The organism is Microcella alkaliphila (genome assembly GCF_004216855.1).
GTDB classification, from domain to species: domain Bacteria; phylum Actinomycetota; class Actinomycetes; order Actinomycetales; family Microbacteriaceae; genus Microcella; species Microcella alkaliphila.
Map to the genome: position 1 here is coordinate 1 of NZ_SGXT01000017.1, position 113658 is coordinate 113658.

Annotated in this window: 108 protein-coding genes, 3 tRNA genes and 2 riboswitches (1 of these 113 only partly in view); of the genes, 43 read left to right on the plus strand and 68 right to left on the minus strand. The window is 68.7% G+C overall.

Translation table 11 applies throughout. The annotated features are described in order from the left end of the window. Window positions 1–131 precede the first annotated feature (131 nt). Complete coding sequence (locus EV140_RS10040) at window positions 132–545, plus strand: transposase (protein ID WP_130283562.1); 414 nt, start codon at window positions 132–134, stop codon at window positions 543–545. On the opposite strand, the gene moeB is transcribed toward EV140_RS10040, so the two are convergent. The 4 genes from moeB to thiO are packed head-to-tail and all read right to left on the minus strand — an operon-like array spanning window position 542 to window position 3990. Beyond that, entirely contained in the window at window positions 542–1726 is a 1185-nt protein-coding gene (gene moeB / locus EV140_RS10045; protein ID WP_130283564.1) for a molybdopterin-synthase adenylyltransferase MoeB, read from the minus strand. The genes EV140_RS10040 and moeB overlap by 4 nt on opposite strands. Further along, the gene (locus EV140_RS10050; RefSeq protein ID WP_130283566.1) at window positions 1723–2514 is read right to left on the minus strand and encodes a thiazole synthase; all 792 of its coding nucleotides are present in this window, start codon (window positions 2512–2514) and stop codon (window positions 1723–1725) included. Before EV140_RS10050 ends, moeB begins: the two co-directional genes overlap by 4 nt. A gap of 2 nt (window positions 2515–2516) precedes the next feature. Next, entirely contained in the window at window positions 2517–2771 is a 255-nt protein-coding gene (thiS, locus tag EV140_RS10055) for a sulfur carrier protein ThiS (RefSeq protein ID WP_241969257.1), read from the minus strand. Further along, on the minus strand, window positions 2764–3990 hold the full coding sequence (gene thiO, locus EV140_RS10060; protein WP_130283568.1) for a glycine oxidase ThiO: 1227 nt from the start codon (window positions 3988–3990) through the stop codon (window positions 2764–2766). The genes thiS and thiO overlap by 8 nt, the downstream gene beginning before the upstream one ends. Before the next feature lie 161 nt (window positions 3991–4151). Between thiO and thiE the strand changes: the two genes are divergently transcribed. Then, window positions 4152–4808 carry a thiamine phosphate synthase gene (gene thiE, locus EV140_RS10065; protein ID WP_130283570.1) on the plus strand — a complete coding sequence of 219 codons (657 nt, stop codon included), beginning with the start codon at window positions 4152–4154 and terminating at the stop codon, window positions 4806–4808. 10 nt (window positions 4809–4818) lie between these two features. On the opposite strand, the gene thiD is transcribed toward thiE, so the two are convergent. Continuing rightward, on the minus strand, window positions 4819–6339 hold the full coding sequence (thiD, locus tag EV140_RS10070) for a bifunctional hydroxymethylpyrimidine kinase/phosphomethylpyrimidine kinase (protein ID WP_130283944.1): 1521 nt from the start codon (window positions 6337–6339) through the stop codon (window positions 4819–4821). Window positions 6340–6416: 77 nt separating this feature from the next. Further along, the gene (gene thiC, locus EV140_RS10075) at window positions 6417–8159 is read right to left on the minus strand and encodes a phosphomethylpyrimidine synthase ThiC (RefSeq protein WP_130283572.1); all 1743 of its coding nucleotides are present in this window, start codon (window positions 8157–8159) and stop codon (window positions 6417–6419) included. Further along, a riboswitch (TPP riboswitch) is annotated at window positions 8157–8264 on the minus strand. Its footprint overlaps the gene before it by 3 nt. Before the next feature lie 82 nt (window positions 8265–8346). Between thiC and EV140_RS10080 the strand changes: the two genes are divergently transcribed. After that, entirely contained in the window at window positions 8347–8901 is a 555-nt protein-coding gene (locus EV140_RS10080; protein WP_130283574.1) for a hypothetical protein, read from the plus strand. Window positions 8902–8905: 4 nt separating this feature from the next. Here the strand turns inward: EV140_RS10080 and EV140_RS10085 are convergent, their stop codons facing one another. After that, window positions 8906–9310 carry a heavy metal-responsive transcriptional regulator gene (locus EV140_RS10085; RefSeq protein ID WP_130283576.1) on the minus strand — a complete coding sequence of 135 codons (405 nt, stop codon included), beginning with the start codon at window positions 9308–9310 and terminating at the stop codon, window positions 8906–8908. Between the two features lie 55 nt (window positions 9311–9365). Here EV140_RS10085 and EV140_RS10090 point away from each other — a divergent pair, with 55 nt between their 5' ends. Further along, window positions 9366–9683: a thioredoxin family protein gene (locus EV140_RS10090; protein ID WP_130283578.1), complete on the plus strand. Its 318-nt coding sequence runs from the start codon at window positions 9366–9368 to the stop codon at window positions 9681–9683. Beyond that, the gene (locus tag EV140_RS10095; RefSeq protein ID WP_130283580.1) at window positions 9680–11032 is read left to right on the plus strand and encodes a dihydrolipoyl dehydrogenase family protein; all 1353 of its coding nucleotides are present in this window, start codon (window positions 9680–9682) and stop codon (window positions 11030–11032) included. The genes EV140_RS10090 and EV140_RS10095 overlap by 4 nt, the downstream gene beginning before the upstream one ends. A 99-nt stretch (window positions 11033–11131) precedes the next feature. Here EV140_RS10095 and EV140_RS10100 read toward each other — a convergent pair. Next, window positions 11132–11203 (minus strand) — tRNA-Arg (locus tag EV140_RS10100). Window positions 11204–11316: 113 nt separating this feature from the next. On the opposite strand from EV140_RS10100, the gene EV140_RS10105 reads away from it, so the two are divergent. Both EV140_RS10105 and EV140_RS10110 read left to right on the plus strand, forming a co-directional pair. Next, window positions 11317–12198 carry an SDR family oxidoreductase gene (locus EV140_RS10105; RefSeq protein ID WP_130283582.1) on the plus strand — a complete coding sequence of 294 codons (882 nt, stop codon included), beginning with the start codon at window positions 11317–11319 and terminating at the stop codon, window positions 12196–12198. A 140-nt stretch (window positions 12199–12338) separates the two neighbouring features. After that, on the plus strand, window positions 12339–14174 hold the full coding sequence (locus EV140_RS10110; RefSeq protein WP_130283584.1) for a DUF2207 domain-containing protein: 1836 nt from the start codon (window positions 12339–12341) through the stop codon (window positions 14172–14174). Here the strand turns inward: EV140_RS10110 and EV140_RS10115 are convergent. From EV140_RS10115 to EV140_RS10125, 3 genes are all read right to left on the minus strand, one after another. Next, complete coding sequence (locus tag EV140_RS10115; RefSeq protein ID WP_130283586.1) at window positions 14171–14677, minus strand: HNH endonuclease; 507 nt, start codon at window positions 14675–14677, stop codon at window positions 14171–14173. The genes EV140_RS10110 and EV140_RS10115 overlap by 4 nt on opposite strands. 320 nt (window positions 14678–14997) lie before the next feature. Further along, complete coding sequence (locus tag EV140_RS10120) at window positions 14998–15873, minus strand: C40 family peptidase (protein WP_130283588.1); 876 nt, start codon at window positions 15871–15873, stop codon at window positions 14998–15000. 203 nt (window positions 15874–16076) lie between these two features. After that, complete coding sequence (locus tag EV140_RS10125) at window positions 16077–16766, minus strand: iron-dependent transcriptional repressor DtxR (RefSeq protein WP_130283590.1); 690 nt, start codon at window positions 16764–16766, stop codon at window positions 16077–16079. A 107-nt stretch (window positions 16767–16873) separates the two neighbouring features. Between EV140_RS10125 and serC the strand changes: the two genes are divergently transcribed. Next, window positions 16874–17989 carry a phosphoserine transaminase gene (gene serC, locus EV140_RS10130; RefSeq protein ID WP_130283592.1) on the plus strand — a complete coding sequence of 372 codons (1116 nt, stop codon included), beginning with the start codon at window positions 16874–16876 and terminating at the stop codon, window positions 17987–17989. Window positions 17990–17993: 4 nt separating this feature from the next. Then, window positions 17994–18227, plus strand: coding sequence for a DUF2530 domain-containing protein (locus EV140_RS10135; RefSeq protein ID WP_130283594.1), 234 nt, complete (start codon window positions 17994–17996; stop codon window positions 18225–18227). Here EV140_RS10135 and EV140_RS10140 read toward each other — a convergent pair. Next, window positions 18208–18705 (minus strand): DUF3027 domain-containing protein, encoded by a 498-nt coding sequence (locus tag EV140_RS10140; protein WP_130283596.1) that lies wholly within the window; start codon window positions 18703–18705, stop codon window positions 18208–18210. The genes EV140_RS10135 and EV140_RS10140 overlap by 20 nt on opposite strands. Next, complete coding sequence (locus EV140_RS10145) at window positions 18698–19078, minus strand: cold-shock protein (RefSeq protein WP_130283598.1); 381 nt, start codon at window positions 19076–19078, stop codon at window positions 18698–18700. The genes EV140_RS10140 and EV140_RS10145 overlap by 8 nt, the downstream gene beginning before the upstream one ends. A 110-nt stretch (window positions 19079–19188) precedes the next feature. Between EV140_RS10145 and EV140_RS10150 the strand changes: the two genes are divergently transcribed. From EV140_RS10150 to EV140_RS10185, 8 genes are all read left to right on the plus strand, one after another. Next, window positions 19189–19461, plus strand: coding sequence for a multidrug ABC transporter ATPase (locus tag EV140_RS10150; protein WP_096420747.1), 273 nt, complete (start codon window positions 19189–19191; stop codon window positions 19459–19461). Continuing rightward, complete coding sequence (locus EV140_RS10155) at window positions 19448–21352, plus strand: helicase-associated domain-containing protein (RefSeq protein ID WP_130283600.1); 1905 nt, start codon at window positions 19448–19450, stop codon at window positions 21350–21352. The genes EV140_RS10150 and EV140_RS10155 overlap by 14 nt, the downstream gene beginning before the upstream one ends. Window positions 21353–21392: 40 nt before the next feature. Further along, window positions 21393–23039 carry a DNA repair helicase XPB gene (locus EV140_RS10160; RefSeq protein WP_130283602.1) on the plus strand — a complete coding sequence of 549 codons (1647 nt, stop codon included), beginning with the start codon at window positions 21393–21395 and terminating at the stop codon, window positions 23037–23039. An 82-nt stretch (window positions 23040–23121) separates the two neighbouring features. Continuing rightward, on the plus strand, window positions 23122–23811 hold the full coding sequence (locus tag EV140_RS10165; protein WP_130283604.1) for a response regulator transcription factor: 690 nt from the start codon (window positions 23122–23124) through the stop codon (window positions 23809–23811). 33 nt (window positions 23812–23844) lie between these two features. Further along, the gene (locus tag EV140_RS10170; protein ID WP_130283606.1) at window positions 23845–25548 is read left to right on the plus strand and encodes a sensor histidine kinase; all 1704 of its coding nucleotides are present in this window, start codon (window positions 23845–23847) and stop codon (window positions 25546–25548) included. Window positions 25549–25625: 77 nt separating this feature from the next. After that, complete coding sequence (locus EV140_RS10175) at window positions 25626–25916, plus strand: WXG100 family type VII secretion target (RefSeq protein ID WP_130283608.1); 291 nt, start codon at window positions 25626–25628, stop codon at window positions 25914–25916. A gap of 67 nt (window positions 25917–25983) precedes the next feature. After that, entirely contained in the window at window positions 25984–26286 is a 303-nt protein-coding gene (locus EV140_RS10180; protein WP_130283610.1) for a DUF2470 domain-containing protein, read from the plus strand. A gap of 83 nt (window positions 26287–26369) precedes the next feature. Beyond that, window positions 26370–27044, plus strand: a complete 675-nt coding sequence (locus EV140_RS10185) for a biliverdin-producing heme oxygenase (protein ID WP_130283612.1) — start codon at window positions 26370–26372, stop codon at window positions 27042–27044. Between the two features lie 90 nt (window positions 27045–27134). On the opposite strand, the gene groL is transcribed toward EV140_RS10185, so the two are convergent. The 4 genes from groL to EV140_RS10205 form a co-directional block, all read right to left on the minus strand. After that, window positions 27135–28763, minus strand: coding sequence for a chaperonin GroEL (gene groL / locus EV140_RS10190; RefSeq protein WP_130283614.1), 1629 nt, complete (start codon window positions 28761–28763; stop codon window positions 27135–27137). Window positions 28764–28883: 120 nt separating this feature from the next. Beyond that, window positions 28884–29945, minus strand: a complete 1062-nt coding sequence (locus EV140_RS10195; RefSeq protein ID WP_130283616.1) for a DUF3048 domain-containing protein — start codon at window positions 29943–29945, stop codon at window positions 28884–28886. A gap of 53 nt (window positions 29946–29998) precedes the next feature. Beyond that, on the minus strand, window positions 29999–30583 hold the full coding sequence (locus EV140_RS10200) for a LytR C-terminal domain-containing protein (RefSeq protein ID WP_130283618.1): 585 nt from the start codon (window positions 30581–30583) through the stop codon (window positions 29999–30001). A gap of 15 nt (window positions 30584–30598) precedes the next feature. Then, a complete protein-coding gene (locus tag EV140_RS10205; protein ID WP_130283620.1) occupies window positions 30599–30871 on the minus strand; it encodes a DUF3263 domain-containing protein in 273 nt (90 codons plus the stop codon). A 109-nt stretch (window positions 30872–30980) separates the two neighbouring features. Here EV140_RS10205 and EV140_RS10210 point away from each other — a divergent pair, with 109 nt between their 5' ends. Then, complete coding sequence (locus EV140_RS10210) at window positions 30981–32111, plus strand: heme/hemin ABC transporter substrate-binding protein (protein WP_198674423.1); 1131 nt, start codon at window positions 30981–30983, stop codon at window positions 32109–32111. A 4-nt stretch (window positions 32112–32115) separates the two neighbouring features. Here the strand turns inward: EV140_RS10210 and EV140_RS10215 are convergent, their stop codons facing one another. The 3 genes from EV140_RS10215 to EV140_RS10225 all read right to left on the minus strand — a co-directional run bounded on the left by EV140_RS10215 (window position 32116) and on the right by EV140_RS10225 (window position 34908). Next, complete coding sequence (locus EV140_RS10215) at window positions 32116–33105, minus strand: DUF2332 domain-containing protein (protein WP_157985644.1); 990 nt, start codon at window positions 33103–33105, stop codon at window positions 32116–32118. A gap of 32 nt (window positions 33106–33137) precedes the next feature. Then, on the minus strand, window positions 33138–34334 hold the full coding sequence (locus EV140_RS10220; protein ID WP_130283624.1) for an HtaA domain-containing protein: 1197 nt from the start codon (window positions 34332–34334) through the stop codon (window positions 33138–33140). Window positions 34335–34416: 82 nt separating this feature from the next. After that, window positions 34417–34908: a GNAT family N-acetyltransferase gene (locus tag EV140_RS10225; protein ID WP_198674424.1), complete on the minus strand. Its 492-nt coding sequence runs from the start codon at window positions 34906–34908 to the stop codon at window positions 34417–34419. A 55-nt stretch (window positions 34909–34963) separates the two neighbouring features. On the opposite strand from EV140_RS10225, the gene msrB reads away from it, so the two are divergent. Next, window positions 34964–35398 (plus strand): peptide-methionine (R)-S-oxide reductase MsrB, encoded by a 435-nt coding sequence (gene msrB / locus EV140_RS10230; protein ID WP_096420732.1) that lies wholly within the window; start codon window positions 34964–34966, stop codon window positions 35396–35398. Between the two features lie 4 nt (window positions 35399–35402). Here the strand turns inward: msrB and EV140_RS10235 are convergent, their stop codons facing one another. Continuing rightward, complete coding sequence (locus tag EV140_RS10235) at window positions 35403–36806, minus strand: LLM class flavin-dependent oxidoreductase (RefSeq protein ID WP_198674425.1); 1404 nt, start codon at window positions 36804–36806, stop codon at window positions 35403–35405. 142 nt (window positions 36807–36948) lie between these two features. Between EV140_RS10235 and EV140_RS13375 the strand changes: the two genes are divergently transcribed. Beyond that, on the plus strand, window positions 36949–37167 hold the full coding sequence (locus EV140_RS13375) for an NADPH-dependent FMN reductase family protein (RefSeq protein ID WP_198674426.1): 219 nt from the start codon (window positions 36949–36951) through the stop codon (window positions 37165–37167). Between the two features lie 3 nt (window positions 37168–37170). On the opposite strand, the gene EV140_RS10245 is transcribed toward EV140_RS13375, so the two are convergent. The 11 genes from EV140_RS10245 to EV140_RS10295 form a co-directional block, all read right to left on the minus strand. Beyond that, window positions 37171–38121 (minus strand): DMT family transporter, encoded by a 951-nt coding sequence (locus EV140_RS10245; RefSeq protein WP_130283630.1) that lies wholly within the window; start codon window positions 38119–38121, stop codon window positions 37171–37173. Window positions 38122–38275: 154 nt separating this feature from the next. Beyond that, a tRNA-Thr gene (locus EV140_RS10250) sits at window positions 38276–38348 on the minus strand. A 71-nt stretch (window positions 38349–38419) separates the two neighbouring features. Continuing rightward, the gene (locus EV140_RS10255) at window positions 38420–39961 is read right to left on the minus strand and encodes an alpha/beta hydrolase (RefSeq protein WP_130283632.1); all 1542 of its coding nucleotides are present in this window, start codon (window positions 39959–39961) and stop codon (window positions 38420–38422) included. Next, complete coding sequence (locus EV140_RS10260) at window positions 39958–41109, minus strand: DNA polymerase III subunit delta' (protein WP_130283634.1); 1152 nt, start codon at window positions 41107–41109, stop codon at window positions 39958–39960. Before EV140_RS10260 ends, EV140_RS10255 begins: the two co-directional genes overlap by 4 nt. 9 nt (window positions 41110–41118) lie before the next feature. Then, window positions 41119–41745 (minus strand): dTMP kinase, encoded by a 627-nt coding sequence (tmk, locus tag EV140_RS10265; protein ID WP_130283636.1) that lies wholly within the window; start codon window positions 41743–41745, stop codon window positions 41119–41121. Beyond that, window positions 41742–44552 carry a type I DNA topoisomerase gene (gene topA, locus EV140_RS10270; RefSeq protein WP_130283638.1) on the minus strand — a complete coding sequence of 937 codons (2811 nt, stop codon included), beginning with the start codon at window positions 44550–44552 and terminating at the stop codon, window positions 41742–41744. The genes tmk and topA overlap by 4 nt, the downstream gene beginning before the upstream one ends. Window positions 44553–44705: 153 nt before the next feature. Next, a complete protein-coding gene (locus EV140_RS10275) occupies window positions 44706–45047 on the minus strand; it encodes an Rv3654c family TadE-like protein (RefSeq protein ID WP_157985645.1) in 342 nt (113 codons plus the stop codon). Then, window positions 45044–45394: a TadE family type IV pilus minor pilin gene (locus EV140_RS10280; RefSeq protein ID WP_130283642.1), complete on the minus strand. Its 351-nt coding sequence runs from the start codon at window positions 45392–45394 to the stop codon at window positions 45044–45046. Before EV140_RS10280 ends, EV140_RS10275 begins: the two co-directional genes overlap by 4 nt. Next, window positions 45391–45597 (minus strand): DUF4244 domain-containing protein, encoded by a 207-nt coding sequence (locus EV140_RS10285; RefSeq protein WP_130283644.1) that lies wholly within the window; start codon window positions 45595–45597, stop codon window positions 45391–45393. Before EV140_RS10285 ends, EV140_RS10280 begins: the two co-directional genes overlap by 4 nt. Before the next feature lie 101 nt (window positions 45598–45698). Beyond that, complete coding sequence (locus tag EV140_RS10290; RefSeq protein WP_130283646.1) at window positions 45699–46604, minus strand: type II secretion system F family protein; 906 nt, start codon at window positions 46602–46604, stop codon at window positions 45699–45701. Further along, on the minus strand, window positions 46601–47629 hold the full coding sequence (locus EV140_RS10295; protein WP_338418548.1) for a TadA family conjugal transfer-associated ATPase: 1029 nt from the start codon (window positions 47627–47629) through the stop codon (window positions 46601–46603). The genes EV140_RS10290 and EV140_RS10295 overlap by 4 nt, the downstream gene beginning before the upstream one ends. Before the next feature lie 416 nt (window positions 47630–48045). Between EV140_RS10295 and acs the strand changes: the two genes are divergently transcribed. Continuing rightward, complete coding sequence (acs, locus tag EV140_RS10300) at window positions 48046–49998, plus strand: acetate--CoA ligase (RefSeq protein WP_130283650.1); 1953 nt, start codon at window positions 48046–48048, stop codon at window positions 49996–49998. Between the two features lie 84 nt (window positions 49999–50082). Here acs and EV140_RS10305 read toward each other — a convergent pair whose 3' ends face one another. Further along, complete coding sequence (locus EV140_RS10305) at window positions 50083–50544, minus strand: RidA family protein (RefSeq protein ID WP_130283652.1); 462 nt, start codon at window positions 50542–50544, stop codon at window positions 50083–50085. Continuing rightward, window positions 50544–50708 (minus strand): Sp36 family protein, encoded by a 165-nt coding sequence (locus tag EV140_RS13380; protein ID WP_173826855.1) that lies wholly within the window; start codon window positions 50706–50708, stop codon window positions 50544–50546. Before EV140_RS13380 ends, EV140_RS10305 begins: the two co-directional genes overlap by 1 nt. A gap of 74 nt (window positions 50709–50782) precedes the next feature. Here EV140_RS13380 and EV140_RS10310 point away from each other — a divergent pair, with 74 nt between their 5' ends. The 3 genes from EV140_RS10310 to EV140_RS10320 all read left to right on the plus strand — a co-directional run bounded on the left by EV140_RS10310 (window position 50783) and on the right by EV140_RS10320 (window position 54476). Beyond that, window positions 50783–53428, plus strand: coding sequence for a transglycosylase domain-containing protein (locus tag EV140_RS10310; protein ID WP_198674427.1), 2646 nt, complete (start codon window positions 50783–50785; stop codon window positions 53426–53428). Continuing rightward, the gene (locus EV140_RS10315; protein WP_130283656.1) at window positions 53425–54375 is read left to right on the plus strand and encodes a metallophosphoesterase; all 951 of its coding nucleotides are present in this window, start codon (window positions 53425–53427) and stop codon (window positions 54373–54375) included. The genes EV140_RS10310 and EV140_RS10315 overlap by 4 nt, the downstream gene beginning before the upstream one ends. Window positions 54376–54402: 27 nt before the next feature. Beyond that, window positions 54403–54476: transfer RNA gene (locus EV140_RS10320), tRNA-Pro, on the plus strand. 61 nt (window positions 54477–54537) lie between these two features. On the opposite strand, the gene EV140_RS10325 is transcribed toward EV140_RS10320, so the two are convergent. Genes EV140_RS10325 through EV140_RS10345 form a run of 5 tightly spaced genes read right to left on the minus strand, consistent with a single transcriptional unit; the run spans window position 54538 to window position 58261 of the window. Then, the gene (locus EV140_RS10325; protein WP_130283658.1) at window positions 54538–55206 is read right to left on the minus strand and encodes a thymidine kinase; all 669 of its coding nucleotides are present in this window, start codon (window positions 55204–55206) and stop codon (window positions 54538–54540) included. Continuing rightward, window positions 55206–55868, minus strand: a complete 663-nt coding sequence (locus EV140_RS10330) for a response regulator transcription factor (protein WP_096420704.1) — start codon at window positions 55866–55868, stop codon at window positions 55206–55208. Before EV140_RS10330 ends, EV140_RS10325 begins: the two co-directional genes overlap by 1 nt. Further along, window positions 55858–56328, minus strand: a complete 471-nt coding sequence (locus EV140_RS10335; RefSeq protein ID WP_130283660.1) for a hypothetical protein — start codon at window positions 56326–56328, stop codon at window positions 55858–55860. The genes EV140_RS10330 and EV140_RS10335 overlap by 11 nt, the downstream gene beginning before the upstream one ends. Beyond that, window positions 56295–57059, minus strand: a complete 765-nt coding sequence (locus EV140_RS10340; RefSeq protein ID WP_130283662.1) for a hypothetical protein — start codon at window positions 57057–57059, stop codon at window positions 56295–56297. The genes EV140_RS10335 and EV140_RS10340 overlap by 34 nt, the downstream gene beginning before the upstream one ends. After that, a complete protein-coding gene (locus tag EV140_RS10345) occupies window positions 57056–58261 on the minus strand; it encodes a sensor histidine kinase (RefSeq protein WP_130283664.1) in 1206 nt (401 codons plus the stop codon). Before EV140_RS10345 ends, EV140_RS10340 begins: the two co-directional genes overlap by 4 nt. Before the next feature lie 181 nt (window positions 58262–58442). Between EV140_RS10345 and EV140_RS10350 the strand changes: the two genes are divergently transcribed. Further along, complete coding sequence (locus tag EV140_RS10350) at window positions 58443–59216, plus strand: LamB/YcsF family protein (RefSeq protein ID WP_130283666.1); 774 nt, start codon at window positions 58443–58445, stop codon at window positions 59214–59216. After that, window positions 59213–60925, plus strand: a complete 1713-nt coding sequence (locus tag EV140_RS10355; RefSeq protein ID WP_130283668.1) for a 5-oxoprolinase subunit B/C family protein — start codon at window positions 59213–59215, stop codon at window positions 60923–60925. Before EV140_RS10350 ends, EV140_RS10355 begins: the two co-directional genes overlap by 4 nt. 309 nt (window positions 60926–61234) lie before the next feature. Here EV140_RS10355 and EV140_RS10360 read toward each other — a convergent pair whose 3' ends face one another. The 3 genes from EV140_RS10360 to EV140_RS10370 all read right to left on the minus strand — a co-directional run bounded on the left by EV140_RS10360 (window position 61235) and on the right by EV140_RS10370 (window position 64879). Next, window positions 61235–62122, minus strand: coding sequence for a bifunctional methylenetetrahydrofolate dehydrogenase/methenyltetrahydrofolate cyclohydrolase (locus EV140_RS10360; protein ID WP_130283670.1), 888 nt, complete (start codon window positions 62120–62122; stop codon window positions 61235–61237). Window positions 62123–62124: 2 nt separating this feature from the next. Further along, window positions 62125–63402 (minus strand): serine hydroxymethyltransferase, encoded by a 1278-nt coding sequence (gene glyA, locus EV140_RS10365; RefSeq protein ID WP_130283672.1) that lies wholly within the window; start codon window positions 63400–63402, stop codon window positions 62125–62127. 51 nt (window positions 63403–63453) lie between these two features. After that, a riboswitch (ZMP/ZTP riboswitch) is annotated at window positions 63454–63536 on the minus strand. Window positions 63537–63538: 2 nt separating this feature from the next. Beyond that, window positions 63539–64879 carry an MFS transporter gene (locus tag EV140_RS10370; RefSeq protein ID WP_130283674.1) on the minus strand — a complete coding sequence of 447 codons (1341 nt, stop codon included), beginning with the start codon at window positions 64877–64879 and terminating at the stop codon, window positions 63539–63541. 156 nt (window positions 64880–65035) lie between these two features. Here EV140_RS10370 and purU point away from each other — a divergent pair, with 156 nt between their 5' ends. The 4 genes from purU (at window position 65036) to EV140_RS10390 (ending at window position 67940) form a co-directional block, all read left to right on the plus strand. Next, complete coding sequence (gene purU, locus EV140_RS10375) at window positions 65036–65845, plus strand: formyltetrahydrofolate deformylase (RefSeq protein WP_231924118.1); 810 nt, start codon at window positions 65036–65038, stop codon at window positions 65843–65845. A 52-nt stretch (window positions 65846–65897) separates the two neighbouring features. Then, on the plus strand, window positions 65898–67049 hold the full coding sequence (nagA, locus tag EV140_RS10380) for an N-acetylglucosamine-6-phosphate deacetylase (protein ID WP_130283676.1): 1152 nt from the start codon (window positions 65898–65900) through the stop codon (window positions 67047–67049). A 121-nt stretch (window positions 67050–67170) separates the two neighbouring features. Further along, window positions 67171–67392, plus strand: coding sequence for a DUF1349 domain-containing protein (locus EV140_RS10385; RefSeq protein ID WP_130283678.1), 222 nt, complete (start codon window positions 67171–67173; stop codon window positions 67390–67392). Between the two features lie 77 nt (window positions 67393–67469). After that, window positions 67470–67940 carry an FMN-binding protein gene (locus EV140_RS10390; protein ID WP_130283680.1) on the plus strand — a complete coding sequence of 157 codons (471 nt, stop codon included), beginning with the start codon at window positions 67470–67472 and terminating at the stop codon, window positions 67938–67940. Window positions 67941–68007: 67 nt separating this feature from the next. Here the strand turns inward: EV140_RS10390 and EV140_RS10395 are convergent, their stop codons facing one another. After that, window positions 68008–71388, minus strand: coding sequence for a S8 family peptidase (locus EV140_RS10395; protein WP_241971410.1), 3381 nt, complete (start codon window positions 71386–71388; stop codon window positions 68008–68010). A gap of 268 nt (window positions 71389–71656) precedes the next feature. Here EV140_RS10395 and EV140_RS10400 point away from each other — a divergent pair, with 268 nt between their 5' ends. From EV140_RS10400 to EV140_RS10415, 4 genes are all read left to right on the plus strand, one after another. Beyond that, entirely contained in the window at window positions 71657–72148 is a 492-nt protein-coding gene (locus EV140_RS10400; protein ID WP_130283682.1) for a hypothetical protein, read from the plus strand. Continuing rightward, window positions 72132–73046: an FAD:protein FMN transferase gene (locus EV140_RS10405; RefSeq protein ID WP_130283684.1), complete on the plus strand. Its 915-nt coding sequence runs from the start codon at window positions 72132–72134 to the stop codon at window positions 73044–73046. The genes EV140_RS10400 and EV140_RS10405 overlap by 17 nt, the downstream gene beginning before the upstream one ends. After that, window positions 73043–74500 (plus strand): FAD-dependent oxidoreductase, encoded by a 1458-nt coding sequence (locus EV140_RS10410; RefSeq protein ID WP_130283686.1) that lies wholly within the window; start codon window positions 73043–73045, stop codon window positions 74498–74500. Before EV140_RS10405 ends, EV140_RS10410 begins: the two co-directional genes overlap by 4 nt. A 180-nt stretch (window positions 74501–74680) precedes the next feature. Beyond that, a complete protein-coding gene (locus EV140_RS10415; protein WP_096420676.1) occupies window positions 74681–75103 on the plus strand; it encodes an Hsp20/alpha crystallin family protein in 423 nt (140 codons plus the stop codon). Here the strand turns inward: EV140_RS10415 and EV140_RS10420 are convergent. Both EV140_RS10420 and EV140_RS10425 read right to left on the minus strand, forming a co-directional pair. Beyond that, a complete protein-coding gene (locus EV140_RS10420; RefSeq protein WP_130283688.1) occupies window positions 75093–76997 on the minus strand; it encodes a heavy metal translocating P-type ATPase in 1905 nt (634 codons plus the stop codon). The genes EV140_RS10415 and EV140_RS10420 overlap by 11 nt on opposite strands. Before the next feature lie 151 nt (window positions 76998–77148). Continuing rightward, the gene (locus EV140_RS10425) at window positions 77149–78366 is read right to left on the minus strand and encodes an NADP-dependent isocitrate dehydrogenase (protein ID WP_130283690.1); all 1218 of its coding nucleotides are present in this window, start codon (window positions 78364–78366) and stop codon (window positions 77149–77151) included. A 192-nt stretch (window positions 78367–78558) separates the two neighbouring features. On the opposite strand from EV140_RS10425, the gene EV140_RS10430 reads away from it, so the two are divergent. The 3 genes from EV140_RS10430 to EV140_RS10440 are packed head-to-tail and all read left to right on the plus strand — an operon-like array spanning window position 78559 to window position 80814. Next, on the plus strand, window positions 78559–79011 hold the full coding sequence (locus EV140_RS10430; RefSeq protein ID WP_096420670.1) for a GNAT family N-acetyltransferase: 453 nt from the start codon (window positions 78559–78561) through the stop codon (window positions 79009–79011). Further along, complete coding sequence (locus EV140_RS10435; RefSeq protein ID WP_130283950.1) at window positions 79008–79343, plus strand: MGMT family protein; 336 nt, start codon at window positions 79008–79010, stop codon at window positions 79341–79343. Before EV140_RS10430 ends, EV140_RS10435 begins: the two co-directional genes overlap by 4 nt. 4 nt (window positions 79344–79347) lie before the next feature. Then, the gene (locus tag EV140_RS10440) at window positions 79348–80814 is read left to right on the plus strand and encodes an alpha-amylase (protein WP_130283692.1); all 1467 of its coding nucleotides are present in this window, start codon (window positions 79348–79350) and stop codon (window positions 80812–80814) included. 8 nt (window positions 80815–80822) lie between these two features. On the opposite strand, the gene EV140_RS10445 is transcribed toward EV140_RS10440, so the two are convergent. The 8 genes from EV140_RS10445 to dhaK form a co-directional block, all read right to left on the minus strand. Then, window positions 80823–82631: an ABC transporter ATP-binding protein gene (locus EV140_RS10445; protein ID WP_130283694.1), complete on the minus strand. Its 1809-nt coding sequence runs from the start codon at window positions 82629–82631 to the stop codon at window positions 80823–80825. Continuing rightward, a complete protein-coding gene (locus EV140_RS10450) occupies window positions 82628–84577 on the minus strand; it encodes an ABC transporter ATP-binding protein (RefSeq protein ID WP_422386120.1) in 1950 nt (649 codons plus the stop codon). The genes EV140_RS10445 and EV140_RS10450 overlap by 4 nt, the downstream gene beginning before the upstream one ends. Window positions 84578–84769: 192 nt before the next feature. Continuing rightward, complete coding sequence (purH, locus tag EV140_RS10455) at window positions 84770–86362, minus strand: bifunctional phosphoribosylaminoimidazolecarboxamide formyltransferase/IMP cyclohydrolase (protein WP_130283696.1); 1593 nt, start codon at window positions 86360–86362, stop codon at window positions 84770–84772. Between the two features lie 11 nt (window positions 86363–86373). Then, window positions 86374–86970, minus strand: coding sequence for a phosphoribosylglycinamide formyltransferase (gene purN / locus EV140_RS10460; RefSeq protein WP_130283698.1), 597 nt, complete (start codon window positions 86968–86970; stop codon window positions 86374–86376). Between the two features lie 10 nt (window positions 86971–86980). Beyond that, window positions 86981–88207, minus strand: a complete 1227-nt coding sequence (locus tag EV140_RS10465; protein ID WP_130283700.1) for a cell division protein PerM — start codon at window positions 88205–88207, stop codon at window positions 86981–86983. 30 nt (window positions 88208–88237) lie between these two features. Next, window positions 88238–90697 (minus strand): phosphoenolpyruvate--protein phosphotransferase, encoded by a 2460-nt coding sequence (ptsP, locus tag EV140_RS10470; RefSeq protein WP_130283702.1) that lies wholly within the window; start codon window positions 90695–90697, stop codon window positions 88238–88240. Next, window positions 90694–91332, minus strand: coding sequence for a dihydroxyacetone kinase subunit DhaL (dhaL, locus tag EV140_RS10475; protein ID WP_130283704.1), 639 nt, complete (start codon window positions 91330–91332; stop codon window positions 90694–90696). Before dhaL ends, ptsP begins: the two co-directional genes overlap by 4 nt. Window positions 91333–91373: 41 nt before the next feature. Beyond that, window positions 91374–92372 carry a dihydroxyacetone kinase subunit DhaK gene (gene dhaK, locus EV140_RS10480; protein ID WP_130283706.1) on the minus strand — a complete coding sequence of 333 codons (999 nt, stop codon included), beginning with the start codon at window positions 92370–92372 and terminating at the stop codon, window positions 91374–91376. Between the two features lie 242 nt (window positions 92373–92614). Between dhaK and EV140_RS10485 the strand changes: the two genes are divergently transcribed. Then, the gene (locus tag EV140_RS10485) at window positions 92615–93400 is read left to right on the plus strand and encodes an IclR family transcriptional regulator (protein ID WP_241971412.1); all 786 of its coding nucleotides are present in this window, start codon (window positions 92615–92617) and stop codon (window positions 93398–93400) included. A gap of 81 nt (window positions 93401–93481) precedes the next feature. On the opposite strand, the gene sucD is transcribed toward EV140_RS10485, so the two are convergent. The 7 genes from sucD to EV140_RS10520 form a co-directional block, all read right to left on the minus strand. Next, window positions 93482–94384 carry a succinate--CoA ligase subunit alpha gene (gene sucD / locus EV140_RS10490; protein ID WP_130283708.1) on the minus strand — a complete coding sequence of 301 codons (903 nt, stop codon included), beginning with the start codon at window positions 94382–94384 and terminating at the stop codon, window positions 93482–93484. A 17-nt stretch (window positions 94385–94401) separates the two neighbouring features. Next, window positions 94402–95565, minus strand: coding sequence for an ADP-forming succinate--CoA ligase subunit beta (sucC, locus tag EV140_RS10495; RefSeq protein WP_130283710.1), 1164 nt, complete (start codon window positions 95563–95565; stop codon window positions 94402–94404). 168 nt (window positions 95566–95733) lie between these two features. Beyond that, a complete protein-coding gene (locus EV140_RS10500; RefSeq protein WP_157985646.1) occupies window positions 95734–96156 on the minus strand; it encodes an ATP-binding protein in 423 nt (140 codons plus the stop codon). Then, window positions 96149–96472, minus strand: coding sequence for an STAS domain-containing protein (locus tag EV140_RS10505; protein WP_130283956.1), 324 nt, complete (start codon window positions 96470–96472; stop codon window positions 96149–96151). The genes EV140_RS10500 and EV140_RS10505 overlap by 8 nt, the downstream gene beginning before the upstream one ends. A 99-nt stretch (window positions 96473–96571) precedes the next feature. Beyond that, window positions 96572–98188: a SpoIIE family protein phosphatase gene (locus EV140_RS10510; RefSeq protein WP_130283714.1), complete on the minus strand. Its 1617-nt coding sequence runs from the start codon at window positions 98186–98188 to the stop codon at window positions 96572–96574. After that, entirely contained in the window at window positions 98181–98516 is a 336-nt protein-coding gene (locus EV140_RS10515) for an STAS domain-containing protein (RefSeq protein ID WP_096420638.1), read from the minus strand. Before EV140_RS10515 ends, EV140_RS10510 begins: the two co-directional genes overlap by 8 nt. A gap of 126 nt (window positions 98517–98642) precedes the next feature. Continuing rightward, window positions 98643–101030, minus strand: coding sequence for an ATP-dependent helicase (locus tag EV140_RS10520; RefSeq protein ID WP_130283716.1), 2388 nt, complete (start codon window positions 101028–101030; stop codon window positions 98643–98645). A 251-nt stretch (window positions 101031–101281) separates the two neighbouring features. On the opposite strand from EV140_RS10520, the gene EV140_RS10525 reads away from it, so the two are divergent. Continuing rightward, a complete protein-coding gene (locus EV140_RS10525; RefSeq protein WP_130283718.1) occupies window positions 101282–102208 on the plus strand; it encodes a type IV toxin-antitoxin system AbiEi family antitoxin domain-containing protein in 927 nt (308 codons plus the stop codon). A 98-nt stretch (window positions 102209–102306) separates the two neighbouring features. Here EV140_RS10525 and EV140_RS10530 read toward each other — a convergent pair whose 3' ends face one another. Then, window positions 102307–103257, minus strand: a complete 951-nt coding sequence (locus EV140_RS10530) for a glycerophosphodiester phosphodiesterase family protein (RefSeq protein ID WP_241971423.1) — start codon at window positions 103255–103257, stop codon at window positions 102307–102309. 61 nt (window positions 103258–103318) lie between these two features. Between EV140_RS10530 and EV140_RS10535 the strand changes: the two genes are divergently transcribed. From EV140_RS10535 to EV140_RS10545, 3 genes are all read left to right on the plus strand, one after another. Further along, on the plus strand, window positions 103319–103585 hold the full coding sequence (locus tag EV140_RS10535) for a DUF4190 domain-containing protein (RefSeq protein ID WP_130283722.1): 267 nt from the start codon (window positions 103319–103321) through the stop codon (window positions 103583–103585). Window positions 103586–103601: 16 nt separating this feature from the next. Next, the gene (locus EV140_RS10540; RefSeq protein WP_130283723.1) at window positions 103602–104099 is read left to right on the plus strand and encodes a hypothetical protein; all 498 of its coding nucleotides are present in this window, start codon (window positions 103602–103604) and stop codon (window positions 104097–104099) included. A gap of 101 nt (window positions 104100–104200) precedes the next feature. Beyond that, the gene (locus EV140_RS10545; protein ID WP_130283958.1) at window positions 104201–105004 is read left to right on the plus strand and encodes a Bax inhibitor-1/YccA family protein; all 804 of its coding nucleotides are present in this window, start codon (window positions 104201–104203) and stop codon (window positions 105002–105004) included. A gap of 22 nt (window positions 105005–105026) precedes the next feature. Here EV140_RS10545 and EV140_RS10550 read toward each other — a convergent pair whose 3' ends face one another. The 7 genes from EV140_RS10550 to guaB all read right to left on the minus strand — a co-directional run bounded on the left by EV140_RS10550 (window position 105027) and on the right by guaB (window position 112548). Continuing rightward, the gene (locus tag EV140_RS10550) at window positions 105027–105524 is read right to left on the minus strand and encodes a tetratricopeptide repeat protein (protein WP_241971413.1); all 498 of its coding nucleotides are present in this window, start codon (window positions 105522–105524) and stop codon (window positions 105027–105029) included. Window positions 105525–105527: 3 nt separating this feature from the next. Continuing rightward, window positions 105528–107105 carry a glutamine-hydrolyzing GMP synthase gene (guaA, locus tag EV140_RS10555; RefSeq protein WP_130283725.1) on the minus strand — a complete coding sequence of 526 codons (1578 nt, stop codon included), beginning with the start codon at window positions 107103–107105 and terminating at the stop codon, window positions 105528–105530. Then, window positions 107102–107551 carry a DUF3817 domain-containing protein gene (locus EV140_RS10560; protein WP_130283727.1) on the minus strand — a complete coding sequence of 150 codons (450 nt, stop codon included), beginning with the start codon at window positions 107549–107551 and terminating at the stop codon, window positions 107102–107104. Before EV140_RS10560 ends, guaA begins: the two co-directional genes overlap by 4 nt. Window positions 107552–107556: 5 nt before the next feature. Beyond that, the gene (locus tag EV140_RS10565) at window positions 107557–108366 is read right to left on the minus strand and encodes an SURF1 family protein (RefSeq protein WP_130283729.1); all 810 of its coding nucleotides are present in this window, start codon (window positions 108364–108366) and stop codon (window positions 107557–107559) included. Window positions 108367–108442: 76 nt separating this feature from the next. After that, on the minus strand, window positions 108443–109561 hold the full coding sequence (locus EV140_RS10570; RefSeq protein WP_130283731.1) for a GuaB3 family IMP dehydrogenase-related protein: 1119 nt from the start codon (window positions 109559–109561) through the stop codon (window positions 108443–108445). Between the two features lie 293 nt (window positions 109562–109854). Continuing rightward, on the minus strand, window positions 109855–110811 hold the full coding sequence (locus EV140_RS10575) for a hypothetical protein (protein WP_130283733.1): 957 nt from the start codon (window positions 110809–110811) through the stop codon (window positions 109855–109857). Window positions 110812–111045: 234 nt separating this feature from the next. Next, complete coding sequence (gene guaB / locus EV140_RS10580; protein WP_130283735.1) at window positions 111046–112548, minus strand: IMP dehydrogenase; 1503 nt, start codon at window positions 112546–112548, stop codon at window positions 111046–111048. A gap of 234 nt (window positions 112549–112782) precedes the next feature. Here guaB and EV140_RS10585 point away from each other — a divergent pair, with 234 nt between their 5' ends. Continuing rightward, window positions 112783–113658: the 5' portion of a branched-chain amino acid ABC transporter permease gene (locus EV140_RS10585; RefSeq protein WP_241971414.1), read on the plus strand. It continues 453 nt past the right edge of the window; 876 of the gene's 1329 nt are visible here — the first part of the coding sequence; it begins with the start codon at window positions 112783–112785; its stop codon lies beyond the right edge, outside the window.

A 113658-nucleotide genomic window follows, 5' to 3' on the forward strand; every position in this document is an offset into this window, starting at 1 on the left:
CCCTGGCCCAACTCGCGATCGCGTTCCCCGACCGAATCCGCCCCTACCTCTGACCAACCCCAGACGATGCCCATTTACACAAACAACTTGACAGGTGACGGCGCTCAGCGAATTTCCCCAGAGTTGCAGAACTGAGGAATTTCAGTGAGCGCCGTCAGATGGCCGCGGTGCTCGACCTGATCGCCGTGGCCAGGACCGGCCCGGGCCGGCCGCGCACCCGACCCGACCGGGTGCTCGCGGACAAGGGCTACCCGTCGCGGGCGAACCGGCGCTACCTCGCCGCGCGCGGCATCCCGGCCACAATCCCGGAGAAGGCCGACCATGCCGCAGGCCGCCTCCGAAGGGGATCGCGGGGCGGGCGTCCGCCCGGGTTCGACCCGGCCGCCTATCGGCAGCGAAACACCGTCGAGCGGTGCTTCAACCGGCTCAAGCAGTGGCGCGGCATCGCGATGCGCTCCGACAAGACCGCACGCGCCTACCGGGCCGGAATCGCCCTCGCCGCCACCCTCGTCTGGATCAAGACAGACTTGATCAACACGGCCTAGTACTGATGGCGCATCGACTCGGTCTCGTGAAGCCAAGCGAGAACCCCACCGGATAAGTGCTTCATGCGGGTATACCCCTGACTCCTGAGTTCCGCCAGCGCGATTGCCGAACGCGTTCCTGCCTTGCAGTAAAGAACCAGATCGCGATCGCGTGGCAGCTCGGAGAGCACCTCTCCAGAGACAATGCGATCCAGAGTAATCAGCCGTGACCCGGGAATTGCCACGAGGTCGTGCTCGCCCCTCTCACGCACATCGATGAGTTCGAAGTTGGCGTCACCGATTTCCCCTCGCGTCAGGAGGAGTGCCACAAGCTCGTGTACCCCGATTTCGTCATCGGTTGACGCCGGTACCGCAGCGACCCCACAGAACAGTTCGTAGTCGATCAGCTCGGTTATTGGCGCGATCGATTCGTCTTTTCGTACTGTGAGCTCCCGCCAGGTGGCATTCTGGGAGTCAAAGAGAAGAACCCGTCCGAGCAGGGTGCGCCCGACACCAGTGATGAGTTTCACGGCTTCTGCGACCATCATCGAACCAATGACTCCGCAGAGCGTGCCAAGGACTCCGCCCTCGCCGCAACTAAGTGAGGCGCCTGCGGGCGGAGCTTCGGGGAACAAGTCACGATAGGTCGGCCCGTGACGCTCCCAGAAAACGCTCACCTGACCTTCGAAGCGGTAGACCGACCCCCAGACATATGGCTTACCGAGGAGCGCAGCCGCGTCGTTCACGAGGTAGCGGGTTGCGAAGTTGTCAGAGCCGTCGATGATTAGGTCGTAATCGGCGAACAGCGCAAGCGCCGTGCTTGAATCAAGCCGCAACTCATGGCATCGCACAGTCACGGCGGGGTCGAGTTCGCCTAGAGCCCTCGCGGCAGATGCGAGCTTCGACCCTCCCACACTCGAGACATCGTGAATGATCTGCCGCTGTAGGTTGCTTGCATCGACCAGGTCGTCGTCGACGATCCCGATCGTGCCGACCCCTGCGGCGGCCAGATAGAGCAGCACTGGCGAGCCGAGGCCGCCCGCGCCGATGACGAGAACCCGAGCATTTTTGAGCCGACGCTGGCCGAGAGACCCAATCTCGGGAATGATCACGTGCCGTGAGTAGCGTTCCGCCTCTGCAGGAGTGAGCTCGGCTGCCGGTTCGACCAGTGGTGGGAGAGGTGTGGCGTTACGCGCGTTCACAGGTCGGGGCGCCCGTCTATCGCCGACGAGGCCTGCGCATGCTGCCTTTTGGGGATACGTCCGGCTTGCAATGCGAGCCGACCGGCGATGACAGCGTGCCGGAATGACTCCGCCATCTTCACGGGATCCTGGGCCCGCGTCACGGCCGTGGCCAGCAGCACAGCGTCGCAGCCGAGTTCCATGGCGAGCGCGGCATCCGATGCGGTGCCGATTCCCGCGTCGAGCACCACAGGCACTTGGGCACGGGACACGATCAGTTCAATGTTGTGGCGGTTGAGAATACCTAGTCCGGTGCCTATAGGCGAGCCGAGCGGCATCACTGCCGCGGCGCCGAGCTGTTCGAGCCGCAAGGCCAGGACCGGGTCGTCGTTGGTATAAGCGAAAACAGTGAAGCCGCGTGCGACGAGTTGCTCGGTGGCGTCGACTAGCTCGACCGCGTCGGGCAGCAACGTGTGCTCGTCGGCGATCACCTCGAGCTTGATCCAGTTCGTCTCGAGGGCCTCCCGTGCGAGTTCGGCCGTAATTACTGCTTCGCGGGCAGTGAAACAACCGGCAGTGTTTGGCAACACCCGGATGTCGTGGTCGACAAGCAATTGGAACAGCGACCCGGCCGTACTCGCGCTATGACGACGCATGGCCACGGTGGTGAGTTCCGTTCCCGAGGCCAACAACGCTTCCCCGAGGCCGGCTAGGTTCGACGCGCCGCCCGTTCCCATGATGAGACGTGAGTTCAGTGTGACTCCGTCGATAATCAGTGAGTCGCGGTGTGTTGATGTCGTGACGCTCATACTTAGCCTCCTTGTGCCGCTGTGACGATCTCGATGACATCGTCGGCCATGACTACGGTTGTGCCCCACTGGCCCCGCGGCACGATTTCCGCATTGCGCGCGACCGCGATGCCCAGCCGTCGGCCGTCGGCCGCGTGCCCAGCGGCGGTGATCTGCCGACCGGTCTGCTTGCTCACAAGTTCTGCGACGGTCTGGCCGTCTTCCAGCGGGTGAGCCGCGCCGTTCAGGATGATCGTGGTGGTGTCGCGTTTATGCACGGGTGTGCTCCTTCAGAGAGTGCGGCGAGAAACGGTCGGGGCGGAACCGGTGCCAACGAGGGTCGCCTGGGTTGTCGAACATCTCGACACAGATCTGTGCGGCAATGGGCGTCAAGAGCACCCCGTGCCTGAAAAAGCCGGTCGCGATGATCAGACCGGGGATGTCGGAGCCTCTCGCCCCGGACGACACGCGACCGAGTAGCGGGGCGTTGTCTGGCGTACCCGGCCGAGCGCGGGTGGTCACCTCAAGCAGCTCCAACTCCGCGATGGCGGGGACGAGGGCCTGGGCGTCACGGAGAAGCTGGTAGACACCGCCGATCGGCGCGACGTCGGTGCCGTGCTCGCGCTGGGTGGCGCCGAGCACCAATGTCCCATCTGACCGCGGCACCAGATACACAGAATTACCGCGGACCAACCCGCGGATAGTCTCTGTCAGGAACGGCTGGAGGGGGCTGGGAATTCGCAGCCGCAGGATGTCTCCGAGGACGGGCCTCAGCGGCAATTCAAGCCCGCCTGGCAGACCACCCAACGCACCGGCTGCCAGACCGTTCGCCACGACGACCTCATTCGCGGCCACCGTAGATCCGTCGTGAAGGGCGACCCCAGTCACGCGCGAATGCGAGTCGCTCGGCTTCTCGTGCAGCAGGCGCACCGCATTCTGCCTTATCGCTGGCTGGTGGACCCAACCGCTCCGCCTGGCGAGCTTGGCAAGCGCAGACTGAAGGCGGGCGGCGAGTAGCCGAGGGTCGACCTGGTGGTCTTGCGCGACGCGGTAAGCGGCCGAGATGTGGGCGCTGAGCAAGGGCTCGATTTCCCTTGCTTCACGAACGAGCAGCGGGCTGGCATTCAAGCCGTGTGCGACCTGCAGCCCCCTTAAGTCGGCCAGAGTGTGGCGGTCTGCTGCATCGACGCCGACCACGAGGGTACCGGTCTCACGGTATCCGACCGTCGCGGCATCTACCACGAGCGATTCAACAAATGAGGGATAGAGGGCGGCTGAGGTCAGGGTCAGCTCGAGAAGGTCTTCTTCCGGAAAGAGCAATTCGCTTACAGCGGCCAGCATGCCAGCTGCAGCAAACGTCGCACCACGTGCGGGAGCCGCGTCGATGACGGCGACCGTGCGACCCGAGAGCGCTGCGGCCCACGCAATTCCCAGGCCGACGATGCCCGCCCCGATCACAGCCACGTCGACCGTGCGCCCATCGGTTGTGCCACTCATCGTGCCGTATCCCCAGGATGCCGCGCTGTCGCAAGAGCTCGAACAACGAAAACTCTCGAGCCCGATCGGTCTCTCTGGCGTAGCCCACGGCTCCGAGCCGACCGCGCGCCGCGGCGCACAGAGTTCTCCTCGCCCCGATGGCGGGCAAACAGGCACACCCTATGGTTGAAGGCGTGACGAAGAACCTTGGCCGCCTCTACCTGTGCACTGACGCCAGGAAGAACAAGTGCGACTTCGCCGAATTCATTGACGCGGCGTTCGGTGGTGGAGTCGACATCATCCAGTTGAGAGATAAAACACTCGAGGCCCGCCACGAACTCGAACTCCTCGAAATTCTGCGCGACACAGCCGAACGACACGGGCGACTGTGGGCCGTGAACGATCGCGCCGATATCGCGATGCTTACGCACACGCCGGTGTTCCATGTCGGCCAGAGCGACCTGCCGGTGGACTCGGCCCGGCGGCTTCTCGGCGACGACACAATAATCGGGTTGTCGAGCCACACGCCCGGGCAAGTCGATGCGGCGATGTCGGCAGAAGCCCTCGACTACTTCTGTGTGGGCCCGGTATGGCCAACGCCGACAAAACCGGGGCGGGCACCGGTAGGGCTCGACTTGGTGCGCCATGCGGCCGCCCGCAGCGACAGCAAGCTCGGCCCGCCGCCGTGGTTCGCCATCGGCGGCATCGACCTCGACCACATCGACGAGGTTGTTGACGCCGGGGCCAGCCGTGTGGTGGTCGTGCGGGCGATCACCGAAGCGGACGATCCGGCCGATGCGGCGAGGCGCCTGCTCGACAGGCTTCCTCAGCTGGCCTGAACATCCCATCTCAGAGCCTCGCGTGTAGGCGTGGTGAGTCGAAGAAGTCCAGCTCGAATTGCGATGACTGCTCAAACACTGCTTTCATGTTCTGCCTCTCCCCTGACGACGCCGCTGCCGCAGCCGCATCGACGAAAGCGACAGCGCGGCGAGCCGAGTCAACGAACGCCTGGTTGGAGTACGTTTCGAGCCAGGCCGCGTACGGGTGCGCCTCGGCACGACCCTGCGCAAGGATTTCGGCTTGGAGCCGCTCCCCCAATTCGGCATTTAGCCAGAATCTGGGAAGAAGCGCTACGACGACTACCGCGTAGCTGCCCTGCACGCCCACCGCCAGCAGGTGGACGAGATACCCCTTCGTGACAAGGCCGGGCGCTGGCTGCGGGTGATCGCCTACCCAGCTTCGATGAAGCTCAGCCTCGACTTCGAGGCATAGCTGGGCGGAGTTTACCCAGAAGCGTTGCTCTTCTTCAGTCGGTGCCAGCCTGCTCGCGCGGGTGAGCACATGGGAGTACGTGTTGAGGCAAACCGCATCCTGGGCGAGGTAGTAGGCGAAGTCGACGCCGTCGAGGGTGCCGTTACCGAGGGCAACGATAAAGGGCAACTCAAAGACCCTCGAACGGATCGAGGTGATTCCCGCCCATAGGGACTCGCTGAACTCTCGGCCACGGGGTGCCCGATCGGCGAACAGCTGATGGAAATGGTGGATCGGACCATTGCCGCTGCCCACCTCGAGCGAATGCGCGTGAGCCAGCGCGTCGTTCAGCCACTCCTTCACACGAGAGAGCGACGCGGCCCAATCACCGGTCTGCGCCTGCACAGTCGCCATGGCAGAAGAGAGTGAGCAACCTGTACCGTGCGTATTGTTCGTAACCACACGGGGCGAAACGAACTCCACCACAGTCTCGGCAAGCAGCCCGTGTGAGTTGACCAGAGCATCCGGGCAGTCTGCACCAGTGAGATGGCCGCCCTTCACTAATACTGTGACGCCGGTCGCCGTCGAGAGTCGCTTGCCTTGCTCGAGCGCTTCCGCCCAATTTGCGGCCGGTTCCTCCTGGAGGAGCACGGCGAGTTCTGGCAGGTTGGGCGTCACCAGATCAACGAGCGATACGAGGTTGCGTAGGGCCTGCTCGGCCGATGCCGCCAGGAGTCGGTCCCCGCTGGTCGACACCATTACAGGGTCGAGCACCACCAGCGGAGGGCGTGTGGCCTGCAGCCAGGAGCGCACCTCATCAATGACGGCAAGTTCGGCGAGCATTCCGATCTTGACGGCGTCGATTTGCACGTCATGACTCACGGCGTCGAGTTGCTGCCGCAGAAACTCCACGGACGGTGTGTGCACCGCTAAAACGCCGTGCGTATTCTGTGCAACGAGAGCGGTCACGACGGCCATTCCGTACCCACCATTCGCGGCGATGCTCTTGAGGTCAGCCTGAATACCGGCGCCCCCTGTCGGATCGGTACCGGCAATGCTGAGCACTCGCGGCGTGGCCCTGAGTAGCAGGCGAGAGGCGTGCTCGTTCACGTTCGACATCGGTTCGCTCGTGCTGACCAGAGAAGTTCGACGGGCCTTCAGAAGATCGGATACATCGACGAGACCGAGTCGATCAGTCACGGTGTGTCAGGTGCGCCGACGACCGGTTCCGGAAGATAGACCTTGCCACCAGATTCACGGAACGCTGCTGACTTCTCCTCCATGCCCGCCACAATCTGCTGCTCGGACAGGCCACCGAACTGATCGCGGATGTCTTGTGAGATCCGCATCGAGCAGAACTTCGGTCCACACATCGAACAGAAGTGGGCCGTCTTCGCCGGCTCCGCCGGGAGCGTCTCGTCGTGGAATGCCTCGGCCGTGACCGGGTCAAGGGACAGTGCGAACTGGTCCCGCCACCGGAACTCGAAGCGTGCTTTGGACAGCGCGTCGTCGCGTTCGTGTGCGCCGGGGTGACCTTTCGCTAGGTCGGCGGCATGAGCGGCGATCTTGTACGTGATCACACCCGTTTTGACGTCGTCCTTGTTCGGTAGTCCCAGATGTTCTTTCGGGGTTACATAGCAGAGCATCGCGGTCCCGTACCGTGCGATCTCGGTTGCTCCGATCGCGGAGGTGATGTGGTCATATCCGGGGGCAACGTCCGTGACGAGGGGGCCGAGCGTGTAGAACGGGGCGCCATCGCACAACTCCTGCTGACGTTCGACGTTCTCCCGAACCAGATGGAACGGAATATGGCCTGGGCCTTCCACCATCACCTGGACGTCGTATTTCCACGCCCGTTTCGTGAGTTCCGCGAGGGTGTCGAGTTCCGCGAACTGGGCGGCGTCGTTCGCATCGGCAGTTGATCCAGGGCGCAGCCCGTCACCGAGGGAAAACGCGACGTCGTAGCGAGCGAAGATCTCGCAGAGCTCGTCAAAGTGGGTGTAGAGGAAGTTTTCCTGATGGTGCGCCAGACACCACCCAGCCATGATCGACCCACCACGAGAGACAATTCCCGTCACCCGCTCCGCGGTCAATGGCACGTACCGGAGCAAGACTCCGGCATGGACGGTCATGTAGTCCACACCCTGCTCGCACTGCTCGATCACCGTGTCCCGGTAGATCTCCCAGGTGAGCGCGTTTGCTTCACCATTGACCTTTTCGAGGGCCTGGTAGATCGGTACGGTGCCGATGGGCACCGGGGAGTTGCGGATGATCCACTCCCGGGTCGTGTGAATGTCATCACCGGTCGATAGATCCATGACCGTGTCTGCACCCCACTGGGCCGCCCACTGCAGTTTGTCTACCTCTTCGGCAATCGAGCTGGTCACCGCTGAGTTGCCGATATTTGCATTGATCTTCACCAGGAACGCTTTGCCGATGATCATCGGCTCGGACTCCGGATGGTTGATGCTGTTGGGAATGATCGCCCGCCCGGCAGCGACCTCAGAGCGCACCAGCTCCACGTCACAGTTCTCGCGAAGAGCGACGAAACGCATCTCCGGAGTGATCACGCCCTTCCTTGCGTAAAACATCTGAGTGACCGTCTTGCCCGGCAGCGACCGGCGAGTTAGGGGCTTGTCGCCCTCCCACTCGGCGGATGCAGCACCCCTGCGGAGCGCCGCACGCCCGTCGTCATGCAGATTCCGCTCCCGCCCGGAGTAAGCCTCCGTGTCACCACGTGCCTCAATCCACTTCGCGCGGAAGGGGGGCAAGCCGCGAACCGGATCACTCCCCGGCCCCTCGGTGCGATACACGGTGAACGGCTCGTTCACCTGACCGTTCGGTGACGGTTCAAGCGCGATCTGCGTCACCGGGACACGAATGCCGTGCTCGTCATCGTGTAGATACCCGAGCGTGTGAGATGGGCTGACAGGTTCCATGCGTGGAGTCCTACTTCCTTCGCCGGCATTACCCGGACAGGTTCAACGGTCGCAGGCCGCGTCAGCCTGATCTCAGCCCATGCATGGGCACCCGTGTGGATAGAGGCACGATAACATCTCTGGGGCTGGCGCAAGCCAAGCAGCGCTTGCGGTCGCAAATCGTCTATCCGTAGCTGAACATGTAAGCGTGCCGCAGGTCGAATCAAAGCCCGGTCGCGCTGCAAGCACGATCGTGAAGACGCGCTGGTCGGTTTCCGACTCCCGGTCGCTATACCGGTCGCTATTCCGGTCGGTGCACCTGCTGCAGGTTTACTCGAACCCCGCACCTGGGGTCATCACACCTCAAGAACTACTCTTCCGCTCGAGCCCCCGCAACCAGGAAAATTCGACAACCGGAACTCGTCGGCGAGCCCGCCAACTGAGGGCTGACGAAGCAGAAGCTGTCGCGACCCGTTACCTCGCGGTGCGCAACGTTCGAACCGTCGCCGCCGAGTTCGGACTTTCCCGGACTACCGTGGCCCGAATCCTAAGCGATCGCGGAATCGACGCGTCACGAATGATGACCGAGGGCCAGATAGCGATCGCCGTCGAACTCTACGAAAGTGGCCAGTCGAGTGCCGTGATCGGCAAGCAGTTAGGCTTCGACAATCACACGATCTTGAAGGGGCTGCGAAGCCGCGGCGTCAGGATCAGGCTGGCGGCCGCTCAAAGGCGAGAGGGTGATTCAGGAAGCGTCTCCTAAAGGGTCAGCCTCCCGCCGAGACGATGACGCTGCAGACGCCCCCCGGTTCGCAGTCGGTCGGGTCGAGGTCTCGACCCGCCGCGATCAATTGATTCAATTCAGCTTCCAAGACAGCAAGCTCACGTTGCCGCCGCTGTACCTCATCGAGCTTTTCCTCGAGCAGAGTTGAGACATGAGCGCAGGGCGCTTCGCCCGCGTCGCGGATGTTGATCACACTGGCGATCTCAGCAAGGGTGAGACCCGCCGATTGCGCGGATCGAATGAAGTTCAGTCGCGATACGGCCGCGTGGTCATAGCGGCGATAGCCATTTCCTTCACGCGCAGAGGGCGAAAGAAGTCCTCGTCGCTCATAGAAACGGATTGTCTGTGAGGGAACACCGCTGACGTTGGACAGGTCGCCGATCTTCATGGGCTCCATTTCACCACTTGACCTTGCATCGCGCTACAAGGTTTATTCTCCGAGAATGGAGATCACGCTGCAGTACTTCATTGGTTGCCCGAATTGGTCGATCGCCGCCGAGCGCTTGGCGACGATCGCCTCCGAACGCCCCGACATCACCGTTCTTCACCGGCTCGTCGAAACGTTCGATGACGCGGAGAAGCTCGGCTTCCGCGGCTCGCCCAGCATTCTCGTCGACGGAGTGGACCCGTTCGCCGACTCGTCGGCACCCGTCGGCCTGGCCTGCCGTGTGTACAGCACACCCGCAGGTCGCGCTGGCGCCCCCACTCTAGAACAACTGCGCATGGCGATCACCGCACAGCACGATGGAGTCGCACTGTGAACGCGGAGTACGACCTGTTCGTCATCGGTGCCGGGATGGCAGGGATCACTGCGGCCAACCGCTGCGCGTCCCAAGGCTGGAAAGTCGGCATCGTCGACACCCTTCCCTACGGAGGCACCTGCGCTCTTCGCGGCTGCGACCCCAAGAAAATTCTCCGCCGAGGCGCCGAAATCATCGACGATGCACGCCTCATGCACGGCAAAGGCGTTAACCAGAATGGCCTCACACTCGATTGGCCCGCCCTCATGCGGCATAAGCACGGCTTCACCGACGATATTCCAGGAGCCATGGAGTCCACGTTGAAACGGAACGGTGTGTCCACGTTCCACGGCGATGCCCGATTCGTCAGCCGCCATCACGTCGACATCAACGGCGAACAGCATTCCGCAGCACGATTTCTCATCGCCACCGGAGCCCGCCCTCGGCCGCTCGAGTTCTCCGGCCAGGAGCTTCTGGTCGACAGCACCGAATTCCTGAACCTCGAAGCGCTGCCCAGAAGAATCGTGTTCGTCGGCGGCGGGTTTGTTTCCTTCGAGTTGGCGCACATCGCAGCGCGCGCTGGCGTGGAGTGCGTGATCATCGACCACGGCACAAAGCCGCTGCGCGCATTCGACCCGGACCTCGTAGATCTGCTTGTGCGCCGCAGCGAACAGGCTGGAATACGAGTGCACCACAGCACCTCCGTGAGCGCAGTCACGCACACCTCCACGGGCTTTCACGTTGCAATCGAGCGGGACCGCGCGACCTCCAACATCGACGCCGACCTTGTGGTGCACGGAGCGGGCCGCGTACCCAACTTCGACGGCCTCGATCTGGAGGCAGCCGATATCGCGCACGGGCCACAGGGCATTGACGTCTTCGGGCACTTGCAGAGCCGTAGCAATCCGTACGTCTATGCAGTAGGTGACGCGGCGGGCACCCCGGGCGAACGCCTGACGCCGGTGGCCGTCTTCGAAGGTAAGGTCGCCGCATCCAACATGCTCAAAGGCATCGAGACCGTGCCCGACTACGCCGGCGTGCCCTCGACGGTGTTTACGATTCCAGAACTAAACCGGGTCGGGATGCTCGAACAAGAAGCTGCACGCGATGGTCGAGAGATTTCTGTGCGCTACCACGACACCAGCGGCTGGTACAGCAATTACCGAATCGGTGAGACTACCGCCGCCACGAAGGTGATCGTAGATCCAGCGACCGACTTGATTCTCGGGGCGCACCTACTCGGCCCAGGCTATTCAGAAGTGATCAACACGTTTGGCCTCGCCATCAAGCTCGGACTCACCACCCGACAGCTGAAGTCCGTGACGGCCACCTATCCTTCCGTCGGCTCCGACCTCGGCTCCATGTTCTGACAAATGCGATCCCGAGCGGCGCCGAAAGGCGTACAACACTGCTGATGAGAACCCGTTCAGATATTCCGGTCGGATGTTCCGGTCGGATGTTCCGGTCGGTGCCCCTGGAGGGACTCGAACCCCCAACCCTCTCCTTAGGACGGAGCTGCTCTTCCATTGAGCTACAGAGGCAGGCGCCACCAGTCTAGGCGCGATGGACTGCCTGAGCGCCGCGTGGGAATGCCTTGCCGGGATGCACGGGGCGCTGGAATCGTGGCGGTTTCCGATCGAGAGGAGACATTACGATGGCTGACACGACCGACCCCCGCTCCGAGCATCCCGATGAATTCCCGAAGCAGAGCCAAGACTCGCAGCCGGGCCTGACACACCAGATGAGCCCCGCACCCGACCACGGCGAGAAGACCTACCGGGGCACCGGCAAGCTCGAGGGTCGCTGCGCACTCATCTCGGGCGGCGACTCGGGGATCGGCCGCGCCGTCGCGATCGCGTACGCGCGTGAGGGCGCCGATGTCGCGATCATCCACCTACCCGAGGAGGAGGCTGACGCCGCGTCGACCGCCGAGCTGATCACCGAGGCCGGACGTCGCGCGCTCACCATTGCCGGCGACGTGCGTGACGAAGGGTTCTGTCGCGACGCGGTCGAGCGCACCGTCACGACGTTCGGCGGGCTCGACATCCTCGTGCTGAACGCCTCGTATCAGGACGACCGCGACGGCATCGAGTCGATCACCACCGAAGAGTGGGACCGCGTTATGCGCACCAACCTCTACTCAATGCTGTGGCTCACTGCGGCGGCGCGCCCGCACCTGCACGACGGGTCGTCAATCATCACGACGTCGTCCATCCAGGCTTTCAACCCCTCGCCCGGCCTCATCGACTACGCGATGACGAAGGCCGCGCAGGTCGCCTTCACGAAGGCGCTCGCGCAAGATCTCGGCGAAGCGGGCATCCGTGTCAATGCTGTGGCGCCCGGCCCGATCTGGACTCCGCTGATTCCCGCCACCGACTGGCCCGAGGAGAAGATCGCACAGTTTGGCGCTGACACCCCGCTCGGCCGCGCCGGCCAGCCCGCCGAGCTGGCGCCCGCGTACGTGTACCTCGCCTCCGACGACGCGACCTACGTCTCGGGCGCGATCCTTCCGGTGACGGGCGGCAAGCCGCTGTAGCGAGCCGTATCGCCCGCGGGCCGTGGGGCCTAGAGTGACCGCATGGCCAGCGGCACCGTGTCGAGGCACGCTGCGAGATGCCGAAATCAACTCCGCACGAGCTGGAACGTGACGAAACGTAGGCTTGCTAGGGTCGTCGGATGCTCCCCCGCAGCCGCCACCTCGCTCGCCTCCTCGTCGTCTCGGCACTCGCGGGAGCCGTCGCGCTCGGCGTCGCACCGGGCCTCGCTACGCCAGCCCCTGCTCACGCCGACACGAGCAACTTCACCTTCGATTCGTTCGAGGCCGACTACACCCTGAGCCGCGATGCCGATGGCACGTCTCGGCTCGACGTGGTCGAGACGATCGTCGCCCGCTTCCCTGAGTTCGACCAGAATCGCGGCATCATCCGGGCGATCCCACTCGACTACGACGGGGTGCCGATGGCCCCCGAGGTGACGAGCGTGACCGACGGGAGTGGCGCATCCGTGCCGTTCGAAAGCGACGAGCGCGGCGCGTTCGTCGAGCTCGCGCTCGGCACCGACGACTTCGTGCGCGGCGTGCAGACCTACGTCATCAGCTACACGCTTGAGAACGTCGTGCGCTCATTCGACGACACCGCGAGCGACGAACTCTACTGGGACGTGAACGGCACAGGCTGGGGCCAGCCCTTCGGCGAGGTGAGCGTCGCCGTCACCCTGAGCGATGAGATCGCCGATGCGTTCACCGGCAACGCCGCGTGCTACGTCGGGCCACAGGGCTCCACCGATCAGTGCCCGATCGACGCGAGCGCCACCCCCATCACCGCGAGCGCCACCGACCTCGGCCCCGGCGAAACGTTGAGCATCGCCGTTGGCTTCGCGCCCGACACGTTTGTGACGTTCGAGCCTCCCGCCCCGACCCCCCTGCCGGCCTGGGTTCCCGCAACCGGCATCGCGATCATCGTCGCCGCCTTGGCCGCGCTTCTTGCAGCGATCATTTCCGCCGTGCGCGCACCTGGCGGCGTTCCGCGCACGCGAGCGCTGATCCCGCACTACACCGAGCCACGCGGCATCGACATTCTGCAGTCGGCGCACCTGGTCAGCCGGCCAGACACCGCCATACCCGCAATGCTGGTGCGCCTCGCCGTGCGCAAGAACCTCCGCATCCTGGCGTACGCGGCAACCGACTCGACGGCGCCGTACACGCTGCAGTACCGGGCGGACGCGGGTGCCGACGACCTCGACCGCGCGGCGCTCGACGCCCTCTTCGGCGCCGACCGGCAGCAGGGTGATCTGAAGCCGTACGGCGAGTACGACGCCACCCTGACGACGGCCCTCACCGGCTTCAGCGAAACAGCGAAGCGGTCTCTCACCGAGCAGGGCTTCACCGAGCGCGCTCCGAAGCGACCCGTCGCGAGCCGTCTCGCCTCCGCCCTGTGGCTGCTTCTCACGCTGACGTTCGCCGCCAATATTCTGTGCGCTGTGCTGTTCGGAGAGTCCGCCATCCTGCTCGTCGTCGCCGGGGGCATCGCCGGCATCAGCGCGATCATCGCATCACTGCTTATGCTCCGCCCTCAGCAGCTCACGCAGCGCGGACGCGACGCCGTCGACCACCTCGACGGCCTCCGCCTTTACCTCACCGTCGCCGAGGAGGACCGCCTGCGTGCCCTGCAGAGCCCGCAGGGCGCGGAACGCATCGACGTCGGCAATGGCCGCGAACTCGTGAAGCTCTACGAGAAGCTGCTGCCGTGGGCTGTGGTCTGGGGTATCGAAGACCAATGGATGAGCGAACTCGCCGTGCGCGCATCCGCCGCTGGCGAGACGCCCGACTTCTTCGTCGGCCCCGACGGTTTCCAGGCGGCCCTCTTCGTGACCGCCCTCCAGGGTTTCCAATCGACAATGACGGACCCGGCCGCGCAGTGGTCGTCGAGCGGCGCAGGCAGCACGATGGGCGGCACCTTCGGTGGCGGCTTCGCCGGCGGAGGGGGCGGAGGCGGGGGCGGAGGGGGCCGCTAGGCTGCGGCCACGGCGGGCGCCAGGTACTCGTCCCACTGCGGCTGCGGCCGCTCGATGCCGCGCACGAGCCACGCCGTGCCGTGTGGGGCCTTCGGTGTCACCCGCAGCTGCCACCCCATTTCGGTCGGCGTTCGGTCGCCCTTGATGTTGTTGCACTTCAGGCAGCACGCGACCAGGTTCTCCCACGAGTCGGCTCCGCCGCGCGAGCGGGGATGCACGTGGTCGATCGTCGAGGCGAAGCCGCTGCAGTAGGCGCACCGGTTGCCGTCGCGGCGCAGCACGCCGCGGCGGGTGAGCGGCACCTTCCTGGCGTGCGGAATCTTGACGTAGCGTCGCAGCACGATCACGCTCGGCCGGTCGAACGCATCGGTGATGCCAAAGACGGGATGCTCGCCGTCGGCGGCGAGCACGCTCGCCTTCCCGTTCATCACGAGCACGAGGGCTCGGCGGAATGACACGACGGCGAGGGGCTCGTAACCAGCGTTGAGGACGAGTGTGCGCACAGCTTCTCCTGTCGACGGGCCCGCATGGCCTGCGGACGGTCCCATATCGACACCGGCTTCGGTCGAGCAGTTCGGCGTTCACGCCCCGTGTGGGCACAAAAAAAGCACTGCTGTCAGACAGCAGTGCTTGTTTCGGCGACACCGTGACAGGGCACGATGTCGCGAACGCCGCCGACTATGCGAAAGACGGCGCGCGCATCCACGGTTTGGATGTCGCGTCGGTGTCGCATGGTCGCTCCTCGGCCGACGCCTTATGGCGTCGATGCGGTCAGGCTAACCCACGAAGGTGAACGACGCCCGTCACGCGGGCGTCCGGCGCGTCAGGCGCCGAAGCGAACGATGTAGTAGTTGTCGGTCCAAATCGGGCGCACACTGACAACGCTGCCCGCTCGCGGAGAGTCCAAGATCATGCCATTGCCCATATAGAAGCCGTTGTGCCCGGGCATGATCACGACGTCACCCGGGCGAGCGTCTTCGCGCGAAATGCGCGTTCCGAAGGCAGCCTGCGTGACCACCGTGCGGGGTATAGCGAGGCCGAACTGCGCGTAGACGAACTGCACGAACCCGGAGCAATCGAATCCTGCGGGTGTAGTGCCACCGAAGAGGTACGGAGTTCCCTGGTACTGCAGGGCCACCTGCACTACCTGATCCAGGTCAACGGCCGGGTAGGGCGGATTCGCGAGGAAGTCTGATACTCCGGGGCCCGTGTACGCAGGAGCCGCCGCGGCGGCCGCGATCTGCGCGGCGCGCTCTTCGGCGGCACGCGCCGCCGCAAGCTCTTCGACGGTGGTCGCGCTGAAGTCGTCGCGGAACGCCGCGGCGACGGCAACGTCGGAAGCGACGTCGACGCTCTGCGCCTCGGTGGCCATGAGCTGGGCAATCGCTTCTGCGTTGCCGCTGGCAATGGAGTTCTCGGCGTTGGCGACCGGGTCAGCGACGAGCGAGGTGCCGGGCAGCGCCATCGTGGCGATGAGCCCCGTCGCGACAGTGATAACCGCCATGTTGACCGCGGTGCGCTTCACGCCGCCAGAGCGCGGCGTGCGCGTGGCGGCGGCCGTCGATGCGACGGCCGGAGTGGCCACGGGGGGGCGAACAACGAGGCCGGTGCGCTCGGCGCGAAGGTCGCGGCGTCGAAGAGGGGTGGCGTCATCGCGCGGGGTGCTGCGCGGGATCTCGCCGGGGGTGCCTTGGATCAAGAGAAGTCTCCTGCGCCTCGCCGCTCCATGCGTGCGGCCCGTCACTGTTTTCGTGTGTTCCACGGTCCGGGCAGGAGACGGGCGATGCGGGCGTCCTGCGTCGGAGCCGCCGACGTGGGGTAACGCGGCGACTCGGCGAGTGTACGCGAGGTAACGGAAAGGTCACAAGCCGACGCGCGACCCCCACATATGGTGGTTAATGCTCAGTCGGCGACATAGATGTGCTGCGCGACCTCGGGTGGCAACTCGATCGCCTCGGCGCGGCCCACAATCTCGACGGAGATGTACCCCCCGTCTCCGGCGCGGATAACCGCCTCGGCACCCGGCACGACACCCGCCTCGTGAAGCTGATGCAGAACGTCGGGGTCAAACTGCACAGGCTCGGCCAACCGACGGACCGTGCAGTGTCGAGTGCCGGCAGCAAGCGCGTGCTGCAGGGCTATGACGCCATCGAGAAAGGGCTCTGCTTCTGGAAGCCCGAACTCCTCCAGGCCCGGAATCGGGTTGCCGTACGGAGACTCGGTGGTGTCCCCGAGCAGCGCGATGATTCGCCGCTCGACCTGCTCGCTCATGACGTGCTCCCACCGACAGGCCTCCTCGTGAACGAGTGACCAGTCCAGCCCGATGACGTCGGCGAGCAGCCGCTCGGCAAGCCGATGCTTGCGCATGACCGCGGTGGCCTTTGCCCGACCTTCGCCCGTGAGAGCGAGCTGACGGTCATCCTCGATGCTGACCAGTCCGTCGCGCTCCATGCGCGCCACGGTCTGTGACACGGTGGGGCCCGAGTGTCCGATGCGCTCAGAGATGCGCGCGCGCAGCGGAGTGATGCCCTCTTCCTCCAGGTCGAGGATGGTGCGCAGATACATCTCGGTCGTGTCGACGAGGTCGGTCATCTGCCACTCCTTATCGGCGTTCTGGCTCCCCAGGGAGCGCGATCACCAGCCTAAACGCTCGCGGCAGGCGAGACCTTCCCGGTGGGCGCGGTCAGTAGGATTCGTGCATGGCCGACATCACGATCCCCGCAGAACTCCTGCCCGCCGATGGTCGATTCGGATGCGGCCCCTCGAAGGTGCGCCCCGAGCAGGTCGCCGCGGTCACGGGCGCCGCTCATCTGCTCGGTACGTCGCACCGCCAGAAGCCGGTAAAGGCACTGGTCGGCAGCGTCCGCGCCGGTCTTCGTGACCTGTTTCGCCTTCCCGATGGCTACGAGGTTGTGCTCGGCAACGGCGGATCGACCGCCTTCTGGGATATCGCGGCGGCCGGGCTCATCGAGCGCCGCAGCGGCCACCTCGACTTCGGCGAGTTCGGCAGCAAGTTCGTCGCCTCGGCCCGCGCGCCGTGGCTGGAGGCACCGCACGTCGTCAAGACCGATGCCGGCACGCGTGGAACCCTCGAACCCGTCGCGGGCGTCGACGTGTACGCGTACCCGCACAACGAAACGTCAACGGGCGTTGCCAGCCCGGTCACGCGCATCCATGGTGACGACGGTGCCCTCACGGTCGTCGATGCCACGAGCGCGGCCGGCGGCATCGACATCGACATCAGCGAGACCGACGTCTACTACTTCGCGCCGCAGAAGAACTTCGCGGGCGACGGCGGCCTCTGGATCGCACTGATGAGCCCCGCGGCGATCGAGCGGGCCGAGCGGATCGGCGCATCCGACCGGTTCATTCCTCCGTTCCTGTCGCTGACAGCCGCGATCGACAACTCGCGCCTCGACCAGACCCTCAACACTCCCGCGCTCGCGACCCTCGTCCTGCTCGACGAGCAGGTGCGGTGGATGAACGAATCCGGCGGCCTCGCCTGGTGCGGCGAACGCACGGCCACCTCGAGCGGGCTCTTGTACGACTGGGCTGAGTCGCACCCGCTGGCGACGCCGTTCGTGGCGAACCCCGAGCACCGCTCCCCGGTGGTGGTCACAATCGACCTCGACGACAGCATCGACGCGGCGTCCGTCGCCGCCACCCTGCGCGCCAACGGCATCGTCGACACCGAGCCGTACCGCAAGCTCGGCCGCAACCAGCTGCGCATCGCGACCTTCGTCGCCATCGAGCCCGACGACGTCCGCCAGCTCATCCGCAGCCTCGACTACGTGCTCGAGCAGGTGGCGGGGTAGCGTCGTGCGGCTCTGGGTGCCACACGACGAGCGCCGGCCCCAGCCGGAGCCGCTCGCGACCAACGACCGGCTCGCCTACCTTGTCGGCATCGCCCTCTGGCTCGTCGCCATCGCGGCGGTCGCCGTCATGGCGCTCACCGGCGTCACCGCCGACACCCTCGGGATGCTCGTCACGGCCGGAATCGGCATCGCACTCGGCACCCTCGGACTGGTTGTCGTCAGTCGTCCTCGTCGCTAGCGTCGGCAGAGCCCGGAGAGTCAGGATCAAACTTGTCGGCGTGCGCGTCGATGTCGACACCGTCAAACACGTCAGCGTCGTGATCGTCGTGCAGGTCATGCTCGTCGGCATCGTCGTCGTCGGAGTCGTCGTCGTCATCGTCAGCCGCGTCCGCCTCCGCGGCGGCCTGCTCGGCCTGCTGAGCGAGGAACTCGTCCATACGATCGGCCCAGGGAACCCAGTCGGGCGCGACGAGCGCTCCATCACCGGGCATCAGTTCCGTCTCCAGCACGCTCGGGGCGTCAGGATCGATCGTGCTGACGCTGACCGTCCACACCCAGCCGGGGTAGCCGCCCATCGTCGTCGAGAACAGCAGCGTCGCGACACCGTCCGCTTCCGTCGCCTCGCGCAGTTGGCCCACCGTCCGCTCGGGCGTGATTTCGGCGAGCGCCGCTCGGCCGAGGGCCTCGAGCGCTTCGGAGCCGGGCGCGTCAGGCATCCAGGTCGTCCGCGACCTTGCGCAGCACGGCGGCGATCTTGCGGCCCTGTTCGCGGTCCGGGTACCGTCCGCCGCGAAGGCGTCCGCCCACGGTGTCGAGCAGCTTGATGAGGTCTTCGACGATAATCGCCATCTCGTCGGCCGGCTTGCGATTCATCGCCGACAACGTCGGCTTCTGATCGAGAATGCGCACCGACAGTGCCTGCGCGCCCCTCTTGCCGTCCGCGATGCCGAACTCGAGACGAGTGCCCGCCTTCACGGTCGCCCCTGCGGGCAGCGCGGAGGCGTGCAGAAACACCTCATCGCCCTCATCGCTGGCGATGAAGCCGAAGCCTTTGTCTTGGTCGTAGAACTTGACCTTGCCGGTGGGCATGCGCGTACTCCTGACGGTGGTGTGGTGCGTCCCTGAGAGGATACCCGGCGCGTCGTGCCCCCTGGAGCGGGGGCTAGGCCGCCCTCCTCACGCGGGCCTATCCTTGGCGTATGCCAGAAGAGTCGATCGTCATGGGTAACCGCGCCGAGCGCGTGCTCGCCTACCTCGTGGCTGTCGTCATCGTCATCAGCCTGGGCTGCTTCATCGCCCTCATGTCGGCCGTGTCAGCCGGGCTCGACCCCCGCGAATTCACCTCGGGCGTATGGGCGTGGGTGACCATGCTTCCGCTCATCAGTCTGCCGATCGGGTTCGGCTTGATCGTCGCCCTGCTCATCGTGAGCGCGGTGCGGCGGTCGCGCGCCGCCAAGCATGCCGGCGGCTAGTCCGGCATCCCTCGCCCTCGCCGCCCGGCTGCGGCAGTACGACGAGGCGGAGCTGGCCGCCCTGATTCGCCGCCGGCGCGTGGCTCCGGCGACGCTTGACGACCTGTTCGACCTGGCCGAGGCACTGCTCGACGACGTCTCGATCGCGAGCGCCGTCGCTGACCTTCCCCGTGCATCCCTCGCCGCGTTGGCGACCGCGGTCGAACTCGATCCGGATGGCCGTGGCGTTGCCCTCGAGGCGCTCGCCACGCAGCTGGGGGTGTCGAACGCCGACGTCGTCGCGGCGCTCACCATGGCCGCCGAACGGCTCGTCGTCGTGCTCGACGACGACACGATCCTTGTGCCCGCCGCCGTGGGGGGAACACTCGCGCGACGCGGCGAGACCGGCGCCCTCGACCTGTCGGCGATGGCGCTCCGCGAAACAGCGGCCCCGAGTCCCCTGCGGCGGATCGACGCCGACGACATCGCCCGGCTGAACCGCGTGGCGGCCGAGCAAGCATTCGAGTGTGTCGTGCGCATCGGCGAAATCACCCGCTCCCTCGATCGTGAGCCGGCCCGACTGCTCGCCCGCGGCGGCGTCTCCCTGCCCGATGCGCGCCGCGTCGCGGCCGAGGCCGCCATCAGCGACGAGGCGCTCGCTGACCACCTGACGCTCGCCCGAAGCGCCCACCTCGTGGCCGACACGACCGACGAACTCATCGCCACCGAGACCGCCGAACAGTGGCGGTCCCGGCCCCTCGGCGACCGCTGGGCGGCCCTCGCCGTCGCGTGGAGCGACGCCCTCCCTGACCCCTTACGCGTCGAGTTGGCGCGCCGTGCGGTCGCCGGTGCGGGCGACCGCACGGCAGAGCTCGTCGGCTGGCTGTACCCCGCCGCCGACACCCTCCTCACCGAACGCCTCGACGCTCTCGGCCGGCAGGGTGCGCTGCTCGGCATCACGGTGGATAGCCGCGCCAGCACCGTCGGAGCGACGCTTCTGAGCGCCGGTAGCGCCGCAGCCACGAGCGCTCTCACCCCACTGCTGCCCCCCGAGGTGCGCCAGGTGTACCTGCAGCACGACCTCACAATCGTCTCGCCCGGCCCGCTCGCAGCCGAGCTCGACGAACGCCTGCGGGGTATCGCCGACATCGAAGCCGCCGGCCTGGCCGGCCGCTACCGACTGAGCACCGACAGCGTTACGAGGGCGATCGCGCGCGGCGAGACCGCCGACACCCTCACACGCTTCCTCACCGAACTGTCGCTCACCGGCGTGCCACAACCGGTGGCGTACCTGATCGACGAGACAGCGCGCCGCTACGGCTCCATTCGCGTCGGGATGCTCGGGGCCGACGAATCGACAGAACTCGCCGCTACGACAAGCATCCGCAGCGACGACCCCGCGATGATCGACACCCTGAGCGTCGATGCGACCCTCACGCCGCTCGGGCTCACGCGCACGGGACCGCACCGGCTCGTCAGTCGCCTCGACCCGAGCCTGGTGCTTGGCACCCTCATCGATGCGCGGTATCCGGCTGCGCCCGAGGAGGGCGAGCATCCGATCGCTCCGGCACGCGCGTCGCGGCGTCGCGGACGCGCGCCGGGAACTCGCTTGCCGGCGACGGCGGCGTCAGCAGGCGACCCGGTGCTCGAGGCCGCACGTCGGCTGCACGGTGCGACGTCGAGCGCCGACGCCGCGGGCGGCGACGCGTGGGTCGCTCGCCAGTGGGAGCTGGCGCTGCGGGCGAAGCTTCCCGTGCACGTCACCGTGCGCTTGCCCGACGGTACGGAGCGCGACTTTGACCTCGAACCGACCGGCATCGCGGCGGGGCGCGTCCGCGGGCGGGACCTGGCGGCCGACGTGGAGCGCACCCTTCCCATCTCGAGCATCGCGGCGCTCGCGGTGCCCGAGTAGGGCGCAGCGCTCTCAGGTCGCGGGCCTAGACTGGCCCGTTATGAATCCTGACGGCCCGCTCATCGTGCAGAGCGACCGAACTGTATTGCTCGAGGTCGCGAACCCCCGCGCTGACGACGCCCGCCACGCCCTCGCCGTGTTCGCCGAGCTTGAGCGTGCGCCTGAGCACATCCACACCTACCGCATCACCCGGCTGGGACTCTGGAACGCCCGCGCGGCCGGCCACGACGCCGACGAGATGCTCGCCGTGCTGGAGAAGTATTCGAAGTTCCCCGTGCCCGCGTCGGTGGCGATTGACATCGCCGAGACCGTCGGCCGCTACGGGCGGCTCGTGGTGGAGCGCGATGACGAGGGGCTCGTCCTGCGCTCGACCGACCGCGCCGTACTCACCGAAATCGCGTCGAACAAGCGCATCGCGCCGCTGCTCGAGGGCCGCATTGACGAGCACGCCTACCGGCTGCAAGCGTGGGCGCGGGGGCAGGTCAAGCAAGAGCTCGTCAAGATCGGCTGGCCCGCCGACGATCTCGCGGGCTACACCCCCGGCACGCCGCACCCGATCGACCTCGACACCGCCGACTGGGGGCTGCGACCGTACCAGCAGCAGGCCATCGACCAGTTCTTCGTCGGCGGCTCCGGTGTCGTCGTGCTGCCGTGTGGCGCGGGCAAGACCCTCGTCGGCGCGGGGGCGATGGCGTCGGCGGCCACGACGACCCTCATCCTCGTCACGAACACGGTCTCGGCGCGCCAGTGGCGCGACGAGCTGCTGCGCCGCACCACCCTCACCGCCGACGAGATCGGCGAGTATTCCGGGCAGATGAAAGAGGTCAAGCCCGTCACGATCGCGACGTACCAAATCCTCACGGCGAAGCGGAAGGGCGAGTACGCGCACCTGGCGCTCCTCGATGCGCTCGACTGGGGCCTCATCGTCTACGACGAGGTGCACCTGTTGCCCGCGCCCGTCTTCAAGCTCACCGCCGAGTTGCAGGCCCGCCGTCGCCTGGGTCTCACCGCGACGCTCGTGCGCGAAGACGGCCGCGAAGGTGACGTGTTCAGCCTGATCGGCCCGAAACGGTTCGACGCCCCGTGGAAGCAGATCGAGCAGCAGGGCTACATCTCGCCGGCCGCCTGCTTCGAGGTGCGGGTCGACCTTCCGCCGGATGAACGCCTCGAGTACGCGGCGAGCGCCGATGACCAGCGCTACCGGCTCGCGGCAACGGCGCCGGCGAAGCGGGATGTCGTGAAGCGGCTCGTCGAGCGGCACGCGGGCGAGCGCATCCTCATCATTGGGCAGTATCTCGACCAGATCGACGAACTCGCCGACGAGATCGGTGTGCCGCAGTTGACCGGGTCGACGCCCGTCGACGAGCGCGAGCGGCTGTTCCAGGAATTCCGCGACGGCACGACCCCGGTACTCGTGGTGTCGAAGGTCGCGAACTTCTCGGTCGACTTGCCCGAGGCGACGGTGGCGATTCAGGTGTCTGGCTCGTTCGGTTCGCGCCAGGAAGAAGCGCAGCGACTGGGGCGCCTGTTGCGCCCCAAGCAGAGCGGCATCCCCGCCAGCTTCTACACGCTGGTTGCCCGCGACACCGTCGACCAAGACTTCGCGCAGAACCGCCAGCGCTTCCTCGCCGAACAGGGCTACAGCTACGAGATTCTCGACGCGCACGCCCTCGACGAGGCGGCCTGATTCAGGAACCGCGCCCCGGGCATCCCGGTGCTATCGGCGCGGCATTCAGGAAACCTTCATTGCACGCGCAGATACTTGCGGCATGGCTGACGGACCCAAAATTCTCATTGTCGACGACGAACCCAACATTCGCGACCTGCTGACGACCAGTCTGCGGTTCGCCGGATTCGCCGTTCGCGCGGTGAGCAACGGCGCCCAGGCCATCTCGGCCGTTCTCGAGGAAGAGCCGGACCTCATCATCCTCGACGTCATGCTGCCCGACATCAACGGCTTCGGCGTCACCAAGCGCCTGCGGTCGAGCGGCTACACGAGCCCAATCCTCTTCCTCACCGCCAAAGACGACACCGACGACAAGATCATGGGTCTCACCGTCGGCGGCGACGACTACGTCACGAAGCCGTTCAGCCTCGACGAGATCGTCGCCCGCATCAAGGCGATTCTGCGCCGCACCATGCAGGAAGAAGACGACGCGATCATCCGCGCCGGCGAGCTCACGATGGACCAGGACACGCACGAAGTCACGATCGGCGACGTCGTCATCGAACTCAGCCCGACCGAATTCAAGCTGCTGCGCTACCTCATGCTGAACCCCAACCGCGTGCTGTCGAAGGCCCAGATTCTTGACCACGTGTGGGAGTACGACTTCAACGGCGACGCCGGCATCGTCGAGAGCTACATCTCGTACCTGCGCCGCAAGCTCGACCAGCACACCGACGAGCCGCTCATCCAGACGAAGCGCGGCTTCGGCTACATGCTCAAAGCATCGAAGTAGTGACGGGCGCGGCCGCGTCCAGTGCCGACACCCATGCATGAGCAACTGAGTCAGTGGTGGGAGGGCATCTCCCTCCGCTCGAAGATCACGGGCGTCACCGTCCTCGTGGTGACGTTCGGTCTGCTTGTCGTCGGCACCGGCACGCTCACGACCCTGCAACGCACCCTGGTCGACGAGGTCGACCGTCAGATCGGGCAAGCGGCGACCGAGCTGCGCGAGTTGCTGTCGTCCGAAGACGGCGATCGCGCCCAGTTCACCACCGACCAGTTCGACGAGTTCACGACGCTGACCCCGTCGGTCTTCTCCGCCCCGTTTTATTTCGGGGCGGTGGATGCTCGGGGCGAGGTCATCGACGACAACGTCGCCGACTACGCGCGCGACAGCGCCCCCGACCTCTCACGCTTGACGGCCAGCTTCGTCGCTGACCTCGACGGTGGCGTAACGCTGACGAGCGAGAACCGGACGACCCAGTGGCGAGTTGCGACGTACACGCTGCTCGTCACGAACATCGACACCGGCGAACAGCAGCAAGCGACTCTCGTGGTCGGGGCGAACCTCTCCGACACGAACAACGTCATCGGGTCGTTCGCGTCGATCTTCCTCGGCTTTGGACTCGTGGTGGTGATCATGTCCGCAGCCATCACGCGCCTGCTCGTGACGACCACCTTCCGCCCCCTGCGCGAGGTTGAGGCGACGGCAGCGCGCTTCGCGGGCGGAGACTTCAGCCAGCGACTCTCCGGCGCCACCCCGAACACGGAGGTCGGACGCCTCAACCGGTCGCTCAACACGATGCTCTCGCGAATCGATCGCGCGTTCGCCGACCGGGCCGAAACCATCAGCAGGATGCGCCGCTTCGTCGGCGACGCCAGTCACGAACTGCGCACCCCCCTCGTGAGCCTCCGCGGCTACGCCGAGCTCTACCGCATGGGGGCCATCCAGAAGGAGGAGGACGTCGCGCAGGCGATGGAGCGCATCGAGAAAGAGGCGATGCGGATGAGCTCCCTCGTCTCCGACCTGCTCGAACTCGCACGCTTGGATGAGCAGCGTCCGCTCGAGAAGGTGCCGGTCGACCTCGTGCCTCTTGCGCGCGACGCGGCGCTCGACGCCATGGCCGGATCGCCGGACCGCTCGGTGACGGTTGTCGTGGATGACCGACCGGCATCCACGGCCCTGCCGACCGCGATCGAGACCGACGACGCGTCAGGCAGCCCCAGTGCACCCCGGCGACGCGCGAGCGCAGCCCTCGCTCGACTGCGCTCGAGACGGCGGACCGCATCCACGGCCGCCGCTCCCGAGTTGGTGGGGCGGCTCAGCCTGCCCGAGTTGCCGCCGGTCAGCGCCGTCGTCGCCGGCGACGAAAACAAGCTGCGCCAGGTCGTCACGAACCTCATCGGCAACGCGCTGCGGTTCACGCCCGACGGCAGCCCGATCGAGCTCGTCGTCGCTGTCGACGACGCCGCGGGGATGGCAACGCTCGCGGTCGTCGACCACGGCGAGGGAATTCCCGCGCAGTTGAAGGAGAAGATCTTCGACCGGTTCTTCCGCGCCGATTCATCGCGCACGCGGGATACGGGGGGCTCGGGCCTGGGGCTTGCGATCGTCTCGTCGATCGTCGCCAACCACGGCGGCCGCATCGACGTGCTCGACACTCCCGGCGGCGGGGCGACGTTCCGCGTCGCGCTTCCGCTCCTCCCCAACGAGCGCACCGCGACTGAGGCACCCCTTTACGAGGTCTAGTCGGCCCCGTCAACGCGGCACGCCATACCGTCACCGCCACGAGCGCGCACTCGGCGCGCACGATGGGAGGAGACACCATGACCCGCTATCAGGTTGACGCCGACGCCCTGTTGAGCGCCACCTCGACCACCACCGCCACGATCGGCCGGCTGCAGGCCGAGTGCGCCGGCCTCACCAGCCAGCTCTCTGCCCTTCAAGGCAGCTGGTCGGGCAACGCCGCCACCGCGTTCCAGACGCTTGTCGCAGAGTGGATGGCGACCTACAGCCGGCTGGAACAGAATCTCTCCGCGCTGAACCACGCCCTCGGCCAGGCCGGGCGCCAGTACGCCGAGATTGAGCAACAGGCAGCCTCGATGTTCCTGCGCTGAGCTCGAAAGCTCACGGGGTTGATCACGCGCTCGGGGAAAGCGGGCCTGCGGCCCTACAGTGGTCGCTGTGACCCGCTTCCCCGACGAGATCGTGCACGCCGTGTTGCACCACATGAACGACGACCACGCCGACGACAGTCTGCTGATCGCACGGGCCTTCGGCGACCGCGGGGCGACAGACTCGCGCATGATCGACGTGACGCCTGATGCGGGTCACTGGGTCTACTCGCTCGGTGACGATCTCGGCGAGCGCGCCCTCTCCGTACGGTGGTCACGAACGATCAGCGAGCGGCCGGAAATTCGACACGAGATCGTCGCCCTGTATGACCGAGCCTGCACCATTCTCGGCGAGACTCCGCGCCCGCACTAGCGGTCCGAAATCCGGGGCTGTTCGATAGCCGGACAAGTGGGTTAGGGTTGCCTTACCTTAACCCGAACCGGAGCCGGAGCCGCATGACTATCGTCGACCCCGCCCTCAGCACCGTCATCCCGTTCTCGCGCCTGATTCGAGAGCGGTCGAAAGCCAGCCACGGAACGAGCGAGGGCACATCGTTCATGACTGATCTGCTCTCGGGAGCCGGGTCGCGCGACGACTACATTGCCCTCGTACGTCAGCACCACGAGATCTACACCGCACTTGAAACGGCGGCCGACGCGCTGCGCACCCACGCCGAGGTCGCGCCCTTCCTCTCGTCCGCCCTCACCCGGCTGCCGGCGCTGAACGCAGACCTGACCTTCCTCGTGGGCGACGATTGGGCCGAGCGCATCCCGCTTCTGCCGACCACCGTGCGCTACGCGGCGCGCATTCGCGAGGTCGCCGCCACCTGGCCGGCAGGTTACGTCGCCCACCACTACACCCGGTACCTCGGCGACCTGTCCGGCGGCCTCCACATCGGGCGCGTCCTCGCCCGACGCTTCGGCTTCGACACGAACGGCATTGGCTTCTACCTGTTCGACCAGATCGCCGACCCCGCCGCGTTCAAAGACACGTACCGCGCGCAACTCGACGCCGTGCCGTGGGACGACGCCGAGCGCGAGCGCGTCGTCGACGAGGTGTTGACCGCCTACCGCTTCAATACCGAACTGTTCGTCGACCTCGACGAGGCCCGCGGCACCCGCGCTGCCTGAGCGCCGCGACCAACTCGACCATCCGCCAACGCGAAACGGGGCGGCCTCCCGAAGGAAGCCGCCCCGCTTGTGCATGGCGGTGGCCGAGGACTAGAAGTCCATGCCGCCCGACGGGTCACCCATCGGGGCCGGGTTCTTCTCCGGCTTGTCGGCGACGACTGCCTCGGTGGTGAGGAAGAGGCCAGCGATCGACGCGGCGTTCAGCAGCGCCGAGCGGGTCACCTTCACGGGGTCGGCGATGCCGGCACCGAGCATGTCGACATACTCGCCGGTGGCCGCGTTGAGGCCGTGACCGACCTCGAGGTGGCGCACCTTGTCGGCGACAACGCCGGGCTCGAGGCCCGCGTTGAGGGCGATCTGCTTGAGCGGGGCGTCGATCGCAACCTTCACGATGTTGGCGCCCGTCGCCTCGTCGCCCTCAAGGCCCGTGAGGGCGTCCGACTCGAAGGCGAGCTTGCCGGCCTGGATGAGGGCGACGCCACCACCGGCGACGATGCCCTCCTCGACGGCAGCCTTCGCGTTGCGGACGGCGTCCTCAATGCGGTGCTTGCGCTCCTTCAGCTCGACCTCGGTCGCGGCACCCGCCTTGATGACGGCAACGCCACCGGCGAGCTTCGCGAGGCGCTCCTGGAGCTTCTCACGGTCGTAGTCGGAGTCGGTGTTCTCGATCTCTGCACGGATCTGCTTCACGCGACCGGCGATGGCGTCGGCGTCGCCGGCACCCTCCACGATCGTGGTCTCGTCCTTGGTGATGACGACCTTGCGGGCCCGGCCGAGCAGGTCGAGGGTGGCGTTCTCGAGCTTGAGGCCGACCTCCTCGCTGATGACCTGGCCGCCGGTGAGGATCGCGATGTCCTGCAGCATGGCCTTGCGGCGGTCGCCGAAGCCGGGAGCCTTGACGGCAACCGACTTGAAGATGCCGCGGATCTTGTTGACGACGAGCGTCGCAAGAGCCTCACCCTCGACGTCTTCGGCGATGATGAGCAGCTGCTTGCCGCTCTGGATCACCTTGTCGACGACGGGCAGCAGGTCCTTGATCGCCGAGATCTTGCCATTGACGATCAGGATGTAAGGGTCTTCGAAGACCGCTTCCTGGCGCTCGGGGTCGGTCACGAAGTAGGCCGACAGGTAGCCCTTGTCGAAGCGCATGCCCTCGGTGAGCTCGAGCTCGGTGCCGAAGGTGTTCGACTCTTCAACAGTGACGACGCCTTCCTTGCCCACCTTGTCGATGGCCTCGGCGATGAGCGCACCGATCTCGGGGTCGGCGGCCGAGATGCTCGCGGTGGCGGCGATCTCTTCCTTGGTCTCGACCTCCTTGGCGCTCTTCAGCAGCTCGTCGGAGACGGCCTTGGTGGCCTTCTCGATGCCGCGCTTGAGGCTGATCGGGTCGGCGCCGGCCGCGACGTTGCGCAGGCCCTCACGCACGAGCGCCTGAGCGAGGACGACCGAGGTGGTCGTACCGTCACCGGCGACGTCGTCGGTCTTCTTCGCGACCTCCTTGACGAGCTCGGCACCGATCTTCTCGAACGGCTCGTCGAGTTCGATCTCCTTGGCAATGGAGACGCCGTCGTTCGTAATCGTGGGGGCGCCCCACTTCTTCTCGAGAACGACGTTGCGGCCACGGGGGCCGAGCGTCACCTTCACGGCGTCGGCCAGGGTGTTCAGGCCGCGCTCCAGGCCGCGACGGGCCTCTTCGTCAAAAGCAATGATTTTAGCCATGTGTGTCTTTCGTCCCTCCCGGACGCAGTACGTACGGTAGCTCTGGCACTCGCAGAGAGTGAGTGCTAACTGATTTTGGCACTCTCGACTAGCGAGTGCAAGCCAGGGAGGGGCGGATGCTCAGCCGGCAGTGATGGTCGCGTCGCCGGTATCCGGCACGAGTTCGATCCAAGTGGTGCCCGGCGCCAACCGCACGGCGACGCCGTGATCGTCGAGGAGGCGATAGGAATCCGCCATGCCGGCCTTCGACCACGTGATGGGAACGGTCTTGCCACCCGTGGCCACGAACCCCGAACCGCTCTGACCAGCCAACAACGTTTGCGGAACACCCGGGCCGAAGTCGACGATCACGCGCAACACGATGACGTTGGTTGCGCTGAGACGCGCGCCCGACAGCGCCACATCGGGTTGCGCGCCTTGCGACCGTAACCAGCGAGCATCCGCCTCGCTCCATTCCCAGACCGATTGGCCGACCTGCCCATATCGCAGCGAGAAAGCAGACGCAGGAACACCGTCTCGCACGGCTGTGGCGTTCTCGACGCGATCAGCGAACGCGAACTGCTGGCGGGGCGGGGCGTCCGTTGCGTATCGATCGACGAGCTGCGCCGCGCGTGCCACAACATTGTGCGGCGAGGGACGCGGGAGCCCTCGGTAAACCAAGTCAGAATCGTCACCGCGGTCGAAGATGACGTTGCGCACCGGGGTGTCGAGCATCGCGGCAATGAACTGGGGCTGAGCGCCCGAGTACGCCAGAATTCCTCCGAAAGGCGACACGATATCGGGGTCCATGGGCCGCACGGATCGCACTGGGCCGACTTCGTCAGGCAGGTCACTGTGCCACGACGCTGCGTAGCGGATCGAACCACCCTCAACAAGTTCGACGTGCACAACGTCGGCGCGGTCGAGACCGACCTGAGGGCGAGCGAGAGGAGCGTTGTCGATCTTCGCCGACAAGACCGGCCGATCGAGTGACCCCGGTTCAATGATCGCGCCCGTCAAGGGAGCGAGGGCGTACGGCGGGGGTGCCTCGTACGTCGAGGTGTAGGACGGCGCCGGCTCGACGCTGGGCTCGGGCGACTCGGACTCGAGTGGACGCTCCTCCGGCGCGCAGGCGCCCAGCCCTACGATGAGAGCGAGCGCGACCGTCAGGCCACCGAGACGTCGACGTGAAAAACTGGGCATGGCCAGAACACTAACCCGTGCGCAGAAACGACTGACGACGTGACGCGCGCAGACTACGTAGCGGCGCGCAGTTCGTAGTCGGAGCCGAGAACGATGGTGATGGGGGCCCCCGGGAAAGCGTCCGTCAGTTCGATGTCTGCCACGCCGTCGAGCAGTTCGACCATGCCGCGAGCAACCGGTTCGAGGTCAGCGCTCGTGTAATAGACGACCGTCTCCTCGATGTCGGTTGTCGCGGCCTGGGTGACCGTTCCGACGGGCCAGCCCCGAGCATCCAGCGCGCTCCGCGCTTGCGGGCCCCGCCCCACGGAACCGGTGCCATCGAGGATCGTGATCGTGAAGTCATCAGGCAGGTTCGCATCGGCGGCGTCCGTGATCGGCTCACCGGCAGGCTCGCCCGGCTCGGCAGGAGCGTCAGGGTTCTCCTCGGGCGGGGACGTCAAGACCGGGATGTCGAGCTCCAGTCGGTCGTCAATCGCGGCGAGCCCGACCATGCCGACCACGACAAGCACGACCGACGCGGCCGCACCGATCCCGACCGCGCCCCAGACGGCACCGCGACGACGCGGCGCCCGGTGTGCGCCCACTCGACCAGCATCGAGCGGCAGATCGTCGAAACGATCATGAGGGAAGTCGGGCATTCGGGCTTTCTCGGCTCAGGAGGCGGCGGTGTCGCGCCGGGTACGACGACGCTCAGCACGCTCATCGCGCACCTCGTGCAAGCGGCCCACGAGGATCGGGTCGTACGCGCGGGACGCCGCGTCGTCAAGGACGGAGTTCAGTACCTGATAATACCGGGCCGGCCCCCAGCCAAACTCGGCGCGAATATGCCGCTCTTTTGCCGCGGTGTGACCCCACCACTCGCGCTCGAAGTCGAGCACGCGTCGCGCGCGCTCGGACAGCGCCGCATCATCCAGTGGGGTGGACATGGGCTCATCGTAGAACGGTCGGCATCGGCCTCTGGGCGGCTCGCGGAGGACGATCAGACTCGCGGATTAGGCTTACCTAAGCCCCCCTTGCCAGCCGCTCCGGAGACCCATGCCCTTCCCTCGTCGACGTCGCTCGGCGCTCGCTGTCGCCGTCGCCGTCGCCGTCGCCGTCGCGGCCACGATGCTGGTGCTCGCGGGGTGCGCTCCCTCCGGCGCCCTCGGCGGCACCGACCCCGAGGCGGTGGGCGAGCGCCCCGCGCTGTCGGAGATCGCCCTGCTCGACAACCCACGCATCGACGGCGGTCGCGCCACGGCCGTGATCGCGGACGCCGCGATTGACCCCGTCGTCGACACCCCGACCTCGGCGCTGCCGGCAACGGTGGTCTCGCGCGACCTGGATGGCGACCGCGACATCGAGGTCACGAGCGCCGACCGCGTTCTCGCCCTCGACATTGCCGGATCGCTGGCGGCCACCACCTGGGCCCTCGGCTTCGGCGATCGCCTCGTCGGGCGTGACGTGTCGACCACCTTTCCCGGCACGGACGATCTGGCGCTCGTGACCAGTTCGGGCCACGCGGTCAGCGCCGAGTCGGTGTTGTCGCTGCGCCCCGATCTGATCATCACCGACGGTACGGTGGGCCCGACCGACGTGCTCGTGCAACTGCGCACTGCCGGAATCACGGTCGTGTACGTCGACGTCGAGCCGGGGCTCGCGGCGCCGGCCACCCTCGCCCGTGATGTCGCCGCCATCTTCGGCGCGCCCGAAGCGGGCGACCTGCTGGCCGAGCGGATCGACTCCGAGTTGACCGACGTGCTCGGCGAGATAGCCGCCATCGCCCCGAGCCCGCCGGGCGAGCGGGTGCGCATCCTGTTCCTGTATCTGCGCGGCGCGAGCGGCATCTACTACCTCTTCGGCGAGGAGTCGGGAGCCGACGAGTTGATCGACGGTCTCGGCGGCATTGACGTCGCCGGCGAGATCGGGTGGACGGGGCTTCGCCCGATGACCGACGAGGCGCTTATCGCCGCCGACCCCGACCTCATCATGGTCATGTCAAGCGGGTTGGCGAGCGTCGGAGGCGTCGACGGCCTCCTCGCCGAGAAGCCCGCGATGGCACTCACTTCTGCCGGGCAGAACCGCCGCTTCGTTGACATGGCCGACGGCGAGGTGTTGAGCTTCGGACCGCGCACGCCTCTCGTGCTCGACGCGCTCGCCCGCGCCATCTACGGCGCCGACCAGTAGCCGCTCAGGCTCCGACGACCCCGTCGGCCCACCGCTCGATACGGTCGCCGTGCGGGGCCACGATTGCGAGGGGACGCCCGTCACGGCTCAGCACGAAATCGCCGTCCTCCCCGGGCAGGCTGTGGGCGGCGTGCTCAGCGACCTCGAGGAGCACCCGCCGGCCGTCGAGCGACACCCACACGTCGGCGAGCTCGCGCGCCAGCTCGCCAAATCGGGCGCGCGCGTCGGGAGCGAGGTAGACGAGAACGGCGGGGCTCCAGATGACCCGCACGACGTCGTCGGGCATCTCCGCCACGGCCGCGCGCAGCCCATCGACCGCGTCGCCCGCCATCACACGAGGCGGATGCGCGTGCGCAACGCGCAGGGCCGCATCGAGCTGGCGGGCCCGGTCGCGCTCCTCTGGCCAGATCAGGGTGCGCAGCCACCGCTCGTCGTCGGGTGACCCCAGGGCCAACGGACGCCGCTCGAGCCCGGCCCGCCACACGATGTCGGGCCGGTGCGTGGGCGCCGGCACGGCGTCACCGAGTTGGCAGTCGAGTTCGAGCTCGACGAGTTCGTCGTCGACCGGCTCCACCGTCGACGCGGGTTCGCTCCCGCGCCAGAAGCGGTGTCGGTAGCGGTCGACGAGCAGCCCCAGCCCGATCGACGCCCCGACTTCGAGCAGCGCGATCGGCGCGCGGATGCCGTCCAGCGCCGCGACGAGGGCAGAGGAACGCCGGGGGTCGTTCGTCTGCGTGGCGCGCGTGCGGGCGACCGCCTCGACGGCGTCCCATTCCCCCTCGAGCCAGGCGCGAGCATCCCCAGCTGGTGACAGCCCGGTGAAGCGGGCCGCCGTGAGAACGAGCACGGGTTGCCGACACGCGACGGGAAGCGTGTCGATGAGCGCCATTGCGTCAGGGTCGTCGGCGAGGTCGTGAGCCCACCGCGCGTAGACCGCCGAACGGCCGGCCGCTTCGCGGGCGAAGCGGCGGTACCGTTCGGTGGTCGACGTCACGTTCGCATCCTGCCACGCAGGATGCGAACGGCTCAGGCGGCGCGGCGGCGCAGCAGCATGACGGCGAGTGCGACGATCACGGCGAGCAATACGGCAGTGCCGGCGAGGAGCACGCCCGCTGACATTCCTGCAGGCTCGGCGTCGGAGCCGGTCCCGCCCGCGGCGTCGCCGTCCAGGTCGCCCGGAGCCGCATCAGCGGAGTTGACCGCGCAGTCGGTCGGCAGCGAGTACGTGAGGGTGATGGGGTCGAACTCTTCGCCGGCAGGATACGTGCCGAACGCGTCGGCGCCCGACACCGTGAGCTGTGTCGGGATGCCCGTGATCGTCACGGTGCCGTTGTCGCGGCTGCCGCTGTCGGCGCCGGCAAGGTTCAGCTCGAGGAAGCGCACGTCGAGCGCCTCGACCTCCTCGAAGTCTTGCCGCGTGCCCGTCACGTCGGCGACCAGTTCGGCCGTTGTGGCGCTCGTGAAGACGATGCGCGGGTTGGCGATGAGCGTGTCAAGAATGCCCTCGTGGCCGGTGAAACGAATCGCGCCCTCGAACGCGATCTCGCCCGTGCGCGCAGCGGGGTTGACCGCGCCCTGGCCACCCGCGAAGGTGAAGAGCGGCACCTCGTAGGTTGCTCCATCGAGCACCTCCCACTCGCCGCGGGCGATGGAGCCGCTCACATACGCGCGGAAGCTCTCCTTGAAGCCCCAGTCGAGCTGCGCATCGGACACGACGCACTGGTCGGCACCCGCGGCGGTTGCCGCGGGGTCGACGATCTGCAGCACGACGCCGCGGTCGACGGATCCCTGGAAGGTCAGCGTGTGCTGGCCGACGAGGTCATCGGGCAGGCGGCCCGTCCAGACAGCCTGGCCGTGCGCATCCGCCGTGACCTCGCCGAGGAGGCGCGGCTCACTGTAGACGACAACACGGATGCCCGTTTCGCCGGGCTGGAATCCGGGCGCGCGGGCCTCGATGCGGCCGCCCGGCAGCAGGTCGCCGTCGACGCCGACGAGTTCGGCACCGGTGGTCGCCGGCGGGTTCAGCATGAAACCCGTGCCGGTGACCGCGATCGTCCCCCCATCGAGGTTCAGCCCCTGCGTCTTCGACACCGACACGGTCGGGATGGGCGCGGTCGTGTCGGCGGCCGCTGATTCAACGGGGCCAATGGTGAGGGTGAGCGCGAAGGCGAGGCCCCCCGCGAGGGCGACGGCGAACGGCCGCCGGCGGGAAAGGGTGTGCACTGGTGACTCCGTAGTCAGAAGAGCGTCGATTCCTTGGGTAATTTTCACCGAACATAAGGATGCGCCATGCGCGCGCACCCCCCTAATTCAACGCCGCGTCGCCTGTTCGACCGCTGGGAGGCCGCACCATCGTTACGTGCGGAATGCCCGCCTCCACATACCCGTCGCCGATCGGGTCGAATCCCGCGCGAGCGTACAGCGGTTGGATGTACGACTGCGAGTGCAGGGCGAGCGGCTCGTCACCGAACTGGGCGATCACGTGCTCGACGAGACGGAGCGCGAGACCGCGGCCACGAGCATCCGGCCGCGTCACGACGCGCCCGATCAGGCGGCGCGCGCCGCCGTGAGCGGGGTCGGGATGCTCGTCCTCGATCACGCGCAGATAGCTGACCACGCCGCGATCGTCCCGCATCCACACGTGCAGGGTCGACTCGTCGCGGTCGCGATCGTCAAGTTCGGGCTCGTCGATTTGCTGCTCGAGATAGAAGACGACCGTGCGCAGCATGGCGATGTCGAAGAACTCGTCGGCCGAAATGTGACTCCATGTTTTCTGCTCGATGGAAGGTTCCGGCACATGGCCGAGTTTAATGGGGTGAGACGACCCGCCCGACGGGCGAGCAGGAGGAACCATGAGCGAGCAGACCACCGGCAAGTACCAGGTCGAGAAGACCGAAGACGAGTGGCGGGCCGAACTCGGTGAAGAGCGCTACCAGGTGCTACGCCAGGCCGGCACCGAGCGCGCCTGGACGGGCGAACTGCTCGACGAGAGCCGCGCCGGCCTCTACACGTGCGGTGCCTGCGGCGCAGAACTGTTCCAGGCGGGCACGAAGTTCGACTCGGGCTGCGGCTGGCCGAGCTTCTACGAGTCGGTGCGCCCCGAGGCTGTTGAGCTGCTCGAAGACACCTCCCTTGGCATGGTACGCACCGAGGTGCGCTGCGCCACCTGCGGTTCGCACCTCGGGCACGTGTTCCCCGACGGGTTCGGCACGCCGACCGGCGACCGCTACTGCATGAACTCGCTGGCGCTCGACTTCACTCCGGCCGACGACGCCGACCCGGCCTAGTCACTCACGCCGGCTGGCGAGCGCTGACGCGGTAACTCGCCCCGCGGTGCTCGTCGGGCAGCCGATCTCCACGGCCGTGCAACTTCTGCCGCAGCGTGCCCTCCTCGTAGCCGTCGGGGTACAGCCCGCGATCGCGCAGCACCGGGATGACGTGTTCGACCACATCGGCGAAGGTGCCGGGCGTCACGGCATAGGCGAGGTTGAAGCCGTCGACATCGGTCTCTGCCACCCATTGCTCCAGCTCGTCGGCGATCTCGGCACCCGAACCCACGATGAGGGGCCCCAGTCCACCGATAGCGCTGTGTCGGCCGATATCGGCGACCGTGAACTCGGTGCCGTGTTCGGCCGCGGCCGCGAAGTTCGAGACGACTGACTGAATCGCGTTACTCGGGACGTTGCCGACCGGTTCATCCAGCGGGAACTGCGAGAGGTCGATTCCCATCCAGCCGGACATGAAGACGAGAGCACCCTCGGGGTTGGCGTACGACAGGTAGTCGCGGTACTTCGCCTGGGCTGCGTCAGCAGTGGCGTCCGTGATGATCGTCAGCAGGGTGTAGATCCGCGCCGCGTAGCGATCGCGACCCGCCGCCTCCAACGCGTCTCGGATCCGCGTGACGGTCGCCCGCAGGACCTCCTTCGTCGGGGCGGCGACGAAAATCGCTTCAGCGTTGCCGGCGGCAAACGCGACTCCGCGGGGGCTCGCGCCGGCCTGGTAGATGACGGGTGTGCGCTGCGGGCTCGGCTCAGAGATGTGAATGCCGGGAACCGTGAAGTGCGTGCCCTCGTGACGAATGTCGTGCACCTTCGCAGGGTCGGTGTACACCCCGCTGGCCCGATCGCGAACGACGGCATCGTCTTCCCACGAGCCCTCCCACAGCTTGTACAACACCTCGAGGTACTCATCGGCGTGGTCGTAGCGATCGTCGTGCTCGCGCTGGTCGTCATGCCCCATATTGCGCGCCGCGCTCGGCAAGTAACCGGTGACGACGTTCCACCCCACGCGCCCCTTGGTCAGGTGGTCGAGGGTCGTCATCCGGCGGGCAAACGGGTAGGGATGCTCGTAGGCCGTTCCTGCCGTCACACCGAATCCCAGATGCTCAGTCACCGCGGCCATCGCGGACACGAGCAGGATCGGGTCGTTGACCGGCACTTGAGCGCCGTGCCGGATCGCCGCCTCATTCGACCCGCCATACACGTCATACGTGCCGAGGACGTCGGCGATGAAGATGCCGTCGAACGAGCCCTTCTCCAGCAGTTGGGCCAGCTCCGTCCAGTACGACAACTCGGTGTAGCGGTGCGACTGGTCGTCGGGGTGGCGCCAGAGCCCGGAAGACTGGTGGGCGACGCAGTTCATGTCAAACGCGTTGAAGCGGATGCGGCGGGGAGGCGTGGCAGCGGTGGTGGACATGGCCGCCATCGTGCCCGCCTGATCGCACCCCGCGCATCCCTCGTGTCGCAGCGTGACCGTGCGTGTCACCGGATGACGCAGCGCGACGCCCGATGACGCGGATGCGTGAAGCGAGTGCCTTGACGCTCCGAGCGTGTCGGACATGACCGCCACCACAATCGACCACCAACTGCGGCCACTGTCCAGCTTCTTCCGGTCGCTGACCCTGCCCGAAGGCAATTACGCAGCAGACCGCGACCTCACCGACGACGGGGTCAGCGCCCCCGAACTGCACGAACGCTTCGACCGCACCGTCGACGCCGCACTCGCTCTCGTGACCCGTGAACTTCTCGAAGTCCGCTCCGCCTACTTCCGACGGTGACGCTCACCGTGCCCGCGCCGGGTGCGGCCGCCAGCGGTCGAGCGTTGCGACGACGATTCCGAGTGCGGTGAGCGCCACGCCCGCGATCGTCTGAGGGGCGAGCGCCGGCCCGATGGCCGACACCGAGTCGAATACGATGGCGCCCAGCAGCTGGCCGAGCACGAGGCACATGCCGAGCAGCAGCACGCCAATGCGCCGCACTGTCGCCGTCTGCACGGCGATGAACACGACGCCGACGATGCCGCCCAGGTAGAGGTACACCTCCGTCGGGGGCGCGGCGGGCAGCCCCCGCACGATCAGCGCAACCGCCGTCACGCCGACGAGGCCGGCCGTGCCGACCGTGAAGTTGACGAGTGTCGCGGCAAGCGGTGAGCCGCTCACCTCGCGCACGCGGCCGTTCATCGCCTGCTGCACACCGATCCCGAGGCCCGCGACAAGCGGGAGCACCAACGCCAGCCACGGGATGCTCGCGGACGCGTCCCCGGCGACCGTCACGATCACGGCGACCACCGTGAGTGCGGCCCCAATGACGCGCGCGGGCGTCGGGGGCGTGCGTCGCGCACCTGCGAAGCCCCGCGCATCCGCCACCATGCCGGCGAGGGTCTGGCCCGAGACAATCGCCACGGTGAAGATGGCGACCCCGAGCACCCCGGCGACGAGCCCCTGCGAGAGGACGAAGAACGCTCCGCCGGCCCCGCCGAGCAGCATCCACCAGGGCAGCTCGCCCGCGCGCATCGCCGCCGGGATGCGGGCCATGGCCGCGCGGCCACGCGCGGTCGCCAACACGACGACGAGAAGCACCACCCATCCCGACGAGAACGACACGAGCGCTGCGGTGAAGCCGTCATCGAAGCGTTGACCCAACTCGCCGTTGATGCGCGACTGCGTGGCGACGCCGAGACCGGCGAGCACCGTCGCCGCCACCGCAAGCACCGTGCGGCTGCGCTCGCTCATGCGGTTCCTCCCTGCGACGCGATGCGTGCACGTGGGGCCTATCGCCGCAAACGACCATTCGGGACTGGAGTGGGGCCGCCGGTGGGAATCGAACCCCGCGACGCGACAGCGTCGGCGCACCGGGAATGCCCCAAGCGGGAACTACTGGATTGCGGGCCGCCTGTGGGAATCGAACCCACGACCTATTCATTACGAGTGAATCGCTCTGCCGACTGAGCTAAGGCGGCGTGCGACGGGCGAGCCCGGCACGGTGCAGAAGTCTAGCCCAAACGCGCGGGCCCCGAAGACGCGGGGCGGCTTACGCGTTGCACTGCGGGTCGGCGTCGGGCACGGCCCCGGTCAGCAGGTACGTCTCGATGACGTCATCGACGCAGGGGTCGCCCTCGTCGTACGCAATGTGCCCCTCACCGACGTAGGTGACGAGCACGCCGCTCGACAGCTGTTCGGCAAGCGCAACCGCCCACTCGTAGGGCGTAGCCGGGTCGCCGGTCGTGCCCACGACGAGGATCGGCGCGGCTCCCTCGGCGCTCACCGGCCCGAGCTCACCGGCGAACTGGTACGGCCAGTTGGCGCACAGCACGTCACCGACGGGCGACGGGGAAGCGGTGGTCGGGGCGACCTCCAGCAGACGCGCATTGTGCGCCGCAATGACCGCAGGATCGGTCTCGACGGGGTAGTCGAGGCAGTTGATGGCCACAAATGCCTCGAACGAGTTGTCGATGTACTCGCCGTTCTCGCGCCCGTAGTAGAAGTCGGCGAGGAAGAACCCAGTTGACGGGTCGCCGGCGCGCAGTTCGGTGAACAGCTGGGTCAAGAACGTCCATGTGCCTTGGTCGTACAGTGCCGTCGCAATCGCGGTGCTCATGACCGAGCCGTCGAAGAAACGGCCGTCGGCGGCGGGCAGTGGCGCCTCGTCAAGCCGATCGACGAGCTCGCGAATCTGCGCGGCCGCAGCGTCCACGTCGGCCGGGAACGGGCATCCACCGAGCGCGGGGCACTCGGCGAGGTACGCGCGCAGTGCCTGCTCGAAGCCGGCCTGCTGGGCGATCACGACATCGAGCACGCCGAGGCGCGGGTCGATCGCACCGTCGAGCACGAGGCGGCCGACACGATCGGGGTAGCGGTCGGCGTAGCGGGCGCCGATCTCGGTGCCGTACGAGTAGCCGAGGTAGTGCAACTGCTGGTCGCCGAGAACGGCGCGCAGCAGGTCGAGGTCCTGCACGGTCGAGTCGGTGTCGACGAAGCCGAGGAGCGGACCGGTGTTCTCAGCGCAGGCGGCCGCGAAGTTCTGCGACGAGGCGGTCACCTCGGCAATCCACGCGTCCGAGCCGACCTCGTTCTCGGGGATGCCGAACAGGAACGCGTCCATGTCAGCGGGGTCGTCGAAACAGCTCACGGCGCTCGAGCGGCCGACGCCGCGCGGATCCCACCCGACGATGTCGTACCCCTCGCGCACGGCCTCCCCCACGGCGAAGTCGACGCTGTCGCGGATGAAGTCGAAGCCGGAGGCCCCGGGCCCTCCGGGGTTTACGAAGAGCGAGCCAATGCGGTCACCGGTCGCGCGGTGTCGCACAAGCGCGAGCTCGACGTCGTCGCCCTCTCCAGGGTTGTTCCAGTCAAGCGGGGCGATCGCGGTCGCGCACTGGGCCCCTCCGCCGCAGTCGGTCCACGTGACACGCTGCTCGTAGTACTCGGCGAGCGCCGCCTCGACCTCTTCGCCGGTGGGCGTCGACTGCTCACCCTGCCCAAGCAGGTCCGACAGCAGCCCGGGGGTGCAGCCACCCAGCAGCAGAACCGACGCCACGAGGGCGGAAACGAGGGAGAGTCGGCGACGCGTCACGCGGGCGAGCCTAGCGCCGGCACCCTGCCGCTCGCCGAGATCAGCATGGCCTCGAGTGCCATCGCGGGCGGCATGTTGCCCTCGATGCGGCGTCGGGCGAGGGCGATGGCGTCGAGCGCCGCGAGCATCCGCTCGGGGGTGGATGCTCGTGCCGCCTCCACAATCCGGTCGCGGATCGCCTCGTTCACCAGGTCGACCTCGGCCCCGAGCTGCACCGTGAGGATGTCGCGGTACAGCGACGTGAGGTCAACGAGCACACGGTCGATGCCGTCGCGCACGGAGCGCGTGGCCCGGCGCTTTTGGTCTTCCTCGAGGGCCTTCAACTGCGACCGCAGGGCGGGGGGAATCGTTCCGCCTGGCTCGATGCCGAGCGACCGCAGTGCGGCCTCGCGCTCGACCTGATCACGCTCGATCGTGAGCGCCTTGGCGTCGTCGGTCGCAACGGCGACGAGCTGCTCGGCGGCGAGGACGGCGCCGGAGACGGAGCCGACGTCGAGCGCGATGTCGAGGCTGCGCGCCCGGCGCTCACGAGCATCCTGATCGGTGGCAAGCCGGTGGGCCATGCCGATGTGGCTTTGCGCCTCGCGGGCGGCCCGCGCGGCGAGGTCGGCGGGGATGCCGTCGCGACGCTCGAGTAGGGCGGCGACTTCGGCGACGGTCGGCACGCGCAGCCGGACGGTGCGCACGCGCGAGCGAATGGTCGGGATGAGATCGGCGGCGTTGGGCGCGCACAGGATCCACACGGTGCGCGGCGGCGGTTCCTCCAGTGCTTTCAGCAGCACGTTCGAGGTGCGCTCGGTCATGCGGTCGGCGTCTTCGATCACGATGACGCGGTACGGGGCCACCGACGGCGAGAACTGACTCTGGGCGACGAGGTGCCGCACCTCGTCGATCGAGATGATGACGCGGTCGGTCGCGAGCACGGCCAAGTCGGGGTGGCTACGCGCGTCGACCTGCGTAGCGACCCGCGGATCGGTGGCGCCCCCGAGCAGCTCGGCGGCGAACGCGTAGGCAAGGTTCGACCGACCAGAGCCCGGTGGCCCGGTGACGAGCCACGAGTGCGTCATCGACTCGGAGCCCTCGGCGGCCGCGCTGCGCAGCGCGGCGATGGCGGCGTCCTGGCCGGTCAGGTCGTCCCAGGCGGTCATGCGGTCACCCTAATCGAGGAGGTCCGACACGCGACCCCGGATGCTCTGCTGCAACTCATCGACGGGGCGGGTCGCATCCAGCACGAGGAAGCGCTCGGGCTCAGCAGCGGCAAGCTCGAGGTAGGCGTCGCGCACCCGGGTGTGGAAGTCGAGCTGCTCAGCCTCGAGCCGGTCGTAGCGGGTGCGGCTCGCGTCGAGTCGGGTGCGGCCGACCGCGGGGTCGAGGTCGAGCAGCACCGTGAGGTCGGGCAGCAGGCCCTCCGTCGCCCAGAGCGAGAGCTCACGCACTTCGGCCATGGACAAGATGCGGCCGGCACCTTGGTAGGCGACGGACGAGTCGAGGTAGCGGTCTTGGATGACGATGTCGCCGCGCTCGAGCGCCGGGCGCACGACGGTGGCAACGTTCTGGGCCCGGTCGGCCGCGTACAGCAGCGCTTCGGCTCGGGGCGCGACGAAGCCGCGACGGTGCATGACGATCTCGCGCACCTCGAGCCCCAGCTCGGTTCCCCCGGGTTCGCGCGCGTGCAGCACCGTGCGCTCGTGCTGGGTCAGCCACTCGGTCAGCAGCGCCGACTGGGTGGTCTTCCCCGAGCCGTCTCCGCCCTCGAACGTCAGGAAGAGACCCCGGGCGCTCATTCGGCGGCCGGCGGGGTCTTCTTCGCGGCGGTCTTTGTCGCCGGGGGCTTCTTGGTAGCCGGCTTCCTGGCGGGGGTCTTCTTCGCCGCCGGCTTCTTGGCGGCCGTTCCGCGCTTCGCGGCCGGCTTTTTGGCCGGCCCCTTCGCACGCTTGTCCGCGATGAGTTGTACGGCGCGCTCGAAGTCGATTTCCATCGGGTCTTCGCCGCGCGGCACGGTCGCGTTCGTCTCGCCGTCGGTGACATAGGGGCCGAAGCGGCCGTCTTTCAGCTTGATCGGCTTGCCGCTCACCGGGTCGGCGTCAAATTCTTTCAGCGCGCTCGAGGCCTTGCGGGCGCCGTACTTCGGCTGGGCGAACTTTTCGAGCGCGCCGGCCAGATCGATCTCGAAGATCTGCGCCTCGCTGTCGAGCGAGCGGGTGTCGGTGCCCTTCTTCAGGTAGGGCCCATACCGCCCGTTCTGCGCGGTGATCGGCTCGCCACTCCCCGGGTCGTCGCCGACCGTTCGGGGCAGGTCGAGCAGGCGGATGGCCGTGTCGAGATCGATCGTGTCGGGCGACATGTCCTTAAACAGGGATGCCGTGCGCGGCTTCTCGGCGGCCGCCTTCTTTCCGCGGGCGGGCACCTTCGCGGGTGCCTCGTCGACGACTTCGCCGGTGGCGGTGTCGACCTGCGGCTCGGGGGCGGGATCCACCTCGGTCACGTATGGCCCGAAGCGGCCGTCCTTCGCGACGACCATCTTGCCCGTGGCGGGGTTGATGCCGAGCTCGCGGTCGCCGACGACGGGAGCATCGACGAGCTCTTGCGCTCGGGTCGGGGTGAGCTCGTCGGGAGCCATGTCTTGCGGAATGTTGACCCGGCGCGGGGTGTCTCCGCCCTCGTCCACTTCGAGGAAGGGGCCGTACTTGCCGACGCGCAGCGTGATCGCCTCGGTGATCGGAATCGAGTTGATGGCACGGGCGTCGATGTCGCCGATGTTGTCGACGACGGGGCGCAGGCCGGGTTGCCGGTCATCGCCGAAGTAGAACGCCTTCAGCCAGTCGGTGCGGTCGGCCTCGCCGCGGGCGATGCGGTCGAGGTCGGCCTCCATCTCGGCGGTGAAGTCGTACTCAACGAGGTCGCCGAAGTGCTGTTCGAGCAGCTTGACGACGCTGAACGCGACCCACCCGGGCACGAGCGCCGAGCCGCGCGGGGCGACGTAGCCGCGGTCGATGATGGTCGAGATGATCGACGCGTAGGTCGAGGGTCGGCCGATGCCGCGCTCTTCCAACGCCTTGACGAGGCTCGCCTCGGTGTAGCGCGGCGGCGGGCTCGTCTCGTGACCCTTCGGCTCGGTGTCGATGACGCCGAGCGCCTGGCCCTCGGTCAACGGCGGCAGCGTCGCCTCTTTCGCCTCCGCGGGGTCGGCGTTGCGCTCTTCGTCGCGGCCCTCTTCGTAGGCGGCGAGGAAGCCGCGGAAGGTGATGACGGTACCGCTGGCGGCGAATTCGGCGACCTGACCCGAGATGCGCTCGTCGGTGCTGCTGAGCGGGCCGGTGGCCATCGCGATCGAGGCGGTCTGGCCGCGAGCATCCGCCATTTGGCTGGCGACCGTGCGCTTCCAGATGAGGTCGTAGAGCTTCCAGTCGTTGCCGCGCAGCGTGCCCTCGAGCTGGCTGGGGGTGCGGAAGACGTCGCCGGCAGGGCGAATGGCCTCGTGCGCCTCCTGCGCGTTCTTGCTCTTGCCGCTGTAGAGGCGGGGCTTCTCGGGCACGGAGTCTGCGCCGTACAGCTCGCGCGCCTGACTGCGGGCCGCGTCGACCGCCTGCTGCGAGAGCGTGACTGAGTCGGTACGCATGTAGGTGATGTAGCCGTTTTCGTACAGCGACTGCGCGACCGACATGGTCTGGCGTGCGGTGAAGCGCAGCTTGCGGCCGGCTTCCTGTTGCAGCGTCGAGGTGGTGAACGGCGCGGCGGGGCGCCGCGTGTACGGCTTCGACTCGACGCTCGTGACGGTGAGCTGCAGGTCGGATGCGCGCAGCGCCTCGGCGAGGCTCGTCACGGTGGCCTCGTCGAGCGCCACCGCGTCCTTCGCCTTCAGCTGGCCGCGGTCGTCGAAGTCGCGCCCCGTGGCGACCTTGCTGCCGCCAAATCGCGACAGCCGAGCCGCGAACGGGGCGCTCTCGCCGCTCGGGGTCAGGGTCGTGTCGAGGTCCCAGTAGCTGGCCGAGACGAAGGCGATGCGCTCCCGCTCCCGGTCGACGATGAGGCGAGTCGCGGCCGACTGCACGCGGCCAGCGCTCAGGCCGGGACCGATGCGCCGCCACAGCACCGGGCTGACCTCGTAGCCGTAGAGGCGGTCGAGGATGCGACGTGTCTCCTGCGCGTCGACAAGGGCTGTGTCGAGGTCTCGCGTCGCGTCAACGGCCTTCTGGATTGCCTCCTTGGTGATCTCGTGGAACACCATGCGCTTGACGGGAACCTTCGGCTTCAGCACCTCCAGCAGGTGCCACGCGATGGCCTCACCTTCGCGGTCTTCATCCGTGGCGAGCCAGAGCTCGTCGGCACCCTTCAGCGCCTTCTTGAGATCGGCGACGGTGCGCTTCTTTGAGTCGGACACAACGTAGTGCGGCTCGAATCCGTTGTCGACGTCGATGGCGAACTTGCCGAGCGGGCCCTTCTTCAGCTCGGCGGGCAGGTTCTTCGGCTCCATGAGATCGCGCACGTGCCCGACGGAGGCCTGCACCTCGTAGTCGTCGCCGAGGTAGCGGCCGATCGTCTTCGCCTTGGCGGGCGACTCGACGATGACAAGCTTCTTCGTACCGGGCACGGTGCTCCTTTATGTGTGCGGCTAGTGCGAGCGACGGGGGCTGCGGCGGGCGGCCGGGGTAGGCCGCAGTCGAGGCAGCAGTACCTCGTCGCGCTAACCGGTGGCGGATGGCCCCGGTCACCGTCACCATACACACCCGGCCGACGAAGCCCATTAGCGTCGGTCGGCCGCGCCGGCTCGCGCCGAGCGTTCGACGGACATCGACAGGATGCTGCGCCGCACCGTCACAACGACGCTCACCTCGCCGACATCGCACGCCGAGACCTGCGCGCCGTGGGCCGCCGCGACACGCTCGGCCGCGGTGCACGGCTCGCCCGGCAGCCAGCCGAGGAGCGTGTCGGCGGCGGCCAGCGCCGCCCCGTCGGCCGTGTGCGCGAGTCGTGACGCGTCGGCGAGCGCCGCCCCGACGCCCAGCAGCAGCATCGCGAGCAGCACGCTCGCGGCGATGGCACCCACGACGAGCGGAGTCGCCGCTCCGCGGTCGCGGCCGGTCACCAGCCGCTGTCGAGCGCGCACGAGCGGGCCTCAACGGCCAGGGGCAGGCCCAGCAGGCGGTGGGTGTGCTCGACACGGGCGCAGACCAGCCCGTCGGCTCGGCTGACGACGAGCCGCGCTGCGACGAGCGACTGCCCGACGTGGCGGTGCGCGTCGGACTCGGGAGCTCCGCGAGCAAGCAGGCGCGCGGCCATCGTCGCCGCCTCGTGGGCTCGCGCCTGCGCGGTCGCGGCCGTGAGCCCGCCGAGGCACAGGGCGAGCACCACGAGCAGCGCGGGGAGCGCGGCGACGAGTTCGGCGCTTACCGCGCCGCGGTCATCCGCCGCGCGGCCACCGCGCCCGCTCACCCGCCGAAGGTCAGCGCCGAGCGCACCATGTCGGTGAGGATGCCGCGGACCTCGTCGCTCTGCATGATGACGACGAGAAGCCCGGCGAAGGCGACGGCCGCCATCGTGGCGATCGCGTACTCGGCCGTGGCCGCTCCGCGGTCGCTGGAGAGGCGACTGCGCAGGAGGGCGAGTTGGCGGTGGGGGCGGGTGAGGGTCGACATGGGGTCTCCGTTTTCGTCGGGTGAGGGGACACGAACGCGACCAGTGTCGGCGTCGTGCGGTGCGAGCGGGACGCGCGCCCGCGCATCGGGTCGGTCGGCCGTCAGCCGGCGAGTGTGGAGGAGACGATGCCGAGCAGGATCGGCACGACGCCAATGAGCAGGAAGGCGGGCAAGATGCACGCACCGAGCGGCAGCATGAGGCGCACGCCGAGGCGTTCGGCCGTTCGCCGGGCCACACCGCGTGCGGCCACTCGAGCCTCACGGGCCTCCGCACGGGCGAGCTCGCCCAGTGGTGCGCCCGACCCCCGAGAGAGCGCGACTAGCTCCGTCAGCTCGGCTGTCTCAGTGGGCGACGGTGCACAATCGACCGCGGCGAGGTGGTCGAGCACGAGCTGCAGCGCCGCCTCCGGACCCCGCCCGCCCGCTGCCGCCACGGCGAGTAGCTCGTAGCCGAGCCCCGCGGTGGGGGCGGGAGGCTCGGCCGCCGCGAGCAGGCGACTCGTCCATCGCCGACCCACGTGCACGAGGCCGAGCCCCGCGACCACGCTGATCAGGCCGATCGGGTTCAGCACCGTGGCTACGACATCGACCCCGATGATGAGTGCCAGCAGCACGCCCGCAGCGGGTAACCACAAGACCAGTCGCGCCGTGGCCCGCGGCGCAGCGAGCGCCACGGCGATTTCGCGGCGCGCGTCAGCCCGGTCGCGCAGGGCGTCGGCAATCGAGCGCAGCACGGCCGACAGGGGCGCCCCCGCGGTGGCGGCGATCCGCCACGCGGCGGTCAGCGCCCGCCACTCGACCGGCGGGTCGGGCGAGGCGGCGGCCATCGCGTCAGCGGGGTCACGGACGAGCGCGGGATGCTCGGCCACCGCCGCGACGAGGGGATGCGCCCGCTCCCGTCCTGCCGCGGCGAGGTGCCGCCACGCCGACGCTGGGGCGAGGCCGGCGCTCAGCAACACTGCCAGCCGGTGGATGAGGCGGGGAAGCGACTCGTCCGCCGCCGTCACGGCGGCGCCGGGCCGTCGGGGGCGACCGCCTCGGGGTCGAGGAGGTCGATACGCAAGCGCTCGCGAGCATCCAGTGACGGCCGTCCGAAGGCGATCGTGCGCAGGCCCTCGGCGTCGCGCGCCAGGTGCGCCACGAGGTCGATGCCGCTGACGGCCTGGCGGGCGAGAGCTGGCGGCGCCAGCCCCGCAAGCATTCCGACCGCCTCGAGCCGGGCGGCGACATCGCCGAGGCCGTTGGCGTGCAGGGTTCCGGCGCCTCCGCGGTGCCCGGTGTTGAGGGCGGCAAGGAACTCGCGCACCTCGGCCCCGCGGCACTCTCCGACGACGAGTCGGTCGGGGCGCATCCGCAGCGCCTCGCGAACGAGGCGCGGGAGGTCCACTCCCCCGGCACCCTCGAGATTCGGCTGCCGGGTCTCCAGCGACACAACGTGGGGGTGTCTGATGCGCGCCTCGGCCACGTCTTCGAGCACGACGATGCGGTCGCGCGGGTCGGCGCCCGATAGCCAGGCCGACAGCAAAGTGGTCTTGCCGCTGCCGGTCGCCCCCGTGATAAGCAAGGTGAGGCGGGCCGTCAAAGCCCGCGTGAGAGCCGCGGTCGCCTCGGCTGGCAAGCCGAGCTCGGGAAGGCCTGGCGGCATCGGCCGGGGCAACCGCAGCGACAGCAATGCGCCCCCGATGCTGACGGGCGGCAGCACGCCGTGCGCGCGCAGGCCCTCGCCGAGGCGCACGTCGCAGCAGGGGGCGGCCTCGTCAATGTGCCGGCCCCCGAGGGCGATGAGGTGCACGACGAGGGCACGCGCCTCGTCGGCAGACAGGGTGAGGCCGTCGATCGGCTCAGCTCCCGCGCCGGCGTCGGCGTGCACCCGCCCCTCAGCGGTGATGAAGAGATCGGTGAGGCGGCCGTCGGTGGCGAGCGGAGCGAGCGGCCCCAGCGCCTCGATCACCTCCGGATCCACTTCGCGGTGGGAGCCCGCGTCGGCACGCGCCACGGGAAGGAAGGGGGTGGAAGGCGAGGCGGCGGGCACCGGGCGAGTGTGCGCGAATGCGCCACGAGCATCCCGCATCGACCGATCAGCCGGGGACGACGAAGCGGCGGCCCCTCCGTGGGGAGGAGCCGCCGCTGTACGTCAGGGGCGGCGCCCACTTGGGGGGATTTGGACGCCGCCACAGCGACACGAGATTGGGGGGAATCGTTCGCGCCGCGAGGTCAGTTTTGCTGCTGACTACGTTCAGTGTACGCCAGGAAGGCTCACGGTCAAGACAATTTTGACCCCCATTTCGTCCCCCCAAGTGCGGACACCCGAATGGGGGACACGCGTTGTCTGTGACGCACCACGACGCGGAAGATCGCGAACACCTGCGCGAAGCCCTACGATGGCGTCTGTTCACTCGCACCGTCGCGGCAGACCAGGCCAGTCCGCACATCGACGAAAGTAGATGTATGTCCTCGACATCGATCGACAGCCTCCTGCACGAAAACCGCCGGTTCGCTCCTGAGCCCGCCTTCACCGCCCAGGCGAACGCCACGGCCGAGCTTTACGAGGAAGCAAAGGCCGACCGCCTGCGCTTCTGGGCCCGCCAGGCGAGCGAGCTGCTGAGCTGGCACACGCCGTTCACCCAGACCCTCGACTGGTCGAACCCGCCGTTCGCGCGCTGGTTCCACGACGGCCGCATCAACGTCGCCTACAACTGCCTCGACCGCCACGTCGAGGCCGGCAACGGCGACCGCGTCGCCCTCTACTTCGAGGGCGAGCCCGGCGACTCGCGCGCCATCACGTATGCCGAGCTCACCGCCGAGGTGAAGAAGGCGGCGAACGTACTCGCGGGTCTTGGCATCGGTCAGGGCGACCGTGTGGCGCTCTACATGCCGATGATCCCCGAAGCGGTCATCGCCATGCTCGCGATCGCCCGCCTCGGCGCGATTCACTCCGTCGTTTTCGGCGGGTTTGCGGCCGAAAGCCTGCGCGCGCGCATCGACGACGCCGAGGCGAAGCTTGTCATCACCGCCGACGGCGGCTACCGCAAGGGAACGGTATTCAACCTCAAGAACGCCGTGGATGCTGCGCTCGCCTCGGGCGCGGAATCGATCCAGAACGTGCTGGTCGTCCGCCGCGGCGAGAACGAGGTCGACTGGAGCGAGGGCCGCGACCTGTGGTGGCACGAGCTCATGGCCGAGGCGGAGCCCGAGCACGAGGCGGAAGGCTTCGAGGCCGAGAATCCGCTGTTCATCCTCTACACGAGCGGCACGACGGGGAAGCCGAAGGGCATCCTGCACACCTCGGGTGGGTACCTCACCCAGGCGGCGTTCACCCACAAGAACGTCTTCGACCTGAAGCCCGAGAGCGACGTCTACTGGTGCACCGCCGATGTCGGCTGGATCACCGGGCACAGCTACGTGGTCTACGGCCCGCTCGCAAACGGCGCCACCCAGGTCATCTACGAGGGGACCCCCGACACCCCGCACCCGGGGCGCTGGTGGGAGATCATCGAGAAGTACGGTGTCACGCTGTTCTATACGGCGCCGACCGCGATCCGCTCGTTCATGAAGATCGGCCGCGAGGTGCCGAACCAGTACAACCTCGCCACCCTTCGGGTGCTTGGCAGCGTCGGCGAACCCATCAACCCCGAGGCGTGGGTTTGGTATCGTCAGGTCATCGGCGGCGGCCGCACCCCCATCGTCGACACGTGGTGGCAGACCGAGACCGGCGCGATGATGATCAGCGCGCTCCCCGGCGTGACGACGGCGAAGCCCGGCTCGGCGCAGGTGCCGCTTCCCGGCATCAGCGTGGACGTGCTCGACGAGCAGGGCGCGCACGTGGGCAAGGAGGCGGGCGGCCTGCTCGTCGTCACCGAGCCGTGGCCGAGCATGCTGCGCGGCATCTGGGGCGACGATCAGCGTTTCGTCGACACCTACTGGTCGGCGTTCGAGGGCAAGTACTTCGCCGGCGACGGCGCACACCTCGACGAGGACGGCGACGTCTGGCTGCTCGGTCGCGTCGACGACGTCATGAACGTCTCGGGCCACCGCCTGTCGACCATGGAGATCGAGTCAGCGCTCGTATCGCACGAGCTTGTCGCCGAGGCGGCGGTCGTGGGCGCCAACGACGAGACTACCGGCCAGGCTGTTGTCGCCTTCGTGATCCTCCGCCAGCGCATGGTCGGGAGCGTCACCGACGAGGAGGCGGAGGCGCAGCTGCGGGCGCATGTCGCCGAGCAGATTGGTGCCATCGCGCGCCCCCGCAAGGTGTTCATCGTCGCCGAGCTGCCGAAGACCCGCTCGGGCAAGATCATGCGGCGACTGCTGCGCGACATCGCGGAAGGGCGAGAGGTCGGAGACACGACCACGTTGACCGACACGAACGTCGTCGCGTCGATCAGCGCGTCCTTCCGGTAGCGAGGCGCCACGTCAGACGAGACGGGGGCCGGGCATCTGAATCATGGATGCCCGGCCCCGGTGTCGTCTACGGCTCGGGTTCGGCTAGGCGAACTCGACGATCAGCTCAACCTCGACGGGGGCGTCGAGTGGCAACACCGCGACGCCGACGGCGCTGCGCGAGTGCACGCCGATGTCCCCGAAGATGTCGCCCAGCAGCGTGCTCGCGCCGTTCAGCACGGCGGGCTGGCCCGAGAAACTCGGGTCTGAGGCGACGAACCCCGTGACCTTCACGATGCGGGTCACTCGGTCGAGCGATCCGATCACGCTCTTCACGGCCGCCAAAGCGTTCAACACCGCGATGCCGGCGAGCTCGGCAGCACGCTCAGGGCTCACCTCGGCACCCACTTTGCCCGTGGCCGGCAGTCTGCCGTCCACGAACGGGAGCTGGCCGGCGGTGAACACTAGCTGACCCGACACGGCCGCCGGAACGTAGGCGGCGACCGGGGCGGCCACCTCGGGGATGGTGATTCCGAGCTCGGCGAGGCGAGCATCCAGAGCGCTCATCAGGCGGCGTCGCCCGCGACCGGACGCTTGAAGTAGGCGACGAGGCCACCCTCGGGGCCGGTCACGATCTGCACGAGTTCCCAACCCTCGGAGCCCCACGTATTCAGGATCGCCGTGGTGTTGTGGATCATCAGGGGCGTGGTGATGTACTCCCAGCGCGTCATCAGCGGCCTTTCAATTGTCAAAGATGGGTCACGTTCAGAGACGTCATAGGCACCTCTGCCGTAGCCTTGAGTCTATGTCTGCCCAGAATTCTTCGCCCGCCGGCGCACTGGGGGCGTTCGCCGGCATGATCGGCCTGAGCGCCATCATCGGCTTGCTCACCACGATCATGGTGACCCCCGCCATCGCGGTCACCGGCATGGCGGCCAACAACACCATCGGCATCTTCGACAGCCTGCCCGAATACATCCGCATCGACCCGCTCTCGCAGCGCAACGAGCTGTACGCGCAGGTCAGCAACGATCCGGAAGATGGCTACGTCAAGATCGCCGACGTTTTCAGTGAGAACCGTGAAGAGGTCGACTACGACCAGATCGCCGAGACCGTCATCCAGGCGACGCTGGCGGCCGAAGACCGACGCTTCTACTCGCACGGCGGCATCGATCCGCAGGGCATTGTGCGGGCGGCCCTCGGCAACTTCGCTGCCGGCGACATCACCGGCGGCGGATCGACGCTCACCCAGCAGCTCGTGAAGAACATCTTCATCAACCAGGCGATCCAGCAGTTCCCGCCCGGCGAAGAGCGAAACGAGGCGGTGCGCGCGGCGCAAGAGACGACGCTCGAGCGCAAGCTCAACGAAGCGAAGCTCGCCATCGGCCTCGAAAAGCAGTACACCAAAGACGAGATCATGCTCGCGTACCTGAACATCGCGGGCTTCGGCGGCAACACCTACGGCATCGAGGCCGCCGCGCAGCTGTACTTCGGCATCACCGCCGCCGAGCTCAACGTCGCGCAAGCGGCAAGCCTGATCGCGATTGTGCAGCAACCAAGCGCGCGTTCTCTACTGAGTGAAGAAAATTACCAGCGCAACCAGGATCGCCGAAACTTCATCATTCGCGGCATGTACGACGAAGGCTTCATCAGCGCTGCCGAACGTGACGAGGCGCTCAACACGCCGGTCGACGCCGAGTTCGTCACCCTGTCAACCCCGCGCTCTGGCTGCATCGCGGCCGACGAGTACGCCCGGTACATGTGTGACTACGTCGTCAACCTGATTCCCGAACTCGAGTCGCTCGGGGCGACGCCCGAGGAGCGCGAGACCGCGTGGCGTCAGGGCGGCTACGACGTGTACACGACGCTCGATATGTCGCTTCAGCGCGTGGCACAAGACACGGTGTGGAGCGTTGTACCGGCCGATGCCGTGGGTGAAACCGGCAACGGCATCCCCTACGACATCGGTGGCGCCAGCATTTCGGTCGAGTCGAACACCGGGCGCATCCTGACGATGGCGCAGAACAAGCGGTTCGACAACAGTCTCGAAGGCGGGGGCGTGACGACCAGCGCCGTGAACTTCAACACCGACTTCCCGTACGGCGGCTCCCGCGGCTTCCAGACCGGATCGACCTACAAGATTTTCGCTCTCGTCGAATGGCTGGAATCAGGTCGAGGCCTCCAAGAGTTCATCGACGGGTCGCGCAGTCGCTTCGAGCCTGCGACCTTCACCGACTCGTGCAACGGGCCGTGGGGCGGTGCTGCTTGGGAGCCGCGCAACTTTGCGGGTGCTGGCGGCGGCGTGATGAGTGTTCTGCAGGCAACCGTGAACTCGGTCAACACGTCGTATGCGGCGATCGCGCAGCAGCTCGACCTGTGCGGCATCGCCGACGCTGCGGAACGGCTCGGCGTAACGCGGGCCGACGGAGGTCCCCTGCAGACCAACCCGTCGGCAGTCCTTGGCACCAACGAGATCTCGCCCTTGAGTATGGCCGCCGCGTTCGGTGCGATTCAGAACGGCGGCCAATACTGCGAGCCGATCGCCGTCGATCGCCTTATCGATCGCAACGGCACTGAGCTACCTGGCCAGGTCTCAGAGTGCCGCCAGGCGATTGACGCCGACGTCGCCGCCGCCACAACCTTCGCCATGCGCGAGGTCATCACCCGCGGAACCGGTCAGGCCTCGAACCCGGGCGGCGACGTCCCCGTTGTTGGCAAGACGGGAACCACCGACAACGCGCGTCACACCTGGATGGTCGGCGGCTCGACGCGCATCGGCACCGCCTCGTGGGTGGGCAACATCACCGGCGAGTTCGTCGTGAGCAATCTGCCGAACGGCACAAACCTCCGGCACGAGATCTTCCGACCCATCATGGGCGCCGCGAATGCTGCCTACGGTGGCGACGCGATCCCCGAGGTTCCCGACCGCCTACTGCGCGGCCAGGGCGTGAACCTGCCCGATGTGACCGGCCAGGACCCCGAGGTCGCCCGCGGCATCATCGAGGGCCTCGGTTTCCGACTCATCATCGAGGGGGGACGAGTCGACTCCACCGTGCCCGAGGGTCTCATCGCCACGCAAAACCCCGCTCCTGGCGCGTTCCTCAGCCTCGGGACCCCCGTTCGGGTTCAGCTGAGTGCAGGAAACCAAACAACGATGCCCGACGTCGTGAGCCCCGGCTACACGCTCGACCAGGCTCGAGCCGTACTGGCCGACGCAGGGTTCTCGAACATCGTGGTCAGGTGCGACGCGCGACGCCCGAACCCCGGCCCAACACCGAACCCGGAGCCGAGCCAGAACCCGGCACCGTCACCGAGCGTGGAGCCGAGCCCGGCGCCGACGCCCCCCGCGTCTGCCCCTGAGCGAGTGACCGAGCAGAGCCCCGCGGCCGGCGAAACGGTCAACCGAGACGCAACGATTCGCATCACCGTGCAACGAGACAATTGCCGATGAAGACGGTCGCCGCGAGGGCGGCCGCCGTAACCCTCGGGGTTGCGGCGGCCGCTGCCGTATACGCAATCGGGATCGAACGTCGTGCCTATCGAGTGCGCACAGAGATCGTTCCCGTTCTCAGGCCGGGCGCCGACCCGATTCGCATTCTGCACCTCAGCGACCTGCATCTCGCACCCTGGCAGCACGATCGAATCGATTGGGTTCGCGGCCTGACCTCTCTAAGGCCCGACCTCATCGTCTCGACGGGCGACCTGCTCGGCCATACCGAGGCTCTGCCCGCCCTGACCGAGGCGCTGATGCCGTTCGACGGCGTGCCCGGAGTCTTCGTACACGGGTCGAACGACTACTTCGCGCCCACCTTCAAGAACCCGCTGCGCTACCTACTCGGGCCCTCGAAGGGGGACGCCGACGACGTTGAGCGCCTCGATGTCGACGCGCTCGAACGCCTGCTCGGCGAGCGGCTCGGCTGGCACGGACTCAACAACGATGTCGGCCAGCTCGCCATCAACGGGTCGATCCTCGACCTCGTCGGCGTCAACGACGCCCACCGCGGATGGGATCGCCTCGACATCGTGCCGTCGCTGCTCGACGAACTGCGTGAACAGGACGACGACGACACTGACGACCCCGCTGTCACAATCGGCGTGACGCACGCCCCCTACCGACGCGTGCTCGACACGTTCACCACTCAGGGCGCCGACCTGATCTTCGCGGGCCACACCCACGGCGGGCAGGTCTGCCTGCCGGGCGGGCGCGCCCTCGTCACCAACTGTGACCTTCCCGCCGAGCAAGCCCGGGGCCTCAGCCTCTGGTACCACGCACACCACGCCGCCTACCTCAACGTCTCAGCCGGCCTCGGCCATTCGATCTACGCTCCCGTGCGCTTCGCCTGCCCTCCCGAGGCCGTGCTCGTGACACTCGTCGGCGACGACATCGGGTACGCTTGACACGTGCGGCTCAGCCGCAGACCTCCACGGGGTATGGCGCAGCTTGGTAGCGCGCGTCGTTCGGGACGACGAGGTCGCAGGTTCAAATCCTGTTACCCCGACGGTGTCCTCATTGAGGACAGAGAAAACCCTCGAGCCTTCCGGTTCGAGGGTTTTCTCGTCTCAGCTGAAGTCGGGGTCGGGCGCGAGCACATCGGGGTCGAGCTCGACAGGCGCCCGCCTGCCAGAGGCGAGCGTGTCGCCGGACTCGTCGAGGTAACACGAGCCGCACAGCGACTCGTACGCGACGTCGACGCCGTCGATGGCGACCTGGTCCCCCGCAAAAATGAACCGACCACCCACGGTTCTACCGTTGAAGATGGCTTTGCGTCCGCACCGGCAGATCGTCTTCAACTCTTCGAGCGAGTGGGCGATCTCGAGCAGGCGCCGACTTCCCGGGAAGGCCACCGTCTGAAAATCGGTACGGATGCCGTAGGCGAGCACCGGAATGTTCTCGCGGATGGCGATGCGCAACAGGTCATCCACCTGCTCGGGAGTCAGGAACTGCGACTCGTCAACCAGCAGGCAGGACACGTCGCGACCCTCGTCGCGCAGCACCGCAGCGCGCTGGCGCTGAAAAACCGTGTAGACGTCGTCAGGGAGGTCGATGGTGAAGTCGACGGGGCGGGTGACGCCGAGGCGCGACACGATCGTCTGGTCGCCCTTCGTGTCGATGCGTGGCTTCGCGAGCAGCACCCGCTGGCCGCGCTCTTGGTAGTTGTAGGCCGCCTGCAGCAGCGCCGTCGACTTGCCGCTGTTCATCGCCCCGTACCGGAAGTACAGCTTCGCCATTACTGCAGGTATCCGTCCTCGGCGGCTCGCCGGATCAGTTCAGACTTCGTCGACGCTGGTCGCCCCGCTCGCGCATACTTGTCGCGCACTCGGCGCAGGTAGGTTTTCGCCGTCTCGTACTGCACGTTCATGCGAGTGGCGACCTCGTTGGTCGACAGGCCGCTCGCGTACAGGGCAAGCGCCTCCCCCTCGCTCTGCGAGAGCTTGGGGCGAGCGTGGCGCGTGGCGCCCGATGGCAGCGGCCGCCAATCGCGGGGCTGCTCGGGCGACGACTCGAGGCCCATCACCCGACGGGCGGTCTCCATGACCTCGCCGAGCGGCATCGTCTTCGTGAGGAACGCGGAAGCACCGGCGTCGAATGCCCGCTGGCGCGACTCATCCGTGTCGAGGCTCGTCAAGACGATCACCTTCGCGCCGGCAGCACGGCAGGTGCGCACACGCGCCTCGATCGACACCGGCTCTTGCAGCTGAAAGTCGAGCAGCACCAGGTCGGTCGGGAACTGCTCGCTCTGCACGAGTTCGAACCAGGTGGGCGCGGTCAGCACGAGATCGAAGTCGGGTGCGTTCGCGCTGATCCACGACGAGAGGCTGTCGAGCAGCAGCTCGTGGTCGTCGAGGATAGCCAGGCGCACGCGAGCGTGCGGGAACGCCCTAGTGTCCATACTCAAACTCTAGAACGAGGGCGCCGTCACGCTCGACCGCAACGCAGCGGCGCGCCAGACCGCGTACCGCGGCGATGAGCGGCGCAAGATCGTCGCGAACCTCCTCCGCGGGCCGCTCACTGACGGCGGCGATCCGCACCCTGAGGCCGCGACCTGCCGTAGGCGGCGCGATCGCGAGGTCGATGCGAACGGTGCCCACAGCATCCATGACGGCCGAGAGCATCGCGCGAATGAGCGTGCGCTCTTCGAGCGTTCCGGCGCGGCCGGCGTCGGCCGGGTCGTCGATGGTGACGGTGGGCGCCAGCTCGGGTCGTCGAACGATCAGTTCATCGACGAGTTCGCGTGACCAGCTGCGCTGCACGGCATCGACCAGGGTGCGACGGATGCTCGCGGCGCGTTCCGCCGCCTCGTCGCGATCAGCGATCGTCACCTCGCCCCGATCGACCACACGATCGAGCACACGGGCATCGCATCACGGCCCGCGCGGCTGATCTGCTGCTGACGGACCGAGCGGGCGACGCCGCCACGTGCCTCCCGTGCGAGGGACTCTGCACGGCGCCAGGCCCGCTTCTCCCACGACAGGACGGAGCCGTTCATCGAGCGGGCGTAGCCAACTGCGGCCGAGCCGATGATGAGGATGACGACCGAGCCGGAGATCGCGAACAGGGGCGCAGGCAGCGGCGTCTGCGCGTACGGTGACTGCAGGAGCCCCAGGACGGCCGCGACGCCGGTGTGAACGCCCGTCCAGATCGCCAGTTCGGCCGGCGATCGGTACGAGGTGAGGGCGAACAGGGTGAGGGCGACGACGAGCGGTGCCCAGTCGTCGCGGACGGCCACGTTGCCACCCCACGTTGCGAGAGCGGCGCTGATCATGAGGAGAACTAGGAGGCCGTGCAATACGAGGGCGGACGCACGCGACCACCCCGGTCGGCTCAGCCGGGTGCGGTCGACGAGAAAGACCACCGCGGCCACGAGAATCACAAACGTCGCCACCAGGAAGGGAAACGACGTCACCTGCTCGGCCTTCGTGACCGAGTCGAGTATTGCGAGCACCACCATCGACACCGCGATGACAACCGTCAGCGGGCGAGCCGCAGCGGCTGACAGTGGATCGACGTTCTCCATGCGCATCCGCCACGGGTGCGGACGAGTGCCCAGAGGGCCGATCACGGTGGTCGGGGTGGCAGTCACGGGGCACCGTCCCCCGACGCGACGACGGGTGCGGGCCTCGTGGCGGGCACTCGCAAGGCGACCGTCGTGCCGCTCCCCTCCCGCGACCACACCTGGGCCTCGCCGCCGATCGCTTCCATGCGGGCGAGGATGCTCATGTCGACACCCAGCCGACCATCCCCTCCCGGCGATGGCTCGAACCCGCAGCCTGCATCGACGATCATCGCCGACACATCATCGTGACCCGCGCCGATCACCACCTCTGCCTCGGCGACACCGGCGTGGCGGCGGACGTTGACGAGCGCCTGGCCGATGGCGCGCAGAAACTCCGCACGCGCATCCCTTTCGATGCGATCGAGCACGGCGAGGTCGCCCGAGACGGCGACCGCGAGTTCGCCCGCGGTGGCGTCAGCGAGCATCCGGGCGAAGTCGGCAGCCTCGACGGGCATGTCGTCGGGATCCTCGGCGAGCCAGTCTTCGCCCACGAGCGTCGCGAGGTCGGCAGAGATCGACTCAGCCACACCGGGCCGGAGCGGGCCCTCATCGTGCTGCGCGATCAGAGCCAGGTCGTTCAGCACGGTGTCGTGCACGAGCGCGGTCGCACGGCGCTCGAAACCGCGCCGGGTTTCCGCCAACATCTCGTCGCGCACCGCCCGATACAGCAGGGGAAGCGCCGTGCGCGCGCGGAGACGCTGCAAGCGAAGCGACGCGAGGCCGGCAACGAGAAACGCCCAGAGGATGATGGGCCCCGGCGCTGGAGTCCAGCTCGCACCGAGTGCCGTGATGACCACGGCCGACGACACCTCGGCGGCGAGAAGGCCCGCGGTGGTCCACGCCACCGCGCGCAGGATTCCCGGCCCGACACCGACAATCAAGATCACCGCCGACTTCACCAGCCCCACCGTGAAGTCGTCGTTGCGTGGCACCGTGTCGAGCTGGGCAGTGCCGATGACCGTGAACCAGGCGATGCACGCACCTCCGACGAAGAGGTAGCCCGCGCCAATGAACGCCAATGGGCTGCGATCGAGAAGAACGAGCAATCCGATCATGGGCGCGAGAACGATAAGGGCCGGCCACACGGTGATCTCGGGCAACGTGACCTGCAGGGTCACGACGACGGCAGCCGCGGCCACAAGACAGGCGGCGGCAGCGGCGTGCCCGGCGCGCACAACGGCGAGCGACGCGGTCGAGCTCGCGAGGTGCGGAGGCAACCCGAGGGGCACACGGGCTCCTTCCGTCGGGGGCGGGGTTCGCCTGATTTCGGGGTGGCGTTCGCCTGATTTCGGGGTGGCGTTCGCCTGATTTCGGGGTGGCGTTCGCCTGATTTCGGGGTGGCGTTCGCCTGATTATCGCCCGCGGCACCGACGCTCGCCATCCCCCGCGCGGGCCACGTAGGCTCGCAGCATGCCCGCGATCGACCTGAACAGCGACCTCGGCGAGGGCTGGGCCGGCATTTCGGTCGCCGACGATGATGCGATGCTGCAGCTCGTGACGAGCGCGAACCTCGCCTGCGGCGGGCACGCCGGCGACGCGGATGCGCGGTGGAACGCCGTGCACGCGGCCGTTGACACTGGCGTGGTCATCGGTGCGCACCCGTCCTACGTCGACCGGGAGGGCTTCGGGCGTCGCGCGATGGATGTTCCCGGGCCCGTGCTGGAACGGCAGATTCGCGAGCAGCTCGACGCGCTACTCGACACGTGCGACGGGATTCCGGGTGCCGTCGTGCGCTATCTCAAGCCGCACGGAGCGCTCTACTCGCGCATCCTCGCCGACGCCGACCAGGCCGACGCCGTCGCCCGAGTGGCCGCCGAGTTCGAGCTTCCCGTGCTCGCCCTCGCCGGAGTGCCGGGGTCGGCGATTCAGCGCGCGTGCGACCGCCGCTTCGTCGACGTGATTGGGGAAGCCTTCGCCGACCGGTCATATGCCGCCGACGGCACACTTGTCTCCCGGGGTTTGTCCGGCGCCGTCATCGATGACGCCGATGTCGTGCGGGCGCGCGCCGTGCGCCTCGCGACCGAGGGGATCATCGACACTATCGACGGCGGAACCCTGCGCATCGACGCCCGGAGCGTGTGCGTGCACGGCGACACGCGTGGCGCCGTCGCGCTCGCCCAGGGCGTTCGGGCGGGTCTCGACGATGCGGGAGTCGACGTGCGCCCGTTTCTCTTACACTCATGAGGGTGCTGTCGTACGGCGACCGCGCTCTGCTGGTCGAGTGCGACGGCCTCGCGGGTGCGAGGCGGGCACACCGGATGCTCGAGGAACGACGCATCGACGGCGTCACCGAGCTTGTGCCGGGCGGCCGCACCGTCCTCGTCCGGGTGGACACGCGGGTCACGGGGCTCACACACCTCGACCACTGGGTGCGGAGCGTGCTCAGCAGGTTAGACGAGTCCGAGCCAATGCGTGGTGAGGGGGCGCGCGGTGGTGTGCCGGGAGGCGACGCGCCGGGCGGGGCTGTGGTGAGCATCCCGGTTGTCTACGACGGGGAGGATCTCGCGGACGTCGCCTCAGCGTGGGGGTGCAGTGTCGACGAGGTCGTGGTACGGCACGCCGCAACCGAGTGGGTGTGCGCGGTCGTGGGGTTCGCGCCCGGGTTTCCCTACCTCGTGCCGGCCGGCGCGGGTGGCGGTGCCAACGAGCTTCCGCCCGTGCCGCGGCGGGCGACCGCGCGGCAGCGGGTTCCAGCGGGCGCCGTGGCTCTCGCTGCTGAGTATTGCGGCGTGTACCCGCGCGAGTCTCCTGGCGGCTGGCAGCTGATCGGCAGCACTGATGCCGTGCTGTGGGACGCACGGCGTGAGCCGCCCGCACTGGTGACGGCGGGCACGCGCGTGCGGTTCGAGCCGGCACGGGCAGTCGTCCGTGACGTTTCTCAGGAGTCGAGCGGCACGACGGCAGGAAACACAGGGGTCGGTGGCCGCGCTGTGGGCCGAACTCCTGAGAACCGTCACGCCCACGCGTCAGAGGTGGAGCGGATCGACGGGAAGGAGCGAGACGAGGGGGCCGCTGTGCTGCGGCTGCTCGAGCCCGGCGTACTCACGCTCGTGCAAGACCTGGGTCGCCCCGGCCTCGCCGCCATCGGCGTCGGCGCGAGTGGCGCCTTCGACCGCGCCGCGCACCGGCTCGCCAATCGCCTGGTCGGCAATGACGAGAGCGCGGCGGGCCTCGAGGTGCTACTGGTTGGCGCCGCGCTTGAGCTGCCCGCTGGCGCGTGGGTCGCGGTCACCGGCGCCGACGGCCCGGTCACCCTCAACGACGCGCCCGTCGCCCGCGCCCACCCCGTGCGAGCCGAACGCGACGGTGCCGTGCTGCGTATCGGGCCGGCGGCACGCGGGGTGCGCTACTACGTCGCGGTGCGCGGCGGCATCGCCGTGGAGTCCGTGCTTGGTTCACGCTCGCGGGACACCCTCGCCGCCCTGGGCCCCCACCCCGTCCGCGCCGGCGACGAGCTCATCGTCGGTGGCGCGGTCGCCGGCCCGGTGCCCGCCATCGACCTCGTGCCGGTGGATGCGCCGACCATTGACCACGCAGAACTTGACGTGCGTCCCGGCCCCCGGCTCGACTGGTTCACCCCCGACGCCTGGCATCGCATGCTCCATGCGGAATGGACGGTGTCGTCGCGCGCCGACCGCACGGGTGTTCGCCTCGACGGCCCCACCCTCGACCGCCGGCCAGAGTTCGCCGGCCGCGAGTTGGCGAGCGAGGGCATGACCGCGGGAGCCATTCAAGTCAGCCCGGACGGCGTCCCCACGATTCTCGGCCCCGACCACCCGGTGACGGGCGGGTATCCGGTCATCGCAGTCGTCACCGACGACACGCTCGACCGGCTTGCGCAGCTGCGCCCCGGCGCGCACGTGCGGCTACGGCTCGCCACCGGGCGCCCCTGACCCATGACAGCCGCCGGGCGAAGCCCCGGGCTCTGGCCGCGACTGCGCCATCTCTTCATAGCGAGAGGCAGGATGGCGTGTCCCCGGCCACGGGAGTCACAAGGCCGCCTGATTCTGCGTCGTGTCGCGCCGCCCCGGAGTTTCCGAGCGCGGGCTGCGTGTCGCGGTCGACGCGCCGCCAGACCGCTGCCCGCTCCGGGGCTAGACGACACTCTGCGCGTCAGACGCAGCGCAACCAGCCGCGGTAGCGAGCTACGGCGGGCGCGCGCCGCCCCAGAGGCAGGCTGGTGTGCTGGCGCGCGCCGGCACTCAGGCTGGCTGGTGCTGTCGCTCGGCCGTCTCGACCACGTTGGCGAGCAGCAGAGCCCGGGTCATCGGCCCGACCCCGCCGGGGTTCGGCGACACCCAGGCGGCGACCTCGCGCACGTCGTCGGCGACGTCGCCCGCGATGCGCGACTTGCCCGTGTCAGGGTCGGTTACCCGCGACACCCCAACATCGAGCACGATCGCCCCCGGCTTCACGTCGGCGGCCGACACGATGCCCGGCACTCCCGCCGCGGCGACGATCACGTCGGCCCGGCGCAGGTGCGCACCCAGGTCGCGCGTACCCGTGTGGGTCAGCGTGACGGTGGCGTTCACCGCGCGGCGGGTGAGCAGCGAGCCGATCGGCCGGCCGACGGTCACGCCGCGGCCGATGACGACGACGTCGAGGCCGTCCCACGAGAGGCCGTGCCGCGACACGAGTTCGATGACGCCGCGCGGCGTGCACGGCAGGGGCGTGTCGATGTCGCGCGCCGCGCGCAGCATGAGCCGCCCGAGGTTCGTCGGGTGCAGCCCGTCGGCGTCTTTCGCGGGGTCGATGCGCTCGAGGAGCGCGTCGGTGTCGATGTGCTTCGGCAGCGGCAGCTGCACGATGTAGCCGGTCACCGCGTCGTCGTCGTTGAGCTCGTCGAGCACCGCCTCGAGCTCGGCCTGGGTGGTCGACTCCGGCAGGTCGCGGCGAATCGACGCGATGCCGACCTCCGCGCAGTCGCGGTGTTTGCCCGCAACGTACCACTGCGATCCGGGGTCCTCGCCGACGAGCACGGTGGCGAGTCCGGGCACGACGCCGCGTTCGGCGAGGGCCGCAACGCGCGAACGCAGCTCGGCCTTGATCGTCGCCGCGGTCGCCGACCCGTCGAGGATCTGCGCCGTCACGCCTACAGCCCCGGGTAGAGCGGGAACGCGCCGGTCAGCTCGGCCACGCGACCGCGCAGCGCCGCCACGTCGGGGTTCGGCATGAGCGCGTGCGCAATCACGTCGGCCACCTCGGTGAACTCCTCGTCGCCGAAGCCGCGCGTTGCGAGGGCGGGGGTGCCGATGCGCACGCCGCTCGTGACCATCGGCGGTCGCGGGTCGAACGGCACCGAGTTGCGGTTCACCGTGATGCCTACCTCGTGCAGAATGTCTTCCGCCTCCTGGCCGTTCAGCGGCGAGGTGCGCAGGTCGACGAGCGCGAGGTGCACGTCGGTGCCGCCGGTCAAGACGTCGACGCCGGCGGCGCGCGCGTCGTCGGCCGTCAGGCGCTCGGCAAGGATGCTCGCCCCGCGCAGAGTGCGCTCCTGGCGGTCGCGGAATTCGGGCTCTGCCGCGACCTTGAACGCGGTCGCCTTCGCGGCGATCACGTGCATGAGCGGCCCGCCCTGCTGGCCGGGGAACACGGCCGAGTTGAGCTTCTTGAACAGCGACTCGTCGTTGCTCAAGATGATGCCCGAGCGGGGACCGGCGAGGGTCTTGTGCACGGTCGAGCTGACGACGTGCGCGTGGGGCAGCGGGGAGGGGTGCAGCCCCGCTGCGACAAGCCCGGCGAAGTGCGCCATGTCGACCCAAAGCTTCGCGCCGACCTCGTCGGCGATCGCGCGGAAGGCGGCGAAGTCGAGCTGGCGCGGGTAGGCCGACCAGCCGGCAATGATGACGGCGGGCTTCACCTCGTGGGCCTTCGCCCGCACGGTGTCCATGTCGATGAGCATCGTCTCGGGGTCGACGCCGTACGACGTGGCGTTGTAGACCTTGCCCGAGAAGTTCAGCTTCATGCCGTGGGTCAGGTGACCGCCATGGGCGAGCTCGAGGCCGAGGATCGTGTCGCCCGGCTGCGCGAGCGCGTGCAGAACGGCCGCGCTGGCCGACGCGCCCGAGTGAGGCTGCACGTTGGCGTACTCGGCGCCGAAGAGAGCCTTCGCCCGCTCGATGGCGAGGTTCTCGGCGATGTCGACGAACTCGCAGCCGCCGTAGTACCGCTTACCCGGGTACCCCTCGGCGTACTTGTTGGTCAGCACCGAGCCCTGCGCCTCGAGGATGGCGCGCGAGACGAAGTTCTCGCTCGCGATCATCTCGAGCGTGTGCCGCTGACGGCTGAGTTCCTGGTCGAGCACCGCCGCGATCTCGGGGTCGACGACGCTCAGCGGCTCGTTGAAGGACGTGGGAAGACGGTCAGACACGGGGGCTCCTTTTAGGCTCTCGGGTCGCGGCGCACCGCAACCTCACTGTGTGCTCGAGGCCCAGGCGTACGGCCCCTCACCGTGTCGGTCGCTCCCTGATGGTGACCCATCCAACGCCAGTCGCGACGCCGTTAGTCTATCGTCCCGCGCCGTCGCCGGAGGAGTCGCCCTCGCCGCCGTGGCGGTGATGGTCGGGCAGCGCGATCGACCCGGTGATGAGCGGCACGGTGCCCTCCCCCGCGATCTCGTCGTCGGTGTCGGGCGGGGTCTGCCCGCGCGCCTGCCGGCCGCGCCGTCGCACGTCGGCGCCGACGAGCAGCAGCAGCCCGGCGCCGATGATGGCCGCCTGCACGAGCGCCAAACCCGGGGTCGGAAGCACTGTGAACAGGGCGCCACCGATGGCCGCCCCACCCCCAATGCCGATGTTGAACGCCGTCGTCAGGAGTGCGGCGCCGACGTCGCGCACGCGCGGCGACGCGGCGTGCAGCAGGCGCGTCTGCAACAGCGCCGGAATACCCCCGAAGGATGCTCCCCACACCACGAGCAGGACGACGACCGCGGCGGGTACCCCGGCCAGCAACCCCAGCATCGTGACGGCGACGATGACGACCGCGAGCATCCCGTACAGGGCGCCGCGCGGATACCGCGAGCCGAGCATCCCGGCGAGCACGAGGCCGATCGCGCCCGCGCCGCCGTAGAGGAACAGGAGTCCGCCGACGGCGCCCTCGGCGAAGCCCACCGAGCCGATGAGGTACGGCGCGATGTACGTGTAGAAGACGTTCTGGCCGCCGACGACGACGAGCACGAGGAGGCAGATGAACAGCACGCTCGGAAAGGTCGCGTCGCGGCGGGCCGGAACCGCGATTTCGCCGGTCGCCAGGGGCTGCGCGTGATTCACCGCGGGCAAGAACTTGACGACGAGCGCGAGCAGCACGATCACGATGCCCGCGATGACGAGAAACGAGGTGCGCCAGCCCACGGCCGTGCCGAGCGCGGTTCCGGCGGGAACGCCCATGACGAACGCGGCCGTGCCGCCGCCGCTCGTGATCGCGACGGCGCGCGCGATCTGGTGCTTCGGCACGAGGTAGCCGGCGTAGGCACCCGCGACGGCCCAGAACAGCCCGTGCGCGAGCCCGCCGAGCACGCGTGCCGCGACGAGCAGGCCGTAGCTCGGGGCGAGGGCGGCGGCGACGTTCGCGACCGCGAAGACGACCAGCACCACGAGAATCAGGTGCTTGCGCTGGAAGCGTCGGGTTGCCGCCGCCATGGGGGCCGTGGCGACGACCACCGTGCCCGCGAAGATCGTGACGAGCAGGCCCACCTGCGGTTCGGTGACCTCCAGATCGGCGGCGATCTGCGGCAGAAGCCCCGTCGGCAGGAACTCGCTCGTCACCATCACGAAGATGGCGGCGGCGAGCGTGAACAGGCCGACCCAGGGGAAGGGGCGGGTCGCGGCGTCGGAGGAAGACGTGGTCATGGGCGAGAGGAGCTTTCGCGGTCGGCACGAGCGGAGCCGACGGACCGGGGCGCGACAAGACGTCGGGCCGACACCACCCTAACGCCCGCGCAAACTAGGCTGAAGCTCGTGAGCGACCCCCTCAACCACTGGATCGTGACCCTCGTCTGCCCCGACATGCCCGGCATCGTGCACGCCGTCACCGGAGCCATCGTCGAGGCCGAGGGCAACATCACCGAGCTGCAGCAGTTCTCGGGCCTCGAGACCGGCAACTTCTTCCTGCGCCTCCAGACCGAGACGCCCGCCGACCATGACCGACTGCACCACGCCCTTGCCCCCGTCATCGAGCGGTACGGCATGGACTGCCGCATCGACCGCGTCGGTCGCCCCCTGCGCACCCTCGTGCTGGTGTCGAAGGCCGCCCACTGCCTCAACGACCTCTTGTTCCGGCAGCGCAGCGGACAGCTGCCGGTCGAGATTCCCCTCGTGCTCGGCAACCACCCCGACCTCGGCGAACTCGCGTCGTTCTACGGCGTGCCGTTCGAAGCGCGCCCCGTCACGAACGGTGACGAGAAGGCGGCGATGGAGGCGCGCATCCTGGAAGCGGTCGATGAGCACGACATCGAGCTCGTCGTGCTCGCCCGCTACATGCAGATTCTCTCGCCCGAATTGTGCGAGCGGCTCGCGGGCAAGGCCATCAACATTCACCACTCGTTCCTGCCCGGTTTCAAGGGCGCGAACCCCTACCGCCAAGCGCACCAGCGCGGGGTGAAGTTGATCGGCGCGACCGCGCACTTCGTCACGAGCGACCTCGACGAGGGCCCGATCATCGAGCAGAACGTCGTGCGGGTCGACCACACGCGGTCGGTCGCCGAACTCGTCGCTATCGGTCAGGACGAAGAGAGCCGCACCCTCAGCCAGGCGGTGCGCTGGTTCGCCGAAGACCGCGTGTTGCTCGACGGACAGCGCACGATCGTCTTCCAATAGTTCTGGGCAACCTCGCGCGGCAGCGCCGCCGCACCCACCCGAAGGGCACGCGATGACCACGACCCTCATCACCGACGTCGACCTCCTGGATGCTCGTGGCCGGCGCCCCGACTCATGGATCCTTCTCGACGGCGACCGCATCGCGGCCGTCGGCGAGGCGGGCGTCGCCGTACCCGCCGCCGACACCGTGCACGCCCTCGCCGGGCACACGCTCACGCCCGGCTTCATCGACCTGCACGGTCACGGCGGCGGGGGTGCCGCCTACGACAACGGCGAGGACGAGATTCGCGCAGCCCTCGCCGTGCACCGCGCGCACGGCACGACCCGCTCGGTCATCTCGCTCGTCGCGAACCCGCTTGAGCAGATCGAAGAGTCGCTGCGTCTCGTGGCCCGGCTCGCTGCGGAGGACCCCACGATTGTCGGTAGCCACCTGGAGGGCCCGTTTCTCGCGATCGGCCGACGCGGCGCGCACGCGCCGGAATACCTGTCGGAGCCCGACCCCGTCGTGATCGCGCGATTGCTGGATGCGGGCGGGTCGAGCATCCGCCAGGTGACCATCGCGCCCGAGCTGCCGGGCGCGATCGCCGCCGTTCGCCAGTTCGTCGCGGCGGGCATCGTGGTCGCCGTCGGGCACACGGAGGCCGACGAGAAGCTCACCCGTGAAGCGTTCGACGCCGGCGCGACGCTCGTGACGCACATCTTCAACGCGATGCCGGGCATCCACCACCGCGACCCGGGGCCCATCGTCGCCGGGTTCGACGACGACCGGGTCACCCTCGAACTGGTGCTCGACGGCGTGCACGTGCACCCGTCGGTGGCGCAGATGACGTTTCGCGCGGCTCCGCACCGGGTCGCGCTCGTCACCGACGCGATGGCCGCAGCCGGCGGCGACGACGGCTACTACCGGCTCGGCTCGCTCAACGTGACCGTGCAGAACGGGGTGGCGATGCTCAACGGCACCCAGACGATCGCGGGGTCGACCCTCACCCAAGACTCGGCGCTCAAGTGCGCGGTCACGACCGCGGGCGTCGACGAGGCGCGCGCCGTCGAAGCGCTCACCCTCACCCCCGCCTGCGTGCTCGGCCGCGACGACGAGTGGGGCCTGCTCGAGCCCGGCTACGCGGCCGACGTCGTGGCGCTCGACGCCGAGTGGAACGTCGAACGAGTGTGGGCGGCAGGCAGTGTGGTCGGAGACGACGCATGAGCGCGGGTGGCGAGCGCCGGCTCGCGTTCGACGACCCCGCCGCAACATGGACCCGCACCCCGGTTGAGGTTTCTCATCACGACAACCGCATGACGGTCGAGGCGGCCGATGGGAGGACGCGATGAACGAGATCGTCCGCATCCGTGCATCCCGGTTCGCCGATGCCATCGTCGTTCGGGCACGTCTCGACAGCGACACCGACTGGCGGCTCGTGCGGATGGCACGATTCCCGCACGCCGACGCCCGTATCGGCCCGATGGCCTGCGCCCCGTCGCGGCCAGGATTGCGTGCCACGTTCACCGACTGGCGCGTGACAGCGCCCGACGCAGCCCTGCACGACTGAGCGTCTCGCCCCCGAAGTGGGGGACATCCGCGACCGCGTCTGTGTCGAACGCCTTTCGAGAGAAAGGACGCGCGCGCATGCTCGCACCCCGCACGACCCAACGCCGTGCGCGCACGGCCGCCATCGTCGGAGCGCTCGGCACCGCCGCGACCATGACGGGATGCGCGCCGCTCGATGCGCTGATCGGCGGGCCCAGCGTCGAACGACTCGACGGGGCCACCGCGGTCGACCCGGCTGCCGAACCGGCGAGCTATGCCGCCGGCTTGTATGCGGGAAACGGCACCTACACCTCGCCCAACGGTCGCGAGAACATCGTGGTCTTCGTGACGCTCGCCGACGGGGGCGTCGTCACCGACGTCTCGGTCACTCCAGGGGCCAATAATCCCACCGTCGCGTTCTACCAGGGGGAGTTCGCCGAGGGCATCGCGGCCGAGGTCATTGGTCGGCACCTCGACGAGCTGGACGTGACGCGGGTCGCCGGCTCGTCACTCACGAGCGGCGGCTTCCGGGAGGCACTCGAGCAGATTCGCTCGGACGCGCGCCCATAAAGACAGCTGTGGCCGGGGACCCGAATACCCCGGCCACAGCGCCTCACGCCCCGTCGGGGCGGTGTGCCTAGATCACCTCATCGGCGCCTTTGGGCTTCTTCGGGCCGGGCGGCTTCTTCGGCCCACCCTTCTGCTTCGGCTCAACGACGACGCCGTCGCTCGTCTGCGACACCGACTCTCCGGCCGCATCGGTCGCCGTCACGACGACGGTGAGCGTGCGCCCGACGTCGGGCTTCTTGAGCTTCAGTTCCGGACGGGTGCCGGGCTTGCCCGGCACGGGCTTGCCATCTCGCAGCCACTGGTAGGTGAAGGTCAACTTCTCGCCCTCCCACTCGCCCGTGGTGGCGCTGACCGTCTGCCCTTCGACCGCCGTGCCCTCGATGACCGGCGGCGCGACGGCGACCGGACCAGTCACCGGAGCCTTTCCCGTGGCGACCGTGAGGATCGTCGACGCGCCCGTGTCGCCGTACTCGATGATGCCGAGGTACGAAGCCTCGGGCTCGAGACCGCTCCAGGAGGCCTGGAACGTCGTCTCGACGCCCTGCTCGCCCGCAAGGACCGCCGGGTCGAGCACGAGGTCGCTGCCGCCTGACGTGACCGAGGTGACCGTCAGGTTCCACGAGGCGACGCTCGGCGCAAACCAGACGTCAGCGTAGATCAGGTAGGTGCCCGGAACCGGGTCCACGAGATCGATGCGCTCGCTGGCTGTGGCCGTCGCCGAGATCCAGCCCGCGACGGGCGTGCCCGCAGCGTTCAGTCGGTACACGATGAGGTCGAGGTCCGACTCCGGGTCAAGCGCCTCGAGGTCGAAGCGCGTGAACTGTGAGCCCTCCGGCACGGTCACCGTGTAGGCCTCGAAGTCACCGGTGGCACCCGAACCCGAATTCGCCGACTCGGGGTCGGCCGGGTCGGCGAGCCGCTCGCCAAGCGAGAGACCGGTCGACGCGAGCGCGATGTCGCCCGTGCCGCCCGGTGTGACCGCGATCTCAACCGAGCCGTCAACACCTTCGCCCTCGGCGTTCGCCGGGGCGATGATCGTCACCGGCTGCACCGCGATCGGCGAACGAACCGTGGTGTCGCCCGACGTCCACGTCAGCGACCCCGTCGCGTACGTGTCGAGCGTCGCCGTGGTGCGCGTGAAGGTCACCTCGAAGGTTGCCATCTCGCCGGCCGCGCCGAAGCTCAGCGTCGAGGGCGACACCTGCACGTCGATCCCCGCAAGGCCCTGAATCGACGACGTGAACTCCCCCGCCTGCGTCGACGTGACCGTGCGCGTGACCGTCTTTGATCCCGTCACGGCACCCGCCGCGATCGACGCGAGGTTCAGGTTGCTCGCCGCGATGGGCTCGACCCCGATGTCGTAGCCGATGCCCTGAATGTACGCGTCCCAGTCAGCCGGACCGTTCAGGTACAGCAGGCCCGGCTCGAAGAACCGGGTGGGGTCGGCGTGACCCGCGCCCTGAATGAAGGGGTTCGTCACCGCGCTGCCGTCGGCGGCGCGCGTGTCGTAGGCGGTGGTCATGATTGCCGATTTGACCTCCGACGGCGACGCCGTCGGACGCTCACCGAGGTACAGCAGGGCCAGGCCCGCGATGTGCGGAGCCGACATTGACGTGCCGCTCAGGAAGCCGTACGTGGGCGTCTCGCCCTCACGGTTCGAGGTGGCGGCAAGAAGCCCCACACCCGGGGCCGAGATGTCTGGCTTCAGAATGTCGCTGCCGTCCGCGAGCACCGGGCCGCGCGACGAGAAGCCGGCGACCTGAGGTACCGGGGTGACGACATCGGTCGAGTTGCCGGCCGCGAAGCTGACCGTCGCCCCGTCAGTTGCCGCGTACGCGCGCACCGCGTCGCGATACTGCGCATCGAGGTGGATGGTGGGTACGGAGTGCGCATCGGCGTCGACCGATCCCGGGGCCACGTTCACGTGCAGCATGCCGGCTCCGCCAACGCGCTGCACCTCAGCCGACTTCGCGACTCGGTCGTACACGCCGCGGTCGCAGACCACGATCATGTCGGCCTCGACAAGTTCGGGGTCGAGCGAGCCCGGGGCACACAGAGCGATGTCCTCCGCACTGGCCGCTGAGGTGTCACCCAACTCGGTCGAGAGCACGAGCGGGCCCTCGAGCGGCTCGGCACCCTCCGACATGTCGACCGTGATCGACGCGCCAGCGAAAGCCTCGCCATTGCCGAGAGTCGCCGTCGCCTCGTACGAGGGGATCGTGCTCGCGGCGACGGTCGTGATCCACGGAGCAGCGTTACCGAGCGTCGAGAATCCCGGACCGGAGTTGCCTGCCGATGCCGACACGAAGACGCCGGCGACGGCCGCACCGTAGAAGGCCTGGTCGATGACTGTCACCGTGCTCGTCGCGGCACCGCCGCCGATCGAATAGTTGATGACGTCGACACCATCGGCGACCGCGGTGTCGATACCCGCGAGCAGGTCGCTGGTCGCGCATCCATCATCGGTGTTCGTGGTGGGGTCGGGTCCGTTCCAGCAGACCTTGTACGACGCGATTTTCGCCGCGGGTGCAACGCCCGAGATCGGCCCGAAGTCGATGCTGGCAACGTCGGCGTCGACGCGGTGGTTGCCCGCCGCGGTACCCGCGGTGTGCGAGCCGTGGCCGTCGCCGTCACGGGGCGAGAGGAACTCGCCCGGCCCGGTGTTCTCGTCACCGATGCGGTTCTCACCGAAGCCGTTCACGAAGTAACGGGCACCGATGATCTTCGTGGAGCAATCGTCGACCGTGAACTGCACGCCGGTCTCGCAGACACCGCTGAACACGCCACCATCAGACTTCTCGAACACGACGCGGTCGCCGTCGCGGTACGGCGCGTTGCCCGGCGTCGTTCCGAGCGGCTCGCCCGCGAACGACGGATGCTCGGGGGCGATTCCCGTATCGAGCACACCGATCACGACGCCCTCGCCAGCGCTCTCGGCGCCGCCGATCGCCTCCCAGACACCGCCGGGGCCGTCCAAGCCGAGGAACTCGGTGCCCGTCTCAGCCTGAATCTGCTGCAACTCGTCCGGGATCAGGGCGACGACGTCGCGGCTGGCGGCGAGTTCCGCTGCCTGCTCAACACTGAGCTCGGCCGCGAAACCGTTCACGGTCACGGTGTACGACTCGTCGACGCTCGCGCCCACCTCGGCTGCCACGGCGTTCTGCCGCTCCCGGAGGTATTCGCGGTAGTCGGCGACCGGCGAGCGCCGAACGTCGAGACGCTCGTTACCGCGCGGGGCCGTGCGTGCGAGTCCGGACACGCCGCCTTCGTATGTCGCTGCCGCCTCGTCGGCGAGAACAACGATGTAGCGGCCCGGCTCGAAGGTGATGGGCGACTGGACGATGGCGGGCTTTGCGGTCGGCGCGGTCGGCGTGACGGCGCCGGCGGTGACCGGCCCGGCGATCGCACCGGTGATGACGAGCGCCGCGCCGGCCACGCCGGCGAACACAGATCGAATGAGGGGTGGTGCCGCGGCGCGGCGTGAGCGTTGATTCACGAGCGGGGGTGGCCCTTCTGATGCGTGGGGCCGCCGCTGTTCGACTCCCCCGGTTGGATGACCCTAGGCACCCCGAACAGGGGTAGACCGGAATTTCTACACAGGCACTGCACAGGTGTGAAAAGCAATCCCCGACGGACACCACAGCGAATCCCCATCGAGGTCAGTGATGCTGGAAGCCCGCCGACCGCCGCCTGTACGCCGAGACCCCGGAGCGCCGATGACCCGCCTCACCCGCCCCGCCGCACTGCCGCTGTACACCGCAGCCGCCTCGCTCACCCTCGTGGGCGCCCTGGCTGGGTGTGCCAGCGAAATGCCCGCGACACCCGCGCAGCCCGCACCCGACTCAGGATCTACCGGTGCAGAGCCGACCGAGCCCGGCGCCGACGACGGTGCCGCGCCGATCACGGGCGACTTCGCCGACGGCACCTACACCGCCACCGGTTCGTACATCTCTCCGAACGGCACCGAGACGATCGACGTCGAGGTCACGCTCACCGACAACGTGATTTCTGCCGTCACCGTGGGGACGAACCCGACGAACCCCACGACGTCGCGTTTCCAGATGATGTTCTCGGGCGGCATCGAGGCAGAGGTCGTCGGCCAGCGGGTCGACGAGGTCGAGGTCACGCGCGTGGCCGGGTCATCGCTGACCGGTAACGGCTTCACCGATGCGCTTGAGCAGATCAAGGCGGATGCCCTCAGCAACTGATCCGGTCGTCTGGGAGTTCGAGGCGATCGGTGCCCCCTGGCGCCTCGACGTGCATCCCGGAAGGGAGAGCGCCGGCGGAACGGACGCAGATCGCGTCGCCGTCGACGAGCGCATCGCGCAGTTCGACCGCGACTGGTCGCGATTTCGTGACGATTCGCGCATCGCGGCTATCGCGCGCACTCCCGGCCAGCACTCCCTCGCGGCAGACGCGGGGCCCCTCATGCGCCACCTCCGCGAGCTGTACGAAGTGACGAACGGTCGCGTGAATCCTCTCGTCGGCCGCAGCCTCGAGCAGCTGGGCTATGACGCCACCTACCGCCTCACACCGGCGGGCGACCCTATCGCGGCGCCCGCCTGGGATGACGCGATCGCACTCACAAAGGACGGCGGCGATGGGGCGCTTGCACTCGACACGGCCTCCCCCGTCGTGCTCGACGTGGGGGCAGCCGGCAAGGGGTACCTCGTCGACCTCGTCGCGGAGCTGCTCCTCGAACGGGGGGCGGCCGGAGCGGTCGTTGACGGCAGCGGTGATCTGCGCGCGGCGGGTGAGGCGAGCATCCGTGTCGGGCTTGAGAACCCGGCCAATTCCGAGCTCGTGGTCGGCGTCGTCGAGCTCGCGGCCGGGCGCGCCCTCGCCGCGTCAGCGCCGAATCGGCGCGCGTGGGGGCCAGGCCTTCACCACCTCGTCGACGCGATGACGGGCCGGCCCCTCGCACTCGACGTCATCGCGACGTGGGCCGTCGCCGACTCCGCGCTCGTCGCCGACGGGGCGGCCACCGCGCTGTTCCTCGGCGAGCCCACCGAAATCGCTGAGCGGCTCGGCGTCGAATACGTACGGATGCACGCTGACGGCCGCCTCGAGGCGAGCCCCGGCTGGGAGGGAGAGCTGTTCCGATGAGAGCGACGATCGACCGCGTCACCGGTCAGGTCAGCATGTACCGACTGACCACGATCGCACTCTCCGCCGTGCTCGCCGTCGGACTGCTCCTGGGCTCCCTCGGCGTGATCGGAGTCAACCCCTACGGACTGCTCGCGACGCTCGCCGTCGTGGTCGTGGCCACGCTCGGCGCGAACGAGGCGGCGGCGCGGCTCGCGCGTGTCGTTCCGCATCGCGAGTCGAGCGTCATTACCGCCCTCATCATCGCGTGTCTGGTGCCGCCCACCGTCGCCACCCTCGACCTCGTGGGGGCGGCGGTCGCGGGCATCGTCGCGGCATTGTCGAAGTACCTGATCGTCTGGCGTGGCCGGCACATTCTGAATCCGGCGGCGACCGGGGTGCTCGTCGCGGGACTGCTGCAGCTGACGGTTGGCATCTGGTGGATCGCGACGCCAGCGATGCTGCCCGTTGTTGCCCTCGGCGCCCTGCTGCTGCTCGACCGCACCCGCCGCCTCGACATCGGCCTCATTCTCATCGTCGTGACGGTCGCCATCATCGGCACGCGTATCGCAGGCACCGGCCCGAGCGCGCTCGACGCCTACGGATCGGTGCTCTTGCTGTTCCCCGTGGTCTTCCTCGCCGGCTACATGCTCAGTGAGCCGCTCACCCTGCCGCCTCGGCGCTGGCAGCAGTGGTTGGTGGCCGTCGTGACCGCGCTGCTGTTCTCGATTCCTTTTCAGTTCGGGCCGCTGTACACCTCGCCCGAACTCGCGCTCGTCGCGGCCAACATCGTGGGCTTCGCCGTGTCCCGCCGCGGCGGGTTCTCGCTACGGCTCACGGGGTCGCGCGCGCTATCAGACAGCGCGACCGAGTTCACGTTCGCCCCGTCTCGCCCCGTGCCCTTTGAGCCGGGTCAGTACCTCGAATTGCACCTCCCTCACCGCGCCGACCGGCGCGGCACCCGGCGCATCTTCTCGATCGCCTCGGCCCCCGAGCACGACCAGATCTCGCTCGGGATGCGGACGCCCACCGACGGCTCATCGTTCAAACGCGTCCTCCGCGAACTCGACGAGGGCGCGACCGTGCAGGCCACGCAAATCTCGGGCGACTTCCTCCTGCCGCGCGACCCCGCAACACCGGTGGTCATGGTCGCCGGCGGCATCGGCGTGACCCCTTTCGCCAGTCAGCTCGCCTCGGCAGCCGCGCGCGGCGAGAGCCGCGACGTGCACGTCGTCTACGTGCCGTCGCACCCCGGCGAGGTGCTCTACCGCGACGTGCTCGAGAGCGCGGGGGCGACCGTCACCGTCCTCGACGACACCCCCGTGACGGCGGATGCTCTCCTCACCGCCGTGCCCGATCTCGCCTCCCGGCGCGCGTACGTCTCGGGAGCACCGTCGCTCGTCGCCGACGCCGCGACGGCGCTCCGGCGCGCGGGGGCGCGCCGGGTGCGCACGGACTACTTCGCCGGGTACTGACGCAACCCGGGAGCGTGGGATTCCCGGGCGACGAGCACCGTGCATCCAGAATTTCGCCGTGCGCGAATCGCTAGCACTCTCGACAGTCGAGTGCTAAATTATCGGTGGTTGAGTCACTCCGACTCAACTTCACCACTACCCGCCACACCGGCGGGCGACGTGACCGAAAGGAGCCACATCATGACCATGTTCTTCGACCCGTTCCGTGAGCTCGACCGCGTCGCCGGCACGCTGCTCGACCGCCGCGAAAGCCCCCGGCTCATGCCCATGGACGTCTACCGCGACGGCGACCACTACGTGCTGACCGCCGACCTGCCGGGCGTCGACCCGGGCAGCGTTGACGTTGACGTCGACGGCCAGCTGCTCACCATCCGCGCCGAGCGCACCCCGCGTTCGCAGGAGGGCGTGCAGTGGCTGACCCGCGAGCGTCCGGCCGGCGCCTACCTGCGCCAGCTGACCCTCGGTAAGGACATCGACACCGAGAGCATCAGCGCCCACTACGAGAACGGTGTGCTGAGTGTGATGATCCCCGTGCTCGAGAAGGCGAAGCCGCGCAAGATCGCGGTCGAGACCACCGGCACGCGGGCAGAAGTCACCGCGTAAGCTGCGGCACACGCCGCGACGGACGGGCCGGTACCCCACGGGTGCCGGCCCGTACTGCACGCAGGGCCGCGAGAATCGCGACGAGGTCGACGACCTCTTGCAGGAGCGCTCCGACAACAGCCGGCAGCAGGCCGACCGACGCGATGAGCATCAGGCCGACCGAGATGATGATGCCGAGCCAGATGCTTTGCAGGGCGATGCGCACCGTCTGGTGTCCGATGGTGATCGCCTCGACGACGCGGGAGACGTCGTCGACGAGCACGACAGCATCCGCGCTTTCGCCGGCCGCGGTGGCGCCGCGCGCGCCCATCGCGATGCCGACATCGGCCACCGCGAGCACGGGAGCGTCATTCACGCCGTCGCCGACCATCACGACGGGGCGCGGCTCGGCCTCGCGCACGATGCGCACCTTGTCGGCCGGCAGGCACTCGGCGTGCACCTCGTCGATGCCGAGCGCGTCGGCGATGGGGCGGGCGGTGGCCTCGACGTCTCCGGTCACCATGAGTACGCGGGTGACGCCGAGCGGGCCGAGCGCGGCGACGGTCTCGGCCGACTCGTCACGCACGCGATCACGCAGGACGATCGTGCCGGCGAAGAGCCCATCGACCGCCGCGTAGACGGCTGCCTCGCCGCTCGGCAGCTCGGGGCGGATGATCGGGGCCGCGTCCTCAGCGATCGCCTCCGCCACGAACGCCGGCTTTCCGACGACGAGCGCGCGCCCGTCGAGCGTCGCGGCAACGCCGTGGGTCGCGACCTCGCGGGCGTCGGTCGAATCGCTGAGCGCGAGACCGCGTCGCTCGGCGGCTTGCTGCAGTGCTGCGGCCAGCACGTGCGACGAGTAGCGTTCGGCGCTGCCCACCAGTCGCAGCAGCTCGTCGGCGCTGAGGTTTGCCGTGCCCTCGCCCGCGGCCGGGCGCACGTCAACCACCTCGGGGTGGCCCTTCGTGAGCGTGCCCGTCTTGTCGAAGGCGACCGTGCGGGCGCGTGACAGTTTCTCGAGCGTGCCCGCGTTCTTCACGACGACGCCGTTGCGGGCGGCGCTCGACATGCCGCCCATGAACGCGACGGGCGCGGCGATGAGCAGCGGGCACGGGGTCGCGACGACGAGCACCTCGGCGAACCGGACGGGGTCGCCGCTGACCGCCCAGGCGATGCCGGCAATGGCAAGACTTAGCAGGGTGAATGGCACGGCGTAGCGATCGGCAAGGCGCACGAGCGGGGCCTTCGACTCCGACGCCTCCCGCACGAGTTCGACGATGCGCTGATACTGGCTGTCGGCGGCGAGCGCCGATGCGATGATCTCCACCGCGGCCGGGCCGTTGACCGAGCCGCTCGCGACCTCGTCGCCGCTCTCCTTGTCGACGGGCAGGCTCTCGCCGGTGAGGGATGACTCGTCGAAGGCTCCCTCGAGCGAGTCGAGCCGAGCATCCACGGGCACGATCTCTGCCGGGCGCACGAGCAGTCGGTCGCCTACCGCGACCGCGTCGACGGGAATGTCGACGATCGCGCCGTCGGGGCCGATACGGTGCGCGCGCTGCGGAACCCGGTCGAGCAGGGCGCTCAGCTCGCGGCGGGCTCGGTTCTCGGCGTAGTCCTCGAGCGCCTCACCGCCGGCGAGCATGAACACGATGATCAGGCTCGCCCAGTACTCGCCGACGAGCAGCGTCGCTGTGATCGCCATGACGGCGAGCAGGTCAAGCCCGAACTGCCCGCTGAGCAGCCTGCGCACCATCGACACGCCCTCTTTGAGGGCGACGGCCGCGGCAAACACCGACACCAGGATGCGCGCGGCCAGTTCCAGCTCGATCGCCAGCAGCACGAGACCCACCGCGCCGACTGCCAGCGCGGCAGCGACGAGCGGGTAATGGCGGAGAGCTGCGACGGCACGCGTCATGCCTCAGGTTTACTCGGAGGGCGCGGTTATTGCCAGGAAGGGCAGGCTTGCCTCAGGATGCGTGAACGCGCAACAAGCCGTTAACGACGGATGCCCGTGGTTCGCACCACGGGCATCCAGCGTTCGCGACTTTTCGCGACGTGACGAGCGCTTACGCGCCGAGTCGCGCTTTCAGGTTCTCGTCGAGGGCTGCGAGGAAGTCCTCGGTGGTCAGCCACTCCTGGTCGGGGCTGACGAGCAGCGCCAGGTCCTTCGTCATCTTGCCGCTCTCGACGGTCTTGATGACGACGTCTTCGAGGGTCTCAGCGAACTCGATGAGCGCCGCGTTGTCGTCGAGCTTGCCGCGGTGCATGAGACCACGGGTCCACGCGAAGATCGACGCGATCGGGTTCGTCGAGGTGGGCTTGCCCTGCTGGTGCTGGCGGTAGTGACGCGTCACCGTGCCGTGCGCCGCCTCGGCCTCGACGATCTTCCCGTCGGGGGTCGTAAGCACACTCGTCATGAGGCCGAGCGAGCCGAAGCCCTGAGCGACCGTGTCGGACTGCACGTCGCCGTCGTAGTTCTTGCAGGCCCAGACGTAGCCACCCTCCCACTTCATGGCACTGGCGACCATGTCGTCGATGAGGCGGTGCTCGTAGGTGATGCCGGCGGCCTCGAACGTGTCTTTGAACTCGGTCTCGTAGATCTCTTGGAAGAGGTCCTTGAAGCGGCCGTCGTAGGCCTTCAGGATCGTGTTCTTCGTCGACAGGTAAACCGGGTAGCCGCGCGACAGGCCATAGTTCAGCGAGGCGCGGGCGAAGTCGATGATCGACGCGTCGAGGTTGTACTGCACCTGCGCAATGCCGTCACCTGGGGCCTGGTAGACCTCGAACTTCTGCGGCTCGCCGCCGTCCTTCGGGGTGAACTCGACGGTGAGCGTGCCCTCGCCCTTGAACAGGAAGTCGGTGGCGCGGTACTGGTCGCCGAAGGCGTGACGGCCGATGATGATCGGCTTGTTCCAGGCGGGCACGAGGCGCGGGATGTTCGAGATGATGATCGGCTCGCGGAAGATCACGCCACCGAGGATGTTGCGGATCGTGCCGTTGGGGCTGCGCCACATCTTCTTCAGGCCGAACTCTTCGACGCGTGCCTCGTCGGGCGTGATCGTCGCGCACTTGACGCCGACACCGTGCTTCTGGATGGCGTGGGCGGCGTCGATCGTGACCTGGTCGTCGGTCTCGTCGCGGTGCTGAATGCCGAGGTCGTAGTACTCGAGCGTGACGTCGAGGTAGGGGTGAATCAGGCGGTCCTTGATGAACTGCCAAATGATGCGGGTCATCTCATCGCCGTCGAGTTCGACGACGGTGCCTTCGACCTTGATCTTCTCCATGCGGGGCCTTTCGGTTGGGTCTGTCGCACGTCGGTGGGGCGCCCGCGGCAAAGGATGCGCGGCAGGCGCGGCCGCAGGGCGGCCAAGGGCGCGGATGCGCGCCGCAGGTCAGCCTACCGCCTCGGCCGAATTGTCTCGACATCGAGATAACTCTTCGCGCGGCATTCACGCCCGTCCTCTACCCTGGGGGCCATGGGTGACTTGCGCGTAGAAGAGTTGTCGGCGAAAACCATCGTGGCCGCGAACGGCCTCACTCTGCGCCCGGGCCAGGAACAGTACGTCACGCCCGTCTCGTACTCGGCGAACGACGCCTATCTGAACCCCACCACGACGTGGGCCCGGGTCGTGCTCGACGGCGAGGAAGTCGTCGGCTTCGTGCGCGGCAACTTCGACCCTGACAACCCGCGCGAAGAGTTCCGCTCGTGCGTGTGGCGCATCAACGTCGACGCCGGAGCGCAGGGCCGCGGCGTCGGCCGCTTCGCCGTCCGGCAGCTCGCGGAGGAGGCCCGCTCGCGTGGCTTCGAGACGTTGCACGTCATCTGGGAGACCGGCGACGACGGCCCCGGCGAGTTCTTCCGCCGCATCGGCTTCGTCGAGGTCGGCGAGACCGAGTACGGAGAGGTCATCGGAAAGCTGGCCATCTGAGCGACGAACTCGACTTCGCGGGCGCCGTACTCGCCGTCGTCGAGTTGATCCCGCCGGGGCGCGTCATGACCTATGGCGACGTGGCCGCGACGCTCGGCTCGCGCGGCGCGCGCGCCGTCGGCCGGGTCATGGCCGAGTCGGGCGGCATGGTCGCGTGGTGGCGCGTCATTCGTTCGGACGGCCGGCCTCCGGCCGGGCACGAAACGGATGCCGTGGCCCACTACCGCGCGGAAGGCACGCCCCTGCGCGCCGACGTCGCGCACTCCGGCGCCGACCCGATGAGCGTGCGTGTGGATCTCGCTCGCGCCCGGTGGGAGCCTGACCTAGACTGACGGGGTGCAAGCGCTTGCACCACGCGCCGGCCGCATCGTTGCCGCCGGCATCGCCGCCACCGTCACCGCCGGCCTCCTCGCCGGATGCACGCCCGCCACCACCGCGCCGGAGCCGGCGGGAAGCCGCGATGCGGGCATCCTGCTGTTCCAGTGGACGTGGAACGCCATCGCCGATGAGTGCGAATTCTTGGGCGACTCCGGCATCGACTGGGTGCTGACGAGCCCGCCCCAAGAACACGTCGTGCGCGACGAGTGGTGGGTGCACTACCAACCCGTCAGCTATCAGATCGAGTCACGCCTCGGCACCCGCGACGAGTTCGCCGCGATGGTGTCAACCTGCGCCGAGCACGACGTCGACATCGTCGCCGACGCCGTCGTCAACCACATGACCGGCCTCGGCACGCCCGGCGTCGGGTGGGCCGGCAGCGAGTTCGAGCACTTCCGCTACCCGGGCATCTGGGAACCGGACGACTTCCACCAGTGCACCGAATCCCCCACCGGCGAAATCATCGACTACCGCGACGCCGACGAGGTGCGCAACTGCCGACTCGTGAACCTCGCCGACCTCGCTACCGGCACCGAACGCGTGCGCGAGGGGCTCCGCAGCTACCTCGCCGACCTGCTGAGTCTCGGCGTGAGCGGGTTCCGCATCGACGCGGCCAAGCACATGCCGCCCGAGGACATCGCCGCGATCATCCGCGACCTGCCCGAGGGGGTGCGCGTGTATCAGGAGGTGATCCGGGCATCCAGCGAACCGATTCAGCCCGAGGAGTACCTCGACAACGGGCCGTCGTGGGAGTTCCTCTACGCGCGCACAGTGAAGAGCATGGTCGACTCGGGGTCGCTCAACCCGCGCGTCGTGTTCGGGCCCGAGGGCGGCTCGGTGCCGAGCGAACTCGCCATCTCGTTCGTCGACAACCACGACACGGAGCGCAACGGCGAGACCCTGTCATACAAGGACGGCGACGCCTACCTGCTGGGGCTTGCATTTATGCTCGCCCACCCGTACGGAACGCCCCAGCTCTCGAGCGGCTACGCCTTCGAGGGGCGGGATGCTGCTCCGCCGCTGCAGGGTGACGGTCGCGTCGCCGACGCCTCCTGCGCCGACGCGGCCGACGCTCCGCAGCCGCGGTACGAGCCCGGCGAGTGGGTGTGCCCGCAGCGCTGGACCGGGGTGACGGGGATGCTCGCGTTCCGCTCGGCCGTCGGGGATGCGCCGCTCACCGACGACGTGCGCTTCGACGGCGAGCTACGGGCGCTCTCGGGCTTCGGCCGCGGCGAGTACGGGTACATCGCGTTCAACGGCGGCCCGCTCGACCTCACCGCGACGTTCGAGACCTCGCTGCGGGCCGGCACCTATACCGACGTGGTGTCGGGTGAGGCGGTCGAGGTCGACGAGTCGGGAGCCTTCACGGCGGCGGTGCCGGGCCGCGGCTTCGTGGCCCTGCACGTCGGCGCCGTCGAGCGCTAGCCGCCGACCTACACGAGCGACTCGCGCCAGGCGGCGTGCAGCTGCGCGAACTTGCCCGCCCCGGCGATGAGCTCGGCGGGGCTGCCGTCTTCGATGATGCGGCCGTGCTCCATGACGAGTACCCGGTCGGCGATCGCCACGGTCGACAGTCGGTGCGCGATGATCACCGCCGTGCGGTCGGCGAGCAGGGTCTGCAGCGCCTCCTGCACGAGGCGCTCGCTCGGAATGTCGAGCGAGGCCGTCGCCTCGTCCAGGATGAGCACCGTCGGGTCGGCGAGGAACGCGCGCGCGAACGAGATCAGCTGCCGCTGCCCCGCCGAGACACGCCCGCCGCGCTTGTTCACGTCGGTGTCGTAGCCGTTCGGCAGCGACGTGATGAACTCGTGCGCTCCGACGGCGCGCGCGGCCGCCTCGACCTCCTCGCGCGTGGCGTCGGGCTTGCCGAGGGCGATGTTGTCCGCCACGGTTCCCGAAAAGAGGTACGCCTCCTGCGTGACCATGACGATCGCGCGCCGCAGGTCTTTCGGGTGCAGCTTCCGCAGGTCGACACCGTCGAGCGTCACCCGACCCTCGCTCGGGTCGTAGAAGCGCGCGATGAGCTTCGCGAGGGTCGACTTTCCGGCTCCGGTCGTGCCGACGAGCGCGATGGTCTGCCCGGCGGGAATGTCGAGATCGAAGTCGGGCAGCACGACCGTCTCGTCGTTGTACGCGAAGCGCACGCTCTCGAACCTCACGTGGCCCTTCGCCTGCCACAGGTCGATCGGGGTCGTGGGGTCGGGCACCGAGGGTGACTCCTCGAGCACGCCCGAAATCTTTTCGAGCGCGGCGGCGGCCGACTGGTACGAGTTGTAGAACATCGCCATCTCTTCGGCGGGGCCGAAGAAGTTGCGCACGTACAGCAGCACCGCGATGAGCACGCCGATTTGCAGCGACCCGTCGACGACCCGGAATGCACCCCACAGCAGTGCCCCGGCGACCGCGACGTTGCCAATCAGCACGAGCCCCGGGTCGAAGATGCCGAACAGGCGGATCACGCGCGCGTTGGCGTCGCGGTAGCTCTCGACGTGGTCGCCGAACTCGCGCGCATTGCGCGGTTCCTTTCGGAACGCCTTCACGGCACGGATGCCCGTCATCGTCTCGACGAAGTGCACAATCAGGCGGGCGGATGCGACGCGCGTCAGGCGGAACATCTTCTGCGAGCGCACCTGGAACCAGCGCGTCAGCATGAGCAGCGGGATGAGGGCGGCGGCCAGCACGAGCCCGCTGGGGGCGTCGAGCAGGATCAGCGCGCCCGCCGTGAAACCCATGTAGAGCAGGCCAGACACGAGCTGGTTGATGCCCGAGTCGAGCAGCTCACGGATCGAGTCAAGGTCGCTCGTCTGCCGCGAGATGATGCGGCCCGACGTGTACGACTCGTGGAACTCGAGACTCAGGTTCTGCGTGTGCAGGAACACCCGCTTGCGCAGGTCGATGAGGATCGCCTGGCTGATGCGCGCGCTCATCACCTGGTACCAGGCGATCGTCGCGGCGCCGACGAGGGCGGCGAAAACGAAGCCTCCGACAATGAGGGCGATGGGCATCCAATCGCCGTTGTCGGCGACGGCGGGAAGGCCGCGGTCGATGCCGAGCGCGATGAGCGCCGGGCCGGCCACCTGAAGGGCGGTCGAGAAGACCACGACGACCATCGCGACAATGATGCGGCCGCGCACGGGGCGCAAGAGTGATCCGAGCAGGCGCAGCGAGCGGCGGCGAATCTGACGCGACTCGTCCTTCGTGTAGTTGTCGCGCTCTTCTCCGGCGACTCCAACGACGCTCATCGCTTCACCTCCCCGTCTCGTTCGAATCCGTCTTTGTCGATGACGCGGCTCTCCCGGGCAGTGGCCTCCTGCACGCGCGAGGCCTCTTCCGCGAGACGCAGGTCGCGCGCCTCACGCTCGGCCTGCGCGAGCTCCTCGTCTTCGAGCGACGAAATGACGTAGCGGTAGTGCTCGTTGCGGGCGAGCAACTCGCTGTGGGTGCCGACATCGGTGATGCGGCCCTCCTCGAGAAGCGCGACGCGGTCGGCCATCTGCACAGTCGACGGACGGTGCGCGACGATGAGGCCGGTCGTCGTCGCAAGCACGCGGCGCAGGGCCGCCTCGACGAGGGCCTCGGTGTCGACGTCGAGCGCGCTGAGCGGGTCGTCGAGCACGAGCACCTCCGGCTTCGCGGCGACGGCGCGCGCGAGCGCGAGCCGCTGGCGCTGGCCACCCGACAGGCTCATGCCTTCCTCACCCACGACCGTGTCGGCGCCGTCGGGCAGGTCGTAGACGAACCCGGCCTGCGCGATATCGAGGGCCTCGGCGAGCACGCGGTCGGCCTCGGCCACGACGGCGGGGTCATCGCTCGCGAACTCGGGGCGGCCGAGCAGCACGTTGTCGCGCACGCTCGACGAGAACAGCGTGGCGTCTTCGAACGCCATCGCGATGCGCCGCCGCAACTCTTCGCGGGTGAGGTCGCGGATGTCGACGCCGTCCAGCAGGATGCGCCCACCGGTCACGTCGTACAGCCGCGTCGTCAGCGCCGTCAGCGTCGTCTTGCCGCTTCCGGTGATGCCGACGAGCGCCATGGTTTCGCCGGGCTCGAGCTCGAGGTCGATGCCGTCGAGCTGGTCGCGCTGGTCGCCGGGCGCGTCTTGGTAGCGGAACCGCGCATCCTCGAAGACGAGGCGGCCGGCCGGCCGCTCGACAGTCGCCGGATGCTCGGGGTCGGTGATCGTGTTCACCTCATCCATGACGTCGAAGAAGCGGTCGACGGCACTGCGGGTGTCGAACGTCATGGCGAGCAGGAAGCCGATCGACTCGATGGGGAAGCGCAGCACCGTTGCGGTGGCGAAGTACGCGAGCAGCTGGCCGACGGTGAGTTGGTCGGCGGCCGCGAGCGCGACGCCGCCGAGCAGCGACAGCGCGAATGCCGCGTCGGGAATAAGCACGAGCCAGAACCAGATTCCCGCGATCGCTTTTGCCTTGCGGATCTCGAGCGTGCGTAGCATTTCGGCCTGGTCGGCGAACTTGAGCAGTGAGTGCCTGCCGCGGCCGAACGCCTTGAGCACGCGGATGCCGTGCACGCTCTCTTCGACGGCGGTCGCCAGGTCGCCCTGCTGGTCTTGCACGCGACGGGCGATGACCGAGTACTTCTTCTCGAACACGTAGCCGTATACCCAGATCGGAATGGACGTGACGAAGAAGAGCAGGCCGAGCCACACGCTCCAGTTCAGCAGCACGACGATGCCGATGAGGATGGTGATGATGTTGACGATCAGGAGGACGAGGCCGAACGAGATCCACCGGCGGATGAGGTTCAGGTCGCTTACGGCACGCGACAGCAGCTGGCCCGACTGCCACCGGTCGTGGAAGGCGACGGGCAGGTCTTGCAGCTTCGCGTAGAGGCCGTTGCGCATGCGCGCCTCGATGTGCGTGCCGGGGGTCAGCACGAGCCAGCGGCGCAGCATGATCATCGCGGCTTCGACGACGCCGAGCACGAGAACGAGGGCGACGGCTGGCCAGATGCCGACCGGGTTGCCGTCGGTGAGTGGCCCGTCGACGAGGCCCTGCAACACGATGGGGATGAGCAGGCTGACGACGCCGGCCGCGAGGGCCGCGATCATGCCGCCGATGATCCACGGCACCGCCGGCTTCGCGTACGGGTAGATCCGCGCGATGGCGCGGAACGTGCTCAGTTCGCTCTTGCGGGGCGCGGCGGCGGATGTTTCAGCGGTCGACACGACGGTGTTCCTCGTGGTTCGGCGCGGCGCGCTCGTGGCGCAACGCGGTGGTGGACTTCGTGCCGCCGACGCGCCTCCGGGGGTACCGGGCCGCGGGCAGCCTTGCAGACTATCGCCTCAACTTCGTGGGCGCCAGCCACAATTCCCGACGCGCCGAAACAGGCTGAGAACCGGTGACCGGGATGCGCGGACTCAGTGGAAGAAGTGGCGCTCGCCCGTGAGGTACATCGTCACGCCGGCCGCCTGGGCCGCGGCGATGACCTCCTCGTCGCGCACCGACCCTCCGGGCTGCACGACGGCGCGCACGCCCGCATCGATCAGCACCTGCAGGCCGTCGGCGAAGGGGAAGAACGCGTCGGAGGCGGCGACCGAGCCGCGGGCCCGCTCCCCCGCGCGCGTTACGGCGAGGTGGCACGAGTCGACGCGGTTGACCTGACCCATGCCCACTCCGACGGATGCGCCGCCCGAGGCGAGCAGGATCGCGTTGGACTTCACGGCGCGGCAGGCCCGCCACGCGAAGGCCAGGTCGGCGAGGGTCGCCTCATCGGCCGCCTCGCCCGATACGAGCTGCCAGGAGGCCGGGTCGGCGAAGTGGGTGTCGGCCTGCTGGGCGAGGAAGCCGCCCGAGATCTGGCGCAGCTCGGAGCGCACCGGTGCGTAGCTCTCGGGCAGTTCGAGCAGGCGCAGGTTCTTCTTCGCCTGCAGCACCTCGAGTGCGCCCGGCTCGAAGCCGGGCGCGACGACGACCTCGGTGAAGATCGGCGCGATCGACTCTGCGGCCTCGCGGGTGACGACGCGGTTCGCGGCGATCACGCCGCCGAAGGCCGACACGGGGTCGCAGGCGTGCGCGGCCGCGTGCGCGGCGGCGATCGTCTCGCCGACGGCGATGCCGCAGGGGTTCGCGTGCTTGATGATCGCCACCGCGGGCTCGTCGTGGTCGAACGCGGCGCGGAAGGCGGCGTCGGCGTCGACGTAGTTGTTGTACGACATCTCTTTGCCGCCGAGCTGCGTCGCCTGAGCGATGCCCGTTCCGCCGGCGTACGGGTAGAGCGCGGCCATTTGGTGGCTGTTCTCGCCGTAGCGGAGGTCGGCACCCTTGTTGACGGTGATCTGGAAGCGCTCGGGCAGGGCAGCAGCCTGCTCCGGCGTCTCGCCGACGACGACCGCCGACATGTAGGCGGCGACCGCCGCGTCGTACGCGGCGGTGTGCGCGAAGGCCTTGGCTGCGAGGCGTGTGCGGAAGGCGAGATCCGTGCCGCCGGCGCGCACAGCATCCAGTACTGTGCCGTAGTCGTCCGGGTCGACGACGATCGCGACGTTCGGGTGGTTCTTCGCCGAGGCGCGCACCATGGCGGGGCCGCCGATGTCGATCTGCTCGATGACGGCGAGTGGCTCAGCCCCCGAAGCGACGGTCTCGACGAATGGATAGAGGTTCACGACGACGAGCTCGAAGGGGGCGAAGCCAAGCTCGGTGAGCTGCTGCTCATGGCGCTCGAGGCGCAGGTCGGCGAGCAGCCCGGCGTGCACGGCGGGGTGCAGGGTCTTGACGCGGCCGTCGAGCGACTCGGGGAACCCGGTGACCTCCGACACTTCCGTGACCGGGTGGCCCGCCTCGGCGATCGTGGCGGCGGTCGACCCGGTCGAGACCAGCTCGACGCCCTGCTCGACGAGGGCGCCGGCCAGCTCAACCAGCCCGGTCTTGTCGCTCACCGAGATGAGGGCGCGGCGCACGGCCACTGCGTCGCGGGGGCGGTAGTCGGCGGCGTTGGGGGTGGGGGCGGCCACGGGGCTCCTTCTTAGGCGGATGAACGAGGGCTGGAGAGGTCGATGGTGCCGTCGGCGACGCCGCGCACGACGTCAGCGAGCAAGCGCCGCTCGACGGGCTTGATACGGTCGTGCAGGGTCGCCTCGTCGTCGCCGGGCAGCACGGGCACACGTTCTTGAGCGAGGACGGTGCCCGTGTCGACGCCCGTGTCGACGACGATCACGCTCGCGCCCGTCTCGGTGACGCCGGCGGCGAGCGCGTCGCGCACGCCGTGCGCTCCGGGGAACTCGGGGAGGTACGCCGGGTGCGTGTTGATCAGGCGGGGCGCGAAGGCCGCGACGGCCCGCGGCGGCAGCAGACGCATGAGCCCCGACAGCACGACGAGGTCGGGCTCGTGCTGCGCGACGGCGGCGATGAGCGCATCGCCCCAGCTGTCACGATCGGGATGCTCGGCGAACGGAACGACGAACGCCGGAATTCCGCGACGGCGAGCGTAATCGAGCCCGCCCGCCTCGCGGTCGGCACCGACGGCCACCACCTCGGCCGGAAAGTCGGGAGCGTCGCACTCGTCAAGCAGCGCGGCGAGGTTCGACCCGCCACCCGAGATCAGAACGACGACCCGCAGCACGCCCTTAACGCTAGCGGCTGGCGGTGAGCCGTTCGGCCACCACCTGCTTCGCTCCCCCGGCGAGCAGGCCGAGCGGGATCGCGATGGCGGCGATGACGAGCATCCAGAGGCCGACCTCCACGGGGTCGGGGCCGACGACGGCGAGACGGCCGGGGCCGGCGGCCCCCGACGCGAGGAAGGCGAGCGCGGCCATGACGGCGCCCGCGACGACGCCAGCGAGCACTCCCGCGAGCGTCGCCCACCCCTCGGGGCGGCGGTCGGGTCCGAGCACATCGAGCAGGCGCTCGCGCAGCATGACGCCCGCGACGAACGATGCGATGACGGGGACGAGCAGCACCAGGAACCCGGGGGCGACGTCGGGCGCGGGCAGCGCGCCGAGCACCGGGATCGCGGGCACCGGCCCGAGGCTCACACCGAGCGGGCTGACCGATGAGCCGACGCCCAGCGCGAAGCCGGGGCCGATAAGGTAACTGGTCGTCCAGATCACGATGCTCGGCAGCAAGGCGAGCTGGGCGAGGGTGAGGGCGATGCCTCCGAGCACGCCCGACTGCACACCCTGGTAGAGGGCGATCACGTCGGTGAAGCCGACGAACAGCGCGATCGCCGTCACGAGGGCGCCCGCGGCGACGACCGTTGCGACGCTCGCGACACCGGCGCGCACGACGACGTCGGCGACACCGCGAACGGCAGCCGGGATGCGCGCCCACAGTTCCCGAAGGCGCAAACGCACCGGGTTGGTCGCCCCGATCGAGCCGATGGCGAGCCCCAGCCCGTAGACGAGGCCGGGGAACAGCGTCGCCTGCACCGGGTCGGGGGTGGCCCCCGGGTTCGCGACGAGCCACTGGATGAGGGCCGAGAGCCCCACCACCCCGGTCACCGCCACCACTTCGCCGATGATCCGGTGGGGGTGCTCGCGCAGACGACGTCCGAGCCGCACGCCCAAGAGGGCGGTGATCAGCAGAAACCCGGTAAGCGCGAGGGTGATGGTGAACGGGTCGCCGGCGCCGTCGATCTGCAGCAGCGCGACCGTTTCGGCATCGAGCCGAATGGTGACGGCGACGCCGTGGCCGAGCATCCAGATGATGGCGCCGGCCTTCCAGAGGTCGATGAGGTCGACCTGGAACTCAAACTGCACGGCCCACATGACGGTGAGCACGGTGAGCGGCACGCCCGCGCCGGCGGCGACGACGAGCAGCGCCTCGAGGGCGGAGAAGAAGGCGGTCGCGCGGCGGGTCATGTCGCCCGCGAGCCTACGGGCGCGCGGGCCCTACCCGAGGGCGGCGCGCGCCGCGGCCTTCGCCTCGGCCGGGTCAGCGGCGCTGACGGCGGCCTCGGCCGCGCGGCGGCAGGCGACAAGCTCGACGTCACCCAGCCGGGCACCCACCCGCGTGATGGCGCGGGCCGCCATCGAGAGGCTCGTCACGCCGAGACCGACAAGCACACACGCCAGGTCGGGGTCGGCCGCCGCCTCGCCGCACACGCCGACGGGCGTGCCGGAGGTGTCGCGGCTGGCCTCGCCGATCATGCCGATGAGGCGCAAGAGCGCGGGCTGCCACGGGTTCGCCAGATCGGCGAGGTCGCCGGACTGTCGGTCGGCGGCCATCGTGTACTGGGCGAGGTCGTTCGTGCCGAGGCTGACGAAGTCGACCTCGCGCATGACCTCGACGGCGGTGAGCCCCGCGGCGGGGGTTTCGATCATCACGCCGACGGTGGCGAGGCCGGCACCGCGGGCGAGCGTCACGAAGTCGCGGGCCTCGGCAGCCGTCGCCACCATGGGCGCCATGACCCATACATCGGCGGTCGCACCCTCCGCGGCGCGCGCAATCGCCTGCACCTGCCGCTCGAGCACGTCGGGGTGTCGCCGAGCGGTTCGCAGGCCCCGCACACCGAGAGCAGGGTTCGGCTCGTCGTCGTTCGTGAGAAACGGCAGTGGCTTGTCGCTTCCGGCGTCGAGGGTGCGCACGACGACCCGCTGACCGGCGAAGCCGTCGAACACCTCCCGGTAGGCCCCCACCTGCTCGTCGATGCTCGGCTCGGTGTCGCGGTCGAGGAAGCAGAACTCGGTGCGGAACAGCCCGACTCCTTCGGCGCCGCGCTCGACGGCGCGCGCCACGTCGCGAGGCGCGCCGACGTTCGCGCCGAGCAGCACCCGGTGGCCGTCGCGCGTCTGGCCGGGGCCCTCGAACGGCGGCAGTGTGATCACACCGGTCGCCGTCGCCTGCGCCGCCGGGTCGGGCCGCACGACGACCTCACCCGTGTCGCCGTCGACGAGCAGTAGGTCGCCGTCGGCGATGCTCGTCGCCTCGGGGTAGCCGACCACGGCGGGCAAGCCCAGTTCGCGGGCAATGATGGCCGTGTGCGAGGTCGGGCCACCCTGCTCGGTGATGAGCGCGAGGCACACGGCCGGGTCGAGCGCGACCGTGTCGGCGGGCGCCAAGTCGTCGGCCACCAGGATGAACGGCTCGCGCCGGTCGGGAACCCCCGGCGGCTCCTCCCCGCGAAGCTCGGCGATGAGCCGGTTGCGCACATCGAGCAGGTCGGTCGCGCGCTCGGCGATCAGCCCGCCCGCCGCGCGATACTGCTCGGCGAGCTCGGCGGAAACCTGCCATGCCGCGCGGGTGGGGGTGAGCCCGCCGTCGCGAATGAGCGCCTCGACGCCTCCGACGAGCGTCGGGTCGGTCGCCATGTCGGCGGTCGCCTCGAGAACGGTGCGCCGCTGACCGGTCACGCTCGCGGCACGCTCGCGGTACCGCTCGGCCACGCGGATGCTCGCCTCGCGCAGCAGAGACACGGCACCGTCGCGCGCGTCCTCTGGCACCCGATCGCTGGCGGACGGCTCGCGGACCGTGCGGCGCAGCACGACGGCGGGGCCGACGACGCGGCCGGAGCTCACCCCGATCGGACCGGTGGGGGTGGGGTCAACGCGCGCCGGCGCCGGTGCGGCGGCGCCGGTGGGCGCTTGCCCCTCGGCGGGCTCCTCGCCGAAGCCCTCGTCGATGAGCGCGCGAACGTGCTCGACGGCCTCGGCCGCCTGCGGTCCGGTCGCCCTGATGAGCACCACCGTGCCCGGTCCCGCCGCCAACGTGGCGATGCCGATGGGGCTCGCCGCCGAGACGGGTGGGCGCTGAGCGTGGTCGTCGCGCAGCAGCGTCACCTCGGCGTCGAAGCTCGCGACCGCCCCGGCGATGACCGCGGCGGGGCGGGCGTGAAGGCCCGCAACGTTGCGCACGGTCGCGGTGGCCGACGACGCATCGGAGGGTGCAGGGGGTTCGTCGGCCGCCGACGCCGCGCCCGCAGCATCCTGATCGGGCGTCGGCGACTGCAGGTGGTCGGTTTTGGGGCGCAAGGCCCCTGTTGCTTCCTCCGCGACCTCGGCAAGCGAGGCTCCCCCCGCCGCGCGAACGACGGCGGCGAGGAGGCCCTCGACGAAGGGCGCGGCGACGAGCCGGGTGCGTTCGGCGAGGTTAGGGTCGACGAACTCGAGCGCGAGCTCCGCGCTCATGACGGCCGAGCCGAGATCCATGATCACGGCGACGCCGTCGCCCGAGTCGGCTTCGGCGATCGCCTCCGCAATGCGGGCAGCGTCGGTGCCGATCTCGCCGTCTGCCGTGCCCGCCGCAGCGATGACGGCCGGGGCGCCCGTCGCCGTCATCTCGAGGGCGAGGGCGATCGCCGCCTCCGCGAGGGCCGGACTGTGCGAAACGGCGACGACACCGACGGAGGTCATGCGGCGATGACCTCCGCGAGGGCGTCGAACAGCATGGCCGTCGAGGTGGCGCCCGGGTCGAGGTGACCGGCGCTGCGGTCGCCGAGGTAGCTCGCGCGGCCCTTGCGCGCCACGAGCGGCTCGGTCGCGTCACGGCCGGCGGCCGCCGCGTCGCGTGCGGCCGCAACGGCGTCCGCGAGCGAGGCACCGGATGCGAGAGCAGAGTCGAGTGCATCGATGGCGGGCGCCATCGCGTCGAACATGGTCTTGTCGTTCGCCTCGGCCTTGCCGCGGGCGACGACCCCCTCCAGCCCGGCCCGGAGTGCGGCGGCCAACGCGGGGCCATCGCACTCCGAGACCGAACCGGCGGTCATACCGAACCGGAGGAAGAACGTGCCGTACAGCGGCCCGCTTGCACCACCCACCGACGTGACAAGCGTCATGCCGACGGTCTTGAACAGCTCGTCGGCCGTGCTGGGCGCCGCTGCGCCCACCTTGTCCATCACGGCGGCCATACCTCGGGCCATGTTCGACCCGTGATCGGCGTCCCCGATCGCGGAATCCAACTCGGTGAGATAGGCCTTGTTCTCGGTGACGCGGGTGCGGAACGCATCCAGCCACGCGGTGAATCCGTCGATGCTGATGGTGGTGCTCATGGTGTCCTCCGGTCCGGATCAGTGGTGAATTGCGCGGCGGCTCAGCGACCCCAGCGCAGGCCCGGCGTCTCGACGGGCGCGTCCCAGAGCGAGACGATCTCGTCATCGGCGCGCAGAACGGTCACCGAGCATCCCGCCATGTCGAGCGACGTGATGTAGTTACCCACCAGGTTGCGGGCGATCGTGATGCCGTGCTTCTCGAGGATGCGAGCGACCTCGCCATACATGAGGTACAACTCGATCAGCGGCGTGCCGCCCATGCCGTTGAGCATGACGATGGTGGGCGCGCCACCAAAGTCGAGGTCGGCCAGGATCGGCTCAACCAGCTGCTCGGCGACGTGCGACGCGTCGGCCAGTGGCACGCGCTGGCGCCCCGGCTCACCGTGAATGCCGATGCCGATCTCCATCTGGTCGTCGGGCAGGTCGAACGTCGGCTTGCCGGCTGCGGGGACGGTGCAGCTGGTCAGGGCCATACCCATCGAGCGGCCGTCGCCGTTCACCTTTTCAGCGAGCGCGACGACCTCGTCGAGGCTGCGACCCTGCTCGGCGGCCGCTCCGACGATCTTTTCGAGCAGCACCGTGAGGCCGACGCCGCGCCGACCCGCCGTGTACAGCGAGTCTTGGACGGCGACGTCGTCGTTAACGACGACCGTCTTCACGTCGACGCTCGCCTCCATCGCGGCGAGCTCGGCGGCCATCTCGAAGTTCATGACGTCGCCGGTGTAGTTCTTCACGATGTGCAGCACGCCGGCTCCGCGGTCGACCTCTTTCGTGGCGGCCTGCATCTGGTCGGGCGTCGGCGAGGTGAACACCTCCCCGGCGCACGCGGCGTCAAGCATGCCGAAGCCGACGAAGCCGCCGTGCAGCGGCTCGTGACCGGAGCCGCCACCGCTGACGAGCGCGACGGTGCCGTGCTCCTTCGGGGTGGCGCGGTAGATCACGCGATTCTCATGGTCGACGCGCTGATCGGGATGCGCGGCCTCGATGCCGCGCAGCGCGTCCGCCAGAACCGACTCGGGGGAGTTGATGAGTTTCTTCATTGAACCTATCCATCCTTCTTCGCGAGGGTCTCGGTGAGACCAGTGTTGTCGGGTTGCTCAGGAACCGCTAGAGCACGTCCGCCACCGGGATGGTCGAGGCACCGGCGCCTCATGTCTCGGCGGTATTTCTGGAACGGTATTCGACAATGTCGAATATGCTCTGAGAGTTCGCGTGCTGTCAAGGGCCCGTTGGCCCGTCGTCGTGCGGACGCGCTCGCCGATCCGACCGCATAATGGGCGAGGTGACCGAAGGGGTTCGCGTGATTCAAGCAATCGACCGCGCGGCGAGGATTCTCGCCTCGCTGCAGGGCGCCCGCCACCTCGGCATCACCGAACTCGCCGGCATCCTCGAACTGCCGCCGTCGACCGTGCATGGCATCGTCAAGTCGCTGCAGGCGCATGGCCTCGTCGCCAAAGAGCCCGGCAGCCAGCGCTACATGCTCGGCCCCGCCCTGCTGAAGCTCTCGAACGTGTACCTCGACACGCTGGATGTGCGCGCCCGCGCCATGCGCTGGACGCGCGAGTTGGCGCGCCGCACGGGCCTCTCGACACGGCTGGGGGCCGAGCTGTTCGACGAGGTCATCATCATTCACCACAACCGTCGCCCCGACGGCAGCCAGCAGATGCTGGAGACCGGCATCACGATCCCCGCGCACGCGTCGGCGCTCGGCAAGGTGCTGCTCGCGTACCACCCGAGCGCCGCCGACGACCTGCTCGCGAAGCCGCTGCGCAGCCTCACGGGTGACACCGTCACCGACCCCGCGACGCTGCGCCTGCAGCTCGCCGGCGTCGCGGAGCGGGCCCTCGCCATGGAGGAAGACGAGGCGGTGCTCGGCGAATCATCCGTTGCCGTGCCCGTCGCCGATCGCAGCGGTGCCGTCATCGCCGCGGTGTCGGTCGTGATGCCCTCGAGCGAGTGGCCGCCGGAGGCCGGCGTCCTCAACGACCTGCGCGAAACCGCGCGCAACATCTCGCGCGAGCTCGGCTACACCGAGTGGCCACCGAAGGTGATGCCGCGCGACGACTGACGCGCGATCTGGTGACCCCGCGCACGCCGACGGCCCCGGCGCGCTGCGCGCAGCCGGGGCCGTCGAATTCGGGATGCTGGTCTACAGCCCCTGAATGATCTCGCGCATGAGGGCGGCCGTCTCGCTCGGCGTCTTGCCGACCTTGACGCCGGCGGCCTCGAGGGCCTCCTTCTTCGCCTGGGCAGTGCCCGCCGAGCCGGAGACGATGGCGCCGGCGTGGCCCATCGTCTTGCCCTCGGGGGCGGTGAAGCCGGCGACGTAGCCGACGACCGGCTTCGTCACGTTCGCCGTGATGAAGTCGGCGGCACGCTCCTCGGCGTCGCCCCCGATCTCGCCGATCATGACGATCGCCTTCGTCTCGGGGTCAGCCTCGAACGCGGCGAGCGCGTCGATGTGCGTGGTGCCGATGATGGGGTCACCGCCGATGCCGATGGCGGTCGAGAAGCCGATGTCGCGCAGCTCGTACATCATCTGGTAGGTCAGGGTGCCCGACTTTGACACGAGGCCGATCGGGCCCTTGCCGGTGATCGTCGCCGGAGTGATGCCGACGAGCGACTCGCCCGGCGTGATGATGCCGGGGCAGTTCGGTCCGATAATGCGGGTCGTGTTGCCGTGCGCCTTGGCGGTGGCCCACAGGTCAGCCGAGTCTTGCACCGGGATGCCCTCGGTGATGATCACGAGCAGCGGAATCTTCGCCTCGATCGCCTCGATCGCGGCGTCTTTCGCGAACGCCGGGGGCACGAACGCGATCGACACGTCGGCGCCGGTGGCCTCCATCGCCTCGGCGACGGAGCCGAACACAGGCAGCTCGACGGAACTGCCGTCCTTCGCCGTGTGAGCGACGGTGGTGCCGGCCTTGCGGGCGTTGACACCGCCGACGACCTGGGTTCCGGCCTTCAGCATGAGGGCCGTGTGCTTGGTGCCTTCGCCGCCGGTGATGCCCTGGACGATGACCTTCGAATCCTTGTTGAGGAAGATCGACATATCTCTTCTCTCCGTCCTTACTTCGCAGCCAGCTCGGCGGCCTTATCGGCCCCCTCGTCCATGGAGCTCGCGATCGTCACGAGCGGGTGGTTGGCGTCCCCGAGGATACGACGACCCTCGTCGACGTTGTTGCCGTCGAGGCGCACAACGAGCGGCTTCGTCGCCGTGTCGCCGAGAATTTCGAGGGCCTTCACGATGCCGTTGGCGACCGCGTCACACGCGGTGATGCCGCCGAAGACGTTCACGAACACGCTCTTGACCTGCGGGTCGCCGAGGATCACGTCGAGACCGGCGGCCATGACCTCGGCCGAGGCGCCACCACCGATGTCGAGGAAGTTGGCAGGCTTCACGCCGCCGTGGTTCTCTCCGGCGTAGGCGACGACGTCGAGCGTCGACATGACGAGGCCCGCACCGTTGCCGATAACGCCGACCTCCCCGTCGAGCTTCACGTAGTTGAGGTCGTGCTCCTTCGCCTTCGCCTCGAGCGGGTCACTCGCGGCCGCGTCTTCAAGCTCGGCGTGGTGCGGCTGACGGAACGCCGCGTTCTCATCCAGCGTCACCTTGCCGTCGAGGGCAATGATGTCGCCGCCGCCGGTGAGCACGAGCGGGTTCACCTCGACGAGGGTCGTGTCTTCCTTGTCGAACACCTCGTAGAGGGTGACAAAGACGGGGGCAACCTTCTCGATCAACTCGTCGGGGAAGTTCGCCGCGCGCGCGATCTCGCGGGCCTTCTCGAGGTCGATACCGGCGATCGGGTCAATCTCAATACGGGCAAGCGCCTCGGGGCGCTCCTCCGCGAGCTGCTCGATCTCCATGCCGCCCTCGTAGCTGCAGAGCGCGAGGTACGAGCGGTTGGCGCGGTCGAGCAGCACCGAGAAGTAGAACTCCTCGGCGATGTCGGCACCGGCGGCAACCATGACGCGGTGGACGGTGTGGCCCTTGATGTCGAGGCCGAGGATGGCCTCGCCCGCGGCTTCCGCGTCGTCGGGGGTCTTCGCGACCTTGACGCCGCCGGCCTTGCCGCGACCTCCGGTCTTGACCTGGGCCTTGACGACGGTCACGCCGCCGAGCTTCTCAGCAGCGGCGCGCACCTCCGCCGGGGTGTCGGCGACGATGCCGGGCAGCACGGGAACTCCGTGCTTCTCGAACATGTCGCGCGCTTGATACTCGAAAAGATCCACGCTTTTTTCATCCCATCCGCGTGCGAGTGACAGGGGTCAGCGGCCGTCAACCATGCCCCGAGGTTTCTCGATGTCGAGACAAATCGGCCTCTGCAAGGGTACTCCTGTTCGCGGAGGGAATTGTCCGCGGGACCATTCATCGGGATGCTCGCCGCGAGCATCCCGACATTAGGCGCCTGTCGTGCGCGTCCGGCGCAGCCGCCAGATGTTGTGCCCGTCTTCTTGCGAGTAGGCGACCTCGTCGACCAGCGCCGAGATCAGGGCGAGGCCGCGACCGGACTCGGCCTCAAGCTCAGGCATTTCGGCACCGACGAGCCGGATCTCTCCCGGCTCACCGGTGTCGCGCACCACCATGTCGATCGCGTCGTCGCTCACGACGACCGTGAACTCGCACGTCAAGCCGGACCCGTCGCTATCGGCGTGTTGCATGACGTTCGCGGCCAGCTCGATGAGCGCCGTTTCGATGCTGATGCGGTCGACGTCCGACACCGAGTCGACGTCGGGCCAGAGCTCCACGAGAAAGTCATGCACTGTGTTCACATCGCCCGGCGGCGTCGTCAGCCGCACCGTTCGCCGCAACGGCTCAGGCATCACCGTACGCATTCTCGACGGTGTCGTATGGGGTGAGCACCCGCTCAAGGTTGGTCAGCGACAGCACGAGCTTCACCTGGTCGTTCGCGCCGGCGATGCGCAGGTCTCCCCCTGCCTGACGGGTCGTCTTCAACCCACTGATCAACGCGCCGAGGCCGGACGAGTCGATGAACTCGACACCCGAGAGATCGACGGCGACCCTCGAGCGCCCACTGTCCACGATGGAGGAAACCGCCTCACGGACCGCGGGAGCGGCAACCATGTTCAGGCGGCCCTCCGGCTTCAGAACGACGACGCCTCCCGGCCCGTCGACCATGTCAATCTTCACGCAACAGTCCCTTCCGACTCCTCGTCTGCACGGTACCCGCGGTACCGCACCGCGTGCACGAGGACACTCATGCGAGCGGCAGGTGCGTCAGCCGTCACGGCGCACCACCACCACCGTCACATCGTCGGGGGCCACCCCCCGGGCGCGAGCGCGCACCGCATCGGTCACCTCGGCCGAGGTCGATGCGAGCAACGCCAACGCCCCGATCTTGTCGAGGGCGTCGAGCGTGCCGTCGTACAGGTCGAGCAACCCATCGCTCGCGGTCACCAGAACGTCACCCGGGTTGAGGATGACGGAGTGCGACTGCCACTCGGTCTCGAGGTCGACGCCGAGCGGCGGTGTGTGCGACCGCAGTCGCTCGATGGCGCCATCCCGTCGAGCGACAACGGTGAGCCCGTGACCGGCGTCGACGTAGGTGAACTCGCCCGAGTCCATGTCGAGACGGCCGTGCAGGAGCGTCACGAACAGGCCGGTCGTGTCGAGGTCGGCGTTGAGGGATGCTGCGGCCAGGTCGACCGCGCCGGCTACGTCTCCGAATCGCGCGGCTGACCGCAGCACCGCCCGAACCGTCGCGGCGATGATTGCCGAGCCGATGCCCTTGCCCATGGTGTCGGCGAGCGTGATGGCGGCACCCTCGCCGACGGGGTACCAGTCGTAGAAGTCGCCCCCGACAGCACGCGCGGGAAGGCACATTCCCGCGATGTCCCAGTCCGGCATGCTGATGAGCGACTGAGGGAGGAGACCCTGTTGCACCTCGGCGGCACGACTCAGCTCGTGACTCGCGGTGAGTTCCTGCTGCACCCAGTCGGCAAGGTCACGCAGCATTTCTTTCTCACGCTCGCTGAACTGGCGCGGCTTTCCGTCGTACACGCACAGCGCCCCAATGCGCTCACCCCCGGGCGCTTGCAGGGGGTGGCCCGCGTAGAACTCGACTTCGCCGGGCACCCCGCGGTCAGCTAACAGCGGATCCGCGAGCAGATCCTGAACCACGAACGTTCGGTCATCTTCGATGGTGACGGCACACACAGCCTTGTCGCGCGGCACCACCTCGTCGCCATACCCCGCCGTCGACTTCGACCACTGCCGATCGCCGTCGATGAGGTTGATTTTCGCCCCACCGACACCGAACAACTGCTTGGCGAGCCGCGTCACGCGGTCGAAGCGGTCCTCGGGGGGCGAGTCGAGGATCCCCATCTCCTCGAGGGCCCGCTGGCGCGCCATCTCGTCGATGATGCCGCTGATCGATACCGAGGGAAGGTGTCGTGGCGGCGCATCCGGCTGCCGAACCTGCTCGCGTTCGCGCACCAGCGTCCAGTGGTTGAAGCCGTCGACGCGGCGGTGCTCGACGGTGTCGACGAGAGCCTTCATGAGTGCGATGCCGCGGCCCGACTCGGCGAGCTCGTCGGCGGCGGGCATCGATCGCCCCTCAATGTCGACCTCGCCGACCTCACCCGAGTCGCTCAGCGTCGCCTCGATGCGATCCGGAAAGGCGATCACCGTCAGCGTTGCGGTGATCGGCTTGCCGCGGTTGGCGTGCTGGATGACGTTCGCCGCCAATTCGATGATGGCGGTGTCGAGCGACATGCGGTCGCGCGCGCTCACGTCGGGCACGCTCGGCCACAGCGCGTCAAGCAGATCGTGCACGGTGTCGACGGTGTCGGGCGGGGCCGTCAATCGCACCGTGCGAGTGACCATGTCACTCATGCGGGTAGGCACTCTCCACGCTGTCGAACGACTTCAGCACCGACCCCATGTTCGTGAGGTCGAGAACGAGTTCAACCTGCTCGGTCGGGCGCACCAGCCGCACGTCGCCGCCCGCCTCGCGCGCTGTCTTGAGCCCCGCGATCAGCGCACCGAGTCCTGACGAGTCGAGAAAGACGACGCCGGAGAGGTCGACAGCGACCCGGCCCCGATTGTCATCGACCGCGGTCTGGATCGCATCGCGCACGCGGGCCGCCGTCACCATGTTGAGTCGGCCCGATACGCCGAGCTCGGTGATGCCGTTGCTGTGGGTGGTGACGCTGATGTCCATGACGTTTCCCCTTCTGTCCCCCGGTCACCCCATTCTGTCGGGAAGTGACGGCGTCGGGGGAGAACCGCCCAGAACTGGGGGTTCGAGGCGAACCAGCCTCGAACAGACAAGGGGGCTCGTGAAGCTCTACAGCTTCACGATCGGAGCAATCTTGATGAGGAGCCGCTTGCGCCCCGCAGAGTCGAACTGCACTTCGGCGATCGACTTCGCCCCGTTCTGCGTGACGCCCGTCACGCGTCCCTCGCCGAAATCGTCGTGCCGGATGCGGTCGCCGACCTCCAGCGTCAGGTCACCGTTGTCGCGCACTGTGTTCGTGACTCGGTTGGCCCACTCGGTCTTCGGCTTGCCCGGGGGCAGCGACGATCCGTACGAGAAGGAGGGTTTCGACGAGCCGAGCTGGCGCTGGCCGGAGCCTGAGCGCATCCCCATGCCGGGGGAATCGCGCCAGTCGATCAGCTCAGCGGGAATCTCTTGCAGGTAGCGGCTGGGGGCCGCCACCTGGGTGTCGCCGAAGGTGGAGCGGGTCATCGCGAGGCTCAGGTGCAGCTTCTTGCGCGCGCGAGTGATGCCGACGTAGAACAGGCGCCGCTCTTCGGCGGGGCCTCCGGGCTCGGAGGCGCTCATCTGGTGCGGGAGGAGGTTCTCTTCGACACCGGTGATGAACACCGCGTCGTACTCGAGACCCTTCGCCGTGTGCAGGGTCATGAGCGAGACGGTGCCGGACGAATCGTCCAAGTCGTCGGCCGCCGCGACGAGCGCCACCTCCGTGAGGAAGTCGACGAGGCGCCCCTCGGGGTTGTTCTTCTGAAATTCGCGCGTGACGGCGACGAGCTCTTCGACGTTCTCGGCGCGGGCCTCGTCTTGCGGGTCGCGGCTCGCCCGCAACAGCTCGAGGTACTTGGTTTTCTCGAGAATGCTCGTGACGATGTCGGGGACGAGCGCGGTGTCGATCGTCGCGCTCGCCTCATCGAGGATGCGCGCCAGCTCGAGCATCGCGCCGGTCACCTTCGGCCCAAGGCCGAGCGCCGCCGCGTCGCTGAGCGCGTCGCGCAACGTGCCACCCAGTTCATCGGCGTGCATCGCCAGTGCCGTCTCGGTCGCCGGCCCGATTCCCCGCTTCGGCGTGTTCAGGATGCGCCGCACCGCGAGCGCGTCGGCCGGGTTGGCGACCGCGATCAGGTACGCCATCACGTCTTTGATCTCGGCGCGCTCGTAGAACTTGGTGCCGCCGAGCACACGGTAGGGAATCGCCGAGCGGATCAGGATCTCTTCGAGCGCTCGAGTCTGCGCGTTCGTGCGGTAGAACACGGCCATCTGGTTGTACGGCATGCCGCCGTCGTGCAGGGCCGTGATTTCGTCGGCGACGAACTGCGCCTCATCGTGCTGGCTGTAGCCGGTGAACCCGGTGATCTTGTCGCCCGCGCCGACCGCGGTGAAGAGGTTCTTCGCGATGCGGTCGAAGTTGTTCGCGATGACGGCGTTGGCCGCGTCGAGGATCGTCTGCGTCGAGCGGTAGTTCTGCTCAAGCAGGATCACTTCGGCGCCCGGGAAGTCGCGCTCGAACTCGACGATGTTGCGGATGTCGGCGCCGCGGAAGGCGTAGATCGACTGGTCGGAGTCGCCGACCACCGTGAGCGCGGCGGGCGGGATCGCGCCCGATGCATCGGTCTCGATGCGGGTGTCGGCGGGCACGTGCTCAGGTCTCACGCCGCGGGTGAGCTCGCGAATCAGCGCGTACTGGGCGTGGTTCGTGTCTTGGTACTCGTCGACGAGGATGTGCCGGAACCGGCGCTGGTACAGCGCCGCGACCTGCGGGAAGGCGCGGAACAGGTAGACCGTCTGGCCGATGAGGTCGTCGAAGTCGAGGGCGTTCGCTCGAGCGAGCTCGGCGGTGTAGCGCCGAAAGATCTCGAGGAACATGACCTCGGTCGGGTCGTTCTGGTTGTACTGCCGTGCGTAGGCGTCGGCGTCGATCAGCTCGTTCTTGAGCCGCGAGATCTTGCCGGCGACGGCGGGCACCGTGAGCCCCAGGGTGTCGGCCTGCAGCTCTTTCACAATGCGCTTGATGAGCGCGCGCGAGTCGGCCGAGTCGTAAATCGTGAACGCCTGCGTCATGCCGAACTGCTGGGCCTCGCGGCGCAGGATGCGCACGCACGCCGAGTGGAACGTCGAGATCCACATGCCCTGCGCGGCCTCGCGACCGATCAGGTGCCCCACCCGCTCGCGCATCTCGGCGGCCGCCTTGTTGGTGAACGTGATGGCCAAAATCTGGCTGGGCCAGAGCTCGCGGTCGCGCAAGAGCCGGGCGATGCGCCGCGTCAACACGCTCGTCTTGCCCGAGCCGGCACCCGCGACGATCAAGAGTGCGTCGGCCCTCGACTGCACGGCAGCGAGCTGACGCTCGTTGAGCCCGGCCAGCAACGGATCAGTCGCCGGATCGCTGGCGGACGGGGCGGCGGGCCCCGCCTGCCAGGGGTCGGGCACGGTATCGGCGTCGGGAGGAAGCAGCGTCATGACCGCCTCAGTCTAGGTCGCTGCACCGACACCGTTTCGGCCGCGCGAGAGCCCCCGCTTCTCGGTTTTCAAGGAGTCCCGCGCTCGGCTCGCGGCGTGTCGGGCCTGACACGCCAGCGGAGACTCGCCGAACTCCTTGAATCGGGTCGAGCGGGCGTCGCCACTCCTCCACTGCGGCGGTTCCGGATGCGGGGTGCCGGGTTCGTGGCCGCCCACGCCCGCCGGCCCGCCACCGGTCGCACAGTTCCGCGATGAGCACTTCGTATCCCTCGCCCCTCACCCCCGGCCGAACGATCGGGCGCCTCTACGATGAAGTCGAGCGCCTCGGCGGCGCCATTCGAACGCGCGAACTGCACGCGCTGGGCTGGAGCCGCGCCGGCATCTCGCACCTCCTTGCGCGGCGACAGCTGATCCGGGCTCGGTCCGGGTGGTTCGTTCGACCCGGCACGGCACGCGCCGTCATCCACGCGGTGCGCGTCGGCGGCCAGTTATCCGGCGCGCACGCACTCGCCGCCCACGGCATCTGGTGTCTCCGAGACGCCACACTCCACGTCCGGGTGCCGCTGAACGCGTGCCAAATGAGAACGGCGACGAATCCGCGATTGCGGCTGTCACAGCATCCGGATGCTCGTATCGCAGTGCACTGGACGGGCGTCCGCGCGCCGGAGGTTGGCCCCCGCCCCGTCGTCGCTCCCCTGCTCGACGCCCTGCACGACTACGCGAAAGTCGCACCCCGCGACATGCTGCTCGCCACGGTGGGGGATGTGATCCACCAGCACCTGGCGGACCGCGCAGCCCTGCTCTCCCGTTTCGGCATCTCGGAGTGGGAGGGAGTTGACGGCGTGTGCGAGTCGGGCACGGAGACGCTCTTCTTCGTGCGGATGTTGCGCATGGGTTTGCACCCGTGGCGACAAGTCGCCTATCCCGGCATTGGCCGCGTCGACTTCCAGTTCGGTTCACACCTTGTCGTGGAGGTCGATGGGGCCACCTTTCACGACACCGCCGCTCAGTTCGCGCGCGATCGAGCCAAGGATGCGCTGCTTGCTCAGCGCGGCGTCCGAGTTCTTCGCTTCAGTCACGACCAGGTGGTCACTGAGTGGAGCAACGTCGCCGAGACGATGCGCGCCGTGACCGCGGTGGCCGCACCCCTCGGCTCGACCCGCTTCGACACCCCGTGACGCCAAACGTTTTCAAGGAGCCAGGCCGGTGGCTGTCGGCGTGTCGACGCCGACACACCGAGCCCGCAACCCCGAGCTCCTTGAAAAGTGTTGCCGGGCTAGGGACGGAGCGCCTCGCGCGGGAGGTCGGGGTGGTCGGCGAACACCCCGTCGACGCCGGTGGCCGCGACCTCGGCAAACCACGCGTGCCAGTCGCCGTGGGCCGCGGATGACGCGCCCAGGCGATGCCGCTCGGGCAGGAAGCGGTTCTCGGGGCGCAGGGTCCACGCGTAGACGTCCAGTCCGCGGGCGTGCGCTCGGGTGACCAGGTCGCGCGACAGGGCGGACGTTTCGACGCTCAGCCCGTGCATCCCGGATTCGGCGAGCGCGTCGAGTCCCGCGTTCGTGCGCTGCGATTCCCAGCTCGGCGCCGCCCGCCCGCGCGCCGCGACGAGATCGGCGGCCGTGCCGCGCCGCTCGTGCAGGTAGACGAACCGCGCCCGCAGTTCGCGGCGCCGCAACTCGTCGAGCACGCCCTGCTCGAAGGACTCGACGATGAGCGGCGCCGTTCCCCCGCGTGCGCGCCAGCGGATCACCTCGCGCTCGACCAGCCGCGCCATGTCGATGCCGACCGAGGCGAAGTACGTCGCGTGCTTGATTTCGAGCACGACGGCGACCGGTCGAGGCGCCGCGTCGAGGATCCGTAGCACGTCCTCCAGCCGCAGCACGGGGTAGCGGCCGTCGAACCGCGTCGATGCGGGGCGCACGCGCGGCAGCCGCTCGCGGGCGGTCAGCGTCGACAGCTCGGCCCACGTGAAGTCTTCCGTGAACCAGCCGGTGAGCTTGTGCCCGTCGACGACGCGCGTCGTGCGGCGGTCGGCGAACTCGGGACGGTCTGCGACGTCAGTGGTGCCGCCGATCTCGTTCTCGTGGCGCACCACGAGCACTCCGTCGCGGGTCGGCACCACGTCGGGCTCCACCGCGTCCGCGCCGAGGGCGATCGCCAGCTCGTACGCGGCGGCGGTGTGCTCGGGGCGGTACCCGCTCGCTCCGCGGTGCGCAATCACCATCGGATGCTCGGGGCGCGTTTCGACAGCCACCTCACCGAGCGTACGCGGTAGCCTCGCGGGCATGAGCGACCCGACGCCCGCGGATCTCCGCCCGCGCCGCCGCACCAACGCGCTCGCGGTCGTCGCGTTCATCCTGGCCCTCCTCGTCAGCCCGTTCGCCGCCCTCTTCGGCCACATCGCCGCCGGCCAGATCCACCGCTCGGGCGGCGCCGAGCGCGGCGCCCCGCTCGCCTGGACTGCCGTCGGGCTCGGCTACCTCTGGCTCGCCGGCTGGATCTTCGCCGGAGCCCTCGTCTACCAGGCCTTCACCGCCCCGTTCCCGTCGTGACCGAGGCACCGAAGCCGTGAGCGCCGACCACCTGCCCCTGCGCTGGGGAACTCACCGCGAGCGCGTCGCGATCGGCCTCACCCTCATCGCCGGGGGGCTCGTGCACCTGCAGGCGGCGAGCACGACGAACCTGTGGCCGCTCGCCGTCGGCTCGGCCGCGCACGCCCTCGGCTGGTTCCTGCTGCCCGCGCGCGCCTGGCGTCGACTGCTGCCGGTCGCCCCGAGCCTTGGCACCGTCTGGCTGCTGCTCACCGGCCCGCAAGCGCTCTGGACCCTCGCCGTGCCGTACCTCGGTTGGCTGCTCGCCCGCCACCGCCCCTGGATCTCCCTCATCACCCTCGGTCCGGTGCTACTCGCCGGCGTCGTCGCCGCCGTCGCCTTCCGCGAGTACCCCGGCATGCTGGCCGCCCTCGCGCTCGGCGCGGTCGTCACCGTCGGATGCTCGTGGTGGGCGGCCGCGCTCGATCGCGCGCCGTCTGCGCGGTCGCGCCCCGCGCATCCAGCCGCTGCATAGCCGCCACCAGGCGAATCGGGGCCGCACCTCCCTAGAATGGTGATGCCGACCGGCGACAACTCCGACTGGCCGACACCCCTGAAAGAGGACCCATGGCTTCGATGTCGAACCCCGCGTTCAACTCCCCCGCCTTCCAGCTGAACCAGACCTCGGCGATTGCGAACCGCGTGACGCCCGCGCCGAGCGCCGAGCAGCTCAACGAGCTCTACGGCCGCCCCTCGGCGACGCCCGCCGACACCGACCGGATGACCTACGAGGACACCATCCAGAAGGCCGTGGGCGCCTTCGCGATCCTCGCCGTGGGTGCCGCCATCGGCTGGTTCCTGCCGTTCCTCGCGATCCCCGCCGCGATCGCCGGGTTCGTGCTCGCGCTCGTCAACATCTTCAAGAAGAAGACCGTGCCGGGGCTCGTGCTGGCCTACGCGGCCGTGCAGGGCGTGTTCGTGGGTGGCATCTCGGCGATCTTCGAGCAGATGTACGCGGGTATCGCCGTGCAGGCGCTCATCGGTACCGGCGCTGTCTTCGTGACGACGCTGCTGCTGTTCCGCAGCGGCAAGATTCGTGCATCGAAGCGGGCCACCAAGGTGTTCCTCATTGCGATGGTCGGCTACGCGCTGTTCTCGCTCATCAACCTGGGACTGATCCTGTTCGGCGCGACTGACCAGCCCTTCGGCCTGCGCACCACCGAGGTCTTCGGCGTCCCGCTCGGCCTGATTCTCGGCGTCCTCGTCGTGCTGCTCGCCGCCTACTCGCTCGTGCTCGACTTCGACGCCGTCAAGCGTGGCGTCGAGAACGGCGCCCCGCGTCAGTTCGCCTGGCGCGCGGTGTTCGGCATCGTGCTCACCGTCGTCTGGCTGTACATCGAGATCCTCCGCATCCTCGCCATCCTCCGCGGAGGCGAGTAGTTACGACGGCCTCGAGCGCGACTCAGTCGAGCTCGAGGTCGTCAACGTACGACGCGACCGCGCGACCGTACTCCGGAAGCCGCGGGGCAAGCGCTGACAGCGCGAGCCTCGCGGCTTCCCCCTTTCTGCCGAGGTCGATGAGGCACAGCGCGGCGAAGGCGGACGCCTGGGCACCCACCTCGTCGTCCTCGACGAACGGCTCCAGCAGGGCGAACGCCTCCTCGGCCCGGCCGAGATTGCGCAGGGAGGACGCGAGTTGGATCACGGCACGCTCGCCGTCGGGCGACGGGAGGCCGGCCGCGAGGGCTGCCTCGTAGAGGGGAACAGCATCCGCCTCGTATCCGAGCGCGTCGCGCAGCGACGCCCGTTCGAACAGGATGCGCGCCACCGGCAGACCGTCGACGATCGCGAGCAGGCGCGCGTCGGCCTCCGAAAGTTTCACGTCGTCGTCGAGCTCGTCCCAGAAATGGGCGAGCTCACGGTCGACATCGACCGCGTCGACGGAATCGACGTCAGCCACGAACTACTCCCATTCAATAGTCCCCGGGGGCTTCGACGTGACGTCGAGCACGACCCGGTTCACACCCTCGACCTCGTTCGTGATGCGGTTCGAGATGCGGGCGAGCACGTCGTAGGGCAGGCGCGTCCAGTCGGCGGTCATCGCGTCTTCGCTCGACACCGGGCGCAGCACGATCGGGTGCCCGTAGGTGCGACCGTCGCCCTGCACGCCCACCGAGCGCACGTCGGCGAGCAGCACGACCGGGCACTGCCAGATGGCCGCATCGAGGCCGGCCGCCGTCAACTCGTGGCGCACGATCGCGTCGGCTTGCCGCAGCAGCTCGAGCCGCTCCTCCGTCACCTCGCCGATGATGCGGATGCCGAGGCCCGGCCCCGGGAACGGCTGGCGCGCCACAATCGGCTCGGGCAACCCCAGCTCGCGGCCGATCGCGCGCACCTCGTCCTTGAACAGGGTGCGCAGCGGCTCGACCAGCTCAAACTCGAGGTCGTCAGGGAGACCCCCGACGTTGTGGTGGCTCTTGATGTTCGCCGTGCCGGTGCCGCCGCCGGACTCGACGACGTCGGGGTAGAGCGTGCCCTGCACGAGGAACTTCACGGCCTCGCCCTCGCCCTGCGCCTCGAGCACGAGCGCCTCGGCGGCGTTCTCGAACGTGCGGATGAACTCGCGGCCGATGATCTTGCGCTTCGTTTCTGGGTCGGTGACGCCCGACAGCGCATCCAGGAACTGCTGACGAGCATCCACCGTCACCAGGCGGATGCCCGTGGCGGCCACGTAGTCTTCCTCGACCTGGCGGCGCTCATCGGCCCGCAACAGCCCGTGATCGACGAAGACGCAGACGAGTTGGTCGCCGACCGCCTCGTGCACGATCGCCGCCGCGACCGCGCTGTCGACGCCGCCGGACAGCCCGCAGATGACCCGCGCATCCCCGACCTGCTCGCGAATGCGCTCGACCTGCTCGGCGATGACGCTGCCGCTGTTCCAGTCCGGCGCGATGCCAGCGGCGCGGTGCAGAAAGTTCTCGAGCACGCGCTGGCCGAACTCGGAGTGCTTCACCTCGGGGTGCCACTGCACGCCGTACAGCTTCTTCTCGTCGCTCGCGAACGCGGCGACCGGAGTGTCGTCGGTGCTGGCCAGCACGTCGAAACCCTCGGGGGCCTTGGCGACAGAGTCTCCGTGGCTCATCCAGGTGATCTGGATCTCGGGCTGGTCGGTCAGGAGGCTGCCGCCGTCGCCGACGATGCGGGCGGTGGTGGCGCCGTACTCGCGACGGCCCGTCTTCGCGACCTCACCGCCGAGCTGCTTCGCCATCACCTGGAAGCCGTAGCAAATGCCCATGACCGGCACGCCAAGTTGCAGAATCGCCGGGTCGAGGTCGGGCGAGCCCGGCTCGTAGACGCTCGACGGGCCGCCGCTCAAGACAATCGCGGCCGGGTTCTTCGCCGCCACCTCGTCGGCCGAGATGGTGTGCGGCACGATCTCGGAGTACACGTTCGCCTCGCGCACCCGTCGCGCGATCAGTTGCGCATACTGGGCGCCGAAGTCGACGACGAGAACCGGGCGGTGATCGGTGCCGGCGCTCACGCGGACGCGCCCTCGGTCGCGGGGCGCGCACGCTGCTCGGCTTCGAGCGACGCGATCAGCGCCTCGACCTCGCGGGGCACCTGGCGCTCGAAGAAGAACGACAGAAGGGGCACGATGCCGCCCATCGCGATCCACAAGAACTTCCAGAACGGCCAGCGCAGAAGGCGCCACAGCAGGAAGTCGCAGGCGAGGTACAGCACGTAGAGCCAGCCGTGCACGGCCAGCAGGAAGATCGACAGGTTGAAGCCCGTCAGCTCGCCCACCGGGGTGAGGGCGAGAAAACCGCTCTCGCCGTTCAGCTCGATGTCGCTGCCGAGGCCGTAGCGGGTGATCATCATGACCACGAGGCCGAGCAGGAAGGTGCCCGTCAGCACGGAAGAGACCTTGTACACGGCAAGGGTGCGACGGATCGCGGGGATGTCCTTGGGGCTGGGGCCGATCGCCATGGCTCTCAGTTTAGGGCGGCGGGCTGAGGCTCCGGTGCGCGGGCGGGGTCGCGGGTGGGCTCATCGTTGCGTGCCCCCTCCGCCGCGTCCTCCTCTACGGCGAGCTGCTTCTCGTACTCGTCGCGTAGCAGGCGCCACCAGAGGTAGATGGCGAAGCCGCCGAACAGCACCCACTCGATCGCGTAGAACACGTTCAAGAGGTTCAGCTGACCCTCGATGACGGGCGGCGGCGCCGGAATCGTCGCGAAACCCTCGGGCGCCTCGCTCAGCACGAGGTAGCCCAAATAGATCGGGCCGGGTTCGGGCCACACGTTGACAAGGTCGGCGACGGCAATGGCCGTACGCTCGCCCGCCTCGAAGTTCGACGTCTGCGGCGCCTCACTCGGCACGTAGCGGCCGGTGAGCGTCGCCGCGCCCTGGTCCAGGTTCGGGATGCTCGCCCCCTCGGGCAGGACCCCCACCGCGACGGCGAGGCTGGCCCCGTCGGCCGTCCTGAGGTGGCGCACCACCCAGTCGCCGTCCCGCGTGCCGTTCACCTCGGTGAGCGTCTGGCGGCCCGTCATCACGAGCTCATCCCCCTCGACCCACGAGCCGTCCACCGTGACGATGCGGCCGCTCGCGTCGGAGGTCATCACCTGCTGCGGCTCGGCGAGGTCGACGAGCGGCGTCGGGGTTTCCGTGTCGCGCTCGACCACGATGGCCTCCTCGGCGGCGCGCTCCAGCTGCCACTGGCCCATCGCGGCGAAGACGCCGGCGACGGTGAGCGCCAGGATGAGCAGGGCGATCCACTTCGGACGGCGCGCGAGTTTCCACACGGCTTACATTCTGCCGGGTACGACTGTGGCGGGGCTGAGCCGGAAGCCGTGAGCCCCCTCGCGGGCGCCTGCCGCGCTAGCGCGAGTGGTACGGCGCGACGACGACCTCGACGCGCTGGAACTCCTTCAGGTCGGAGTACCCCGTTGTCGCCAACGAGCGACGCAGCGCGCCCATGAGATTCACCTGGCCGTCAGCGTGTCGCGACGGGCCGAACATGAGCTGCTCGAGCGGCGCGAGCTGGTCAACCGCGACACGGTTGCCGCGGGGAAGCTCGGAGTGGTGCGCCTCGGCGCCCCAGTGCCACCCTCGACCGGGTGCGTCGGTCGCCTTCGCGAGTGCGGAACCGAGCATGACCGCATCCGCCCCCATGGCGACCGCCTTGACGATGTCGCCGCTCGTGCCGAGGCCGCCGTCGGCGATGACGTGCACGTAGCGGCCGCCCGACTCGTCCATGTAGTCGCGGCGGGCGGCGGCGACGTCACTCACGGCCGTGGCCATCGGGGCGTGGATGCCGAGGCTCAGGCGCGTGGTGCTTGCCGCCCCGCCGCCGAAGCCGACCAGCACACCCGCGGCGCCCGTGCGCATGAGGTGCAGCGCCGCGGTATAGGTGGCGGCGCCGCCGACGATGACGGGCACGTCGAGCTCGTAGATGAACTTCTTGAGGTTCAGGGGCTCGCGGTCGCGGGCGACGTGCTCGGCGCTCACCGTCGTGCCGCGAATCACGAACAGGTCGACGCCGGCGTCGACGACGTCTTGGAAATGTTCCTGGGTGCGCTGCGGGCTGAGTGCGCCGGCGACCGGCACCCCCGCCTCGCGAATCTCGGCGAGGCGCTGGCGAATGAGCTCCGGCTTGATCGGCTCGGCGTAGATGCGCTGCATCTCGGCGGTCGCCGCGGCCGGGTCAAGCTGACGGATGCGTTCGAGCTCGGCGTCGGCATCCTCGTAGCGGGTCCAGAGGCCTTCGAGGTCGAGAACGCCGAGACCGCCGAGGCGTCCCATGGCAATGGCCGTCGCGGGGCTGACCACCGAGTCCATGGGGGCGGCGATCACCGGGGTGTCGAAGGTGAAGGCATCGATCGTCCACGTCAACGACACGACCTCGGGGTCGCGCGTGCGGCGGCTCGGCACCACCGCAATGTCGTCGAAGGAGTACGCCCTGCGCGCCCGCTTGGCCCGACCGATCTCGATTTCCATCACCCGGCAAGCCTATCGGGCGGGGTGCAGGCTGGCGGGGGGCGGGGTGCAGGCTGGCGGGGGGCGGGGTGCAGGCTGGCGGGGGGCGGGGTGCACGCGGCATCGAGCCCTCGCGCCAGCCCCCGCCGCACCGCACTGCGCTCACTGCCGCCCCGCCCCGCGGCCGCTGCCGCCCTTCCCCACGCTCGCTTCCGCCCTGCCCACGGTCCTGCGCCGCGACCCCGCGCGTTTGGTGCGGTACTGCACGTTCGAACGTGCAGTGTTGCACCGGAGGGACCGTGTGCCCGAGAGACCTACGCCCGCGGCACCCCGTGCTCAGCGAGAAGTGACGCGAAGCGCTGTGGAGTCCATAGATCATCCCAGATCCAGCGCGCGACTCCCTCCCCCTCACGCCGAAGTGCATCCTCCCGGAGCTTCTCTTCCACCACGACCTGCTCTGGCGTTCGACCCCGACGAAACTCCGCTGCGCGGTATTTGGCGATGCCGTCGTACTCGCCCACGATGCGCTGACGCGACCACCGAAAGTCCGTCACCGCGCGTCGACCGGTATCGAGGCGAAACTCGTACTGCAGCTCAGGGATCACGAAGCCGAGTTCGAACATGCGGACCCGACTGAGCGACTCCCCCGCGGACGCGGCTCGGCCATCGGCGAAGCTCAGCACATGCGCGAGCCGGCGAGCGCCGCGGACAAGCTCCAGTTCGGCCGCGCGCTCGTGAATCAGCGGCGCGGGCACCCGCGGGCTGTGACCCTCGCGACCGGGGCCAGACGCCCAGTCCATGGCGACAACGCCCTCCGCAAAGGTTGTGCGGCTCGTGAGCTCGACGAGAGTGCGGGCGAGATCTGTGACCAGCACACCGTCGACGCTGACGATATGGGCCTCCGGGGCCCTCGTGCCGCGATAGTGGAGGCTGCCCGACACTCGCCCGGCCTCCGGCGCGCCTGCGAGCACGTCGACGCGTCTCGCACTGCGAAGAAGAGGGATTCCCCAGATGGCGGCGGCGGCCGCATGGCAGAGAACTGCATCCGGACGAGCTCGAGCAACCGCGAGGCACCTGAGCCGATAGCGCTCCCAGGGTCGCGCTTCAGCCCAGACCGAACTCGCGATGTAGGCACCACGCTCGACACGAACGAGGTCACCGCGCGCAACTGCGCGCGCAAGGGTTGAACGCTCGCCGTGCAAGCGCGAGACATCCCGGGCGAGCACGAAGCCATCTGGCCCAATGGGTAAGTCGTCGAGGGGGGTGACCATGGGCGGCATTGTGCGCGCGCCCCACCGGCGGAGTGCGGGGTGCGCGTGACCTGCAGAACCAGCGTGGCTACACCGACACGGGGAGGAGTCAGGACTCCTCCCCGTGTCACCCGCTGTTCGGTGCAAACCCGCGCGTTCGAATGCGCGGGTTTGCACCGAACTCGCGGTATTGACTCGCGACCCGCGCGCGGGGGCGGCGGTGCGGCGCCGAACGCGCGGCGCGGGGCGCGGGCGCTACCGGCGGTAGTTGGGGGCCTCGACCACCATCTGGATGTCGTGCGGGTGCGACTCCTTCAAGCCGGCAGCCGTGATGCGCACGAACTTGCCCCGCACCTTCAGCTCGTCGATCGTGCGCGCTCCGGTGTAGAACATCGACTGGCGGAGGCCACCAAGCAGCTGGTACACCACCGAGCCGACGGGGCCGCGGTACGGCACCTGACCCTCAATGCCCTCGGCGATGATCTGCTCGTCGCTCGGCACGTCGGCCTGGAAGTACCGGTCACGCGAGTACGACGTCTTCGTGCCACGCGTCTGCAGCGCGCCGAGCGACCCCATACCGCGGTACGACTTGAACTGCTTGCCGTTGACGAAGATCAGGTCGCCAGGGCTCTCATCGGTTCCGGCGAGCAACGAGCCGAGCATGACGGTGTCCGCACCGGCCACGATGGCCTTCGCGATGTCTCCCGAGTACTGGAGGCCGCCGTCGGCGATCACGGGAACGCCCGCCGTGCGGGCCGCGAGCGAGGCCTCGTAGACGGCCGTCACCTGCGGCACACCCACGCCCGCCACGACGCGGGTCGTGCAGATGGAGCCGGGGCCGACGCCGACCTTGACGGCGTCAGCACCAGCATCCACGAGGGCTTGCGCCCCCGAGCGCGTGGCGACGTTTCCGCCGATCACGTCGATATGCGCGAAGGCCGGGTCGGACTTCAGGCGCGCGATGATCTCAAGCACGCCGCGGCTGTCGCCGTTGGCGGTGTCGACGACGAGCACGTCGATGCCGGCGTCGCGCAGTTGGCCGGCGCGGTCCCACGCGTCGCCGAAGAAGCCGATCGCCGCGGCAACGCGCAGTCGACCCTCCTCGTCTTTGGTCGCGTTCGGGTACTGCTCACTCTTGTCGAAGTCTTTGACGGTGATGAGGCCCGTGAGTCGCCCCGCGTCGTCGACGAGCGGCAGCTTCTCGATCTTGTGCTGCGCGAACAGCGCCACAACCTCGTTCTGGCTGATGCCGACCGGACCGGTGATGAGCGGCGTCGGCGTCATCACATCACGCACAAGCGTGGTCGCCGCCTCGAAGGGCGACACGAAGCGCATGTCGCGGTTGGTGATGATGCCGACGAGCTTTCCGTCACCCTCCACGACCGGCAGACCCGAGACGCGGAAGCGCCCGCAGAGTTCGTCAACCTCGGCGACCGTCGCCTCCGGGGTCGTCGTTACCGGATTGGTAATCATGCCCGATTCGCTGCGCTTGACCTTGTCGACCTGCTCGGCCTGCTCGTCGATCGAGAGGTTGCGGTGCAGCACGCCGATGCCCCCCTGACGGGCCATGGCGATCGCCATGCGCGCCTCCGTGACCGTGTCCATCGCCGACGACAACAGGGGCGCAAATACGCGGATGCGCTTCGTCAGTCGCGACGCCGTCTCGGCCTCCGAAGGAATCACGTCGGTGTGCGCGGGCAGCAGCATGACGTCGTCGTAGGTGAGGCCGACAAAACCGAACGGGTCGGGCTGTTCCATGAGTCACTGACTCCTCTGTAAACGCGGGAACGGAGCCGGATGCGACGCTGGAATCCGGTGTTCCATCTTAAGCGGGTTGGGGCGGAACGTATTCCGTGCCCATAATGACTACGCGGATTCGCATTTCGTCGCGAAACACGGCGGCAACGTGCGGGTCCTATCGTCAATGCTGACGGACCGGGCCGCCTGGCCCGCGGGGCTGCGCGCCTCGACCCGAAACGACCTGGAGGTTTCGTGGCACACGCTGCAACCACACCGACGAGCAGGCGCTGGCCTCGGCTCGTCGCGACCCTGCTGGCGCTGCTGTTCAGCGCGGTGGCGCTCATGTCAGCCGCGCCGGCTCACGCCGCATCGCAAGTGGGGATCGACGAGAACGACTACCGAGTGAGCGGCATCGTCCGCCTCGACGGCGACCCCCTCGAGGGCATTCGCATCACCGTCGAGGGCCCCGGCCAGTCGGCCGAGGCGATCACGAACGCCGAAGGCCGCTGGGCCATCGGCGTTCCCGAGCGCGACACCTACGTCGTCACCCTCGACGAGTCGACCCTGCCCGAGGGCATCGCGGTCGTCGACGAGACGGGCGAAGATGAGACACCCAATTCGCGCGAGGCGACCGTCGGCCCGAGTGGCAGCGTCGTCGCGAACTTCTTCATCGGCGAAGGCGAGCGGGCCACGACGAACGTGGGTGGCCAGATTCTCGACCGCCTCTTCCTCGGCCTCAACTTCGGCCTGCTGCTGGCACTGGTCGCGATCGGTCTCTCGCTGGTGTTCGGTACAACCGGCCTCAGCAATTTCGCGCATGCCGAGTTGGTCGCGTTCGGCGCGATCATGCTGCTGGTTCTTTCGGTGTTCCTCGAGCTGCCGCTGCCGCTCGCGATCCTGATCGCACTGCTGCTCAGCATGGCCATGGGGTGGGCGAACGACGCAGCGCTATGGAAGCCGCTGCGGCGCCGCGGAGTCGGACTGATCCCCATGATGATCGTCTCGATCGGCCTGTCGTTGGCTGGTCGCTACCTGTACCAGTTCTTCATCGGCGGCGAGACGCGGCAGTTGCCCTACGCAACGACGACGGCGCTCAATACTGGCTTCTACGGCTTGAGTGTGATCGAC

Coding starts and splice junctions, on each gene's coding strand:
- EV140_RS10050 (WP_130283566.1), bottom strand. CDS start 2,514: ATGAGCGTCACGACATCAACACACCGCGACTCACTGATTATCGACGGA.
- thiO (WP_130283568.1), bottom strand. CDS start 3,990: ATGAGTGGCACAACCGATGGGCGCACGGTCGACGTGGCTGTGATCGGG.
- thiE (WP_130283570.1), top strand. CDS start 4,152: ATGGTTGAAGGCGTGACGAAGAACCTTGGCCGCCTCTACCTGTGCACT.
- thiD (WP_130283944.1), bottom strand. CDS start 6,339: ATGTCGAACGTGAACGAGCACGCCTCTCGCCTGCTACTCAGGGCCACG.
- thiC (WP_130283572.1), bottom strand. CDS start 8,159: ATGGAACCTGTCAGCCCATCTCACACGCTCGGGTATCTACACGATGAC.
- EV140_RS10085 (WP_130283576.1), bottom strand. CDS start 9,310: ATGAAGATCGGCGACCTGTCCAACGTCAGCGGTGTTCCCTCACAGACA.
- EV140_RS10090 (WP_130283578.1), top strand. CDS start 9,366: ATGGAGATCACGCTGCAGTACTTCATTGGTTGCCCGAATTGGTCGATC.
- EV140_RS10105 (WP_130283582.1), top strand. CDS start 11,317: ATGGCTGACACGACCGACCCCCGCTCCGAGCATCCCGATGAATTCCCG.
- EV140_RS10110 (WP_130283584.1), top strand. CDS start 12,339: ATGCTCCCCCGCAGCCGCCACCTCGCTCGCCTCCTCGTCGTCTCGGCA.
- EV140_RS10125 (WP_130283590.1), bottom strand. CDS start 16,766: ATGACCGACCTCGTCGACACGACCGAGATGTATCTGCGCACCATCCTC.
- serC (WP_130283592.1), top strand. CDS start 16,874: ATGGCCGACATCACGATCCCCGCAGAACTCCTGCCCGCCGATGGTCGA.
- EV140_RS10140 (WP_130283596.1), bottom strand. CDS start 18,705: ATGCCTGACGCGCCCGGCTCCGAAGCGCTCGAGGCCCTCGGCCGAGCG.
- EV140_RS10145 (WP_130283598.1), bottom strand. CDS start 19,078: ATGCCCACCGGCAAGGTCAAGTTCTACGACCAAGACAAAGGCTTCGGC.
- EV140_RS10150 (WP_096420747.1), top strand. CDS start 19,189: ATGCCAGAAGAGTCGATCGTCATGGGTAACCGCGCCGAGCGCGTGCTC.
- EV140_RS10155 (WP_130283600.1), top strand. CDS start 19,448: ATGCCGGCGGCTAGTCCGGCATCCCTCGCCCTCGCCGCCCGGCTGCGG.
- EV140_RS10160 (WP_130283602.1), top strand. CDS start 21,393: ATGAATCCTGACGGCCCGCTCATCGTGCAGAGCGACCGAACTGTATTG.
- EV140_RS10165 (WP_130283604.1), top strand. CDS start 23,122: ATGGCTGACGGACCCAAAATTCTCATTGTCGACGACGAACCCAACATT.
- EV140_RS10170 (WP_130283606.1), top strand. CDS start 23,845: ATGCATGAGCAACTGAGTCAGTGGTGGGAGGGCATCTCCCTCCGCTCG.
- EV140_RS10175 (WP_130283608.1), top strand. CDS start 25,626: ATGACCCGCTATCAGGTTGACGCCGACGCCCTGTTGAGCGCCACCTCG.
- EV140_RS10185 (WP_130283612.1), top strand. CDS start 26,370: ATGACTATCGTCGACCCCGCCCTCAGCACCGTCATCCCGTTCTCGCGC.
- groL (WP_130283614.1), bottom strand. CDS start 28,763: ATGGCTAAAATCATTGCTTTTGACGAAGAGGCCCGTCGCGGCCTGGAG.
- EV140_RS10195 (WP_130283616.1), bottom strand. CDS start 29,945: ATGCCCAGTTTTTCACGTCGACGTCTCGGTGGCCTGACGGTCGCGCTC.
- EV140_RS10200 (WP_130283618.1), bottom strand. CDS start 30,583: ATGCCCGACTTCCCTCATGATCGTTTCGACGATCTGCCGCTCGATGCT.
- EV140_RS10205 (WP_130283620.1), bottom strand. CDS start 30,871: ATGTCCACCCCACTGGATGATGCGGCGCTGTCCGAGCGCGCGCGACGC.
- EV140_RS10210 (WP_198674423.1), top strand. CDS start 30,981: ATGCCCTTCCCTCGTCGACGTCGCTCGGCGCTCGCTGTCGCCGTCGCC.
- msrB (WP_096420732.1), top strand. CDS start 34,964: ATGAGCGAGCAGACCACCGGCAAGTACCAGGTCGAGAAGACCGAAGAC.
- EV140_RS10235 (WP_198674425.1), bottom strand. CDS start 36,806: ATGTCCACCACCGCTGCCACGCCTCCCCGCCGCATCCGCTTCAACGCG.
- EV140_RS13375 (WP_198674426.1), top strand. CDS start 36,949: ATGACCGCCACCACAATCGACCACCAACTGCGGCCACTGTCCAGCTTC.
- EV140_RS10245 (WP_130283630.1), bottom strand. CDS start 38,121: ATGAGCGAGCGCAGCCGCACGGTGCTTGCGGTGGCGGCGACGGTGCTC.
- EV140_RS10260 (WP_130283634.1), bottom strand. CDS start 41,109: ATGACCGCCTGGGACGACCTGACCGGCCAGGACGCCGCCATCGCCGCG.
- tmk (WP_130283636.1), bottom strand. CDS start 41,745: ATGAGCGCCCGGGGTCTCTTCCTGACGTTCGAGGGCGGAGACGGCTCG.
- EV140_RS10285 (WP_130283644.1), bottom strand. CDS start 45,597: ATGTCGACCCTCACCCGCCCCCACCGCCAACTCGCCCTCCTGCGCAGT.
- acs (WP_130283650.1), top strand. CDS start 48,046: ATGTCCTCGACATCGATCGACAGCCTCCTGCACGAAAACCGCCGGTTC.
- EV140_RS10305 (WP_130283652.1), bottom strand. CDS start 50,544: ATGAGCGCTCTGGATGCTCGCCTCGCCGAGCTCGGAATCACCATCCCC.
- EV140_RS13380 (WP_173826855.1), bottom strand. CDS start 50,708: ATGACGCGCTGGGAGTACATCACCACGCCCCTGATGATCCACAACACC.
- EV140_RS10310 (WP_198674427.1), top strand. CDS start 50,783: ATGTCTGCCCAGAATTCTTCGCCCGCCGGCGCACTGGGGGCGTTCGCC.
- EV140_RS10315 (WP_130283656.1), top strand. CDS start 53,425: ATGAAGACGGTCGCCGCGAGGGCGGCCGCCGTAACCCTCGGGGTTGCG.
- EV140_RS10325 (WP_130283658.1), bottom strand. CDS start 55,206: ATGGCGAAGCTGTACTTCCGGTACGGGGCGATGAACAGCGGCAAGTCG.
- EV140_RS10330 (WP_096420704.1), bottom strand. CDS start 55,868: ATGGACACTAGGGCGTTCCCGCACGCTCGCGTGCGCCTGGCTATCCTC.
- EV140_RS10350 (WP_130283666.1), top strand. CDS start 58,443: ATGCCCGCGATCGACCTGAACAGCGACCTCGGCGAGGGCTGGGCCGGC.
- EV140_RS10355 (WP_130283668.1), top strand. CDS start 59,213: ATGAGGGTGCTGTCGTACGGCGACCGCGCTCTGCTGGTCGAGTGCGAC.
- EV140_RS10370 (WP_130283674.1), bottom strand. CDS start 64,879: ATGACCACGTCTTCCTCCGACGCCGCGACCCGCCCCTTCCCCTGGGTC.
- purU (WP_231924118.1), top strand. CDS start 65,036: ATGCCCGGCATCGTGCACGCCGTCACCGGAGCCATCGTCGAGGCCGAG.
- nagA (WP_130283676.1), top strand. CDS start 65,898: ATGACCACGACCCTCATCACCGACGTCGACCTCCTGGATGCTCGTGGC.
- EV140_RS10385 (WP_130283678.1), top strand. CDS start 67,171: ATGAACGAGATCGTCCGCATCCGTGCATCCCGGTTCGCCGATGCCATC.
- EV140_RS10390 (WP_130283680.1), top strand. CDS start 67,470: ATGCTCGCACCCCGCACGACCCAACGCCGTGCGCGCACGGCCGCCATC.
- EV140_RS10400 (WP_130283682.1), top strand. CDS start 71,657: ATGACCCGCCTCACCCGCCCCGCCGCACTGCCGCTGTACACCGCAGCC.
- EV140_RS10405 (WP_130283684.1), top strand. CDS start 72,132: ATGCCCTCAGCAACTGATCCGGTCGTCTGGGAGTTCGAGGCGATCGGT.
- EV140_RS10410 (WP_130283686.1), top strand. CDS start 73,043: ATGAGAGCGACGATCGACCGCGTCACCGGTCAGGTCAGCATGTACCGA.
- EV140_RS10415 (WP_096420676.1), top strand. CDS start 74,681: ATGACCATGTTCTTCGACCCGTTCCGTGAGCTCGACCGCGTCGCCGGC.
- EV140_RS10420 (WP_130283688.1), bottom strand. CDS start 76,997: ATGACGCGTGCCGTCGCAGCTCTCCGCCATTACCCGCTCGTCGCTGCC.
- EV140_RS10425 (WP_130283690.1), bottom strand. CDS start 78,366: ATGGAGAAGATCAAGGTCGAAGGCACCGTCGTCGAACTCGACGGCGAT.
- EV140_RS10430 (WP_096420670.1), top strand. CDS start 78,559: ATGGGTGACTTGCGCGTAGAAGAGTTGTCGGCGAAAACCATCGTGGCC.
- EV140_RS10445 (WP_130283694.1), bottom strand. CDS start 82,631: ATGAGCGTCGTTGGAGTCGCCGGAGAAGAGCGCGACAACTACACGAAG.
- EV140_RS10465 (WP_130283700.1), bottom strand. CDS start 88,207: ATGACCCGCCGCGCGACCGCCTTCTTCTCCGCCCTCGAGGCGCTGCTC.
- ptsP (WP_130283702.1), bottom strand. CDS start 90,697: ATGACCTCCGTCGGTGTCGTCGCCGTTTCGCACAGTCCGGCCCTCGCG.
- dhaL (WP_130283704.1), bottom strand. CDS start 91,332: ATGAGCACCACCATCAGCATCGACGGATTCACCGCGTGGCTGGATGCG.
- dhaK (WP_130283706.1), bottom strand. CDS start 92,372: ATGAAGAAACTCATCAACTCCCCCGAGTCGGTTCTGGCGGACGCGCTG.
- sucD (WP_130283708.1), bottom strand. CDS start 94,384: ATGTCGATCTTCCTCAACAAGGATTCGAAGGTCATCGTCCAGGGCATC.
- EV140_RS10500 (WP_157985646.1), bottom strand. CDS start 96,156: ATGCCTGAGCCGTTGCGGCGAACGGTGCGGCTGACGACGCCGCCGGGC.
- EV140_RS10505 (WP_130283956.1), bottom strand. CDS start 96,472: ATGGTCGACGGGCCGGGAGGCGTCGTCGTTCTGAAGCCGGAGGGCCGC.
- EV140_RS10510 (WP_130283714.1), bottom strand. CDS start 98,188: ATGAGTGACATGGTCACTCGCACGGTGCGATTGACGGCCCCGCCCGAC.
- EV140_RS10515 (WP_096420638.1), bottom strand. CDS start 98,516: ATGGACATCAGCGTCACCACCCACAGCAACGGCATCACCGAGCTCGGC.
- EV140_RS10520 (WP_130283716.1), bottom strand. CDS start 101,030: ATGACGCTGCTTCCTCCCGACGCCGATACCGTGCCCGACCCCTGGCAG.
- EV140_RS10525 (WP_130283718.1), top strand. CDS start 101,282: ATGAGCACTTCGTATCCCTCGCCCCTCACCCCCGGCCGAACGATCGGG.
- EV140_RS10530 (WP_241971423.1), bottom strand. CDS start 103,257: ATGGTGATTGCGCACCGCGGAGCGAGCGGGTACCGCCCCGAGCACACC.
- EV140_RS10535 (WP_130283722.1), top strand. CDS start 103,319: ATGAGCGACCCGACGCCCGCGGATCTCCGCCCGCGCCGCCGCACCAAC.
- EV140_RS10545 (WP_130283958.1), top strand. CDS start 104,201: ATGTCGAACCCCGCGTTCAACTCCCCCGCCTTCCAGCTGAACCAGACC.
- EV140_RS10560 (WP_130283727.1), bottom strand. CDS start 107,551: ATGGCGATCGGCCCCAGCCCCAAGGACATCCCCGCGATCCGTCGCACC.
- EV140_RS10570 (WP_130283731.1), bottom strand. CDS start 109,561: ATGGAAATCGAGATCGGTCGGGCCAAGCGGGCGCGCAGGGCGTACTCC.
- EV140_RS10575 (WP_130283733.1), bottom strand. CDS start 110,811: ATGGTCACCCCCCTCGACGACTTACCCATTGGGCCAGATGGCTTCGTG.
- guaB (WP_130283735.1), bottom strand. CDS start 112,548: ATGGAACAGCCCGACCCGTTCGGTTTTGTCGGCCTCACCTACGACGAC.